The sequence below is a fragment of the Paraburkholderia sp. RL17-380-BIE-A genome (genome assembly GCF_046028085.1).
In the GTDB taxonomy this organism is placed as follows: Bacteria; Pseudomonadota; Gammaproteobacteria; order Burkholderiales; family Burkholderiaceae; genus Paraburkholderia.
This window is the reverse complement of the sequence record NZ_JARESQ010000022.1, coordinates 56327-157006: the sequence shown is the minus strand read 5'-3', so window position 1 is coordinate 157006 and position 100680 is coordinate 56327. Positions and strand designations below refer to the sequence as shown.

The window sequence follows — 100680 nt, the reverse complement described above, 5'->3', positions numbered from 1 at the left end:
GGCAAACGGCAAACGGCAAACGGCAAACGGCAAACGGCAAGGCGCCGGTGGTTCGCATGAGTATGCATTCATTCGCGCCTCAGTCGAACCGTGCCCGGGCCCGGCGGGATACTGGCCTCGCTTGCCGCAGCGCCCGCCATCTGGCGGGACAGCTTCTGCGCAACGCCCTCTGCGCACAACGGCCCGAGAGCCCACCCGAACCGGCGATGGAATTGAATCTTCCGAATCCTCCGCGTCCTGCTTTCGCTTCTTCGTCCGGCCCCGATCCGCGGCTATCCATGCTGGCCGTCGATAACGAGCGCGCCTATGTCTACCTGGCCATGATCCGCCGCTACATTGGCGGCGCGGCCGACCTCGATGATCCCGCGCATCGCGCGGCGGCTCGAGCGGCGCCGATCACCGCCGACGATTGCGCCGAGCGGCTCGCCGAGGCGGACCGTGTGTTCGCTGAATGGCTCGCGCCGCGCCGCTGCTCGGCTGCCGATATCGCCGGCATCGAGCCCACACGCATGGCGCACGCGCTCAACCACATGCACCAGGAGTCACGCCGTCTGACGATGTGCGATGACGTGCTGCTCGATAACGTCGTCGAGTTGGCGCGCGTGGTGATCGACGAACGCGTGCCCGGCGACTTCATCGAAACCGGCGTATGGCGCGGCGGCGTGACGATTCTGATGCGTGCCGCGCTGACCGCGTTCGGCGGCGTCGGCCGCGGCGTGTGGGTGGCCGATTCGTTCGCGGGCCTGCCCGCGCCGGACCCGGTCACCGACCTGCGCGATGCGATCTGGCATCACCTGATGCGCGCGGTCGGCCTCCTGCGCAGCGATCTGGCGACCGTGCGCGAGGCTTTCGCGCGCGTGGGTCTGCTCGATCGCCGGGTGCGCTTTCTGCCCGGCTGGTTCGCCGACACATTGCCGGATGCGCCGATCGAGCGCCTTGCGTTGATGCGGCTCGATGGCGACTGGTACGAGTCGACCCGTGTCGCGCTCGAGTCCTTGTATCCGCGTCTTTCACCGGGCGGCTTCGTGATCGTCGACGACTATGGTCTGCCGACCGGCTGCGCGCGCGCCGTCGACGAATACCGTAGCGCGCATCGCATCGATGCGCCGCTGATGCGTGTCAATGCTCAGGCGGTGTACTGGCGCAAGCCATGGTGAACATGATCGCGCATGACGAACTCAGCGCGCTTCTGGAAGCGCGGCTCGGCGAACATTACGTGGCGCCGCCGCAAGTGACCACCGTGGATCTGATCGTCAGCGATCGTGCAGAGGCCAGCCGCCGTTTCACTTTCGGTTGGCGAATCGAGTCGGCGCCAATCCCGCGTGGCGACACGCACGGCGCCGCAGCTCGCATCACGCTGAAGCGGGCCTTGCTGAGCGCAATGCTCGACGACCCCACCGGCTTCGATCCCCGCAGTGCCGCGGCCACGGCGCTCGGCGGTGTGCGGATCGATGGCGCCGAGCGGCTCGCCGCTTACTGGCTGCAACTGCTCAAGCGGCCCTCGGCGATGGCGCGCATGGCGCTTGAGCGAGCCCAACGGCGCGCACCCGCTGCGCTGCAGACGGTGCCGTCGCTGCGGGCAAGCGGCTGCAGCGACACGAGTCTGCATGCGGCACTGGCGGACACGCTCGAGGCATCCATCCCGCTGGTGTTGCGCGGCATGGTGAGCTGGCCCGAAGTCGCGTGGACGCTGGACGATTGGCGCACCCAGGAGGGTGCGACGGTGCTGCGCGCGGACCCGTCGAGCGGCCTTGCGCAAACTGTCGCCGACTTTATCGACGGGTTCGTCGCGCCGCATGCTCCCGGCGCCGGCGCTGCGACCTACACGGAAGGCTGCCTGCTACCGCCCGCATGGGAAGCGCGCTTTTGCCTGCCGCTGCTGCCGGCGCGCCTGTTCGGCGCCGGACAACTCTGGTTCGGGCGGGCCAGCGCCGCCGCACTGGTCACGCGGTTGCATTGCGATCTGGCGAATTCGTTTCTCGCGCAGCTCCACGGCCGCAAGCGCGTGCGGCTCTATGCGCCGGCTCAGGAACGCGCCGTCTACGCGGTCGATGCGTTCAACACGTATCGTCCTTGCCGCGTCGACGTGGCAGCCCCGGACCTGACGCGCTTTCCGCGCTTTGCCGATGCGCTCGGCGTGGATGTCATGCTCGAACCGGGTGACCTGCTGGTGATTCCGACCGGCTGGTTTCACTGCGTCTGGGCGCTGGATCATGTGCTGTCGATCAGCCGGTTTGCCGACGACGTAACCGCGGCAACGCTGCTTGACAGGACCCCTTCAACATCGATTGCATCGAATACGACGAGGACCGGATGATCGGCACAACCCCAGGCGACTCGCCCCGCGCGCGCTTTTTTCCCTTCGTACGCAGCATGGCCGTGACCGCGCTGCTCGCGTCGGCGGCGGCGCTTGGCCCGGTGTCCGCGCAGGCGCAGGCTTCTGCGGCCATGACGCAGGTCTGCACGACGCGCGCGAACAACGCGAAGCTGATCGCGCAGGACCGCGATGCGGGCGTCAGCAAGGAAGACGAGTTGCGCAAGGCGCAGCGCGTGGCGGCGGCGATGCCGATCGAACGGCAGTTGTACGCACAGGCGGAATTGACCACCTTTATCGATCGTCTTTACGGGCAGTACGCCAAAACGCCGCCGCAACAGGCTTACGACAAGTACCTCGCCTACTGCGAAGGGCAGGCCGCGCGAGGCGCCGCGCAGGTTCAGTGATGCGTGGCACGGGTTGCCGCGGCACCCGGGCGTGTTTGCCGGTGTGTCGTTTCTGCTGCCGCGAACGCCTCTTCGCCAGGACATGGCTTCGCATTTTCGGCCCGCTGTTCGCGTGGGCCGGAACCGGAGCCGACCGCCCAATTAGCATTAGACGACCCCGGACCGCCGCTATGCTCCGCTTCATTTCCGCCTGACCGGCGGCGGTCTGTTTCTCCTTGCCGAGGATCCCATGACCGCTATCGCCAACGACACCGTCTCCAGTCTTGCCACGCCGAGCTTCGACGCTTCGTTCTCTACAGAAGATCAGTCCATCCAGCAGTTGGAGCAGCAAGTCGATGCGATGATCAATCAGGCGTTGCAGCAGAGTTCGTCGTCGGTGGGACAGAACGCGATGGCACAAAGTGCGTCGGGCACGCTCGCGAGCTACATGAACCAGAACGGCATCAAGTCGCTCGATCCAAACCAGCTTTATCAGCTGGCCAACAATCCGCCTGCGGGCACACCGCCCGAAGTGTCGTCTGCGGCGGCGTACATGTTACAGAACCCGGATGTCTACAAGCAGATCGAAACGCACGACGTGGCAGGTGCGGACGGCATTTCCGGCGTAGGCAACTTCGAGTGGGCGGCGCAGGGCGGGCTCGACAGCGAGCCCGCGCCGGGCGCAACCGATACGATGAATTCGATCTCCACCCAAGGCGCCATGATGGGCGCACAAAGCGCGGCCGGTGCGCTCGCGAGCTACATGAGCCAGAACGGCATCTCGTCGCTCGATCCGAACCAGCTTTATAAGCTGGCCAATAATCCGCCCGCCGGCACGCCGTCCGATGTGTCGGCCGCGGCTTCCTACATGCTGCAGAACCCGGATGTCTACAAGCAGATCGAGACGCACGACGTGTCCGGCGCCGACGGTGTTTCCGGCGTGGGCAACTTCCAGTGGGCCGCGCAAGGCGGTCTCGACCAGACGGTTTCCGGCAGCGGTTCGTTCAACCTGCCCAACCTGAGCACGGACCTGGCGCTGAACTCGCCCAATCTGAATTTTCAGCAGACGCTGTCCGTCTGATCGCGCGAGGGTGCGGCGGCTCTCCGCTTGCAACTCGCCGAATCAATCCGGACAAGAGGGGCAACGCCAGCGCGCACTGCTCGGGATATGCCTGTCCAGCTTGCCCGAACATCGCTGTTCAGCCTGGTGCGAACAGGCATGCCGCTCACTCGTGTGCGTGCTAGCGCGCCGCGCCACGTCGGCGTGGCCGGCCGCTAGCCGTCCGGCCACGGCCGGCATCGTCCGGCTCCGCAAACATCGTCATGCGCTGCAGGATCCAGTTGAGCAACTCATGGGCAGCCGCCACGAGTGGGCGGCCGGATTTGACGAGTAGTCGCGCCTTGATGCCGCGAAACAATGGATGGTCGATGGGTACGACGGCCAGGTCGCCCGCCGCGATCTCGCGATACGCAGCGAATTCTCCCACGAGCGTGATGAAGTTATCAGAAGCGACGATGCGCTTGAGCGCGGTCAGCGAATTCGTGGTGAGGGCAGGGCGAATCTCGATGTTCTCGGCAAACTCCAGCATCTTGGCCGCGTGGCCAATTCCGAAGTTGCCCGGCATCAACGCGAGGGGATAAGCGAGCAGGTCTTCGACGCTTGCCGGCGTGCCTCTCAGTGCCAGCGGATGCTCCGATCGAACCAGCAAGACGATGGGCTGCGAGGAACTGGCGCGATATTCAATCCGCGCATGGGGCGGCGGATTGTAAGCCAGCCCGATATGGGCGCGGCTCTCGGCCACTTCGGCCAACACGTCGTCGACCGGCAGCATATCCACACCAATGTCCAGCTTGGGATAGTGCGCACAGAACGGGGCGATCACCTCGTCGATCAGCGCGTCGACATACCCTTCGCTGATAGCCAGTTGAACATGGCCTTGCTGAAGACCTTTCATGGCATGAAGCTGGTCCTCCAGTTTCTCCTGCTGCGACCGATACCCTCTCCAGAATTCGAGCAGATGCGCCGCCGCCTCGGTGGGCGTCACGCCGCGCGCCTGGCGCTCGAATAGCGTGGCGCCGAGTTCGTCCTCCAGCAGCTTGATCTGCCGCGTAATGACGGAGGGCGACGTGTTCAGGCTATCCGCCGCCCCGCGAATCGTGCCGTGAGTCAACACCTCATAAAAATAGCGCAGGCGCTGCTGATTGATTTCCCTCATGCCGGTCTCCCGTCGACGCTGTCGTTGCTCTGTAGGCAACGATACGTGAACTTAGTTGCTGTTGCTAGTCCGGCTCGGAGTCGCCACCATGCGCATACAGGATGAACTGAACAAGACGTTCGACATGGAGGCTGGCATGGCAACAATTCAACCCGCGGCGACCCGCTGGAACGACGTTCCCGCGCTCTATGCCAGGCTCAACTTCAGGCTGCTGCCGTTTCTTCTGCTTTGTTATCTGTTCGCTTATCTGGATCGGGTGAACGTGGGCTTCGCCAAGTTGCAGATGCAAAGCGACCTGGGCTTTTCCGATGCCGCTTACGGCGTTGGCGCCGGCATCTTCTTTCTGGGCTACGTGCTGTTCGAACTGCCGAGCAACCTGATGCTGCCGAAAATCGGCGCACGGAAAACCTTCTTCCGCATCCTCGTGCTGTGGGGCATTACCTCGGCATGCATGCTGTTTGTGCGCAACGTGCAGATGTTCTACGGAATGCGCTTTCTGCTCGGCATCTTCGAGGCGGGGTTTGCGCCGGGCATGATCTTTTATCTTTCGCGCTGGTACGGTCCCTCACGTATGGCCCGCGCAATCGCGATCGTGTTTCTCGCCGGCCCGATCGGCGGCATTGTGGGCGGCCCGCTCTCCGCGTGGCTGATGACGAGCCTCGCCGGCAAAGCGGGTCTCGCCGGCTGGCAGTGGATGTTCCTCGTGGAAGGTCTGCCGTGCATCGTGCTGGGCGTGCTCACGCTGTTCGTGCTGTCGGATCGGCCCGCCGAGGCCAACTGGCTGAACGATGACGAGAAGCGCCTGCTCGAATCCGAACTCGTAGCCGTGCCCGCTGGAGACCATTCGTTCAAGGCTGTTCTGCGCAGCCCGAGGATTTATCTGCTGGCTTGCGCGTACTTTTGCATCATCGCGTCGATCTACGCCATGAGTTTCTGGTTGCCGACCATCGTGAAGTCGCAAGGTGTCGACGATACGATCCGGCTCGGCTGGTATGCGGCGATTCCCTACGTCGGGGCCGCGTTCGGCATGTACCTGATCGGCCGCCGTTCGGATGCGCGTCGCGAACGGCGTTATCACAGCTCCGTGCCGGCGTTTCTCGCCGCCACCTTGCTTTCGTTGTCGGTTTTGACCGACGGCCATCTCGTCGCCACGCTCGTTCTGCTGACATTCGCCATAACCATGCTGTGGATGGCGTACACGGTGTTCTGGGCGATCCCATCCGAATTCATCAAGGGCGACGCGGCCGCGGGTGGCATTGCCCTGATCAATACAATCGGCCTGTCCGGTGGATTCTGGGGACCCGCGATCATCGGCTGGGCCAAGACGGCGACCGGCAACCTCCATCTTGGACTCCTGATCGTCGCCGGTCTGGCGCTATGCGGCGCCGTGCTGCTCTTCGCGAACAGGCTGCCTTCAGAATAACGGGCGGGGCAGGTCCAGCTCCGGATAAGGATGCTCGTTGACGGTTATCCGCAGGTGTCGTCGATGAGCCGCAGTCAACCCTATTGCGCCGCGTTTCCTGCGGGTAGCGGCGAAAGCGAGAACTTCAAATGCTTTTGTACCAGTCAACATGGGTCGAAGTCGGGCAGTACCTCGAACGAAGCCGTTCGATCGTCGTGCCGATCGGCTCGAACGAGCAGCACGGTCCCACGGGTCTTTTGGGCACGGACTGGCTGTGCCCGGAAATCATCGCGCACGAAGCCGAGAAGAGCGCTGACATCCTGATTGCGCCGACCTTCAACATCGGTATGGCGCAGCATCACCTGGGCTTTCCGGGGACCATCTCGCTGCGGCCCTCGACTTTCATGGCCTCGATCGGCGACTGGACGCGCTCGCTCGCGGGTCACGGCTTCGAGAAGATCCTGTTTCTGAACGGCCATGGCGGCAACGTCGCGTCGATCGAAGCCGCTTTCTCCGAGATCTATGCTGAGGCCAGTTTCGCTAAACGCCGCGCGGGGTTCGCGCTGAAGCTGTGCAACTGGTGGGATCTGGAAGGCGTCGGCGAACTGGCGCGAGAGCAGTTTCCCGAAGGGCATGGCATCCATGCCACGCCCTCCGAAATCGCCATTACGCAATGGGCGCTTCCCGAGTCGATCAAGACGGCCAGCTACTCGCCAAAGATCGCACCATCGGGACCGATTCGCGAGGCGCTCGATTTTCGCGCGCGCTATTCCGATGGACGGATGGGCTCCGATCCGGGGCTCGCCTCTCCGGAAAAGGGCGGCGCGCTGGTCAAGCTCGCCGCACAAAGCCTGATCCGCGAGATGGATGCGTTCAGCCGCGAAAGCGTACCGGACTGACAGCTTGCGCTAATGAAGATCCTGATTGCCGGTTTTCAGCACGAAACCAATACGTTCGCGCCCACCCGCGCCGGCTGGGAAAATTTTCTGCAAGGCGAGGGCTTTCCTGCGCTCGCGCGCGGTGCCGGCGTGTTGGATCTGCGTGGCGTCAACGTTCCGGTCGCCGGTTTCATCCGGCACGCCGAGGCCGCCGGACACGAGTTGGTCCCGGTGATCTGGGCAGGCGCGAGTGCGTCGGCCCATGTGACGCGAGACGCTTATGAACGGATCGCGGGCAGCATTTTGCTGGCCATCGAGACCGAGACGTTCGACGCCATTTATCTCGACCTGCATGGCGCAATGGTCGCCGAGCACACCGACGACGGCGAAGGCGAACTGCTGGAGCGCATCCGGTTAGCCGTCGGTGCTCGCGTTCCGGTCGTCGTCACGCTGGATCTGCACGCGAACGTGACCCAGCGAATGCTGAACTACGCCGACGCCCTTGTCGCCTATCGGACCTATCCGCATGTCGACATGGCACAAACAGGGGAGCGCGCGGCGCGCATTCTCGACGATCTGTTGACCAATGGGCGACCGCTCAAGCGGGCGGCGCGGCGCATTCCGTTTCTGATTCCCATCAACGCGATGTGCACGCTCGTCGAACCCTCACGCGGCGTGTATGAACTCATGACCTCGCTCGAACGCGACACGATCGCTTCGCTATCCTTCGCACCGGGGTTCCCGGCGGCCGACTTTCCGGAGTGCGGGCCGATGATCTGGGGCTACGGATATGACGAAGCAGCGTTGACGGCGGCTATCGAGACCTTGTTCGAACGGATCGCCGCGCATGAGGCGCTGTGGGCGGTTCGCTTCCTCACGCCGGACCAGGCGGTGATCGACGCCATGCAGCGCAGCCGCAGCGCACGGCGGCCCGTGATCATTGCCGATACACAGGACAACCCGGGAGCAGGGGGCGATTCGAACACGATGTTCATGGCGCGCGCGCTGTTGCGCCACGGCGCGGCCGATGCCGCGCTCGGCATGATCTGGGACGCACCGGCGGCAGCCGCGGCCCATCGGGCAGGCGTGGGTGCGACGCTCGAACTCGCGTTGGGAGGCCGGTCGGGCGTGCCCGGAGACGAACCGCTGGCAGCAAGTTTTTACGTCGAACATGTTTCGGACGGACATTTCCGCTTTGACGGACCGATGATGAACGGAATGCCGGGCGATCTTGGGCCTGTGGCATGCCTTCGCATCGACGGAGTGAGGATAGCGGTGAGTTCGATCAAGACGCAGATGTTCGAGCAGAACCTGTATCGCGCGGCGGGGATCGAGCCGTCACGAATGAAGATTCTCGTCAACAAGAGTTCAGTGCACTTCCGCGCGGACTTTCAGGCGATTGCCGACACGATCCTCGTCGCCAAAGCACCTGGTCCCATGGCCGCCGATCCTTCCGATCTGCCGTGGCGGCGACTCGATCCGCGAATTCGTGTGAGTCCGAACGGGAAGTCGCTGGGCGAGCTCGGCGCGATGGTGTTCGATTCGACCGCGTTGTAGTCATCGCATCAGCGTGGTTTCATTGCCCGAAGCCAGAGCATTTCATATTGATCACCCCACTATTTAAGGAGCATGTCATGGTCCAACAGGACGTTTACGCCAGACTCAAGGAACTCGGCATCGAGTTGCCGGTTGCCGGCGCACCCGCGGCCGCCTACGTGATGAGTACGCAAAGCGGCAATATGATCTTTCTGTCCGGCCATATCGCGAAGAAGGACGGCAAAGTGTGGGTAGGTAAGTTCGGCAGCAACCTGACAACGGAAGAAGGGCGCGTCGCCGCGCGGTCGATCGCCATCGATCTGCTTGCGACGCTGCACGCGCACGTGGGCGACCTTAATCGCGTGACGCGGATCGTCAAGCTGATGAGTCTTGTCAATTCAACGCCGGATTTTGTCGAGCAACATCTGGTGACGAACGGTGCGTCGGAATTGCTGGCGGAGGTATTTGGCGAGCGCGGCAAGCATGCGCGTTCGGCCTTCGGCGTGGCGCAGATTCCGTTGGGCGCGTGTGTGGAACTCGAGATGAACGTCGAGATAGGTTAACGACGTCGCTGGTCACAGTCGCGCCTGCGTAGTCCCGGCAGACCTCGGTAGTCGTCATAATCTCCGTGGCCCATGAAGACGCGATCGCGATGCGGTCAGAAGAAGGCGGCGCTGCATTCACCGTCAGTCTGCGCGCACCGCCGATCGCGATTCCCCACAAGTCGCGACTATTCCCGCCCCAGTGCGACAAACCGTTCGAGATGGTGATCTTCATCGCCGAGTTGATGATCGATCATCACGAGACGCTTCGCATAATGAGCGAGCGGCAGTTCCCACGTCATGCCGATTCCACCGTGCAACTGAATGCATTCCTCCGCCACGCGCGCGCCGATTCGCCCAATGCTGTACTTGGCCGCCGACACCGCGCGCTCCCGCTGCCGGCGTTCGGCGCCGAGCGCCGCGGCCGCGTTGATCACCGCCGAGCGCGCCTGTTCGATCTCGAGCAGGAGATCGGCCATGCGATGCTGCAGTGCCTGAAAGCTGCCGATCGGCACGCCGAACTGCTTGCGCGTGCGCAGATACTCTAGCGTGTAGTCTTTAGCGACATCCATCGCGCCGACCGCTTCGGAACACAAGGCCAGCACACCGCAGCCAACCGCGTACTCGAGCGTTGCAAAGCCCGCGCCCGCGGTGCCGAGCAATGCGTCGTCGTCGAGCGTGACGTTGTCGAAGGTCACTTCGGCCGCGCGCCCACCGTCGATCCTGGGATAGCCACGCACGCTAACGCCGGCCGCATCGCGCGGTACGAGAAAGAGCGTCACGCCGGCTTCGTCGTTATCATCACCGCTCGTGCGCGCCGAGACCAGAAAGAGCGAAGCATGCTCGCCGTGCTGCACGACCGCTTTCGCGCCGTTCAGTTGCCACGCGTCGCCGCTGCGCTGCGCGCGGGTGGTCACGCGGGCCAGTTCGTAGTGGCTGTCTGGCTCGCCGTGCGCGAGCGCAACGATTCGCGAGCCGTCGATCAAGTCACCGAGCGCAGCCTTCTGCGCCACGTCGCCGCTGCGCGCAATCGCGCGGCCGACAATCAGCGTATCCAGAAACGGTTCGACCACGAGGCCGCGGCCGAGGCTCTCGAACACCACGGCGATATCGAAACCGCCGCCGCCAAAACCGCCGTCCGCTTCATCGAACAATGCGCCGATCACCCCGAGTTCGGCAAAGCGGCTCCATAACTCGCTGCTATAGCCTTGCGCCGAACGCGCGATCCGGTCGCGCGTCTCAAAGCCGTATTGCTCGCTGACAAAACGATTGAGCGTGTCCGCCAGCATGCGGCGGTCTTCGGTATGCTGGAAATTCATGACGTGCGCCCCTTACAGTCCCAGGATCATTTTGGAAATGATGTTCTTCTGGATTTCGTTCGAGCCGCCGAAGATCGACAGCTTGCGATTGTTGAAATACAGCGAGGCGGCGCTCGCGGCTTCGTCGGGGCCGACCGGCGTGCCTTCGAAACCGTCCTGCAAGGCTTCCTCGACGAACGGCTGCGCATAAGGACCCATGGCGCGGCGCGTGAGCGACGAGATTTCCTGGCGAATCTCGGTGCCGCGAATCTTCAGCATCGAGCTTTCGGCACCGGGCACGCCGCCGTCGGCCACCGCCGCGATCACGCGCAGGTTGGTGGTCTTCATGTTCTCCAGATCGATTTCGACTCGCGCCATGCGCGCGGCGAACGCGGGGTCTTCCGCGAGCGGCCTGCCGTTGCGCCGCTGTTTCGCGGCGATCTTGCGCAGCCGGTTGAAGGCGGCCACCGAGAAGCCGACGCCCGCGATATTGGTGCGTTCATATGTGAGCAGGTACTTGGCGTAAGTCCAGCCTTTGTTCTCTTCGCCGACCAGGTTTTCGACCGGCACGCGCACGTCGGTGAAAAACACTTCGTTGACTTCGTGATCACCGTCGAGCGTGATGATCGGGCGCACTTCGACACCCGGCGTGTTCATGTCGATCAGCAGAAAACTGATGCCTTCCTGTTTGCGCACGTCGGTGGCGCTGCGCACGAGGCAGAAGATCATGTTCGCGTAGTGGCCGAGCGTGGTCCACGTTTTCTGGCCGTTGACGATGTAGTGCTCGCCTTGCGCATCCGTGCCGCGCACCGCGCTGGTTTTGACCGAGGCGAGATCGGAGCCGGCGCCCGGTTCCGAGTAGCCCTGGCACCACCAGTCCGAGCCGTCGAGAATGCGCGGCAGCCAATGGCGTTTTTGCGCTTCACTACCGTATTTGATCAGCACCGGGCCGAGCATGTTGACGCCGAACGGCACCACGCGCGGCGCGCCGGCCAGCGCGCATTCGTTTTCGAAGATGAATTTTTGCACCGGGTTCCAACCCGGGCCGCCGTACTCTTTCGGCCAGTGATTCGCGAGCCAGCCTTGCGCGTTGAGAATGGCGTGCCACGCGGCCATGTCATCGCGCGTGAGACGGCGGCCGCCGTGCACCTTGGCGGCGAGACGCGGCGGGAGCTTGTCGCGCAAGAAGGCCTGCACGTCGGCGCGGAAGGCTTCTTCCTCGGGAGTGAAGTTCAGATCCATGGCGGGTTGTTCCGAAGAGGGTTGGCCGACCGGCGTGGACAATGCAACGCCGGTCGATTCGTATCGATGATGCGCCGGCTCAGGCGGTCTGATTCAGGCTCGCGAAATCGGCGCCGCGTTCCACCAGTTCGACCAGCAGCGGCGAGGCTTTCCAGAACAGCGGGTCCTCCTTGGCGAACTCGCGGATGTCGGCGAGGATCTTCGGCAGGCCGACCGTATCCGCGTATTTCATCGGGCCGCCGCGATAGCGCGGAAAGCCGTAGCCATACAGGAAGGTCACATCGACATCCAGAGGCCGCAGCGCGATCCGCTCATGCACGACGTTGGCGCCTTCGTTGATCATTGCGGCCATATAGCGGCGGATGATTTCGTCGTCGGTAAAACTGCGCGGCGTGATGCCGGCGCGTGCGCGTTCGGCGTCGATAATCGCTTCGACTTCGGGATCAGGCGTGCCGTTGCGTGAACCTTCGGAATACAGATAAAAACCGCGTCCGGTTTTCTGGCCGAACCAGCCGCGCTCGCACAGGCGATCGGCGATCTGCACATAACGTGCTGCGGGATTGCGCGTAGCCGCGCGCCGCTTGCGTGCCGCCCAGCCGATGTCGCCGCCCGCGAGATCCACCACCTGGAACGGTCCCATCGGAAAGCCGAACGCGCGCACGGCAGCATCGATCTGATAGGGCGAGGCGCCGTCTTCCATCATGGCGTCCGCGGCGCTGCGATACACGGCCAGCACCCGGTTGCCGATAAAGCCATCGCATACGCCGGCGCGCACCGGTGTCTTGCGCAACTTCCTGGCGAGTTCGAACGCGGTGGCGACCACGTCCGCGCTGACCTGTTTCGGCACCACCACTTCCAGCAGCTTCATGATGTTGGCGGGCGAGAAGAAGTGCAGGCCGATCACGTCGGCGGGGCGCGAAATGCTCGCTGCCAGTGCGTCGATGTCGAGATACGACGTGTTGGTCGCGAGCACGGCGCCTGCTTTGCACACGCGATCGAGTTCGGCGAACACGGCCTGTTTGACGGCGAGGTCTTCGAAGACGGCTTCGATCACGAGATCCGCGTCGGCGAGCGCATCGTACGACGTGCTGCCGCTCCAGCGCGTCATGACCGCAGCCTTCTTTTCCGCGCTCATGCGGCCTTTGCCGATCAGGCCGTCGTAGACTTTTTCGATGTGCGCGCGGCCACGCGCAAGCGACGCGTCATCGCGTTCGATCATCGTTACCGGCAGTCCGGCGTCGAGCACCGCGACGGCGATGCCCGCGCCCATCGTGCCGCCGCCCACCACGCCGATCGTGTTCAGCGCGCGCGGTTTGGCCTCGCGCGTTTCAGGCGCCTTGAGCACTTCGCGCTCGGCAAAGAACGCGTGAATCAGGCCGGCACGTTGCGGGCTGTCGATGCATTCGAGGAACAGTTTGCGTTCGAGTCGCAGTCCTTCGTCGAAAGGCTGTTCGACGGCGGCTTCGACGGCCTCGACGATTTTCAGCGGCGAGAACAGGCCGCGCGATTTCTTCGCGGTTTCCGCGCGCGCCGCGGCAACCGCGGCGAGGCTCGCGGCACGGTCGCCGAGCGCCGCGGCGTCGCGCGTGCGGCGCACCGGCGCGTGGGCGGCGAGCAGCTCGTGCACATAGGCGAGCCCTTCGGCGAAGATGTCGTCGCTGCTGCCGAGGCGGTCGATCAGACCGAGCGCCAGCGCTTCCTTCGCGCTGGCGTGGCGACCGCTCAGGATCAGATCGAGCGCGGCCTGGGCGCCGATCAGGCGCGGCGTGCGCTGCGTGCCGCCCGCGCCCGGCAGCAGGCCGAGTTGCACCTCAGGCAGGCCGAGCTTCGCGCCCTCGACGGCAATCCGGTAATGCGCCGCGAGCGCCACTTCCAGACCGCCGCCGAGCGCCGCGCCATGAATCGCCGCGACCACCGGCTTCGTGCATGCCTCGATGCGGTTGCACACGTCCGGGAGCGTGGGCGGCACCGGCGGCTTGCCGAACTCGCGAATGTCCGCGCCGGCGATGAAATTGCGCCCCGCGCCGACGATCAACACGGCTTCCACGGCCTGATCGGCATCGGCGGCTTCGACGGCGGCGAGCAGGCCGCGCCGCACGTCGGCTGACAGCGCGTTGACCGGCGCGTGGTCGATCGTCACGAGCAGCACCTTGCCGCGCAATTCGCGCGTCACAACGTCGGCCGAAGGGTTGAGGGTCATGATGTCGTCTCCTGACTGGTTATCGGTTGCACGCGGGAAAGCATGCCGGGTCTGGCGAATTCTCCGATTGTGGGGTGGTCAAGGTTTATTGACAATCACATGGGCGGTTGACAGACTGTCAAGGTTATTTTGACAAAGGCGCCGTTATGGACGTCAATTCCCTGACCTTGCTGGTAGACATTCTGGACGCCGGCAATCTCAGCGAAGCCGCGCGCCGGCTGAAAATGAGCCGCGCGAACGTGAGCTATCACCTGAACCAGCTGGAGCGTTCGGTCGGCCTGCAACTGGTGAGACGCACCACGCGCCGGGTCGAGCCGACCGAGATCGGCTTGCAGCTCTACGAACATGGCCGCACGATCCAGAATGCGCTGCTCGCCGCGCGCGAATCCGTCGCCACGCTCGGACAAAGTTTGCAGGGCCGCGTGCGGCTGAGCGTGCCGAGTGGTTACGGGCAACTCGTCATGTCGGAGTGGCTGATTGCGTTCAAGCGGCTTTATCCCGGCATCGTGCTCGACGTGATGTTCGAGAACCGCGTTGAAGACCTGATGCGCGACGAAGTCGATATCGCCGTGCGCGTGATGTCCGAGCCGCCGCAAAACCTGGTCGCGCGCGACATGGGGCCGGTCAGATACGTTGCGTGTGCGTCGCCGGCCTTTGCTGAAACGCATGGTATGCCGAAGCAACTCGACGATCTGCGCACGGCGCCGCTGATTACCGCGGCCGTGGTCGGCAGGCAGTTGCGCGTGGCCGCTTACTTGCGCGACGAGCGGCACGAAGTGCTGTTGGAGCCGACCCTCATCTCCGAGAACTTTCTGTTCTTGCGCGAGGCGGTGCTCGCGGGATTGGGCGTGGGCCTCGTGCCGGATTACGTGGTGCAGGACGACCTGCGCCGTGGCGAGATACTGACCGCGCTCGACGAATGGCGCTTGAGTATCTTCGGCACGCACATGTACATGCTGTATATGCCGAACCGGCATCACACGCGCGCGGCGGCGACGTTCATCGATTTCATCTTGCGGCAGGCGCATGGGGCGGGCAGAGGGTTGCCCGTGTCTTCGGCTACAGGGAGCGATGTGGCTGAATAATGCGCGAGGTCATAGAGAAACTGCGGATTTATCTTCAGCGGCGCACAGGTATGCTTAACGGAAGAGCGGCAATAGCGGTGCTCACCTGATAAAAACCGTGGCAACGGAGACCTGACATGAAATGGATCATCGGACTTGTAGCCGTGCTTGCACTCGCCGTGGCCTCGCTGATGATCTCACGCTTGCCCAGTGAAGATGCGATTCGCCTCGCCGGTTACGCGGCGACCGCCGCTTTTGCCGCGCTCGTCGGGTTTGTGCTGCGCTGGCGTGCCAACCGGGCGCAACAGCGGAGCAAGCGAACCGGGTAACGCGCAATTCGTCGATTCACCCGATTCGGCCGATGACTCGCTACATGCGCCGAACGCTCTCGCGCAATTCGTCGCCGAGAAAGTCGATAAACGTTCTCAGCTTGGCCGACAGGCGGTGCCGTTCCAGATAGATGGCGTGAATGTCCGCGTTCGGCAGCTTCCACTCGGTTATCAACGGTACCAGTTCGCCGCGCTGCAGATGACCGGCGACTTCCCACGCCGAGCGCACGGCGATGCCGCGGCCGTCGAGCGCCCACTTCAGGACCGCGCTGCCGTCGTTGCTGCTCAACGGCCCGTCCACCTTCACCGTCTCCGATTTCTTGCCGCGCGAGAAATGCCACGTGCCATACGCCGATTCGTTCTCGCGCAAGACGAGGCACGCATGGCGTGTGAGGTCGTGCGGCATCGCCGGCACGCCATGGCGCTTCAGATATACCGGCGACGCGCACACGAGACGCTGGTTTTCCAGCAGCAAACGCGCATTGATGCGCGCATCCGGCACTTCGCCGAAGCGGATGCCGAGGTCGAAGCCTTCTTCCTGCAGGCTGACCGGTCTGTCGGACAGATGCAATTGAATCTTCATCGACGGGAAACGCTCGCTGAAACGCGAGATCGCCGGGGCGACGTGCGCGCGACCGAACCCGAACGACGCGTTCACTCGCAACAGCCCGGCCGGTTCGGCGCGGCTCTGGGTGACCAGTTGTTCGAGTTCGGCGAGGTCGTCGAGAATGCGCGAGCCGTTCGCCAGATAGATCTCGCCCTCCGCCGTCAGACTGACGCGCCGCGTGGTGCGGTTCACGAGCCGCACGCCGAGGCGCTGCTCGAGTTGCGCAAGGCGCTTGCTGATCGACGGCGGCGTGACGCCGAGCTCGCGGGCGGCCGCAGCCAGATTGCGGTGACGTGCGACCAGCGCGAACAGATTCAGGTCGGAAAAGCCGTCCATCGATTCGTTCCTAAAAGTTAATTCCGGATTGCCTTAAGAGAACCCTATCGTTGTGGGCATCAATTAGACTTCATTCAAACATGGGAGGCAACGATGTTTGAAGATTTCACAGATGCTTCGGCGCAGATCGACGGAATCCGCATCAACGCGGTCCGCGGCGGCACGGGGCCGGCTTTGCTGCTGTTGCACGGGCATCCTCAGACTCACGCGATCTGGCACAAGGTCGCGTCGACGCTGGCGCGGCACTTCACGGTGATCGCCGCCGATTTGCGCGGTTATGGCGACAGCGGCAAACCGCAAGGCAGCCATGACCACGCGAATTATTCGAAGCGCAGGATGGCCGCCGATCAGGTCGCGCTGATGCGCGAGCAGGGTTTCAGCCGCTTCGCCGTGATCGGCCACGACCGTGGCGGGCGCGTCGCGGCTCGCATGGCGCTCGATCACCCGCGCACGGTGACGCGACTCGTGACACTCGATGTCGCGCCGACCCTTGCGATGTACGAACAAACCTCGTTCGACTTCGCGCGCGCTTACTGGCACTGGTTCTTTCTCGTGCGGCCCGCGCCGTTTCCCGAGACGCTGATTCGCGCGGACCCCGATCTCTACCTGAAGCAGACCATCGGCGCGCGCAGCGCCGGACTTGCGCCGTTTACGGATGCGGCCTACGCCGAGTATCTGCGCTGCCTGAGCGACCCCGCCACCGCGCACGGTATCTGCGAGGACTACCGCGCGAGCATCACAATCGACCTCGAACATGACCGCGCATCGCTTGCTGAAGGGCAAAAGATCGAATGCGATCTGCTGGCGTTGTGGGGCGCCCATGGCGTGATCGAACAATGCTTCGAGCCGCTCGCCGAATGGCGGCAATGGTCCGCTCACGTAAGCGGCGCAGCACTGCCTTGCGGTCACTACATTCCCGAGGAAGCGCCCGAGTTGCTGCTCGAACGCGTTCTTCCGTTCCTGCAAGCCTAGCCGTTCGAGCATTCATCATGTCAAACCGAACCCTTTACCAGAAGCTGGTCGACTCGCATGTCGTGACGCGTGTCGACGAACAGAACGTGCTGCTCTACGTCGATCTGCATCTGATGAACGAGTACACGAGCCCGCAGGCCTTCAGCGCGCTGGCCGAGAAAGCGCGGCGCGTACGCCGGCCGAAGCAGCAGCTTGCGGTGGTCAGCCACATCATTCCGACGCATGCTGAATCGCCCCGCGTGATCCGCGATGCCGCGTCGTCGCTGCTGGCGAACAACCTGGCGCGCAACTGCGCGGAGGCCGGCATCGCGTTGCACGCGGCGAACGATCCGCTGCAAGGTATCGAACATATCGTCGCGCCCGAGCGCGGGCTGGTCAGGCCGGGCATGGTCGTGCTGTGCGGCGACAGCCACACCACCACGTATGGCGCGCTCGGCGCGTTGGGTTTCGGCATCGGCACGTCGGAGGTCGAGCATGTGCTCGCCACCCAGACGCTGGTCTATCGCATCGCGCAGACCATGCGTATCACGATCGACGGCGTGTTGCCGTACGGCACTTCGTCGAAAGACCTGATTCTGTGGATCATCAGCCGCATCGGCGCACAGGGCGCGCGCGGCTATGCGGTGGAGTTCGCCGGCTCGACGACCGCGTCACTGTCGGCGGAAGCGCGCATGACGTTGTGCAACATGACAGTCGAAGCAGGCGCGCGTGCCGCGCTGATCGCACCCGACGCCACCACGTTCGACTATGTGCGGACCCATGCGACCTCGCTCGACGAGGCCGCATGGCGTGCCGCATTGGACGACTGGCGCGAACTGAAAACGGATCCCGGCGCGCACTTCGATATCGAACATCGATTCGACGCGCACGAGGTGGCGCCGTTCGTCACATGGGGCACGAGTCCCGACCAGTCCATTGCCGTCGACGAACGGATTCCCACCGCGTCCGCGCAGGCAACACCGGAAGCCGCCGCCGCGTTGCGCCGCGCGCTCGACTATCTCGGTCTCGATGCGGATCAGCCGATCGCGGGCACGCCGATCGATCGCGTGTTCATCGGTTCATGCACCAATGGACGCATCGAAGACCTGCGCGTCGTCGCATCGATCGCAGCAGGGCGGCACGTCGCGCAGGGCGTGCGAGCGATGGTCGTGCCCGGTTCGGGCAGCGTGCGCCGCCAGGCGGAAGCCGAAGGCATCGCGGCCACCTTGCGCCAGGCCGGTTTCGAGTGGCGCGAGCCGGGCTGCTCGATGTGTCTTGCGATGAACGACGATTTTCTGGCGCCCGGCGAACGCTGTGCGTCCACCACCAACCGCAACTTCGAAGGTCGCCAGGGCCGTGGCGGCCGCACTCACCTGATGAGTCCGGCAATGGCCGCGGCGGCCGCCCTGACCGGGCGCATCACCGACGTTCGCACACTGGAGACGCAGCCATGATGACCCGACTCGCTGAAATCCATGGGAGCGCCGTGCCGTTGCCGATCGAAAACCTCGATACCGACCAGATCATGCCGAAGCAGTTTCTGCGTATCATCGACAAGGCCGGGCTCAAGGACGGCCTGCTCTACGATCTACGTTTCGACGCGCAAGGCGAGCCGCGTGCCGATTGCGTGCTGAACCGGCCTCAGTATCGCCACGCGCGGATTCTGATCGGTGGCTCGAACTTCGGCTGCGGATCGAGCCGCGAGCACGCAGTGTGGGGGCTTCAGCAAGCCGGTTTCGAAGCGGTCATCGCGCCCAGCTTCGCGGAGATTTTCTATTCGAACGCGATGAACAACCGCTTGCTGCTCGTTCAACTGGAACGCGACGCGATCGACCTCCTGCTTCATGACGCGGCCACGCAACCCGCAGCGGCATTACATATCGATATCGCACGACAAACGGTGACGTCCGCCGCGGGGCGCGTGTTCGCGTTCCCGCTCGGCGCCCGTCATAAACGGATGGTGATGGAAGGCATGGACACCATCGATCTCACGCTCGCTTCATTGCATGACATCGAGGCATTCGAGCGGGATCACTTCGCACGGCATAGCTGGGCCGCCGTGTTGTAACGCCATGGCGGCATCTTCGCCGCCGATCAATCGAACCGCGCGTGACGGATTCCCCGCCAGAAGGGAAGGGACGCGCTTTGCCCGCAATAACGGAGGAGACATGAAACGCAAGCCGTTCTACAAGGTGCTGTATGTGCAGGTGATCGTGGCGATCGTCATCGGCGTGGCGTTCGGGCACTTTCTGCCCACGGACGCCGTGGCGATGAAGCCGCTCGGCGACGCCTTCATCAAACTCGTGCGGATGATCATCGGCCCGGTGATTTTCTGCACGGTCGTGACCGGGATTGCCAGCATGCACGACATGCGCAAGGTCGGGCGCGTCGGCGGCAAAGCCCTGCTGTATTTCGAAGTGGTGTCGACATTCGCGCTGGCGATCGGATTGCTCGCCGCGCATGTGCTGAAACCGGGCGTCGGCTTCAATGTCGATCCCGCCACGCTCGATGCCGGCGCGATCGCGGGTTACGCCGCACAAGCCGCGCATGGTGATGGGCTCGCGGGCTTTTTCATGCACATCATTCCCGAGACGTTTGCCGGCGCTTTCACGCAGGGCGACATCCTGCCCGTGCTGCTGATCGCGATGCTGTTCGGCACCGCGCTCGCGGTGATGGGCGAACCCGCCAAACCGCTGATCGGCCTGATCGAATTGCTGTCGAAAACGTTCTTTCGTATCGTGCGCATGATTACCAGCCTCCCTCCAATCGGGGCGTTCGGCGCGATCGCGTTCACGATCGGCAAGTACGGCATCGTCTCTTTGCTGCCGATGCTGAAACTGATCGGCACGTTCTATCTGACCGCGTTTCTGTTCGTCTCGTGTGGTCTCGGCCTGATTGCCCGCGCATGCGGGTTCAGCTTGTGGCGCTTTGTCGTGTACATCAAGGACGAGTTGCTGATCGTGCTCGGCACGTCCACGTCCGAAGCGGCGTTGCCGCAACTGATGAACAAGCTCGAACGGCTCGGCTGCTCGCGCGGGATTGTCGGACTCGTGGTGCCGACCGGCTACTCGTTCAATCTCGACGGCACCAATATCTATATGACACTTGCGGTGCTGTTTCTCGCGCAGGCCACCAACACCCATTTGACGATCACTCAGGAAATCACGCTGCTGGCAGTGACGATGCTGACCTCCAAAGGGTCGACGGGCGTCACGGGGGCGGGTTTCATCACGCTGGCCGCGAGTCTTTCGGTGGTGCCGACCGTGCCGGTGACGGCCATGGTGTTGATACTCGGCATCGACCGCTTCATGTCCGAGTGCCGGGCGCTGACGAATACGATGGGTAACGGCGTGGCGTCGATCGTGATCGCGGCGTGGGAAAAGGAACTGGATCGCGACAGGCTCAGGGCGGCGTTGGCACGGCCGGCGGGCGCGGGCTCGGTGAGTGAGGCGAGTGCGACGGAAGGAGGTGCGATGGCCGCTGCCGTGCGGGAAGGGGACGCGCGCCGCTCAATATGATCATGCAGCTGCCGCCCGTGACAAACCATGAGTTCGATTCACGGCAGCCACGGCAACGCCTCACTTGAGCCGCGGCACCGTCACTTTAACGCCGCCGCCTCGAACCGCTTCACCGCACCGACAACATCGCTGCGCAGTTGCCGCAACGCGGCCTGCTGCGCATCGGGCGGCACGAGTCCTTGCCATAGCAGATCGCTCAGCGAAGCGGCGGTGGCTTCGATATCGACGGCTTTCTGTTTGCGCACCGCGTCCCACAGCACGTGTTCCATCGGGCCATATACGGCCGAGCGCAGCAGGCCGAGCGGCATATCCCCGCGAATATCGCCGCTCGCCACGCCTTCGGCGAGCACGTTCATCATCGGCGCCGTATAGCGGCGCTGCAGTTCGACGATCACGTCACCGAACTTGTCGTCCTTCTCGCGGCCTTCGGAAAGAATGAGCGCGCACAAACCGGTGCCGTCGACGGTGAGCCGGTAGAGGTGCGTGTGCACGAGGTACGCGAACTTGTGGCGCGTGCCTGCGATCAGCGGCAATTCGCTTTCGACCTGGCTGATGATCTCGTCGTACCAATTGCCGAGCACGCGCACGCAGAGATCGCGCTTGCTGGCGAAGTACGTGAAGATCGTCGCCTCGGACACGCCGACACGCCCGGCGATCTCCGTCATGGTGGCCGACGCATAGCCGACTTCGGAAAAGACGAGCCGGGCCGCGTCCAGAATCGCCTTGAGTCGCTGTTCGGAGCGCGCCTGCACGGGCACGCGGCGGGAAAGGGCCGAGGTGGTCATCGAGAGAGATAGGCGGTGCTGTGATTTGGTGAGTTGAGTCTAGCTCAAGGAATGCGGCCGTGCAAAGACTAACATGATGCAAATAAAATTAACCATCTAACACAGCACAGGATAAAGACCTGAGCTAAACTCAACAAACATCGAAAGCGCCGCACATGAGGAGACAGCCGAATGCCCGCAGCTTCGTCGAGTACATTGCCGCCAGCGAGCGGCTACCGTTCAGTTTTCCGCGAAGGCCTTTTCGCCGGCAAAGTGATTATCGTCACCGGTGCGGGCAGTGGCTTAGGCCGATGCACGGCGCACGAACTCGCGTCGTTAGGGGCGACCCTGGCGCTGGTCGGCCGCAGCGAAGGCAAGCTGAAAACGGTGCAAACCGAACTGGCCGAAGATCACCGTCACACCACCGGCCACAAGATTTATTCCTGCGACATTCGCAACGAGCAACAGGTACGTGAAACGATCGCTTCGATCGTGGCAGACCTGCACCGCATAGACGGCCTCTTCAACTGCGCGGGCGGCCAATTCCCAGCAAAGCTTGAAAAGATTTCGTTGAACGGCTGGGACGCGGTCGTGCGCAACAATCTGCACGGCACGTTTCTGATGTCCCGCGAGTGCTATACGCAATGGATGGAACATCACGGCGGCACGATCGTGAACATGCTGGCGGACATCTGGGGCGGCATGCCCGGCATGGGGCACTCGGGCGCGGCCCGCGCGGGTGTATGGAATTTCACCGAAACCGCCGCATGCGAATGGGGTCACGCGGGGGTAAGAGTCAACGCCGTCGCACCGGGCTGGATAGCGTCGGCGGGCATGGACAGCTACAACGAAGACTACCAGGCGCTGCTGCGCACGCTCAAGCACAAGGTCCCGCTGCAGCGCTTCGGCACCGAATCCGAACTCGCCAGCGCGGCGGTGTTTCTGTTGTCGGAGGCCTCGGCGTTCATCAACGGCACGGTGATCCGCGTCGACGGCGGCGTACCGAACGCTCGCCATTCATGGCCGCTTCCGCAAGCGGAGCGTACGATCGAATATAACGGCTTCCCGCGCTATCAACCGCCGGCCGGCTTGCAGGAGCTAACACCATGAACCTCGACGGCCAGACCTACGAATCGTTGACGGCAAACTTCGCCTGGCAGATCCCGGCGCGCTACAACATCGGCGTCGACGTGTGCGATAAATGGGCCGACGGCTCCGGGCGTCTCGCGCTGATCTACGAAGATCCCGAGGGCAACGCCACCCGCTATACGTTCGACCAGTTGAAGGTGCTGTCCGACCGCTTCGCCAATGCGTTGCTCGCAGCGGGCGCGCAGCGCGGCGACCGCATCGGCATCTTCCTGTCGCAGTCTGTCGAAACGGCGATCGCGCATCTCGCCGCCTACAAGGCCGGCATGGTAGCCGTGCCGCTGTTCGCGCTATTCGGCGTCGACGCAATCGAACACCGGCTCGGCGATAGCGGCGCGGTAGCGTTGATTACCGATCACGGAGGCATGTGCAAGGTCGGCGAAATCCGCGCGGCGTTGCCGGCGCTACGCGCTGTTTTCAGCGTGGATATCGCTGAGGACAATGGCGATCCGCAATCGCCCGTGCGTTCGTTCTGGCACGCGCTGAACCACGCGAGCGCGGACTTCACGCCCGCCGTCACCGGCGCCGACGATCCCGCCGTCATCATCTATACCTCCGGCACGACCGGCAAACCGAAAGGCGCGTTGCACGGGCATCGCGTGTTGCTCGGTCATCTGCCTGGCGTGGAGATGTCGCAGCAGGGTTTTCCCGCGCACGCCACGCTGATGTGGACGCCCGCCGACTGGGCGTGGATCGGCGGCCTGTTCGACGTGCTGCTGCCGTCGTGGCATCACGGCGTGCCGGTATTGGCGCGCCGCTTTGCGAAATTCGACGGTCAGGCCGCTTTCGATCTGATGGCGCGTCATGCGGTCTCGCATACGTTTTTTCCGCCCACCGCGCTGAAGATGATGCGCGGCGTCGAACGTCCCGAGCGCTGGAATCTCGCGTTGCGTTCGGTGGCGAGCGGCGGCGAATCGCTCGGCGAGGAATTGATCGGCTGGGGCCGCAAGGCGCTGGGCGTCACCATCAACGAGTTCTATGGGCAGACGGAATGCAACGTCGTGGTGTCGTCGTGCGCGGCGCTGTTCGAGCCGTGCTTCGGCGCGATCGGCCGCGCGGTGCCGGGGCATCATGTTGCGATCGTCGATCTGGATGGCAACGAACTGCCGCCCGGTGCGATCGGCGATATCGCCGTAGCCGCGCCCGATCCGGTCATGTTTCTCGGCTACTGGGGCAACGAGGCGGCGACGCGCGAGAAATTCCGCGGCAAGTTTCTGGTGACCGGAGACCTGGGTACGCGCGACGCGGACGGCTTTATCCGTTTTGTCGGCCGTGGCGACGACGTGATCACGAGCGCGGGTTACCGGATCGGGCCGGCTTCGATCGAAGATTCGCTGCTGCGTCATCCGGCTGTTTCGATGGCGGCCGTGATCGGTGCGCCGGATCGCGAGCGCACGGAGATCGTCATGGCGTTCGTGGTGCTGAACCCCGGCTTTGTCGGCGACGCGGCGCTCGTGCGTGAGATCCAGCAGCACGTCAAAACGCGTCTCGCCGCGCACGAATATCCGCGCGAGATTCGCTTTGTCGACAGCCTGCCGCTGACGGCGACCGGCAAGGTGATCCGCAAGGCGCTGCGCGAAGGACTCGGACAAGACGCGGAGAATCCCGCGTCAAAACCCGAGCCGCGATGAGCACGCGCCCGCGTCAACCGGCGACGCGCGGCGGCAGGGCGCCGAGAGATTCGGGCGCGCAACCCGGCGCGGCGCCACTGGACGAGACCGACCGGAGGCTCCTCGCGCTGCTCGCCGAAGACGCGACGCGTACTTATGCGGAACTCGGCAAATTGCTGTCTCTGTCGGCGCCCGCCGTCCACGAGCGCGCGAGGCGCTTGAAGAAAGAAGGCGTGATCAAGGCCACTGTCGCCGCACTCGATGCCGCCAAACTGAATCGTCCGTTACTCGCGTTCGTGCATGTCGATACGACGAGTTGGGCGGTGACGCGGCAACTACTGGCGTTGGAAGAACTGCCGGAAGTCGAGGAGATTCACACTGTGACGGGCGAGAGCGCCATGCTGCTCAAAGTCCGCACACGTAACACGCAATCGCTCGAACAGCTGCTTGCGCGCATTCACGCGATCGAAGGTTTTACCGGCACGCGCAGCTATATCGCGCTGACTACGTATCTGGAGCGCGGCCCGAGTCCGGCACTCTGAAGCACGATAAGCGATCGCTGCGTCTCAGGCGTGCAGCGAGAGACCTTTCACCGCTTTGTCGACCGCCTTCTTCGGTCCGCGCACCGCAAGCCCGACGAGATCAGGCGCATCAGCGGGTTCGGCGCGGAACACTTCCCGGTTCGCCTGATCGTGACCGGTCGAGAACATCGCGCGTACATACACGGCACGCGTCAATTCACGTTCGATACCCTGACGAAGCGCGCGCTGCAAACCTGCGTTGTCCGCCTGGTACACCATCATCGGCTGGCCGAGCAGCCGCGCATGCCGACGGCCGGCCGCGTCCTCGTAAGGCTCGCCCATTGCCTCAGGCGCGGCGCCCGCGATTCCTGTTGCGAGAAACGCGGTCACATTGAGTTTTTGCCACACAGCGAGATCGTCCAGCACGATGATCGCGACTTTCGTATCGAATTCCATAACGCACGACGCTCCACAGCCGGGCGATGCAGGGTTGCTACAGCGCCCGTCGGTCAAGAAGGTATTCACACTCGAATCTTATGGAAACTCGAGCGCGTGTGCACGAGCGCAGAGCAAAAACGAATGGACTTCACCAGCCGCGCTTTTTCACGCGGTCCATGTCGGGTTTTGCCCTAATGCCATTCGGCAAACAGCGTTCGAAGTGCGCCGCGTGCTGCATTGCAACCTGAAGGGACGTCATGCTCATCGCCGTTTGCGCCGCCATTTGCGCCGCTATTACGTGCCGCAGGCGCATGCCGTCGACGCGCCCGCAACATAGGGCAAGTCCCTGGCGCGATTTAGCCGTGCATTACCACTCGCGTTGGCGGCCTCCTAAACTTGATTCAAACAGGAGGGGACACCGATGGCCAAACTCATTCACACGATGATCCGTGTGCACGATCTGCCGCGCTCGCTGCAGTTCTATCAAAGAGCTTTCAATCTGGACATATCGCACCGGCTCGACTTTCCGGACTTCACGCTCGTCTACTTGCGTAACGAGGAGGCCGACGCCGAAATAGAACTCACCTGGAATAAAGGCCGGGAGGAACCGTATTCGCACGGTGACGGCTACGGCCACGTTGCGTTCTGCGTGGACGACGCAAAGAGCGAACGGCAGCGTCTGCTCGACCTCGGCATGGCGCCCAACGATCTGCGCGAGTTTCACAACGACAACGGCGAGTTGCTGGCGCGCTACTTTTTCATTCAGGACCCTGACGGCTACAAGATCGAAGTGCTGGAACGCTTCGGCCACTATCAATAGTCAAAGCAATCCAGGCGGTCACCGCGTGGAGTTGCAGTACCCCACAGCAACCAGATTAGATGGGACCGAGTAAGTGCTTTGCACTTGCTCCGGTCGACAAAGGAGACAGACATGAAGACAACGATCATCCCGATCGTCGCGTCCGGTCACGCACATCATGCGCATCATCACGGGCACGAGCATACTCACGAGCACCCCGGTGAGCATGGCGCGGCGAAGGCCGCCACCGCCGCCACCGCCGCATTGCGGATTCCGCTTACACGGCGCGAGCTATTGAAAGGCACCGGCGTGCTGATGGGCACGCTGGCGGCTTCTTCGGTGTTGTCGGCCTTCGCGCCGAGCCGCGCCTGGGCCCTCGAAATGCAAGGACTGGACACGCACCAGGGCGAAGTGATTCTGGCCTTCACGCGGCAGCTCTATCCGCACCCCACGCTCGACAACGCGGTCTACGCGCTGGTCGTCAAGGACCTCGACGCCAAAGCGAAAGCCGATCCGGCAGTGCGCCAGCAACTCGCCGATGGTGTCAAACAGCTCGACGCGCAAGCGGGTTCGGACTGGCTCAAACGCACGCCGGCGGACCAGGCGCAAGACGTCGCGGCGCTCGCGGGCACACCGTTCTTCAACACGATACGCGGCACCGCGGTGGTCTCGCTGTACGCCAACACCATGGCGTATGCGCACTTCGGCTACGGCGCTTCGGAAGGTGATGGCGGCTACCTGTACAAGGGCTTCAACAGTCTCTCGTGGCTGCCCAATCCGCCGGCCGCCGCCAGCGGCCCGATTCCGACGGATAGCTAACCGCTGCGACAGTCACCATCGTGCATGGGACCGGAGTCACGCGCCAAGGGGCTCGAGTAAGCGCTAAAGCGCCGACTCTGGCCGGCAGCCCAACTCGGGTCAATAGAGGAGACAGGACATGGATCAGGACAACAACAAGGTGCGTTTTTCGCACAACGACGACAAGGTCGTCGTGATTATCGGCTCGGGTGCCGGCGGCGGCACGCTTGCGAACGAACTGGCGCAGAAGGGTATCAACGTCGTCGTGCTGGAGGCGGGCAAGCTGCACACGCAAGGCGATTTCACAATCGACGAGTGGGGCTCGTTCCAGATGCTGTCCTGGCTCGATAAACGCACCACGTCGGGCACCTGGCGCATCGCCAAAGACTTTCCGAATCTCCCCGCCTGGATCTGCAAGACGGTGGGCGGCACGACCACGCACTGGGCCGGCGCGAGTCTGCGGATCAGGCCGCACGAGTTCAAGGCGAAGACGACGTACGGCGCTATCAAGGATGCCAATCTGCTCGACTGGCCGCTCACGCGCGAGGAACTCGATCCGTACTACGACCGCGCGCAGCAGAAGATGGGCATTACGCGCACCAACGGTCTGCCGGGCCTGCCAGGCAACAACAACTTCAAGGTGATGTCGGCCGGCGCGATGAAGGTCGGTTACAAGGACTGCAATACCGGGCACATGGCGATCAATAGCGTGGTGCGTGACGACCGCGCGCATTGCTTCCAGCGCGGCTTCTGTTTTCAGGGGTGTCGCACTGGTGCGAAGTGGTCGACGCTCTACACCGAATTGCCGCGCGCCCAGGCCACCGGCCATATGGAATTGCGCACACAGGCCCACGTGGTGCGCATTGAAACCGACGCGCGCGGTAAGGCGAAGGAGGTGCTCTACTACGACGGCAACGGCAAGCTGCAGCGGCAAAAGGCGCGCATCGTCGCGGTGGCCGGCAACTCGATCGAAACGCCGCGCCTGCTGCTGAACTCGCATTCGAGCAGGTTCCCGCAGGGCCTCGCGAACGGTTCGGGGCAGGTGGGCCGCAACTACATGCGTCACACCACGGGCTCGGTGTACGCGGTGTTCAACGACAAGGTGGAAATGTTCAAGGGCACCACGATGGCCGGCATCATCGAGGACGAGGCGGCGTTCAATCCGCAGCGTGGCTTCGCAGGTGGCTATCACATGGAGACCGTGTCGCTCGGCCTGCCGTTTTATGCGGCCTTTCTCAATCCTGGCGCGTGGGGTCCGACCTTCACCCAGGCAATGGATCAATACGCGTACACGGCGGGTATGTGGATCGTCGGCGAGGATATGCCGCGCGAGAGCAATCGCGTGACCTTGAATACCGACGTGAAGGACCAGTACGGCCAGCCGGTCGCCAACGTGCATTTCGACGATCATCCGAACGACGAAGCGATGCGCGAGCACGCGTACAGGCAGGGCACCGCGGTGTACGAAGCGGCGGGTGCGAAGACGGTGTATCGCGTGCCGCCGTATCCGTCCACGCATAACCTCGGCACGGCCCGCATGAGCGCGCGCGCCGAAGACGGCGTGTGCAACCGGTTTGGGCAGACGCATGAAGTATCGAACCTGTTCATTTCGGACGGTAGCCAGTTCACCACCGGCGCGGCGGAAAATCCGACCATGACGATCGTGACGCTGGCGATCCGCCAGGCCGATCACATTGCGGCGCAGATGAACAAACGCGCGGTATAAAGCGGTCCGACGGGGCAGGGCGGCGTTCGGGTTCGAGGCAATTGTCGAGCGGTGAATGCCGGCGTATGTTGACGAACGCGGGCGGCGTGCCGTGGCTGCATGAAGGGCGCCACGGCACGCCTGCCCGAAATCAGGGAGTAACGCCATGTGTAGGGTGTACATCAACGCCGATCCGATCCTGTACGAGTCGCGCACGCGCTCGCTGCGCATTCACGGCGTGATCACCACGGTCCGGCTGGAAAATCTGTTCTGGGACGTGCTGCACGAAATCGCCGCGCGCGAGAACATGACGACCAGTCAGTTCGCCGTGCAGCTGTACGACGAACTGATCGCGCTGCGGGGCGAGCTGCCGACTAACTTCGCGTCGTTCCTGCGCGTGTGCTGTTTGCGCTATCTGTCCATGCGCACGGAGAAGGACGTCGATGAACCCGGCGCGGTTCCCGGGCCGGCGGCTTCGGCTTCGGCTGTGGCGAGCGAAGCGAAGCCGCGAATTCTGAAGACAGTTTGACGAGTAAGGCGGCGCGAAGCCGCAGCGGATAGACAGGAAGCGCGCACCGGACCGCGTGCTAGGATGTTTCGCACATTCCGCACAACGTTGGAGACATGGATGCGTCCGGAGAATGCCGCCCGTTTCGATGAACAGTTCGCGCCTCGCATCGCCGAGGCCATTGCCGCCTGTTTCGCCACCACCGTGCATACCGAAGTGCTGCCATACGGCGGCCACGGGCATCCCACTCGCGTGCGGATTCATGCCACACCGATCGAGGACATGGGACTGTACCCCCATCCGTTGAATCTGTATCTGACCTGGGACAGCGACGAAATCGAGAGGCTGATGGGGGCCGAAGGGCCGTCGCGTTTTGCTGGTTATCTGGCCGCGCTGCCGCGCAAGCTCGCGGCCTGGAATCATGCGCGCGAGCTGGACTTTCTCTCGCATACGCAGGCCGAGCCGGTCGCCCTGATCGGCGGACTCGACTTCGAGTCGTAAGCGGCGCGTGGCGCGCCGCTTCATCCACTCTACTCACCCTGCAACTGGAGCAACAGGCGCCGCGCGACGAGCACGGCGCCGCTCCGTCAGGCCGCGGCGCCCAGCCTGAAGAAACTCACGCTTTGCACGAGTCCGGATGCTTTGCTTTGCACCGCGTCGGCCGCGGCCGACGCCTGCTCGACCAAAGCCGCGTTGCTTTGCGTCACCTGGTCCATCTGGGTGACGGCGTCGTTGACTTCCGCGATGCCGGTTGCCTGATCGACACTCGCGGTCGCGATCGACTCGACGATACGCGTCACGCTGCCGGCGCTTTCCACCACGCCGTCCATCGTGGTGCTCGCGTGGTTGATCAGTTGCGTGCCGGCTTCGATCGTGGCGACCGACTCGCGAATCAGCGTCCTGATCTCGCGTGCGGCGTCGGCGGAACGTTGCGCGAGGCTGCGCACTTCGCTCGCGACCACCGCGAAGCCGCGCCCTTGCGTGCCGGCGCGCGCCGCTTCGACCGCTGCATTGAGCGCGAGGATATTGGTTTGCGCCGCAATGGCTTCCACCACTGCGATGATATCGACGATACGCTTGGACGCCGCATCGATCTGGCCCATCGTGCGCACCGCGTCGCTCATGACAATGCCACCTTCACGCGCGGCATGCGCGGCGTTTTGCGCAAGCGTGGTGGCTTCGCGTGCGTTGGCGGCGTTGCGCTGAACCGAGTTGGTGAAATGCTGCATCGACGCGGCGGTTTCTTCAAGCGAGGCCGCCTGCTGCTCGGTACGCGCGGACAGGTCGAGGTTGCCTGTGGCGATTTCCTGCGTGGCCGTGGAAATCGTATGCGCGCCTTCACGGATCTCGCTGACGATATGCCGCAAGCGCTGGTTCATGTCGTTGAGGGCAGTGAGCAATTGGCCTGTTTCGTCGCGGCTCACTACGGGCACGTCGGCGCGCAGATCGCCTGCCGCCACCGCCTGCGCGACGCCCACCGCCTGTCTGACCGGCACCGTGATGCTGCGGCTCAGGAACCAGATCGCGAAAGCGCCGACGCCGAGCGAACCGATAACGACCGACAGCAACAGCACTGTCGCGATCGTGTAGGCCTGCTCCGCCGCTTCGCTCGTGCGCACGCTGGAGTCATGCGCCTGTTGCATCACGGTGGCGACGATATCGTCGATAGCGGCGGTCGGCGCGCGGTCGATGCCTTTCACGAGAGCGTCGACCACGTGCGCCGTGTTCGGATCGGCGGCGTCGTAGTGTTTCAGCGCGTCGAGATAACTGTCCTGCAGCGATGCATGCGTGGCGAGCGCCTTGTCGACACCGTCCATGTTCGCGCCCAATGCGCTCAACTGATCCTTCAGGCGCAGCAGGGCAGCGTGCGTCGTTCCGCTTTCCCTGTTGAAGGCATCACGGTATTTGGCGAAGGCGGCCGGATCCGTGCCGCGCAACAACAGGTCCTTCCACTCCTGCACCTGCTTCTTGAATTCGACCTGCGCGACGCGCGCCGTATCGGCGGCTTGCGCATACTGGCTGAGCGATTGCGCGGACTGAATTTGCAGCGCATGCGTTCTGGACAACGCATGCCAGCCTTCCAGACCCACGACCATCGTCGCGGCCAACAATACCGCGCCGAGCAACGCCAATTTAACGGCGATCTTCAGATTTCTATAGAACGTCACTGCAAGATTCCAACTTTAGCTTTTAGTCGAGTTTGAATTGCGTCACTGCACTGGCGAGGCTCACGGCCTGGCTCTGCAGTGCGGCCGCCGCCGCCGTGGATTCTTCGACCAGTGCGGCATTCTGTTGCACCATTTCGTCGAGCTGGCTGACCGCGCGGTTCACTTCCTGAATACCGCGCGTCTGCTCGTTGGCCGCCTGCGTGATTTCGGAAATGATGGTCGTCACGTTGGCGACGTTGCTGACGATCTCGGTCATCGTCTCGCCGGCCTGGCGCACCTGGCCCGAACCCGACGAGACGCTCGCCACGGTTGCTTCGATCAGCGCCTTGATTTCCTTCGCGGCCTGCGCGCTGCGTTGCGCGAGGCTGCGCACTTCACCGGCCACCACCGCGAAGCCGCGGCCCTGTTCGCCTGCACGCGCGGCCTCCACCGCGGCATTCAGCGCGAGGATGTTGGTCTGGAACGCAATGCCGTCGATCACGCCGATGATGTCGGAGATTTTCACCGACGCATGCTGGATCTCGCCCATCGTCGCAATCACTTCGGAGATCACCACGCCGCCGCGCGAGGCGACCTGCGAGGCGGAAACGGCAGTACTGTCGGCCTGTTTCGCGGAGCTGGCCGATTGCGTGACCGTCGAGGTGATTTCTTCCATCGATGCTGCGGTTTGCTGCAAGCTCGCGGCAGCGGATTCCGTGCGGCCCGACAGATCGACGTTGCCCGCGGCGATTTCATTGGCGGCCACGCGCACCGATTCGCTGGCGTCGCGAATCTGGCGCATCACGTGGCTGAGTTTGTCGATGAAGGTGTTGAACGAGCGCGCGATCTGCGCGACTTCGTCGTTGCCGACGGCCGGCAGGCGCTGCGTCAGATCGCCTTCGCCGGAGCCGATGGCGTCCATGGCATCGCGCACTTTCGACAGACGCTGGAACGACACCGCGGTCACCGCCGCCACGATGGCGGCGGCGATGCCGGCGATCACGATCAGCGCGATGATCGAAGCGGTCAGCAGCGAACGCATGCCGGCGGTCGCTTCGGCTTTGTCGAGTGCGACGACCACGTACCAGTCAGTGCCGGGAATCGCTTGCGCGCGCATCAGCTTCGTGCTGCCATTCACGTCCATGTCGAGCGGACGGTCGGCGCTGAAGAGGGCGGCGAGCTTATCGCCGGTCAAACCGGGCGCGACATCGGAGACCGGCTTCAAGGTCAGCTTTGGATCGGGATGCGCGACGATATGGCCGCTCGCGTCGATCAGCATGCCGAAGCTCGCCGGCGTGGGATGAATCGCCTTGACGTTGGCGATCACGCTGTCCATCGCGACGTCGCCGGACACCACGCCTTTTACCGCGCCGTCGCGCACGACCGGCGCCGCGAATGCCACCACCAGTTTGCCCGTGCCCACGTCCACGTAGGGCGGCGTCACGACCGGCTTGCCAGCGGCTGCGGCCTGCTTGTACCAGGGGCGGCCGGTCGGATCGTAGTCCGCCGGAATGCCGGTCGGGTCGGAGAACTTCGAGGTCTTGTCCGCATAGCCGACATACACGTTCGAGAATTTACCGGCCGCGGCGATCTGTTTTAACGCTGCTGACGGATCGGGTTGCAGTACCACGTCCTGCAGCGAGTTGATCATCTGGGTGTTGGCGGCAACCCAGTCGCTGATGCCGGCCGCGTGACCGCTTTCCACCGAGGTCAGGCTGCTGTCGATGGCATCGGCGTTATACGAGTTGGCGACGACGTAGTTGAGAACCGCGTTGGCAGCGAGCGCAACCACAACGATAGCAACGCATAGGGCGACGATGCGCGCGCGAATGGAGGTGAACATGTCGGGAGTCTTTGGGGGTGAGCGGTAAACCGGAGTCGGCGAGGCGGGGGCCTCACCTGCGGTATACGGCCTGAGCAGGCCCGACTTGAGCAGCGAATTCTTTCAATTACCCCAAACGCAGCGAGATCTGCATGCGGCGGAGTGTCGCACGCAGAAATAAATGGCTTCGCGCGCGTCGTTGTATTCGTATGACAATAACGCGCGATCGGATGGATCGTTTTACATCACCGGCGAATGCAGATGATGCGGATGGTCGAGAGTCTCCGCCACGATGTGCAGCGCTTGTGCGCATTCGTCACGCGTTTTCGATCCGCCGAGGCACACGCGCATGGCATTGGGCGGATTGCCGTCGGTGGAGAACGCGGCGCCCGCCACGGCGGCAATGCCCTGATTGCGCAACTGCAAGGCAAGTTCGGATGCGCTCCAGCCGCTTTCCACCGGCACCGGCAGCCACAAATGAAAACCATCCTGATGCGCTTCGTAAGGCCATGCTTCGAGCATGCGCGCGGCAATGGCCTGGCGTGCGCGCGATTCGTTGCGGATCGCACTGAGCATCTCCGCCGCGGTTCCGTCCGCGATCCATTGCGTCGCGAGCATGACCGTGTACGGGCTCGCCATCACCGTGGTCGCGCGTAACGCGCCGGCTAGCCGCTGCGTTTGGCGCGGCGTCGGCGCATGCAGATGCGCGACGCGCAAGCCGGCGCCGAAGCTCTTGGACAGGCCCGTCACGTAATACGTCAGTTCGGGCGCGAAACTCGCGAGCGCGTCGGGCGCGCTCTGCGGCAGCATGGCATACGCATCGTCTTCGATGATCGGCACGCTGTAGCGCAACGCTACGTCGGCGAGCGCCTCGCGCCGTTTGTGCGTGAGCGTGAGCGTGCTCGGATTCTGCAGTGTCGGATTGCAATAGAACGCGCTCGGCTTGTCGGTTTTGCAGAGCGCTTCGAACGCGTGAGCGAGCGGTCCTTCGTCGTCGCGCGGCAGCGCTTGCAGACGCACACCGAGTTGCGCGGCGATCGCCTTGATGCCGGGGTAGGCGAGCGCATCGAGGCAGATGGTGCCGCCGGGCCGCGCGAGCTGCGAGACGAGCGCCACCAGCGCGCTATGAATGCCGGGGCACACCAGCACGTTTTGCGCGTCGCAATGCGGCACCCGGCGCCTCAGCCATTCGGCGCCCGCATCCTTGTCCGCCGCCGAGCCGCCGAAGTCCTGGTAACGCAGCAACTGATAAGGATCGCTGTCGGCCATCTGGCGTGCGGCGGAGTCGCGCAGACGCATGGCGTAATCGGGCGGCTCGGGTGGCGTGTTCATCGACATTTCGATGCTGCTGCCGCCCGCGAGCGGCAAGGTGGCGGTGCGGCCGCGCACGAACGTGCCGCTGCCGGCGCGCGAATCGAGCAGGCCGCGCTTGCGCGCTTCGGCATAGGCGCGCGCCACCGTCGTGTAGTTCAGCGCGAGCTCTTCGGCGAGATCGCGCAGTCCCGGCAAGCGGTCGCGCGGACGCAGCCTTCCAGTGGCGAGATCTTCTTCGATCAGATCGGGAATCGCGAGGTAGGCCGGCTTGCGAATGTCGGCAAGACGTTTGATCCAGTGATGTGTCGGGCTGCTCATTGCCTTCGAGTCTCTATTCACGTTGGAAAAGATGATCGCATTCGCATGCAATCAATGATTGGATTGATCGACTGTGGTGAATGACTGCACCATGCCGACACGTTGGACTGCGCGAATCGCACTTGGCTGGTGCGGTAAAGCCGCACCAACAGCGTTTGCACGGGATGCCGGAACTGTATGCAACCTTCGCGCCCAAAAAATTTTCGAGTCGCACTTCGAATCGAGGCGGAATTGATCGCGGATTGATCGCATTCACGGGGTCGATCAATGGCACGGCCGTTGCATTGGAGGAGGCGCGCACAACCTGAACGCGCGCCATCTTTTACTTAGCAAACCTGATCGGAGAGTGCCATGCCAGCCGTCAACAAACCGCTGCATCAGAAAGGCGATTACCTTGTCGACTATGAGGAGAAAGTCTTCGAAGACGTGAAAGCCGAACCCGGCGAAAAGGCGCTCGTCACGTTCCATACGGTCGCGTTCGAAGGCTCGATCGGCTTCGTCAATCTATTGCAGGCCACGCGCCTGCAACGCAAGGGCTTCGAGACATCGGTGCTGCTGTACGGACCGGGCGTGACGCTCGGTCTGCAACGCGGCTTTCCGACACTGGGCGACGAAGCGTTCCCCGGCCATCTGAACTTCAACAAGCAACTGATGAAGTTCATGGAAGAAGGCGGCAAGGTCTACGCGTGCCGCTTCGCGCTGCAGGCGCTATATGGACACGGCGAGGCCTCGCTGATCGAAGGCATTCGTCCAATCAGCCCGCTCGATGTGCTCGACATCCAGTTGCTTCATCGCAAGGACAACGCACTGATCATCCATACGTGGACGGTCTGACGAGAGGCGAGTGACCACTATGTCCGATAAAACGACCGGCAAACGCATCGTGCGCGCCGCGGCGGTCCAGATCGCACCGGACTTCGAGCGCAGCGGCGGAACGCTCGACAAGGTCTGCGAGGCAGTCGAACAGGCGGCGCGCGAAGGCGTGCAACTGATCGTATTTCCCGAAACCTTCGTGCCGTATTACCCGTACTTCTCTTTCGTACGGCCGCCCGTCGCTTCCGGCGCCGATCACATGAAACTCTACGAAGAGGCCGTGGTGGTGCCGGGCCCGGTGACACAGGCGGTGGCCGAGCAGGCGCGTTTGCATCGGATGGTAGTGGTGCTCGGCGTCAACGAACGCGATCACGGTAGCCTCTACAACACGCAGTTGATTTTCGACGTGGATGGTCAGATCGTGCTCAAGCGCCGCAAGATCACGCCCACATTTCATGAGCGGATGATCTGGGGGCAAGGCGACGCGGCCGGTCTGACGGTGGCGCGCACCGGGGTGGCGCGCGTGGGCGCGCTCGCCTGCTGGGAGCATTACAACCCGCTCGCGCGTTATGCGTTGATGACGCAGCATGAAGAGATTCATTGCAGCCAGTTTCCCGGCTCGCTGGTGGGACCGATCTTCGCCGATCAGATCGAGGTGACGATCCGGCATCACGCGCTGGAATCGGGTTGCTTCGTCGTCAATGCGACGGGATGGCTCAGCGAAGCGCAGATTGCGTCCGTCACCCCGGATACGAATCTGCAGAAGGCGCTGCGCGGCGGCTGCAACACCGCGATCATCTCGCCGGAAGGGCAGCATCTCGCCGAGCCGTTACGCGAGGGCGAAGGCATGGTGATCGCCGATCTCGACATGGCCTTGATCACCAAGCGCAAACGCATGATGGATTCGGTCGGCCATTACGCGCGCCCCGAATTGCTGAGTCTTGCGATCAACCGGCGGCCCGCGGAAACCGTGGCGCCGATGCCGGCGTGGCCGTCCGTCCCGAGCGCCGATTTCAATTCAACCGAAGGAGGGTGCGATGAGCGCCAGCGAATCACTGTCGGCGCAGAGCCGGCAATTGATGACTGAATTGCAGTCGGCCGGCTTGCGGCTCGTGTCGCCGGATGCGGGCGCGGCCAGCCGCCGCGGCGGCGCGGGTCCGTCCGACCACAAGGCGGTAACGGTGGATGGCGTGACGATCATGGTGCCCGTGCATACGAGCACCGCGTGGCACTCGCCGTTCGTCGCGCAGACGCCGGATGCGAGTGGGTCGAGCGCGCTGCTGCGCGGCACGATTCCGATCGCCAATATCAGCTTCCCGAAGTCGCCGCGTTTCTACGGCATGCAGACACTCGACGGCGTGCCTTATTCGCATATCGCCACGTTGCATAGCGCCGACGTGCTCGCGACCACCGTGTTGCAAACCTGTATTCGCTACGAGAGCCGGCGCAAGAGCTGCAAGTTCTGCGCAATCGGGCAATCGCTCGCAGCGGGTCGCACCATTACGCGCAAGACGCCTGAGCAACTGGCGGAAGTGGCGCGCGCGGCCGTGTTGCTCGACGGCGTGAAGCATATGGTGCTGACCACCGGCACACCGCCCACGCCGGATCGCGGCGCGCAGATTCTGTGTGAGAGCGCGTTCGCGATCAAGGCCGCGGTCGATCTGCCGATCCAGGCCCAATGCGAGCCGCCCGACGACGACCGCTGGTTCGCGCGCATGAAAGCGAGCGGCATCGACACACTCGGCATGCACCTCGAAGTCGTAACGCCCGCGCTGCGCGAACGCATCATGCCCGGCAAGGCGAGCGTGCCGCTGTCTCGCTACATGGAGGCGTTCGAGGCCGCTGTGGCCGTATTCGGACGCGGACAGGTCAGCACATATATTCTCGCGGGCCTGGGCGATAGCGCCGAATCAATTCTCGCGATGTCGCGCGAACTGATCGAGATCGGCGTCTATCCGTTCGTCGTGCCGTTCGTGCCGATTAGCGGCACGCCGCTCGAAGATCATCCGGCCCCTACGCCAGAATTCATGAAGTCGGTTTTGCAGCCGCTTGGCGGCATGCTCAATGCCGCGGCCATGCGTTCGAGCGATATCAAGGCGGGTTGCGGCAAATGCGGCGCGTGTTCGTCGCTGTCATCGTACGAGGAGTGATCATGTTCGGCGAAGCGATTGCAGGCGAGGCGCTGGATGGCGAGATTGTTTTTGCGCCGTATGCGCCGAGCGAATTTCGTATCAAGTGGACCACGTTGAATTGGGAAGCCGAAGAGGCGTTCAGATTGCGGCGCGCGGTCTTCTGCATCGAGCAGGGCATTTTTGTCGGCGATGATCGCGACGATATCGACCAGCACGCGCAGCAACTGGTGGCGCTCAGTTGTCTCGCCGGCATGCCGGAACAGGTGGTCGGCACCGTGCGTATTCATCGCGACCACGACAATGTGTGGTTTGGCTCGCGGCTCGCCGTGCATGCGGCCTTTCGCCGGCACGGAAAGATCGGCGCGACGCTGATTCGTCTCGCGGTGAGCAGCGCGCACGCGCTCGGCTGCGAAACGTTTCTCGCGCATGTGCAGAGTCAGAATGTGCCGCTGTTTCGCGCGATGTACTGGGACGTGCTGGCGGAGGAGACGTTGCTGGGCAGACCGCATCATCTGATGCAGGCGCAACTGGACCGGTATCCGCCGTGCGCGGAGCCTTATGGGGGCTTTGTCACGCAGACGCGGGCGCATTCGTTGCCGCCCTCACGCGGCCGTGAGCCTGAGCGGAGCGCCGCATGACTGTCGCCGACCTTGTCGCGAGTCTGCGCGAGAGCCGCGGATTCCGGCACAAGACCGATATCGTGGGTGTCGTCGACTCGCTGGCGAAGCGCTTGCCGCGCGGCACCCGCGATCTCGCGCAGGCTGTGGCGCTCGGCGACGACTGCGCCGCGCTCGCCGACGGTGACGGCTATCTGCTCTTCGCTATCGAAGGCATGGTCAGCGATTTCGTGAGCGCCATGCCGTGGTTCGCCGGCTATAGCAGCGTGATGGTCAACGTAAGCGATATCTATGCGATGGGCGGGCGGCCATTGGCGGTGGTGGATGCGCTGTGGAGTCAAGGCATCGGCGCGGCGGAGCAGGTGTTGGCGGGCATGGCGGCGGCTTCGCTCGCATATGGCGTGCCGATTGTCGGCGGCCACACGAATACGCGCAGCGATGCAGCGCAACTGGCGGTGTCGATTGTCGGCCGCGCAAAGGCGTTGCTGTCGAGTTTCAACGCGAAACCCGGTGACAGCCTGATGATGGCTGTCGATCTGCGCGGCCGCTTCGAAGAGCCGTATCCGTTCTGGAATGCTTCGGTGGATGCGCCGCCCGAGCGTCTAAGGGGCGATCTCGAACTGCTGCCGCAACTGGCGGAGAGCGGCCTGTGCGACGCCGCGAAGGATATCAGCATGGCGGGCACGCTAGGCACGGCGCTGATGTTGCTCGAGTGTTCGGAGGTCGGCGCGCGGGTCGATCTCGCGCGCATCCCCACACCCGAGGGTGTGCCGCTGGAACGCTGGGTGACCGCGTTTCCGAGTTTTGGATATCTGCTGTCCGTGCGGCCCAAACATGTGGAGACCGTACAAGCAAAGTTCAGCGCCCGATCGCTTGCGTGCTCAGTGATCGGTTCCGTCGATGCAACGAGCCAGGTGGTCCTGCATCGGCAGGATGATGCCGCTACGCTATGGGACTTCCGGCGTGAGCCGTTCATCGTCGGAAAGGGGGTGGCGAAATGAGCGCGCTGCGTATCGCGTTGCTCACGCATTCGGTCAATCCGCGCGGTGGCGTGGTGCACACGCTCGAACTGGCGAGCGCATTGACGGCGCTTGGGCACGAGGTAACGGTGTTCGTGCCGGCCGCGCCCGGCGAGAGCCTGTTTCGTTTGCCGCCTTGCCGAGTGGTGTATGCGCCTATCGTTCTGGCTCAGGTCAATACGGTTGCGATGGTCGAGGCCCGAATCGATGCATTCCGGCGCGCGTTGATCGAGCACGACGCAGCTGCGTTCGACGTACTGCACGCGCAGGACAGCATCAGCGGCAACGCGCTGGCCGATTTGAAAACGCAGGGTCTTATTCACGGCTTCATGCGCACGGTGCATCACCTGGATCATTTCGAAGATCCGCGACTGACGGCCTGGCAGCGCCGTGCGTTTCAGGATGCCGACCACGTGTTGTGTGTGAGCGATACATGGGCGCGAGAGATGCAGTCGGTATACGGCATCAGCGCAAGCACTGTGCCGAACGGTGTAGACGTGGCGCGTTTTTTTCCGCGACGCGATCAACACGACGCGCAGCTGCGGCAGCGTTTCGGACTGCAAGGCGGCCCGATCGTGCTTGCGGTGGGCGGTATCGAAGCGCGCAAGAACACACTGGCGCTGCTCGAAGCGTTTGCCTCCGTGCGCAGCGGTTTGCCGCAAGCACAACTCGTCATTGCAGGCGGCGCGAGCCTTCTCGACCACGACGCCTACAGCCGACGCTTGCTGCAACGGGCGAGTGAGTTGGGCCTGTCGATCGGACCTTATGAAAGCGTCGTGCTGACCGGCCCACTCGAAGACGCCGTCATGCCCGCTCTGTTTCGAAGCGCCGATGTTCTGTCGATGGTGTCGCTGCGCGAAGGTTTCGGTCTTGTCGTGCTGGAAGCGCTGGCGAGCGGCACACCGGTGGTGGTGTCCTCGATTGCGCCATTCACCGAGTATCTCGACGACGCCACCTGCTGCTGGGCCGATCCTGACGACGTGGAATCGATCGCCGCGGCCCTTGTGCGTGCGTTGGGTGAAAACGGTATCGATTTCGGCCATGCCGTGCCCGCGTTGCTCGCGCGCTTTAGCTGGGCGGCGAGCGCACGGCGCCATGTGGATGCCTACCGCCGTTTCCTCGCGAAGCGCGCTTTGCTTACCCATTGATTCGAGGATAAACGATGCCTGTCATGCACTTTCGCATTCAATGGCCCGATGGCGACGAAGCGAACTGTTATTCGCCTTCGCTCGTGATCGGCGATTTTTTTACGCCGGGCGAGGCCTATGCGCTCGAGGATTTCGTCGAACGTTCCCGGCAGGCGTTGGGCATCGCGTCCGAGCGCGTGCGCGAGAAATACGGCTTTGCCTGCTCGGCGGCAATGGACCAGCTTGCACAGATCGAGCGCGACGCGGCGCGCTTTCGCGATCGGCCGGACGCGACCGTCAAGGTCATCGAATTCAGCTAGGCGCTTATTCTTTCAGAGGACGCATCATGTCGAATCCAACCCATCACGCGCGCGCCGAAGGCCACTACGGCGTGCTTGTCATCGGCGGCGGGCAGGCGGGGCTGTCGGTCAGCTACTACCTGAAGCAGGCCGGCATCGACCATCTGGTCGTGGAAAAGAATGCGCTCACGCATACGTGGCGTGAACAGCGTTGGGACGCGTTTTGCCTCGTCACGCCGAACTGGCAATGCGCATTGCCCGGCTATCCGTATCGTGGCGATGACCCGCACGGCTTCATGAAGAAAGACGAAATCATTGCCTACCTCGATGGCTTCATCGCGCATGTCGACGCGCCGGTGCTGGAGCGCACTGAAGTCAAACGCGTCAAGCAGCGCGACGACGGCGTCTACGCCATCACGACGACGCACGGCGACTTCACCGCGGACCAGGTGGTGGTGGCCTCTGGCGGCTATCACACGCCGATCGTGCCGCGCCTCGCGGAGCGCTTGCCTGCGGGGATCATGCAACTGCAGTCGTCGGCGTATCGCAACCCGCAGGCTTTGCCTGAGGGCGCGGTGATGGTGGTCGGCACGGGGCAATCCGGCGCGCAGATCGCGGAGGATCTGCATCTGGCCGGCCGCAAGGTGGTGCTCGCGGTCGGCGAGGCGCCGCGTTGCGCGCGCTTTTATCGGGGGCGTGACGTGGTCGATTGGCTCGCCGACATGCAGTACTACGATATGCCGGTCGAAAAACATCCGTTACGTGAAGGGGTGCGCGACAACACCAATCACTATGTGACGGGCCGCGATGGTGGCCGCGATATCGACCTGCGCAAGTTCGCCGCTGAAGGCATGGAATTGTATGGGCGGCTCGACGATCTGCGCGATGGGCAGCTCCACTTTTCGCCTACGCTGGCCGCCAATCTCGATGCCGCCGACGATACGTATAACCGGATCAACGCGAGCATTGACGGCTTCATCGCGAAGCACGGCATTGATGCGCCGGCGGGTGGCGCGTACGAACCGGTCTGGCGTCCCGCGCAGGAGCGCGCTACGCTCGATCTGGAGGGCAGCGGTATTGCGGCGATCATCTGGTGCATCGGTTTTACGCCGGACTTCAGTTGGCTGGATGCCCCCGTGTTCAACGGTCGCGGGTATCCGGCGCACACGCGTGGCGTAACGCCGATCGACGGTCTGTATTTCGTCGGCCTGCCGTGGCTGCATACATGGGGTTCCGGGCGTTTCTCCGGCGTCGCGCGCGATGCGGAGTTCATCGTGCATGCGATTCGCGAGAAGGCACGCGAGCGCGCGTCGTTGTCGGCCGCCGTTGCCGCATGACGTGATGTTGCCCATGCGCTCGGGAGGCAGCATGGAAAACGGCCACTGCGGTTTCTATCGCAGCGGCCGTTGTATTTCACCGAGACGTTCGGCTCCGGCTCAGGCTTAAGCTTAAGCGCCCAGCGCCGGATCGCTCATGCTGCTCTTGCCGGTTTCCACGTGTCCGGCAAAGCGCCGCGCGAACAGCGGGTCCGTATCGACCGTTATAGCCAGGTCGTACCAGCCATGCGCATTGCGAAGGTCGAGGTAGAGCTGCTCGGTATCGCCGCCACGTACTGAATGCTTGATGACATTTCCCGGATCATACGCGTTGACGATCGTGAACTGGCAACGTGCGCTGCCCACGTTCTCCAGCCGCAGTTGCAGGTTGCCGTTCGAGACGTCGTAGCCTTCCGCCACTTCGGGCCGCGCGATATCGGAACCATGCCACCAGCTGCGCGCAACCGGCCTGCCCGCGAAGCGGCGCAGAAAGCCGTTCGGGCCGTGCACGGTGAAGTCGTAGCTGCCGTCGGCATTGCACGGCAACTGATCCTGCAAGCGCTTGCCGGCTTCCACCGTATAGGTGCGCGGCGCATCGAGACTGTGGGCGGCGTAGACCAGAAACACCGCGCCGGTGCGGCCCGTGTTGACGAAGCGCATGGTGAGTTGATTGGCCGCGCCTTCGCCATGCACGCGCACGAACAGCTCGTAAGGCAGCGCGCGAGCCGGGCGCACGCCGGCTTCCTGCTTCGGCAGTGCCTGCAGGGCAGGCGGCAGCGGTACGTAATCCGGATGGCGGTTCTGGTCCGGCGGTACGTAGCCGCTCGTGCTCGGCAGCGTCGGGAAGGCGTCGTTCGGATTGCTGAAGTTGAATGCGGACATCAGATCGCCGCATACCGCGCGGCGCCACGGCGTGATGTTCGATTCGCCGAGATTGTGATCGTGGCCGAAGCGCTTTTCAATAAAGCGGATCACCGACGTATGGTCGAACAGTTCCGAGCACACGTAGCCGCCTTTCGACCACGGTGAAACCACCAGCATCGGCACGCGCGGTCCGAGGCCGTACGGTGCGGCGGGAGTCTTCGCGTCGCCCGGATAGATTTCGTTGCTCGTGTCCACAGTCGACAAGCCGTTCGCGCTCGACGAAGGTGCGAAGGGCGGCACCATGTGATCGAAGAAACCGTCGTTCTCGTCGTAGTTGATGAGCAGCACCGTCTTGCTCCACACCTCGGGATTGGACGTGAGAATCTGCAGCACCTGGTCGATGTACCACGCGCCATAGTTCGACGGCCAGTTCGGGTGTTCGGAATAGGCTTCGGGCGCCACGATCCACGACACCTGCGGCAACGCATTGTTCTGCACGTCGCGCTTGAGAATATCGAAGTAGCCGTCGCCCTTTGCCGCATTCGTGCCGGTGCGCGCGTTATCGTAGAGCGGGTTGCCGGGCTGCGCGTTGCGGTACTGGTTGAAGTAGAGCAGCGAGTTGTCGCCGTAGTTGCCGATATACGGGTTCTGCGTCCAGCCCCACGAGCCGTTGGCGTCGAGACCGGTGCCGATGTCCTGATAGATCTTCCACGAAATGCCCGCATTCTGCAGGACTTCGGGGTAGGTGGACCAGCCGTAGCCGAGTTCGGAATTGTCGATCACCGGACCGCCACCGCTGCCGTCATTGCCCACCCAGCCGCTCCACATGTAATAGCGGTTCGGGTCCGTCGGTCCCATCAGCGAGCAGTGGTACGCGTCGCAGATCGTGAAGGCGTCGGCGAGCTGATAGTGAAACGGAATGTCCTCGCGCGTGAGGTAGGCCATCGTCGTGGTGCCTTTCGCGGGCACCCATTGATCGTAGCGGCCGCCGTTCCACGCCGCGTGCGTGCTGGTCCAGTCGTGCGCGAGATCCTGGAGGAATTGCAGGCCCAGATTGGGCGCGGTGGGGCGGAACGGCAGCACGTAGCCGAGATCCGCCGCGAGCGGCTGATACCACACGGGCTTGCCGTTCGGCAAATTGGTCGCGCGCGTGTCGCCAAAACCGCGCACGCCTTTGAGCGTGCCGAAGTAGTGATCGAACGAGCGGTTTTCCTGCATCAGCACGACAATGTGCTCGACGTCGCGAATCGTGCCGGTCTTGTTATTGGCAGGAATGGCGAGCGCGTTGCGAATGCCCAGAGGCAGCATGCTCAATGCGGTGGCGGAACCGGCAGCATGCGCGGCGGAGCGCAGAAAATCACGGCGATTTTTTGAGGTCATGGTATTGGCTTTCGATCTTCGGTGGAGGAACGATCCACGAGGCGCGCGAGCCCCACCCGCGCGTCGCGTGAGGCGCGAAACTCAGTCCACGGTGTGGATGACGGGCGTGGCGAGCGGCGCCGGCGCGGCAGCAGACAGTGCCGGGTCGGCGCTTGATGCGGGTAGTGCTGGGGTTTGAATCGTCAGCGCGGCGGGCGCCGGTGAAGCGGAGGACGGATTCGCCGGGAGAAGCGCGGCGGCAGTGCTCTCGCTGGCGGGAATTTCGGTAGGACTAACCGCGCTCGTGCCGGCTGTTTTGTCGTCGTCGTTGCCACAAGCACCGACCAGCGCACAAAGCGACAGGGCAGCCAGCGCGGCCGCCAAACGTTTGCAATGCAAGGCTTTAGACGGCTTCGACACAACGGACATGGCAATGTCTCCGGCACGGGGAAGATGCGCGAGGGCATCGACGTGCCCAGGTCAGCGATACGCAAGAATAGTCGCTGACCTGTGTAACTTTTGTGAAGATGTGGAAATTTGAGTATTTGGTGAGAGTTGGGCGCCGACCAATCGCACACTGCGTTAGCATGCCGAAAGGTTTGGCCTCGCTCGATGATCAGGAAGACGCGCTTCCAGCAACGAATGCCGCAATGGCTTCGTTCAAAGCCTCGGGCGCGTCGCGATGCGGCGAATGCCCGCAAGCCTCGAGCTTGACCAGTTGCGCATGTGGAACGTGTGCGGCGATCGTATCGATCTGGGCCATCGTGCCGTAGTTGTCATCATGGCCTTGCACCGCGAGCAGCGGCTTGCGAATGGACGCCAGTTCCCCGGCAATTGTCCACATCCGGAACGCCGGATTCAGCCATATGTCGTTCCAGCCATAAAACGCCGAATCGACGTCCGCGTGATAGCGGCTGAGTTTGCTGCGCAGGTGGCTGGTTTCGTAGAGCTGTTTGGTTTGCGCGATGCTTTCCACCGAAATATCTTCGACGAACACATGCGGCGCAATCGCCACCGCGCCGGCCAATTCCTTAGCATGGAGCGCCGCGTACAGCAGGGTGATCGAGCCGCCGTCGCTATGACCGATCAGCCACATGCGGCGGCGTTCGCGTGAATCGATACCGAGTGCGTCGAGCAATGCGGGCAGAATGTCGCGCGCCTGCGCCGTCATGAAATCGGTGGGCCACTTCACCTCATGCGCACGCGGTGTGGAAAGCCCGTAGCCGGGCCGCGAATAGACGAGCCCTCGCATGCCGAGCCGTTCGCACAGCGTTTGCGGCCAGTCGCGCCACATCGCGATCGAACCGAGGCCTTCATGCAGGAAGACGGCGATCGGCGCGTCGGCTGCGCGCGCATTCAGCCAGCGATACTCGATGTGCAGCGGTCCATGCGACGCGGTAGCGGGCAGTTCAGCGAACTCGTTAACGGTCGTTGCGGCGGTAACGTTGGCGCTGGCGGGGTTCTGCATAAATCACCTTATGACTGCTCGCGCAGTTTGAAACGTTGAATTTTTCCGGTGGCGGTTTTCGGCAGATCGTCGGCGAACACGATATCGCGCGGATATTTGTGCGGCGCGAGCCGGTCTTTTACGAAAGCTTTCAACTCGTCCGCGAGTATCTCAGATGGCGTGAATTCCCGCTTCAGTACGACGAACGCGCGCGTCTTGACGAGGCCGCCGTGATCGACGCCGACCACCGCGGCTTCGAGCACCGCGTCGTGCTGCACCAGCACCATTTCCACTTCGACAGGCGAGACATACTGGCCGCTGACTTTCAGCATGTCGTCGCTGCGGCCCGCATAGACATAGCAGCCATTCGGCAGCCGGCAGTACTTGTGGCCGCTGCGAATCCATTCGCCGAGAAAGGTGGCGCGCGATTTCTCTCGGTTGTTCCAGTACATCACCGCCGCGCTTGGCCCTTTGATGAACAGATCGCCGACTTCGCCGTCGGGCACGGCGTGGCCCGCATCGTCGCGCAATTCGACTTCGTATCCGGGCACCGGGCGGCCCGTGGTGCCGTATTCGACCGCGCCCGCGCGGTTGGACAGGAAGATGTGCAGCATTTCGGTCGAGCCGATGCCGTCGAGAATTTCGCAGCCGAAGTGCGCGGTAAAGCGCTCGCCGATTTCGCGCGGCAACGCTTCGCCCGCCGACGTGCAAATGCGTATCGCGACATCGGCGCGCGCGGGCAGGTTCGGCGACACCAGCATGTTCGCGTAGAGCGTGGGCACGCCGTAAAACACCGTCGGGCGATGTTTGACGAGGCGCGCGAAGATCGCGTCGGCGGTGGGGCGCTCGGCCATCAGGATCGCGGTCGCGCCGACCGAGAGCGGGAATGTCAGTCCATTGCCGAGACCGTATGCAAAGAACAGTTTGGCCGCGGAAAACACCACGTCGCTTTCGGCAATGCCGAGAATTGGCTTGGCATACAGCTCGGCGGTCCAGTACAGGTTCGCATGCGTGTGGACGGTGCCCTTCGGTTTCCCGGTCGAGCCCGACGAATACAGCCAGAAGGCGATGTCGTCGCAACCGGTCGCGGCGGCTTTGGCGGCAGGCGTGGCGGCGTCGATCAGGTCGTCGAACAGAGGCGCGAGGAGCGGCTCGCCTTCACGCGGTTGCGAGACGATCAACTGACAGCCGTCATGTTCGGCGGACTCCAGCGCCTGCGTCACGTTCTGCACGAGCGCACCCGAGGCGATCACGGCGCGCGCGTGGCTATGCGTCAGCATGTACACGTAGTCGGCGGGCGTGAGCAGCGTGTTCGCCACGACCGGCACGACGCCCGCGTAGAGCGCGCCGAGAAAGGCAACCGGTAGCGCGATGGTGTCGAGCATCACCAGCAGTATTCGCTCTTCAGGATGTACGCCGAGCGTACGCAGCGCGCTGGCGAAGCGCCGCGCGCGGTCTTCGAGTTCACCGTAGGTCGTGCTGCCGGTGTCGTCGATATAGGCGGTCTTGCCGGCGCGCGTTTCGTTCAGTCGAAACAGGTAGGCCGCGAAATTGAACAGCGCGGGCGGCGCTTCGACCGTCGCGGCGGGCTGGTTAGCCGCCTTTTCCAGCAGGGCTTCCATGTGTCTCCTCCATCGGGTGGGCGCGGTCCGGCTGTTCTGTGCTCATGATCCGCTCGATGCTTGCGGGCTGATTCGCGTGCCCGGTCCTGATTGCTACGTTTTTGCTGCGGTCGTGCGCTGTCAGGCCGAGGGCAAATGCGTCGTCTGCGTGAGCGCCTCGATTGCCGCGCTCGCGGCCTGGATGGCCGAGCGCCGGTGATAGAAAGCGAGTGCGCGCAAGCCGCCGAGTTCTTCGCCGCCGCCCGCGCGGCCCGGTCCGCCGTGCAGCGACATCGGCATCACGTTGCCGTGACCGGTTTGACTCTGCTGCACGGAGGGCGAAATGGCATGCACACGACCGTGCGAATCCGCGAGTTCCAGCGCGAGGCGGCCGAGATGCGCTTCGTCGTTCGAATAGATCGATGCGACGAGCGATCCCAGGCCGCGTCGCGCGAGGGCGACTGCGTGCGCTTCCGGCAGCGCATTTCCAGCGGCGGCGACGCGATAAGGCGCCACGCTCGCTACCGGTCCGAATACTTCGAGGTCGTGCAGGAGCGTCGCGTTATCAGGATCGTTGACGACGAACAGATGCGGCGCGACGCAAGCCGCGATGGTTGCGTCCGCATCGATGAGCGGCACTGCGGAGCCGTCGAAAGCGAGCACCGCTTCTTCCCGAAGCGCCGCGATACCGGCCAGTACGTTGTCGTATTGCTCGCGGCTCACGAGCGAACCCATACGCACGGCGTCGTTGCGCGGATTGCCGACGGTGATCTTCGCGAGCTTCGCCTTTAGTGCCTCGAGCACGGCTTCAAGTACAGCCTCCGGCACGAAAGCGCGGCGGATGGCCGTGCATTTTTGCCCGGATTTCACCGTCATTTCCCGCACGACTTCCTTGATGAACAGATCGAAGGCGGGCGTCTCGGGTGTGGCGTCGGCGCACAGAATCGCGCTGTTCAGACTGTCGGCTTCGACGTTCAGGCGTGCGCCGCCCTGTACGAAGGCCGGATGTGCGCGCAACGCGGCGGCCGTGTCCGCGGAGCCTGTGAACGACACCACGTCGAAAGGCTGGATCTGATCGAGCAGGCCCGCCGAGCCGCCGCAGATCACGGAGAGCGCGCCGGGCGGCAGAATGCCCGAGTCGACCACGTCGGCGACCATGCGTTGGGTGAGCCAGGCGGTGGCCGTGGCGGGCTTGACGATGACGGGTACGCCCGAGAGGAGGGCCGGCGCGGCTTTTTCCCACAAGCCCCACGACGGAAAATTGAAGGCGTTGATAAAGAGCGCGACGCCGCGTGTCGGCGTCAGCACATGCTGCACGCTGAACGATCGATCCTTGCTCAGCGAGTCGGCGTTGCCGTCGCGTAGTGCATGCACCTCGCCAAGCGTTGCGCCGAGTTTCGCGTAATACGACAGCGTGAAAATGCCACCGTCGATATCGACCGCGGAGTCGTTGCGTGTGGTGCCCGAATTCGCGGTGGCGATCGCGTAGTAGTCGTCGCGTTTCGCTTGCAGCAGCTTGACGATATCGGCGAGGCGGGCCGCGCGCTGCGCATAGGTCAGCGCTCGCAACGCCGCGCCGCCTTCATCGCGGGCAAAGCGGAAGGCGTGGGCGAGATCGAGGCCCTCGCTCGAGACGCGCACGAGCGCTTCGCCCGTCACGGGATCGGTGAGCGTCACGCCCGTGCCGCTGCCCGCGATCCACTTGCCGCCCACGTGGTTCTTCAATAGTTCGGTCATGGCGGCGCTCAAGCGGGAGTGAATTCGATTGCGCCTTGCGGCAACAGATACAGCACCAGCGCCTCACCGTTCGCCACCGTCGGTCGATGCGCGGAGCCGGGGCCGTACACGCACCAGCCGGCCGGGTGGCCGTCGAACGTGGCGCCTGCGGTCAGCGGCATGATCAGATCGATCTCGCCATTGGGGTGAACATGGTGCGGGCCGGCGATATCCTTCATATCGACCACGTCGACGGAAAAGCCGTGAGTTTCGGGCAGCGCCTTGAAGATGCGGCCGTAGCGAATGCCGCCGCCTTCGCGGTTGCACAGCCAGCCTTCGGCGACGCCGCTGCGGCAGGCTTCGGCAAGCTCGCGGAACGTGCCGCCTTCAGCGGGATAGGTGTCGTTCAGCCACGCCGCCAGACTGCCGTCGAGCGGCCGGCCGGCGAGTTGTTCCGTGACGCCCGCAATCAGGCGCTGGAATTCATGTGGGGACATGCGAGCCTCCAGGTCGGCGCGTTCGACCGCCACACGCACGTTAATGCATGCGAATCGTCGCGCACTCTCCGTGACGCCGCCGGAAATTCTCGGCAGCGTTTGTTATTGAATCAATATTTGGCGAAAATTAACCGTTCACCACCTGCATGTCAAGCACTATAGTACATGTGTCGAAGTTAAGGGGCAGCAAAACATGAATCAAAATTACTCTCCTGCGCCGTTGGACGACTCCCCAGACGAGGATGCGGGCCGCGCGGGCGCGCCGGCGGAGCGCGGCGTCGAGCGCGAAGAGCGCGATCCCTTTCTCACGGCAATGGGCGAGCGCGTGCGCCTCCTGCGCGCGCGCCGCGGCATGACCCGCAAGACGCTGGCGACGGAAACGGGCCTGTCGGAACGGCACCTGGCGAATCTGGAATCAGGTGTGGGCAATGCGTCCGTGCTGGTGCTGCGGCAGATCGCGACCACCTTGAACTGCTCGCTGGCCGAGGTGATCGGCGACGAAACCACCGCCTCCGCCGAGTGGCTGCTGATCCGCGAATTGCTGCACGGGCGCGATCAGGCGGCGTTGCAGCGCGCCCGCATGACGCTTGCCGAGATGTTCGCGCAGGCGCCGCGCGACCCGCATCGCAAGGACCGGATTGCCCTGATCGGCCTGCGTGGCGCGGGCAAATCGACGCTCGGACGGATGCTGGCGCAGGAGCGCAAGGTGCCGTTCATCGAGCTCACTCGGGTGATCGAGCAACTGGCGGGCTGCCCGCCTTCGGAGATTCATTCGCTGTACGGAGCGGCCGCTTACCGGCGCTATGAGCACCGTGCGCTCGAGGCCGTGATTCAGGAGCACGAGCATGCGGTGATTGCGTCGCCGGGCGGGCTGGTGTCGGAATCGGGCACCTTCAATACCTTGCTGTCGCACTGCTACACGGTGTGGCTGCAGGCCGCGCCGGAGGAACATATGCGCCGGGTCGTCGCGCAAGGCGACCTGCGGCCGATGTCGGGTAACAAGGAGGCGATGGACGACCTGAAGCGCATCCTGGCGGGGCGCAGCGAACTGTATGGCCGCGCCGATATGACCTTCGACACCAGCGAAAAAACCCTGGCCGACGCCTATCTGCAACTGCGCGACCGCCTCGCCGCAAGGCTTGCCGCCGAATCGCCGGATGACGTGCGGGTGGGTTGATCTGCGCTCCGGCGTCAGGGTTTACTAGCAAACATGCACTAAAGTGCTTTACATGGGTTTGTCGATGCACTATTGTTCAAAAAACAAATTTGCATCGTCCAGTCAGGAGACGCCCCATGTCCACAGCAGAAACCGCCGTTGCGCCGGTCGACTACCGCACCGATCCCTCGCAGTACAAGCATTGGAAGCTGAGCTTCAATGGTCCGGTGGCGACGCTCGGCATCGATATCGCCGAGGACGGCGGTATCCGTGACGGCTACAAGCTCAAGCTGAATTCATACGACCTCGGCGTCGACATCGAACTGCACGACGCAATACAGCGCATCCGCTTCGAGCATCCGGAAGTGAAAACCGTGGTGCTGACGAGTCTGAAGGATCGCGTGTTCTGCTCGGGCGCCAACATCTTCATGCTGGGTCTTTCCACTCATGCGTGGAAGGTGAACTTCTGCAAGTTCACCAACGAAACGCGCAATGGTCTGGAAGATTCCTCGCGCTATTCCGGTCTCAAGTTTCTCGCGGCGGTGAACGGCGCCTGCGCAGGTGGCGGCTACGAACTCGCGCTTGCCTGCGACGAGATCTATCTGGTGGATGACCGCTCGTCTTCAGTGTCGTTGCCGGAAGTGCCGCTGCTCGGCGTCCTGCCGGGCACCGGCGGCCTCACGCGGGTGACGGACAAGCGTAAGGTGCGCCACGATCGCGCCGACATTTTCTGCACGGTGGTCGAAGGCGTGCGCGGCGAACGCGCGAAAGCGTGGCGACTCGTGGATGAAGTCGTGAAGCCGAACCAGTTCGATCAGGCGATCCAGGCGCGTGCGCTCGAACTTGCCGCGCAGAGCGATCGTCCCGCGGACGCACAAGGCGTGATGCTCACACGTATAGAGCGCACGGATCGCGATGACGGCCTCACGTATAAAACGCTCGACGTGACGATCGATCGCGCGAAACGTATTGCAACGTTCACGGCCAGGGCTCCGCAAACCGAACCGCCGTCGGATATCGACGCCATTGTCGCGGCCGGCGCGAACTGGTGGCCGCTGCAATTCGCCCGTGAACTCGACGACGCGATCCTGTCCATGCGCACCAACGAGCTTGCGGTCGGCACGTGGGTATTCAGGACCGAAGGCGACGCGCGCAATCTGCTCGCCGCGGACGCTTCGCTCATGCAGCACAAGGACCACTGGTTCGTTCGCGAGACGATCGGCCTGTTGCGCCGCACGTTGGCTCGCATCGACGTCTCGTCGCGTTCGCTGTTCACGCTGATCGAGCCGGGTTCGTGCTTTGCCGGCACTTTCGCGGAACTCGCCTTCGCCGCCGACCGCACTTATATGGCGGCGTTGCCGGCCAATGAGGACGAAGAGCCGGCCATCACACTTTCGGAAGTCAACTTTGGCCTCTATCCGATGGTTACGCATCAATCGCGTCTCGCCCGGCGTTTCTATGAAGAAGCCGCGCCGCTCGACGCCGTGCGCTCCTTGATCGGTCAACCGATCAAGCCGGTCGAAGCCGAGCGGCTCGGTCTCGTGACGGCGTCGCCCGACGACATCGATTGGGCCGACGAAATCCGCATCGCGCTCGAAGAACGCGCGGCCATGTCACCGGATGCATTGACCGGGCTCGAAGCGAATCTGCGCTTTAACGGTCCGGAAACGATGGAGACGCGCATCTTCGGCCGTCTCACCGCGTGGCAGAACTGGATTTTCAACCGGCCGAACGCGGTGGGCGAGAAGGGCGCGCTCAAGGTGTACGGCAAGGGCAGCAAAGCGCAATTCGACGTCTCGCGTGTTTGATGCACGCTTGATTCAGCTTGGTGCTCGCTTGGTGCTCGCTTGGTGCTTGTTGGATGCCCGTTGATGGGCACTTGTCAGGTGCTTGATGCGCGATCGAACGCCATCAACGCGGCGAGCGCAATCGAAGCCGGCAACTTTCCCATACGCGCCTCTCATCGTCACTGAAGTTTCCGAACCAGGAACCGACCATGTCAACGATCAACTACAGCGAAAAGATTCCGAACAACGTCAACCTCGCCGACGACCGGGCGCTGCAGCGCGCGCTCGAACAATGGCAGCCGAATTTTCTGGCGTGGTGGGGCGACATGGGTCCGGAAGGCTCGCACGGCTACGACGTCTATCTGCGCACTGCAGTGAGCGTGGATGCGGGTGGCTGGGCGCATTTCGATCATGTGAAGATGCCCGACTACCGCTGGGGCATTTTCCTGACGCCCGGCGAGCAGGACCGCAAGATTCACTTCGGCGAACACAAGGGCGAAGCCGCGTGGCAGGACGTGCCGGGCGAACATCGCGCGAATCTGCGGCGCATTATCGTGACGCAAGGCGATACGGAACCCGCGTCGGTCGAGCAGCAGCGCCACCTCGGCTTGACCGCGCCTTCCATGTACGACTTGCGCAACCTCTTCCAGGTCAACGTGGAAGAAGGGCGCCACCTGTGGGCGATGGTGTACCTGCTGCACCGTTACTTCGGCCGCGATGGACGTGAGGAAGCCGAAGCATTGCTCGGCCGCCGCTCGGGCGACGAGGACAACCCGCGCATTCTCGGCGCGTTCAATGAGAAAACGCCGGACTGGCTCGCGTTTTTCATGTTCACGTACTTCACCGATCGCGACGGCAAATTCCAGTTGTCGGCTCTCGCCGAGTCGGGCTTCGATCCGCTCGCGCGCACCACGAAGTTCATGCTGACCGAAGAAGCGCATCACATGTTTGTGGGCGAATCGGGTGTCTCGCGGGTGATCCAGCGCACCGCCAAGGTCATGAACGAACTGGGCACGGACGACGTCGCGAAGATTCGCGCGGCCGGTGTGATCGATCTGCCGACCATTCAGCGCTATCTGAACTTCCACTACTCGGTCACGATCGATCTGTTCGGCGCCGATCACTCGTCCAACGCGGCCACGTTCTATAGCTCGGGCCTGAAAGGCCGCTACGAAGAAAACAAGCGCGACGACGATCATCAATTGAACGGCCAGAGCTACAAGCTGCTCGACGTGCAGGACGGCAAACTGGTCGAGCGTGAAGTGCCGATGCTCAACGCCATGAACGAAGTGCTGCGCGACGACTACATCAAGGATTCGGTGGCGGGCGTGGCGCGCTGGAACAAGGTGCTCGAAAAGGCCGGCATCGATTTCCGCATGACAGTGCCGCATAAAGCGTTCAATCGTCAGATCGGCACGTTCGCGGGCACGCGTGTGTCGCCCGATGGCCGCGTGGTCAGCGAAGCCGAATGGGCCGCCAACGAGGCGAAATGGCTCGCCACGCCGGAAGATCGCGCCTACGTCGCGTCGTTGATGGGGCGCGTCACGGAGGCCGGCAAGTTCGCCAACTGGATCGCACCGCCTGCAATGGGTGTGAACCGTCAGCCGGTCGATTTCGAATACGTGCGCTTTAACTGAACGCGCGAGCGGCGCGTAGCACGCTTGCGCCGCACATCCTGGTGGAGGAAGTCATGAACGGCCCAGTATCGATCGAAGTTCTCAGGCAGCATCTGATCGATCCGGAAATCTGCATTCGCTGCAATACGTGCGAAGAGACTTGCCCGGTCGATGCGATCACGCACGACGACAACAACTACGTGGTCAAGGCGGAGATTTGCAACGGCTGCATGGCATGTGTGCCGCCGTGTCCGACCGGCGCGATCGACAACTGGCGCACGGTGCTCAAGGCCGATGCCTATCCGATCGACGAGCAGTTCACGTGGGACGTGCTGCCGGAACAGAACACAATGGCCGTGCCCGCCGCCGACGAATCGTCGGGCGCGGGCGCTTCCGGCGATACACCCGCGGACGCGAGCGGTATCGAAGTGGACACCGTGCGCGGTTCGGTCGTGCCGCCGTGGTCGGCCGCGAAGCCGTATGTGAATCTCTACACGCACAAAGCGCCGACTACCGCGACGGTGGTCGGCAATTACCGGCTCACCGATGGTTCGACCGACAGCGACATTCATCACATCGTGCTCGATTTCGGCTCGATGCCGTTTCCGGTGCTGGAAGGCCAGTCGATCGGCATTCTGCCGCCCGGCGCGAGCGCCGATGGCCGCACGCATCACGCGCGCCAGTATTCGATTGCGAGCCCGCGTGATGGCGAGCGGCCCGGTTATAACAACATTTCGCTGACGGTCAAACGCGTTTCGCAGCAGCACGGCGATTCGACCGACGGCGTGTGTTCGAACTACCTGTGCGATCTGAAGAAGGGTGACGTGGTCAGCGTGATCGGCCCGTTCGGCGGCACCTTCCTGATGCCGAACCATCCGAACTCGCATCTGCTGATGATCTGCACGGGTACGGGTTCAGCGCCGATGCGCGCGATGACCGAGTATCGCCGCCGGCGCCGCTTGAAGGGCGCGACCGGCAAGCTGATGCTGTTCTTCGGCGCGCGGACTAAAGAAGAGTTGCCGTACTTCGGCCCGCTCACGAATCTGCCGAAGGATTTCATCGATACCAATCTGGCGTTTTCGCGCACGCCGGGCCAGCCGAAGCGGTACGTTCAGGACGCCATGCGCGAGCGCGCGGTGGACGTGGCGCAGATGCTCAAGGACGACAACACGCATATCTACGTGTGCGGATTGAAGGGCATGGAAGATGGTGTGTTGCAGGCGCTCAAGGAGATCGGCGAGCAGCATCAGCTGGATTGGGAGGCGCTGTGGGGGAAGCTCAAGCGTGAGGGGCGGTTGCATCTGGAGACTTACTGACCGGACTTTGTCCGGTCGCTAAGCGGCACTGACTTTCTGGTCTTGCGATGGGTCACCAGATAGTCTTGACATGAGGGTAGGCGCGGATTTTCTCGTCTTTCGTGATAAGGGGGACCGCAAACTTGCGCGCCGTGGCGACAATCATCCGGTCGGCGGGATCCTTGTGAAACTCGCCGGGGAGATCGACCGACTTCGTTGCAATTTCAACATCGACCGGCACAAAGCGTACCGCTTCGATCGCGGAAACCGTGGCGAGCCAACTGCTTACATCCATGGAGAGCACGAGCCTCTCCGTCTCTACCAGCATGGCAATCTCCCATGCAGAAATCGCCGAGACTGCAATTTCTCCGTCAGCCAGTTCGTGCGTGATAGCCGTTCTTGCCTTCTTGCTTAAAGTCGAATCGCCGGTGGCCCACCAGATCAGAGTATGGGTGTCCAGAACGATCACCGCGCGGCCTCCCAATCGTCCTCTCCAATAGGTGCCGTGGGGTTGTCGTAATGCAAAACCGTGCCGCGCAGTACCTCGAGGGGGCTGCGTTCGACCCCTCGGTAGGGACGAACTTCGACTGCGGGTTTGCCATGGTCCGTCACTATCATGCTTTCTCCCGTTGTTTCCACCTGCCTGAAAAATTCGAGTGCTTTAGCCTTGAACTCGGATTTCGACACCAGATTGCCCGCCATAATCGTACCTATAGTCATATGTCTATAGTCATAATTATAAAATGGAAAGGGGAATAGCTATAGCGACGGAAACAGAAGTTTCTTTATGCGCGCCCCTCGGACTAGTCCGACGTCTCCGGCGACACCGCGCCACATGCCCGAATCACCAACTGCACGACTTCCTCCGTCGTCGCCTCGAACGCTTTCTGCGTCAACGCACGTTTGCCTTTGAGCGCCCGAATCTGGGCATCGAAGTCGGCGTAGTGCTGGGTCGTCGCCCAGATCATGTACATCAACGTCTGCGCATTGACCGGCGCCAGCAACCCGCGCGCGATCCAGTTGTCGATCACCTTCACACGGCTGTCGAGCCACGGCTTCACACGCTCCGTGAGAATGTCCTCCATGTGTTCCGCGCCGTGAATGATCTCGCTCGCCCACACCTTGGAACCGAGCGGGCGGCGGCGCGACAATTCCATTTTCGCGCGAACATAGCCGCCAATCGCCTCGACCGGGTCGTCGCTGCATTCGAACGTGTCGGCCGCGCGATACCAGTCTTCGAACAGATCTTCCAGCACGCGCCGGTAAAGCGCGAGCTTGGTTGGGAAGTAGTAGTGCAAGTTGGCTTTCGGTAAGCCTGCACGCTCAGCGATCATCGCAGTGCTCGTGCCGTCGAGTCCGCGCTCCGCAAAAACCGCCTCCGCGCATGCGAGAAGATGCGCTTCATTCGATTCGCGAATGTGTGCCTTGCGCCGCCGCAAAGGCGCGCGTGTTTCTTCATTTTCCGTGATGTCGGCCGCCACGTCGTCGTCTCTCATGTTCGCCTTCGGCGGCATCTGTGCCGCGTCGCGCTTCATTCTAGTCGTTTGGCGCGGCGCTCACACGTGCATTCGCTACCCGCCCCAAACCCATGCTGCAATGCAATGGCACGCTTCTCGCTATGTTTCTCACCGCACGAAAGGTGTTGATTTGGCGAGTTTAATCGTCTACAACCTGTCCAACTGGACAGGATTGGAAGAGCGGGCGATACCCCAGGGTTTGCCCTCTCTATAAGAGGCGATCGAACCCATCGCGTATGCACCGCCCGCGTGCGGCAGCGCCCCAAAATCCGCCGCCGATGCACCAGTTTTACGTCGGTTCACCGAAAGGAGCGAGACGAATGAACGCGGTATCCGAAGCGCTGAAGGGCGCAGAGCCCACCACCTCGATCAAGGTCGATGGCAAGCGGTTGTGGGACAGTCTGATGACGATGGCGAAGATCGGCGCGACACCCAAAGGCGGCGTCTGTCGCCTCGCGCTCACCGACCTCGACAAGGAAGGGCGTGACCTGATAGTGAGTTGGGCGAAGCAAGCCGGCTGCACAGTCAGTGTCGATCAGATGGGCAATGTGTTCATGCGTCGAGCCGGGCGCAATCCCGCCGCGCTGCCGGTCATGACCGGCTCGCACGCCGACTCGCAGCCGACCGGCGGGCGCTTCGACGGCATCTACGGCGTGCTGGGCGGTCTCGAAGTGATTCGGAGTCTGAACGATCACGGTATCGAGACGGAGCATCCGGTCGAAGTGGTGATCTGGACCAACGAGGAAGGCTCGCGCTTCGCGCCGGCCATGGTGGCATCGGGCGTGTTCGCCGGCGTGTTCACGCTCGACTACGGTCTGTCGCGCAAGGACGTGGATGGCAAAACCATTGGCGAGGAACTCGAACGCATCGGCTATGCGGGCGATGTACCGTGCGGTGGGCGGCCACTGCACGCCGCCTTTGAGCTGCATATCGAACAAGGGCCGATTCTCGAAGCGGAACAGAAAACCATCGGCGTGGTGACCGATGCGCAAGGTCAGCGCTGGTACGAAATCACGCTGACGGGGCAGGAGGCGCACGCGGGTCCGACGCCCATGCCGCGCCGTCGCGACGCCTTGCTCGGCGCCGCTCGCGTGGTCGATCTGGTCAATCGCATCGGTCTGGACAACGCGCCGTTCGGTTGCGCGACGGTCGGCATGATGCAGGTCTATCCGAACTCGCGCAATGTGATTCCGGGCCGCGTGTTCTTCACCGTCGATTTCCGTCATCCGGACGATGCAGTGCTCGCGAAAATGGACGCCGCGTTGCGCAAGGGTGTAGCGGACATCGCGAACGTCATCGGTCTCGAAACCGAACTCGAGCAGATCTTTTACTACGCGCCCGTCGCTTTCGACGAAGCCTGCGTGAAGTCCGTGCGCGCCGCGGCGGAACGCTTCGGTTATCCGCATCGCAATATGGTGTCCGGTGCGGGACACGATGCCTGTTATCTGTCGCAAGTCGCGCCGACCTCGATGGTGTTCGTGCCGTGCGTGGACGGGATCAGTCACAACGAGATCGAGGACGCCACCTTCGAATGGATCGAAGCCGGCGCCAACGTGTTGCTGCACGCCATGCTGGAGCGCGCATGCGAGCCGGTTTCATGACGATGTCATAACGCTTTGGCGGTTGCGGTCCTTACCACCCGTTCGACCCGCTTCACCGTAGTGCCCATTAAAACATGCCGTCCCGGTTGCGCCTGACGCGCGGCCGGCGGGACCGGCTACGTCCTCACATCGAAGAAGGAACGCGTATGGCCATCAAGCAAACCGGCGACATTGCCGCTCAGCGCCTGTCGCCCGAGCAGCTCTCGTGCGAGTTCTCCGACATCGCGCCGTTGCTCGACGCCAGCGCCGCGGCCGCGGCGGCGAGCCGCTGCCACTACTGTTACGACGCGCCGTGCGTGAACGCCTGCCCGACGCAGATCGACATTCCCAGTTTCATCCGCAAGATCAGCAACGGCAATCTGAAGGGCGCGGCCGTGGACATTCTGTCCGCCAACCCGCTGGGCGGCATGTGCTCACGTGTCTGCCCGACAGAGATTCTTTGCGAAGGCGCCTGCGTGCGTAACCATCAGGATGCGAAGCCGGTGGCGATCGGCGCACTGCAACGTCATGCCACCGATTGGGCAATGGCGCGCGGTGAAGCGCTCTTCAAGCGCGCAGCCGAAACCGGCCGACACGTTGCGGTGGTCGGTGCGGGTCCGGCGGGCCTCGCCTGTGCGCACCGTCTTGCACTGGCCGGCCATAACGTGACGATCTTCGACGCTCACGAAAAGGCCGGTGGTCTGAACGAGTACGGCATTGCCGCCTACAAGACCGTCGACGATTTTGCGCAGCGTGAGGTGGAGTGGCTGTGCTCGGTTGGCGGCATCGAGATCAGACACGGCGTCGCGCTTGGGCGCGATGTCGACCTCGACACACTGCGCAAGCAGCATGATGCTGTGTTCCTCGCGATCGGTCTCACCGGCGTGCGGGCACTTGCGATGGAAGGCGAGGACCTTGGTGGCGTGATGAATGCGGTGGACTTCATCGAACAGGTGCGCAGCGCGAGCGACCTTGGCACGGTGCCGGTGGGCCGGCGGGTCGTCGTGATCGGCGGCGGCAATACGGCGGTGGATGCGGCCGTGCAAAGCCGCAAGCTCGGCGCGACCTCGGTGACGATGGTGTACCGGCGCGGCGTCGAATCGATGAGCGCGACGTGGGCCGAGCGCGATTTCGCGCGGACCAGCGGCGTCACGCTCGTCACGCACGCCACGCCGATGCGGTTGATCGGCGAAGGCGGCGTGGTTACGGGTGTCGAATTCGCACGCACGTTGAATGACGGTGGCGAGGAGCGCTTTGTCGTCGAAGCGGACATGGTGCTCAAGGCGATCGGTCAAACGCTCGTGCCGGTCGGCATCGAACGGGAATTGCTGACGTTGGACGGCAGCCGCATCGCGGTCGACGCGAATGGCCAGACCTCGCTCGTGGGCGTGTGGGCCGGCGGCGACTGCGCGGCTACCGGCGGCATCGACCTCACGGTGCAGGCGGTGCAGGACGGCAAAATGGCCGCTGCCGCGATCGACGCACAGTTCGCTCGTACAGCGGTTAAGGCCGCCTGAACGAACCATGCCAAATTGAACGAAGCGTCATACCAGACAAAAAACAGCAGTCCCCAAGGAGCCGAACATGGCCGATCTGCGCTGTACGATTGCCGGCATCACCTCGCCGAATCCCTTCTGGCTCGCCTCCGCGCCGCCGACCGACAAAGCCTACAACGTGAACCGCGCCTTCGAGGCGGGCTGGGGCGGCGTGGTGTGGAAAACGCTCGGCCTCGACCCGCACGTGGTGAACGTGAGCTCGCGTTACGGCGCGGTGCAATGGAACGGCCAGCGTATTGCGGGTTTGAACAATATCGAACTGATTACCGACCGTCCGCTCGAGGTCAATCTGAAGGAAATCGCGCAAGTCAAACGCGACTGGCCCGATCGCGCGATGATCGTCTCGCTGATGGTGCCGTGCAACGAGCGCGACTGGAAGTGGATCCTGCCGCTCGTCGAGGACACCGGCGCCGATGCGGTCGAATTGAATTTCGGCTGCCCGCATGGCATGAGCGAGCGCGGTATGGGCGCGGCGGTCGGCCAGGTGCCCGAGTATGTCGAGATGGTCACGCGCTGGGTCAAGGAGGGCACGAAGCTGCCGTGCCTCGTCAAGCTGACGCCGAATATCAGCGACATTCGGCTGGGTTCGCGCGCGGCTTATAAAGGCGGCGCGGACGGCGTGTCGCTGATCAACACGATCAACTCGATTGTCGCCGTCGATCTCGACGCGATGTCGCCGCTGCCGATGGTCGACGGCAAGGGCACCCACGGCGGCTACTGCGGCCCGGCAGTGAAACCGATCGCGCTGAACATGGTCGCGGAAATCGCACGCGACGTGGAAACGCCGAACCTGCCGATTTCCGGCATTGGCGGAATCTCCTCATGGCGCGACGCCGCCGAATTCATGGTGCTCGGCGCGGGCAGCGTGCAGGTCTGCACGGCGGCGATGCACTACGGATTCCGTATCGTTTCCGATCTCGCCGACGGCCTCTCCAACTGGATGGACGAAAAAGGCTACGCGACGCTCGACGACATTCGCGGCCGCGCCGTGCCGAACGTGACCGACTGGAAATACCTGAACCTCAAATACGACATCAAGGCGCGCATCGATCAGGACAAGTGCATTCAGTGCGGCCTGTGCCATATCGCCTGCGAAGACACGGCTCACCAGGCGATCATGAAAGAAAAAGATGGCGTCCGGCATTTTGAAGTGATGGACTCCGAATGTGTCGGCTGCAATCTGTGCATGCATGTGTGTCCGGTCGAACAGTGCATCACGATGGAGCGCGTGGACAACGGCGAGTACGCGAACTGGACCACGCATCCGAATAACCCGGCGCGCGTGGGCGCACAAGAGGGGGCAACAGCGGACGCGGCCGAAACCGCCGGGCACGCCCATGCCCACGCAGCGGCAAAAGCCGCCTGAAACAGCATGGGGTTGAAAAAAACGCAGCGCTAGTACTGAACCTGTCATTCCCATGGCCCGACGCGCCGCAAGACGCCGCGCGGGCCTCAACGATCGAGTGGAGATCTTTAGATGAAGCAGACAGCGCAACCCGCCGACCCGCAGTTCGCGGCCGGCGTGCAGGGCAGCAGTCTATACAACGACGATCTGGCGCCGACCGGCGTCGCACAGCGCACATGGAAGTGGTATCACTTCGCCGCGCTGTGGGTGGGGATGGTGATGAACATCGCGTCCTACATGCTCGCCGCCGGCTTGACGGAAGAGGGCATGTCGCCGTGGCAAGCCGTGGTGACCGTGTTGCTCGGCAACCTGATCGTGCTGGTGCCGATGCTGCTGATCGGCCACGCGGGCGCGAAGCACGGCATTCCGTATGCGGTGCTGGTGCGCTCCTCGTTCGGCACCCAAGGCGCCAAGCTGCCGGCAATGCTGCGCGCGATCGTCGCGTGCGGCTGGTACGGCATTCAGACCTGGCTCGGCGGCAGCGCGATCTACACGCTGCTCAATATTCTCACCGGCAACGCGCTGTACGGCGCGGCTTTGCCGTTTCTCGACATCTCGCTCGCGCAACTCGCGTGTTTCCTCGTGTTCTGGGCGCTGCAGATCTACTTCATCGTGCATGGCACCGATTCGATCCGCTGGCTCGAAAGCTGGTCCGCACCGATCAAGATCGTCATGTGCATTGCGCTCGTGTGGTGGGCGACCTCGAAAGCCGGTGGTCTCGGCTCGATGCTGTCGGCGCCGTCGCAATTCGTGCCGGGCGGCAAGAAGGAGGGCATGTTCTGGGCCACCTTCTGGCCAGGCCTTACGGCAATGGTGGGGTTCTGGGCCACGCTCGCACTGAATATTCCCGACTTCACGCGCTTTGCCAGAACGCAGCGTGATCAGATCATCGGTCAGTCAGTCGGCTTGCCGGTGCCGATGGCGTTGCTCTCCGTGATCTCGGTAGTGGTCACGTCGGCCACCGTGGTGATCTACGGCAAGGCGATCTGGGATCCGATCGACCTGACGAGCCGCATGACCGGCATCGGCGTGGGTGTCGCGCTGATCATCCTGACGCTCGACACCATGTGCTGCAATCTCGCGGCGAATCTCGTCGGCCCGGCTTATGATTTTTCGAGCCTTTGGCCCAAGGGCATTTCGTATCGCGTGGGCGGCATGATTACCGCGACCATCGCGATCGTGATGATGCCGTGGAAGATTCTCGCCACCACGCAGGGTTATATCTTTACGTGGCTAGTCGGTTACTCGGCGCTGCTCGGTCCGGTGGCGGGTATTCTGATGGTCGACTATTTCCTGATTCGGGGCACCCGGCTCGACACGCGTGAACTGTTCGACGAACACGGCGAGTACAGCTATACCGGCGGCTGGAATATCGGCGCGGTGGTCGCACTCGTGATCGGCGTGCTGCCGAATCTGCCGGGCTTTTTGCACACCGCGTTTCCGGCGTCGTTCCCGAACGTGCCGGCGATTTTCAACACGCTCTATACGTATGCGTGGTTTGTCGGACTGGCGTTGGCGTCGATCGTATATAGCGCGTGGATGAAGCTGAGCAAAGGACCGAGTGCGCGTGTGGCGAGTGCCTGAGACGCGCGCACCAGTATCGATGAAACGAAGTACGTAGTACCGAAACCAGCAGTTCATAAGGAGGCGGCAACATGACGACCCTGATTCGCGGCGGCACGATTATCGACGCGGAGAACACGTATCGTGCGGACGTGTTGTGTGCGGACCCGCAGGACGGCGGCACGATCCTGCAGATCGGCGCGGACCTGGAGGCGCCGGCGGGCGCCACGATCGTCGACGCGGGCGGGCAGTATGTGATGCCCGGTGGCATCGATCCGCACACGCATATGGAATTGCCGTTCATGGGCACCACGGCGAGCGACGATTTCTACACGGGCACGGCGGCGGGTTTGTCGGGCGGCACGACGAGCATCATCGACTTCGTGATTCCGAGCCCGAAGCAGCCGTTAATGGACGCCTTCAGGGAGTGGCGCGGCTGGGCGGAGAAGGCGTCGGCGGATTATGGCTTTCACGTCGCGGTGACGTGGTGGGACGATTCGGTCTATCGCGACATGGGCACGTTGGTGGAGGAGCACGGCGTGTCGAGCTTCAAGCACTTCATGGCCTACAAGAACGCGATCATGGCCGACGACGAAGTGCTGGTGAACAGCTTCTCACGTTCGCTCGAACTCGGCGCGCTGCCCACCGTGCATGCGGAAAACGGTGAGCTGGTGTTCCAGTTGCAGCGTCAGTTGCTCGCTAAAGGCTTTACCGGTCCGGAGGCGCATCCGCTATCGCGGCCGCCGGAAGTGGAGGGCGAAGCGGCCAATCGCGCGATCCGGATCGCGCAGGTGCTGGGCGTGCCGGTGTATATCGTGCACGTGTCCGCGAAAGACGCCGTCGATGCAATCGCGCGCGCGCGCAGCGAAGGTCTGCGCGTATTCGGCGAAGTGTTGCCAGGCCACCTGGTGATCGACGAGGCCGTGTACCGCGATCCCGACTGGACCCGCGCGGCGGCCCATGTGATGAGCCCGCCGTTCCGCTCGGCCGAACATCGCGAGGCGCTGTGGCGCGGTTTGCAAGCCGGCCAGTTGCACACCACGGCAACCGATCACTGCGTGTTCTGCGCGTCGCAGAAGGCCATGGGGCGCGAGGACTTCACCAGGATCCCGAACGGCTGCGGCGGCGTGGAAGACCGGATGGCGGTGCTTTGGCATCACGGCGTGAACTCCGGGCGTCTCACGCCGAACGAGTTCGTGCGCATTACGTCGACGAACGCCGCGCAGATTTTCAACCTCTATCCGCGCAAAGGCGCGGTGCGGGTCGGCGCGGATGCCGATCTGGTGGTGTGGGACCCGAACGCGAGCAAAACGATTTCGGTGAAGACGCATCATCAGAAAGTCGACTTCAACGTGTTCGAAGGCATGACGGTGCAAGGCGTGGCGATGCACACGCTCACGCGAGGCGCGCTCGCCTGGACCGACGGCGAATTGCGCGCGGTGCGCGGTGCGGGCCGTTATCTGAAGCGCCCGCCTAACGGGGCTTACTTCGACGCGATCCGGGTCGCCAACAAGCGCAAGGAGCCGCATCCGGTCGAGCGGTAAGCGGTTCGCAGTCCCACGGGCGGCGCCGGCATCGAATGCGGCGCCGCCCGTTTTTTCATGCCGCGCGTTCGCCGCGGCAGCGCACTTCTCGCGTTTTCCCCGATGGCGCGCGACATGGGTTCCATGTTGCGATGCATGCCGCGTCTGTTCTATCTGCTGTAGAGTGGGAATCCACGTCTTAGTGGAGGTCATGGCTGCTCGCTTAGCACGCAAGCGCATATGGATCGAAAACCTGATCCTTTGTAAAAATCCAGGCCATTTGCTACAGTCCGCCCACTCAGCCGGGCGCAAGCGCCGGTGAGGATTGTCCAACACAAGACCAAGCCACCGACGTGGCACATTTGACGGAGCCGCCTGATGAAATCGATTCGTTCCATTCTGCTGATCGCGTTGTTCCAGGCTGTGGCCGTGAGCTCCGCATTCGCCGCCGATGAACTTGCGCAGATTAAATCGGCCGGCGTGTTCCGGATCGGCACCGAAGGCACCTATGCGCCGTTCACCTATCACGACGAGTCGGGCAAGCTGACCGGCTTCGACGTTGAAATCGGCACCGCGATCGCGCAGCGTCTCGGCGTCAAGCCGCAATTCGTGGAAGGCAAATGGGACGGTCTGATCGCGGGTCTCGACGTGAACCGCTACGATGCGGTGATCAATGAAGTGGCCGTCACCGACGCGCGCAAGGTCAAATACGATTTCTCCGACCCGTACATCACATCGCACGCAGCCTTGATCGTGCAGTCGAACAACACCACGATCAAGAATTTCGACGACCTGAAAGGCAAGAAGTCGGCGAACACGCTGACCAGCAACTTCGGCAAGATCGCGGCCGCGCACGGCGCGGAAGTGATTCCCGTGCAAGGCTTCAATGAGTCGATCGATCTGCTGACCTCGGGCCGCGTGGATGCCACTGTCAACGACTCGCTGTCGTTCCTCGACTTCAAGAAGCACAAGCCGGACGCGAAGGTGAAAATCGCCGCGCTCGATACGTCGAGCGACAGCAGCGACAAGTCCGCTGTATTGATCCGCAAGGGCAGCCCCGAATTGCAGGCCGCGATCAACAAGGCGCTCGCCGACATCAAGAAAGACGGCACCTACGCGAAAATCTCGCAGAAGTATTTCGGCAAAGACGTCTCCCAGTAAACGCCTTCCGCGAGTCTGAATCATGCCGGCATGGTTGCATCTGATGGCGCAGTCGCTGTGGCCCCTGCTGTATGCGGGGCTCGTGTTTACCGTGCCGCTCACGCTGGTCTCGTTCGCCATCGGGCTGGCGCTCGCGTTCATCGTCGCGCTGGTCCGCCTGTTCGGACCGAAGTGGGCCGTGGCGATCGTGCGTTTCTACGTGTGGCTGTTTCGCGGCTCACCGTTGCTCGTGCAACTTTTCGTGATCTTCTATGGATTGCCGAACGTTGGCATCGTGCTCGATCCCTTGACGGCGGCGATCATCGGGTTTTCGCTGAATGTCGGCGCGTATAACTCCGAAGTGATACGCGGCGTGATCGAGTCGATTCCGAAAGGGCAGTGGGAAGCGGCGTATTCGATGGGTATGACGCGCGAGCAGGCCTTGCGTCGCGCGATCCTGCCGCAGGCGGCGCGCGTCGCGCTGCCGCCGCTGTCCAATTCGTTCATCGCGTTGGTGAAGGACACGTCGCTCGCCGCGGTGCTGACCGTGCCCGAGGTGTTTCAGGCGGCACAGCGGATCGCGTCGGTCACTTACGAGCCGCTGATTCTTTATACCGAGGCGGCATTGGTTTATCTGGTCTTCAGTTCGGTGTTGTCGTCGGCGCAAGTCAGGCTCGAGCGCAAATTCGGCCGCCACGCACTTTTCCATGCAGGCAACTGATGATCCGACTGGAAAAAATCGACAAGTACTTCGGCGGGCAACGAGTGCTGAACTCGGTCGATCTGCAACTCGCTTCGGGTAATGTCACCGCATTGATCGGTCCTTCAGGCAGCGGCAAAAGCACGCTGCTGCGTTGCGTGAATCTGCTCGAGATTCCCGAGTCCGGTTCGCTCGAACTCGGCGACCAGCGGCTGGAATTCAGTCGCGACCACAAACCCTCGCGTGAAGCGGTGCTGACGATTCGCCGCCGCACCGGCATGGTCTTTCAGAACTTCCAGTTGTTTCCGCATCTGACGGTGCGTCAGAACGTGATGGAAGGTTTGCTCACCGTGCAGAAGTGGGATAAAGAAAGGGCCCGGATTCGCGCCGACGAATTGCTGGAGAAGGTCGGCATCGCGCACAAGGCGGATGCGTGGCCTTCGACGCTTTCGGGCGGTCAGCAGCAGCGTGTGGCGATTGCGCGGGCATTGGCGCCTTCGCCGGAAGTATTGCTGTGCGACGAGCCGACCTCGGCGCTCGACCCCGGTCTTGCCGCGGAAGTCGTGGAGGTGCTCAAGCAACTCGCCACCGAAGGCATGACGATGCTGATGGCCACGCACGACTTGCGGCTCGCCGCAACGATCGCGCGCGACGTGGTGTTTCTGAACAACGGCGTGGTGGTGGAGGCCGGTCCGTCGCGTGAAATCTTCATGCAACCGCGTGCGCCGGAGACCGAGGGTTTCGTGTCGACGCTGACCCATAGTCTGCCGGACGAGTGGACTGCATCGAGCGGGTCCACCTGAAGGTAGTGGAAGGCGTCAGTAGCAGGTGAACGGTATTGTTCAGCGCCGCAGCGCCATGCCTCACGCGCCAACGCACCAACGCACCAACGCGTCATTCCAACAACCCAAAAGAAAAGGGGGCGTCGAAACGCCCCCTTTTAACATCACGGCTACAACCGCTTAGCCACGCACATCAAACCTTAAACGCCCACGCTCTCCGTGGCATCGCTCATCGCGGCGTCGAAGAAACGTTCCTTCGCCTGCGCATTGACACGGGCATAAGCGCGATTCACGCCGCTGATCACCGCGCGAATGGACGCCGTCACCAGATTCGCATCGATGCCGACGCCGAACGCGCTGCCGGTCACATCGGCGCCGGCCATTTCGGCCACCGCCACCGCGCGTGCATCGGCGCCTTGAGTCAACGCGCGCTCTTCGTAATGTTGAATGCGCACCGGCACGCCGATCGCGTGCATCAACGCGTCGAGCGGGCCGTTGCCTGCCCCGGTCAGCACCCGTCGCGTACCGTTGATGTCGACCGTGAGTTTGATGTGCTCACGTCCCTCGCGCTCGGACAGGCTATGGCCGACGTAATGAATCGGCGCGGTGTTCTGCACGTACTCCTGCTGGAACAATTCCCAGATCTGCGCGGACGTGACTTCCTGGCCGCTGTCGTCGGTGAAGCGCTGCACGGCCGAGCTGAAGTCCACTTGCAGACGGCGCGGCAACACCACGCCATAGCCCTGTTCGAGCAGATAGGCAATGCCGCCTTTGCCCGACTGGCTGTTCACGCGAATCACCGAATCGTACGTACGGCCGAGGTCGGCCGGATCGATCGGCATATAGGGCACTTCCCAGACCGCGTCCGGTTTTTGCACCGCGAAGCCCTTCTTGATCGCATCCTGATGCGAACCCGAGAAGGCCGTAAACACCAGATCGCCGACATACGGGTGACGCGGATGGATCGGCAATTGCGTGCATTCTTCCGCGGTACGCGCGACCTCGTTGATGTTCGAGAAGTCGAGGCCCGGATCGACGCCTTGCGTGTACAGATTCAACGCGAGCGTGACGAGATCGACGTTGCCGGTGCGCTCGCCATTGCCGAACAAACAGCCTTCAATACGATCCGCGCCGGCCATCACAGCGAGTTCGGCTGCGGCCACGGCAGTGCCGCGATCGTTATGCGGATGCACGGAGATGAAGAGCGAATCGCGGCGCTTGAGATTGCGGTGCATCCACTCGATCTGGTCCGCGTAGATGTTCGGCGTGGACATTTCAACAGTGGCCGGCAAGTTGACGATCGCCTTGTGTTCCGGCGTCGGTTCCCAGATGTCGAACACGGCGTCGCAGACTTCCTTGGCGAATTCGATCTCGGTGCCGCTGAACACTTCCGGGCTGTACTGGAACGTGAACTGTGTTTCCGGCATGGTGGCGGCAATGCGCTTCATCGTGCGGGCCGCGTTTTGCGCCAGTTCTTTCACGCCGCTCTTTTCCAGATTGAAGACGATCTTGCGGAATTCCGGCGCGGTCGCGTTGTACAGGTGGACGATGGCGCGCGGCACGCCACGCAAGGACTCGAAAGTGCGTTCGATCAGGTCGTCGCGGGCTTGGGTCAACACTTCGATCGTGACGTCGTCGGGGATATGGCCGCCTTCGATCAACTCGCGCACGAAATTGAAGTCGGTCTGCGACGCGGACGGAAACGCGACTTCGATTTCCTTGAAGCCGATCTGCACCAGCGTCTTGAACATGCGCATCTTGCGCTGTGCATCCATCGGCTCGAACAGCGACTGGTTGCCGTCGCGCAGGTCGGTGCTCATCCAGATCGGCGGATGCGTGATCGTGCGCGACGGCCACTGGCGATCCGTCAAGTTGATGGGCTTGAACGCGCGGTATTTGGTAGCAGGGTTCTTCAACATTTTCTTCGTCCGTGGGTGAGACCAGATAGCTGGGAGTCGACCGGACGACGAAAAGACATAACTGGGCGCCGGTCGGAAACCGGGGCTGGGTCAGTTACTGGGGAATTGAGCGGTGCTTCGGGTATATCAGATGGAAGCGCGCAGCAGCAGACCTAGCCCGGTAGAGGGGGCTAGTAGTAGCGATAGGATGGTCTGGGCGCGGTACATAGGGCGCAATAGGAACATATTATTGGGACGGCGTCAAGCGCCGTCCCGGGCGGCGCGAGGTTAGTGGGCCGGTTTCACGAAGCGCAAGGTCATGCGATCCGATTCGCCGATGGCCGCGTATTTCGCCCGGTCGACGTCGCCGCCTTCGAAGGTCGGCGGCAGCGACCAGACGCCGTTGGGGTAATTCCTGGTGTCGCGCGGGTTGCTGTTCACCTCGCTCTTGCCGGCCAGCTCGAAGCCGGCCGCGCGCGCGTGTTCGATCACGTAGTCTTCGGTCACGTAGCCGGTTTCGATGGTCTGTTGCAGCGTGGTGCCCGGCGCCGCGCGGTGTTCCTCGACGCCGAGCACGCCGCCCGGCTTGAGCGCGGCATAAAAGGCGCGCAGGTTCGCGTCGATCTGGCCGTCCTTGATCCAGTTGTGGATATTGCGGAAGGTCAGCACCTCGTCGACGCTGGCATCGGCCGGAAAACCGTTGAACTGGCCGGCGTGCAACGTGCCGACCACGACCTTCCCGTAGACGTTGGGCGTGGCCGCCAGCTTGCGCGCGAACGCAGCCCGGCTCGCCTGTGCCTCCGCCGACGGCGTGTTCAGCGGGCCGTCGTACTGCGCCTCGTAGAGCTTGCCGTGGTCGTGCAGGTAGGGCGCGAGGATATCCGTGTACCAGCCGCCGCCCGGCTCGATCTCCAGCACGCTTTGCGACGGCGCGAGTTCGAAGAATTGCAGCGTCTCTTTCGGATGGCGGTAAATATCGCGCGCACGGGCCTTGTCGCCGCGCTGTGGTCCGGCAATGGCCGCGTCGAGCAGCGCGGGACTGGCCGACGCGGAGGGGGAAGTCGAGACTGACGGATTGGCGCAGGCGGCAACGAGCAGCGTCGCGCTGAACGCCGCGAGCGTGGTGCGCAACGCGCGGGCTGGGAGATCGGGGCGAGGGTTCATGGCATCCATTATCGGGTTCGATCGGCCTTCGAGGGAAATCGGCAATCGTCATAAGGATAGGCGCTTGCTGGATTTGCGTGGCCGGCGCTGCGGCGGGAGAAAAAAGACAGTCGCCGCGACGGCGGGGAAAAAGAGACGGTGGCCGCCGCCGCGGAGCGGAATAAAAGACCGTGGCCGCCGGTTTCCCTGTTTGCCGTCGCTCGCGCCACGATTGCCGAATCCGAAGCGCCGGGTGGCGCGTATAAATAGCGTGATGAGGGTGTAATCAGCGTTTGCCGTCGCGCGCAGGCCTGGTGTATGTCGAGCGCGACTTGATTCACTTCATTTCATTGGCCGGAGGCAGGTATGAAACGAGCATCGACGATGTTGCGGGTAGGTCGGGCTTTACTGTGCGCAGCCGCATGCGCGATCGCCGCGCAGGCGGGGGCGCAGGGACTGAGCCCGCAGGACGACATGAACGCACCGCAAAACAGCACGCGTTTGATGCCGAACGCGGCGCGAGGCAGCGAATATCCAACGCACGGCAACCAGCAGGCTGGGGAAATGAACCTGAATCCGACCGACCCGCGCGCGCAACTGGTCAACGGCTTACCGAATCACACGAATTCCGGCGGCTATGGTTCACCGCTGGCCGGCGTGCGCACGTATGTGCAACCGCAAGCGCCGTCGAATTGAGCGGTCGCGAGAACGAAGGTCGTGCCGTATCGTGCGCTGGATAGAACGCGCACATCCCTGCACGGACGATGCCGTTTTATTCGGCGATTTGCTTGCCTGCTTGCCTGCGGGCAGATTGCCATCAGTCAATGAAGCTTTGCCCAGACTCCGAACATGATCCGCAGCGTATCGTTTTGCGCGATCACCGAGCCGCCGATGATCACCAGGATCAGCGGTAAGAGCGCGGTGCCGTAGCGACGGATTGGCGCACCGAGCAATGGATGTTTCACGAGCCACACCGCGCCGGCGCACCAGAGTCCGATCATCACGATAAAGACCAGCGAGATGAACGCGCCCTCGTTGTGTGAGTGACTGGCATACAACGGCACATAGACGGCGAGGTTGTCGGAACCGTTGGCGATGGCTACGCAGGCCACCACCCACCAGGATGAGCCGCGCGAAGCGGTCGACTGGCCGTCGGCACGTACCGTCTCATCCTCCTGCGTGTTACCGCGGCCAAAGCGCTCCCACGCTTTGGCGAGCCCCACGCCAATCGGCAGGATGCCGAGCAAACCGACATATCCAGCCGGCAAATGCTTTAGCAATCCGGCGAGCAGTATCGACCCCACGATCAAGACCAGCGAACCGGCATACTGCCCGGCGATCACGCGCCGCCGCTCGCTGCCGGCTTCCGCCAGGAACGCGAGCAGCACGAACAGGTTGTCGATGTTGGTGGCGGTGTAACCCGCGACGGCGAGCAGGGCAAGGCTGAACATGCAGGAAAGCGGGTCGGTACTCAGTGATAAAGGCTGTAATAAAGGCTGTAAGGCGAAGCGAGGTTCGTCGCGAGGCCCGGTCGGGAAGTTGGCGGCGCGTCGATGAGTTGCGGCCGGTTGACACGATGCCGGTGCGAACTGTTGCGGTCAAGTGGTCTTGCGGTCATGCGGTCGAGCGGTTACTGCGGCATACCCGTGCCGGGTAGGCGGTGAAAGGGTCCATCGTCAGAAGCGGCCGGCACGCAACGAGCGTTCAGCGAGATCGCATACGGCGCGCAGAGCGGGTGCAGGTCAAGTGAGTCGTAAGCTACAATTGCCGACGGCTTGAAAAACGGAACATCAATGAAGATTCGGATTCTCTCTATCGCCTGCGTCACGACCGCTGCTGCGCTGCTGGCGGCCTGTACGACCGTCTACAAGAACACGGACGCATGCGAGCAGTTGATGCGAAGCAAGCTGGCGGACACCTCGACGGATACGCTGAAAATCGGCCATGCGGGCGCAGGCATTTACGGCTCGCGGGTGGTGGTCGAGGGATCGATCGAGCATGTGGTGGCTTCGGCTTCGGCTTCGGCTTCGGCTTCGGCTTCGGCGGCAACAGCAACGGCGCCGTTGAGCGCGTCGGGCGCGCACGCGGCGTCGGCGGTGTCTGTTGGTGCATCAGGTGCATCAACTGCTTCGGCGACCGAAGCAGTCTCGCTCAAACCTGCCAAACCGCAGAAGATCGTCACGCCGGCCGCCGCCGAATGCACGTTCCACGGGCCAACGCTAAACGCATTCAACTGGCTCGCACCGGCCAATCTCGTGACCCCGCCCGCAAACGCGACCGAATAGCGCGTCAAGCTGCAACGCTCCGCGAGTTTCGACAAACATCTAGCTACGGCGAGCCTCAAGCTCCGGCGAGCTTCAAGCCAAAGGCAGGTCTCAAGCCAAAGGCAGGTCTCAAACCAAAGGCAGGTCTCAAGCCAAAGGCAAGCCTCAAGCGAAAGGCAAGCCTCAAACTACAACGCGCCGCAAGTCACGACAAACCTCACGCCATCGCCTCCTCGCGGTGGCGCTGCTTATCCCTCACCAGCCGCAGCACGCTTTCACCGAACGCCTGCGGCCGCCCGTCAAAGCATCGATCTACCGCCCGTGTGTCGATCAGCCGCTGCCGCAAGGCGGCGCGCTCGCCATGCGCGTCGATTAGCCGTACGGCGGCGGCAATGTAATCCTCCACGCTCTCCGCCGTAGTCCACGATGGCATACCCACGCGTTCGAACAGCACGCCGTCGATCCGCTCGAACACTTCCGGCCCGCGTTTGCAGACGCCGGGCAAACCCAGCGTGAGCGCGTCGACAATACCGTTGGTATTGCCGAACGGAAACGGGCTGAGAAAAAGGTCGGAGCGATTGACGCGGGCCAGGTAGTCCGCGTAATCGTGAAAGCCGTGGACGACCGCGCGCGGCAGCGCCTCGCGGATCACTTCGCGCATACGCTCGAGCGGCAAACCGGCGGGCACGCCGCTCATGAAGTGAAACTCGACTGGCGTCGCGGCGCGCGCGCCGATCTCGCGGCACGCTTCGAGAAAGCCGGGATTGAGCTTCATGGCGCTGGCCGTAATGACGACCTCCAGCGTTTCGCGCGAGGGCGGCATCTCGGCGACGATGTCCGGCAGCGCTACCGACGGCCGGTACGGCTGCCCGTCTTTCGGCAGTTTCAGCAGACGCTCACTGAAGCAGGCGGGATCGCCGACATAATCTTCCTCGACGCTGACATAGTCGATCTTGTCGGAATGAGTCGTGGCCGGGTGGCCGAGCCCGGCGATCTGCAGCGGCGCGATGCGCAGGTTCGACATGAACACGGTCAGCGCGAACATGCCGACACTCGGCATATAGAGCACGTCGGGCTGTTGCGCCTCGGCAAAGTCGCGAATCGTTTTCAGACATTCGCCAAGATATTCGGGCTCTTCCAGTTCGATGAAACGGTCGAACACCGCGCGCCCAATGTCGTCGATGGCATAGCCGAAGCTGAAGGCCACCACCTCGAACTGCTCGCGCGCGGCTTCGAGCGTGCGCGAGTGCGTGCGATAGATCGAATGGGCGCCGCCGAACCACTCGAGTACGACGACCATGAGCGGCTTTTTGCCGCGTTGTTTGCGGTTTTTCGCTCGGGCCAGCTGCGACGCGGGAAGGTCGGTCAGTCCCAATTGAGCCAGCTTGCGGCGCACCAGTGCGTTGATGTCGCGTTTGATCTCATGGCGCCGCGGCGTGTCCGCGTAGCTGCAGAACATATACGCGTTATGCAGCAGGGCGGTGGGCAGGTCGTCGAGGTCGTCGATCTGCTGCAGTTTGCCGGGCAGCCATTCCATCAGCGCCTCGCGTTTGATATGCGCGCTCGCCGAGCCCTTGAAGACCGGCGCAAGCAACACGAGGGCGAGACAGGCGGCGAGGGATTTGTTGTACGCCCACAGCGCGGCGAAGTCGAGTTCGAATTCGGATTCCGTTGAATAGAGCACGCAAAGTTTCTCGGCGAAGCTGTCGCCGGGCAGAAACTGGGCGTTATCCGGACCACGCGGATTCAGGTTACGGGCCACGTGGTCCGCGTTGCCGAATGGGGTGGAGGAGAAGACCAGTCCGACCCATTCGTGCAATGTCAGCAGCAGCCTGAAGCACTCGTGCGGAAGCTTGAGCGCCGGGTCGGCGAACAGGGTTGAAGCCGCGCTCGCGAGGCGTGTGCAGAAGCGCTGGCGTTGCTCGTCAGGCGGCAGATCGGCGATGCCCGAGGCAAGAAAGCTGCCGTCCAGCTTGCCGCGCTTCTGCTGAAGGAGCGCTAGCGCGGCAATGAACTGGATCGCAGCCTTGACGTGCTGTTGCGTATAAACGAGCTGCTCGAAGTGATCGAGCGAAAAAGTGGGTTCTTCCATCTGCCGACAATTCAAGAATTTGCATGACTAACTAATTGGAAGCGAGTTAGCCGGATGCGAGAATTATCGCAGCCAATGGATATCAAATCTGTCCGGTCGACGAATTTGGGAATTTTCTGCGCCGAAAGAAGCCGCCTGTTCGGAAGCTCAGAACGCATAATAAGGACCCGGGCCCGCTGACGTCTCGCGCGAGGCGATCGCCGTAAAGACGCGTCGCCCGAAGAAGAACGGCAGGCCCCAGCCGAAGCCGCTGCTGGCCACGCCGGCGAGGTTATTGAACGCGTTATTCGCCGACGCGAACAGCGCGCTCGAATTGCCGATCGCAAACGACACCGTGCTCGACGCGCCATCCGTACCCGTGATCGCGGCGCTCGCGGCCTGTACCGAAGACGGGCAGTACCAGAAACCGCACTGCGGCAACTGCGTATTGCGGAAGAAGAGCCCATTCGAGCCCCTATCGAGATAGCTTTGCGAAAAAGTCTGACCGCCGCTCGTGGTGACGACGTAGCCCGTCACGCTGTTCGCCTTGAGGACGCTGGCGCCGCCGAGCACGTTATTCGCCTGCGTGCCGATGCCGAAGATCATCGAACCCGATACGCTGGCCGCGCCGGCGTCGGCGATAGCCGGCAGGTCGATCACCACGCCGTTGTTGTCGAGCGCGAAGCGGCTGACCGGATTGGTCACCTGCTGCGCGAGCGCCTGAGTACTCGGCTGGCACGCATTGCCCGCATTGCCCGCATTGCCCGTACCGCCAGTATTGCAGCTGTAGTACCAGCGCGGCAGCGCTGCATTCACACAGCCGCTGCCGCAGTCGGCCGCGAACAGGCCGACGCCGAGAATGCCGTTCGAGCGCAGGCCCGCCACCGTCTGCATGGCCCGGCCGGAGCCGGCGCAGTCGGCGGGGACGGTGGGCACTGCCGGGTCGGCGATCGTCTGGATCGGGATCGACGCGGCCAGCTGGCCGGCCATCCGCACGTCCGCGCTGCGCACCGCCCCCCACGTGTAACCGCCGCCGAACACCGCGCACTCGCCCGCGATCCCGGCGCCCGATGCGATTGCCGCGAGCGGCAGGCTCGCCGGCAGCGCGGACGCGAGAATCCGCAAGCCGTGCGAGCCGGTGTCGACCTGAACATTGTCGATCGTCGCGCAGTTGCTGGTGCCGGGCTGGCAGACGGTGACGCTCGTCGTCAACAAATTGCGCGTCAGACCTGGCGCGCTCGTGACCATGATCGGCTGGACGTTCGGCGTATTCGACTGCGGCACGGAGCCGCTCGTGCCGGAACTCGACGTGGCGGGCGGCGCGGCGGCCGACGGCGCACTGGCGGCACTCGGGCCGCTGGCCGGAGCGGCGGCGCCGGTCGGGGAAGTCGTGGCCGGCGTGCTGCCGCCACCGCCGCCGCACCCCGAGAAGGCGGCGCAGACGAGGAGCAGGGCGTATAGGCGAAGGGCGGGTTTCATGGCGTCGGGAGCATGGGTGGAAGCGGAGTCCTGATGCGGTTGCGTCACTGGAAATCGTCGGCGGTGACGCCGGGCGGCAGCGCGGCGGGCAGCCATGCGCGTCCCACGTAGCCGCGCATCGGTCCGCCGGATTCCACGACCACGTCCGGCCGTGCCACGCGCGAGACGTGCAGATTGGCGTCCGCGGGCGCCGCTTGCGCGCCCGCGCGATACGAGTCGGCGTACTTTCCGAGCAGTGCGCGCAGGTCGGGCATGGTTGGGCCCTGCCACGCGTAGGCGATGATCTGGCCGGTGTTCGTGGCGTATTCGTTGATGGTCGTGTTGCCCGCGTCGGTCAGCGTGCGCATGCGTAGTGCGCCATTCAACAAGGGGCGCGGCGCGCTCGCGTTCGAATCCGCTTGAGCCGGCATGGCGCCGCCCAATTGGGCGCGTGCGTCGGCGCTGAGGTACGACATGACAGCCGCCAGTGCGCAAACGGCGAGGCTGGGTGTGAAAGTGGGCAATGGCATGACGATCGGTCTCCTGGTCGGCGCTCTCGAAGGCTTTTTGAGATGTCCATTTCAAGATATCACCGGGGTTTTGTGACCGTTACCAGAAGCGCTACTCGACGATTTTTGAGGTCTCAAAATTGATCGTGCGACGGTCTCGGAAAAGGCCGTCGAATCAATGTTCTGACGAGTAAGTAGGGTGTATCTGACAGGCGCTTGGGAAATGTGGGCGATTGTTAAATCCGCCGCGCTGCGAGCCGCTTTCCTGTGCGAAAACCACGCTCTCGCAAGCAGTGAAAACTCACCGGGCGAGCAGGTGGCGTATTCTCTACGCGCGTCGATCCAGGGCGGTTTCACGCGCGGCGCGCGCTGCTCAATTCACAGGCAAACCCGGCTTTTTGCACACAGTCCGCCGGGATCGGTAAAATGTCGGGTTGATCCACGGAAACTTGCCGTGGCGTAGCGGAAGGATTCCCCGAACATGACTGATCTTCGTCTTACCAAGCGGTTTGCAGTAATGCTGATGGCAGGCGGTCTGGTCGCCGGCTGCAGTACTTCGTCGCCGACCAAAATCGACTACAAGAGCGACTCGAAATCGAAGCAGGTGTCACTTGCCGTACCGCCGAACATGATTGATGAGACGGCCGATCAGCGTTCGTTGCCCCCGCAGGGCGGCGAAACCTCGTTGTCCACGCTCAAGCAGGTCCAGGCCCAGGCGCCGTCGGCCAATTCCGTCGTGGTGGTGCCGCCCGTCGCCGGCATGCATATCCAGCGCGACGGCACGGAAAGCTGGCTCGTCATCGACAACAAGGCGCCCGAGCAGGCATGGGCGCAAATCCGCCGCTTCTGGCAGGAGCAGGGTTTCCTGCTGGTGGTCGACCAGCGCGACAAGGGCGTGATGGAAACCGACTGGAACGAAACCCACGCGCAGATCAACGACGGCCTGATTCGCAACACGCTGTCCAAGGCCATGGGCAACAGCTATGTGACTTCGGAGCGCAACAAGTACCGCACGCGTCTCGAAGCGGCGCCCAACGGCGGCACTTACGTGTTCATCAGCCAGAAAGGCATGCGTGAGGCGCTCACCGGCACGAATAACGATTCGAGCACCTGGGTGCCGAAGCCGAACGATCCGGGCCTCGAACAGGAGTATCTGAAGCGCCTTCAGGCAGCGCTCGCGCTGGCCGATTCGCGCACGAAGTCGGGCGGCACGCAAAGCGCCGACCTGTCGCCGGCCGGTGCGCAAACCGCGCCTAACGCGGCCACGGCGGGTGCGAAGTCGGCGGCTGCGGCCACGGCGGCGCAAAACGTTGCGCTGTCCGCGCAGCAGCCTTTGCCGGATGCGGATTCGGCGAACAATACCTCGGCGCAGTTGTCCTCCACGGAACTCACGCTCGGCGAGCCGTATGACCGCGCCTGGTTGCGCGTGGGCCTCGCGCTCGACCGCAGCAACTTCACGGTCGACGACCGCGATCTGACTCGTGGCCTGTATTTCGTGCGCTACGTCGATCCGAAGGATATGACGTCGGCCGAACAGGGCTTCTGGAGCCAGGTGTTCCACGGCAAGAAGGAAAAAGTCGCCAAGCAGTATCTCGTGAACGTGCGCGCGGTGACGCCTAACCAGACGCGCGTGGCCGTCGTCGACGACAAGGGCTCGATCGATGAAAGCCCGCAAGCCAAGCAGATCATGAGTTTGATGGCCGACCAGTTGCACTAAGACTCGGCAAGTTGGAACGCTGTATGAAACCCGCCCGGGGTCGACCCGGGCGGGTTTTTTTACGGCCGGATATTACGCAACCCGCGCGCAACCCGCGGCTCGACAGCGATCGCCCAACGCGCGCATGTGTTTTGCTTTGCTTCCAGGATACCGGTACGAACCGGAATTCAATGGGAGTTGGCCATGTTCGACGTGATGCCTTACTGGATGTGGGCGGCGAGCTTGCTCGTCCTGGCGCTCGTGTGCGGCGCAGCCTTGGGCCCGAGGGAGTCGCAGCGGCCAACCGGCCCGCGAGTCCGCCAGACGGCAGCGCGGCGTTCGAAGTGGCGGATCCTTTGAACCGCCCTGAATCGCGTCCCGCCGCCTGCGGCGGGGATGATGCGGTGGCACCTCGTGCGGCCGCATGTAACGTGACGTTACGCCGGTGACGTAACTTTCCAAACCTTCTTTCCGCCGCGCCCTGTCGACTCTCCGTCGCGAATAAATTCAATAAGAATCAACCGTTTGCGGTGACTGGCTGCAGTCGCTTGGCAAGCTGGCACACAAGCTGCTTTTAACAGGGCGTGAAACCGGATTGGCTTGCCCCACATGGGTTTGCGGCGAGTCGTCCAGCGAACGAATAAATCAAGGAATTCTGACCATTCCAGCATCGGCCGACGAACCGATGCCTAGCCCGATGATGGCCTGCGCGATGACGCGCGGCCTCGGTGGCCCCGTCGCCTATCCTCGTAGGGCGACGGTTTCGCCCGCACTCCTGTGGAGTGCGGGCTATTTTTTTGCGCTTGGGAGTCGCCGCGGCGGCGGGATGGCGGGACTGCGAGAAGAATGCGTGGGTCGGCGACGCCGGGGAGCGTCGCGCGCAACGAAGCGGATGTCAGGTGTCGGCGCGGCGCGTTCCGATCCACGGCAGACGCTTGATAACGCCCGTGGCCAGCGCGGTGCCGACCAGGATCACGCCGCAACCTTCGAGCATGCCGGGCGACACGCTTTCGCCGAGAAACAGCGCGCCCCACAGAATGCCGAAGATCGGAATCACGAAGGTCACCGTAATCGCGCGCGCCGGTCCGACCACCGCGATCAGATGGAAGAACAACATATACGCCACGCCCGTACACGCGACGCCGAGCGCGATCACCGCACCCCACGCGTGGAGCGAGACCGGCGCCGCCGGCCAGTAGATCACGGCGAGCGGCAGCAGCACGATCGTGGCGCCGGTCATGGTGCCGGTCGCGACGGTGAGCGCGTCGACGCCGGTCAGGTGGCGCTTCGTGTAGTTGGCTGCGACGCCGTACAGCAGCGTGGCGCCGAGTGCCGCGGCGGCCGCGAGCGCGGTGCTGAGCGGGGTCGCGGCCGTACCGTTCGGCGCGGCGATCTGGTCCCACACCAGCATCAATACGCCGAGAAAGCCGATCACCAACCCGAGCGTGCGCAGCGCGCTCAGCCGGTCACGCAGCCAGAGAAAGCCGACCAGCGCGCCCCAGAGCGGCGTGCTCGCATTGATCACGGAGGTGACTCCCGCCGACAGCGTCAACTCGGCGTAGGCGAACAGGCAGAAGGGCGCCGCCGAATTCAGGATGCCGACCACCAGCAGCGGGAAGGCGCGCGTGCGCAGGATGGTCGCGGATTGGCGTAGCGGGCGTCGCGCGATCAGCACGACGGCGAGAAACGCCGCGCCGATGCCGACGCGCAGCGCCATCAACGGTGCGACGCCGAAGTCGGTGACGCCGACACGGATAAACAGGAACGACGCGCCCCACAGGGCGGCGAGGATCAGCAGTTGCAGCAGGTTCTTGGCATTCATCTGGATGGCGCCTCGCGCGGTTGAGTCGAGACGCCCGCGCATCGTAGCAGCGCAATCGTGCGAAACGTTTCAGGCTGGAATGAAACGGCAAGATCCGGGAGATAAAAGGCGTCTGATAGTCGTGATCGTAAGTGTAGCGGCGGCGTGCGCAAAACGAGCAATTCTCACGCTGATGTGAGAAAAATTGCGATCAGGACGGTGTGATGGAAGGGAGGGGCTGAGGCAGGATATGGTGTCTGCTTGAGCGTCGTGAATTATTTTGCGGTCGATGGCTCGCTGGCCGGGGTGGTGTGCATGCGGCGCAAGCGCGGGTCGGGCGCGCCGGGTCAGCTGCTTGAGCCGACCAGACGCGACCCGGCGCGACTTGGCGAAACCTGTCTCAGTGCGTAGTCTTCCGAGCGCGTCGTGCCCACCGTAAGCAACGCCCTCAGTACAGAATTCCCTCGGTACGAGCGCCACGCCTTCGGTACGGAATCCCGCCGGTACGAGAGCCACGCTCTCGGTACGGAATTTCGCCGGTACGAGAGCGCCACGCCCTCGGTACGGAATCCCGCCGGTACGAGAGCGCCACGCCCTCGGTACGGAATCCCGCCGGTACACACGCCACACTCTCGGCACGGAATTTCGCCGGTACAAGCGCCACGCCCTCGGTACGCAATCCCGCCGGAACGAGCGCCACCCCCTCAGTGCGGAATCATCCACTGCAGGAAATTCTGCTGCAGCCAGACCAGCACGCCGAGCAGCACCGTCAACAGAATCGAATGCTTGAACGTCTTGGCGAACACCACGCCTTCCTTGCCTTTAAGCTCGGTGGTGGCCACGCCGGTCGAGATGTTTTGCGGCGAGATCATCTTGCCCATCACGCCGCCCGACGAATTCGTCGCTGCCATCAGGATCGGGTTGAGATTCAACTGGTTGGCCGCCACCACCTGCAGATTACCGAACAGGGCGTTGCCCGACGTATCGCTGCCGGACAGGAACACGGCGACCCAGCCAAGGAACGCCGACACCAGCGGAAAGAACGGTCCGACCGAGGCGACGCCCAGCCCGAGCGTGTAGGTCAGCCCCGAGTAGTTCATCAGATACGCGAGACCGACGATGGTCGCTACTGTCAGGATGGCGATGCGCGTCTGCACCCACGTGTCGGCGATGGCCGCGCCAAACTCGCGCGCGCTCAGGCCGACCACGAAAGTGGTGATGAGCGCGGCAACGAGAATCGCGGTGCCGGTCGCGAGCGGCTGGAAGTCCCATACCGCGCCGTACGGCGTGTTGTACAGCGTGATGAAAACGGCCTTGTCGAGCCCCGGCCACGGCACCTTGACGTCGCCGATCAGGAAGATCTTCGCCACCGTCCAGACGATCACCACGACCGACACGATGATCCACGGATACCAGCCCTGGCCGCCGCCGATCTTGCCGCGCACCTCGCCGACACGGTCGATGTTGACCGCGAATTTCGGATCAACCGCGGGCCGCCAGACGCGCAGGAAGGCGATCGTCAGAATGAGCGAGACCATCGACGACAACACGTCGGTCAGGCTGTAGTTCACGTAGTTCGAGGCGACGAACTGCGTCAGCGCGAAGCTCGCGCCCGATACCAGCAGCACCGGCCACACTTTCAGCATGTTGCGAAAGCCCGCATAGACGCTGATCACATAGAAGGGCAGCAGAAAGGCGAAGAACGGCAACTGGCGGCCGACCATCTTGGCGAGCGAATCGGCCGGCAGGTGCGTGACCGCGCCGAGCACGGTGATCGGCACGCCTAGCGCGCCGAAGGCGACCGGTGCGGTATTGAAGATCAGCGTGAAGGTGAGCGCTTCCAGCGTGGGAAAGCCGAGCAGAATCAGCAACGAACTGGTGATGGCGACCGGCGTGCCGAAACCGGAAATCCCTTCGAGCAGCGCGCCGAACGAAAACCCGATCACCACCAGCACCACGCGCCGGTCGTTCGGCAGATTGTCGATCATCCACATGCGAAAGGCCGCGAAGCGCCCTGAGCGCTGCGAGATGTTGTACAGCAGGATCGCCGCGAACACGATCCACATGACCGGCCAGCATGCGAACACGGCACCGGCCACGACCGAATCGACCGCCAGTCCCACCGGAAACTGCCAGACAAAGATCGCCACGATCAAGCCGACGATCAGGCCCGCGAGCGACGCCTGCCATGCCGGCCGCCGCGCCCAGCCGAGCAGGAGCAGCACGACGATGATCGGTAAGGCCGCGACCAGAAACGATGGCAATAGCGAATTGCCGACAGGGGTGAGTAGTTGATGGAACATCGCGTCTCCTTCGTTGTTGTTCGAACTCGACGCGGCACTTATTTTTATCGGACGCGTCGCTCTGGCAGGACGGATGGGCGTCGGCGGCACGTGCGGGCCGGGCCGGATCGCTTATTTAAACAGGTACTGTGTGGGGCTTTCCCAAGCATAGAACCCAGTCGGGCGGCGTCAAGAAGAAACTGCGGGCGAAGCGGACGAGGGCCGGGAACCCGCGTTGCGCTCGCCTGAGGCAGCATGCGCGAAGCGCGGCGGGGCCGCGTGCTGCAGGGGCCGTCGTGCAGTTCATGGCAAAGACCATCAATGAGTCGAAACGCGCCGGCACGTGTCAGTGCCCGTGGCCATGGCCGTGCCCGCCGCCTCCACCGTGGCCACCCCAGTAGCCACCAAAACCGAAGCCGATCGAAACCGAGGGACCATACCAGCCTGGATAGCCGTAATAAGCCGGATAGACCGGCGGCGGATAGTAGACCGGATAGGCAGGCGCGGGCGCCACATACACGGGCGGGGCAGCAACCGCGTAGGTGGGAGGCAGGCTCTGCTGACCACCCTGAGCTTGCGCCTGTTGCTGCTGCGCTGCGTATGAAGCGTCCTGGCCCATCGGCACAGTCTGCTGCGTACCCGCTGCGGGCACGGCGCCGTAATACGGGTAATAGCCGGCCGGATAATAGCCGTATGGGTAATAGCAACCGGACAGCGTAAGGGCGCAGGCCATGCCGCCAAGCGCCATGCCGGTGTATGAGAGTCGAGGAAAGGAGGAACGGGAAAAGCGCAGCGGCAACCGCTGGCCGATCGCACACACCGAATTGATGAAGCGGGACTTCATGACGCGCTCCTGGTTGAATCGAACGCCGCCATTGGGGGCGTCACGGTCCCAGCTTACGCTGCTGCGACGCCGACCGGATTGCAAAACGGTAACGGCTTATTTCACCTCATTGCAGCGCCATTCGCGACCTGCATGAACCCGAGCATAAAACGCATGTCGCGCGCGTTGCGCTCATGAGCGACGTGTCCAGCTCGCCGAGGGTCGAGCTTCGCTCGCCCCTCGTGCGTGTCATGTGATGGATCGCGCTACGACCTGCCGTCCGCTTACTTCCCGACCTGATTGCCGATAATGCCACCCGCCGCTGCGCCACCGATCGTAGACAGCGCATTGCCGCCGATCGCCGCGCCCGCGGCGCCGCCCAAGCCCGCGCCGATAGCCGTATCGCGGCCTTGCCGGCTCATGCCTTCACACGCGGAAAGACTCACCACGACTGCCACGATGGCCGCGAGCGTGCCGATTTGACGAATCGATTTCATGATGCTGACTCCGGTAGTTGTAGTTGGAACGTCACCTTCCTTGCATTTGATGTTATCGCCGCAGCCCGTATCCAGATGTTTGCGCTTGTCAACGAACTGTCGGTTTCGTAATCAAATGTTTCCCTGCCTTTAGCATGCGACGTGCCCGGAAGCCGTAAACGGAAAAGCCCGCCAGTGGCGGGCTTCGGTGCTGCAATGCAAAGATTGGCGGATCGAGTGGCGGCTTGGACTGCACCGCGAAAACACGCGACCCGCGTGCAAACCTTACTGCCGCTGATAAATCTCAGCGCCTTTTTTCATGAACTCGATCGACTTCACTTCCATGCCTTTCTTCAACGCTTCGTCGTCGGTGACGCCCTGTTGCGCGGCGAACTCGCGGACGTCCTGCGTGATTTTCATCGAGCAGAAGTGCGGGCCGCACATCGAGCAGAAATGCGCGACCTTGGCCGAATCCTTCGGCAGCGTTTCGTCGTGGAATTCGCGCGCCTTGTCCGGATCGAGGCCGAGGTTGAACTGGTCCTCCCAACGGAATTCGAAGCGCGCCTTGGAGAGCGCGTTGTCACGCACCTGCGCGCCCGGGTGGCCCTTCGCCAGATCGGCGGCATGCGCGGCGAGCTTGTAGGTGATGATGCCGGTCTTGACGTCGTCCTTGTTCGGCAAGCCCAGGTGTTCCTTCGGCGTCACGTAGCAGAGCATGGCCGTGCCGAACCAGCCGATCATCGCAGCGCCAATGCCCGAGGTGATGTGGTCGTAACCCGGCGCGATGTCGGTGGTCAGCGGTCCGAGCGTGTAGAACGGCGCTTCGTCGCACCATTCCAGTTGCAGGTCCATGTTCTCCTTGATGAGTTGCATCGGCACATGGCCGGGGCCTTCGATCATGGTCTGCACGTCGTGCTTCCACGCGATCTGCGTGAGTTCGCCGAGCGTCTTCAATTCGCCGAGCTGCGCTTCGTCGTTGGCGTCGTAGATCGAGCCGGGACGCAGGCCGTCGCCGAGCGAGAAGGCCACGTCATACGCCTTCATGATTTCGCAGATGTCTTCGAAATGCTCGTACAGGAAGCTTTCCTTGTGGTGAGCGAGACACCACTTGGCCATGATCGAGCCGCCGCGCGAGACGATGCCGGTCATGCGCTTGGCCGTGAGCGGCACGTATTGCAGACGCACGCCCGCGTGAATCGTGAAGTAGTCGACGCCCTGCTCAGCCTGCTCGATGAGCGTGTCGCGGAAGATTTCCCACGTCAGGTCTTCGGCCTTGCCGTTGACCTTTTCCAGCGCCTGGTAGATCGGCACCGTGCCGATCGGCACCGGCGAATTGCGGATGATCCACTCGCGCGTTTCGTGAATGTGCTTGCCGGTGGACAGATCCATCACCGTGTCGCCGCCCCAGCGGATCGCCCACGTCATCTTGTCGACTTCCTCGCCGATCGAGGACGTCACCGCCGAGTTGCCGATGTTGGCATTCACCTTCACGAGGAAGTTGCGGCCGATGATCATCGGCTCGCTTTCCGGGTGATTGATGTTGTTCGGGATGATCGCGCGGCCGCGCGCCACTTCTTCGCGCACGAATTCCGGCGTGATTTCGGTGAGGCCATTCGGACCGAACGCGCTCGCGCCGAACGCCTGCCCAGGATGCTGGCGGCCCATCATCGCGGCGAGCTTTTCGCCGTTTGGGCCGCTCGTCTTAAGGCTTTCCAGATACTCGGCGCGGCGCTGGTTCTCACGAATCGCGATGTACTCCATTTCCGGCGTGATGATGCCTTTTTTCGCGTAGTGCATTTGCGAGACGTTCTTGCCGGCGATCGCGCGGCGCGGCGTGCGGTGCAGGCCCTGGAAGCGCAATTCGGCGGTCGCCGTGTCGGCGGCGCGCTCGCGGCTGAAGTCGCTCGACAGGCCCGTCAGCGCTTCGGTGTCGCCGCGCTCTTCGATCCATGCCTGACGCAGTGCCGGCAGACCGACGCGGATATCGATTTTGGCTTCCGGGTCCGAGTACGGGCCCGACGTGTCGTAGACATAGACCGGCGGATTCTTTTCGCCGCCGAAACTGTCGGGCGTGTCGGCCTGCGAGATTTCGCGCATCGGCACGCGGATATCGGCACGCGAGCCGGTCACGTAGACCTTGCGGGAATTCGGCAGCGGCGCGACGGCGGCTTCATCGACGTGAGCGTCGGCGGAAAGGAACTTCGGGTTGGCGTTCATGCAGTATCTCCTGAGCAAAGCTATGTGGGGCGGCTAAGCAGGAGACGAGACGGAAGTTGTCGGAAATCGCGAGAGATGAGGCCTTGGAGCTGGAGTGCGAATTCCGCACGCTTCCCTGCGCTGGCATTATCCAGATCAGGTTCAAAGGGTATTTCTCACCCGCGCAGCACGGACCTCCAACCTCCGTGCAACGCAGGACCCCCGCGTTAGCAGCGCACACGATACACCGGCCGCCCGCTGCTTGGCAACCCGTCTTCGAACATCGGATGGCGGATATCGCAGCGGCAAGCCACGCGGCATTGCCGTATTCAGGGGGCTGTCATGAAGCGGCGCAACACGCGTTGCTACGCCATTGCGCTGGCTTACAGCGTGAAATTGTCGGCGGCTTCGGGCTGAAAGAGGATCTTTTCGAGCTTCAGCACTTTCTCCGTGCCGCTCGGCGGCGTGAAGCGGATGCGCTCGCCGCGTTTGGCGCCGAGCAAGGCGAGGCCGGCGGGGGAGAACACGTTCAGGCGGCCATGCGCGAAGTCCGCGTTCGGCGGATAGACCACGGTCCAGGTCATGTGCTCGCCGCTGGTTTCGTCGACCAGCGTGGCTTGCGAATTCATCGTAACGATATTGGCCGGAATCTCGTGCGAGTCGACGATCACGGCGCGCTCCAGGACGTCGTCGAGCATGTCTTGCAAACGCGCGTCGGCGCCGGGCGCGGCTGCGTGCTTCTCGAGACGGGTGACGTCGAGTTCGGTGAGGTAACAGGTTTTCGTCTTTTTCACGATGGGTACTCCAATTCGATCTGCATGTAGGGGAACAGCGTGCGGATGAGATCGGCCCGGAGCCCGACAACGCGGCTCAGGCAATGGAGCGAGCAGCGTTAAATCGGGCGCCGGGCGGCGTGGAGCGGGAGCGTTCGGGACGGCTCGCCGGCGCGACGCGGCATGAATTCCGCGCGCGCGCAGCCGGTTGCGCGGCGAGGGCGCAAGCGGAAGTGGGCACGGGAAGTCGGAAAGCGCATCGAGGTGGCCGGTGGGTAGCGAAAGAGGGGGAAGCGGGCGCCACGATACGTTTGCACGGCGCGCGATCGAAAGCTGAATGTTAGCACGGGGCTACTATTCACCGACTGTAGCACAAGGGCGTGACGTGTCTCTCGGCTCGCCGCCAACGACCGTCGTTCGCCGTGCGCCGCGGGCCGACAGCCGCTGGCAAAGCGCGCGGGCCGTATTCAAGCCCGTCCGCCGCCTGCCCGAAAGTTACGGAGGCCGAATCATCGCCGACCTCGCTTGAGCATGCACTCAACCAGGCGGCGGGAGGATCGACCACTCAAGCATCCTCAGCAACGCACGGCGGCTCATACCGAAACACAGATCGCTCTGCCTTGTGCATTTAGCGCCTTTTGCGGCGTCGAGGTGGCAAATACGGAGGGAAACGCCCACGGCGTTTTTGTTGCAAGTACGCCAAAAAGTTACGATTCTTTCAGGCGATGCGGTGGGCGCTTACTGCATAATGCCGTGCGCGCCCACCATTTGGCGCGTGTTCGCCGTGGCCCGATTTCTTCGGCCGCCGCGGCGTTGTGGCTCATTGGCCATCTATCGTCCTTCCGCTCCACCAACATGTCCGCCAGCCTCGCCCGTCAGACCGTATCGCCGATGCGGTGTCCGCCATCCCGCCTCAGGGGCTCCAGCGGGGGCGCCGCACCTCGAGCGGCATGGGCGGGTTGAACGCATGTCGCTGCAACTCCCAAGCCGTTTTCCGCGTGGTTTTTCGCTCCGTTTGCCGCAGTCCCGCAATGGCCAGCTCGCGCTCGCGCTCGCCGTCGTCTATGTCGTGTGGGGCTCGACCTATCTTGCCGTGCACGTCGCGCTGGGTTCGTTTCCTCCATTGCTTCTCTCGGGGCTGCGCAATCTGTTCGCCGGTGTAGGCCTCTTTATTTTTGCGGCGCGCCGCAATCCGGTCTGGCCGGGCGCCGCCGAAATCCGTAATGCCGGGCTGGTGGGCACCATGCTGGTCGGTTTGTCGAGCGGCATGCTCGCCTACGGGATGCGCACCGTCGGCACCGGCACCGCGGCGGTGATGGTCGCCACCGTGCCGCTGTTCGCGACGGTGATCGCGGCCGTGGCGGGGCGCAAGATTGGCCGGGGCGAGTGGTTCGCTGTCGGCCTCGGTCTGGTCGGCATCGCGATTCTCAGCCATGGCGATAGTGCGCCGGGCTCTGCGGGCGGCAGCCTGGCGATTCTGTGCGGTGCGCTTTTCTGGGCGGGCGGCGCGCATCTGGCCGGGCGTCTGAAACTGCCCTCGGACCTGTTTCTCTCGACGTCGCTGCAAATCGGTCTGGGCGGCGCGATGTCCACGCTGGTCGCGTGGGTCTCCGGCGAGCGGATGCTCGAGGTGCATGTTATGCCGGTGCTGGCGTTCATCTACCTGATGCTGATCGGCACGATGGCCGCCTACGTCGCATATGGTTTTCTGATCCGGCATACCAGCCCGATCATCGCCAGCAGTTGCATGTACGTGAACCCGGTGGTGGCCGTGGCGCTGGGTGCGCTGCTGCTCGGCGAGCCGGTCACCCGCTCCACGGTGATCGCGACGGTCGTGATTCTGGCGAGCGTGGGACTGTCGTTCTGGTTCGACTACCGGAAGAAGGGGCTCGCCTGAGCCTGGAGCGGGCTTGCGTTGGGGTTGCCCCTTGTGAGTCTCATTGTGCCGGGGCGGCGGCCCGCTATTAGAGCGCCGCGGCCACTTCCGCGCCTTCGCGAATCGCGCGTTTCGCGTCCAGTTCAGTGGCGACTTTCGCCCCGCCGATCACGTGATAACGCGGGCCGCCGGCCTGATTCGCTTCACCCGCTGCCTGCGGGTGCAGATCGCGCAGCGATTCCTGCCCCGCGCACACCACGATCGTATCCACGTCGAGCCATTCCTCGACGCCTTCATGCGCGATCTTCAGCCCGCGCGCCGCGATTTCCAGATATGACACGCCACCGAGCATTGTCACGCCGTTCCTCGCCAGCGTCGCGCGATGCACCCAGCCGGAAGTCTTGCCAAGCCCCATGCCGAGCTTGCCGGCCTTGCGCTGCAACAGCCAGATTTGCCGCGGCGGCCGCGCCGGCGCGGGCGGTTTCAGCCCGCCGCGTTCCCGCACGGCCAGATCGACGCCCCATTCGTCGAGCCATGCGTCGCGCGGCATTGGCAGAGGCTCGCCCGCGCGATGCAGCAAAAACTCGCTGACGTCGAAGCCGATGCCGCCCGCACCGATCACCGCGACGCGCTGGCCGACCGGCGCACCACGCAGCACGTCCACATACGACAGCACGTTGGCCGCGTCGATACCGGCAATCGCCGGCCGGCGCGGCACGATGCCAGTGGCGACGATCACGTCGTCGTAAGCGCCCGAGGCCAGCAGGGCGGGGTCGACGCGTGTGTCGAGCCGCACGTCGACGCGGTGGCGTTGCAACTGGCTCTGAAAATAGCGGATCGTTTCGCTGAACTCCTCCTTGCCGGGCACGCGCATCGCCAGATTGAACTGGCCGCCGATCGTTGCGCTCGCATCGAACAGCGTCACACGATGCCCGCGCGCCGCGGCGACGGTCGCCGCCGACAACCCCGCCGGACCCGCGCCGACCACGGCCACCGAGCGCGCGGCCTGCGCCCCGGCGACGGGCCGGTAGATCAATTCGGTCTCGCGTCCCGCGCGCGGATTGACGAGGCACGTGGCGCGCTGGTTCTTGAACGTGTGATCGAGGCAGGCCTGATTGCAGGCGATACAGGTGTTGATTTCGTGCGCGCGTCCCTCGGCGGTCTTCACCACGAACTCGGGATCGGCCAATAGCGGCCGGGCCATGGAAACCAGATCGCCCGCTCCCTGCGCGAGCAGTTCTTCGGCGACCTCGGGCGTATTGATGCGGTTGGACACGATCACCGGCACCTTGACGGCGGCCTTCAATCGCGCGCTCAGCGCGGCGAACGCGGCGCGTGGCACCGAGGTCACGATGGTCGGCACACGCGCCTCGTGCCAGCCGATGCCGGTGTTGAACATGGTGACGCCGGCGGCTTCGAGCGCCTGCGCGGCCTGCACGGTTTCGTCCCACGTGTTGCCGCCTTCCACCAGATCGATCAGCGAGATCCGGTACACGACGATAAAGCGTTCGCCGCATACCGCGCGCACCGCCTCGACGATCTCGCGCGCGAGCCGCATGCGGTTTTCGATGCTGCCGCCGTACGCGTCCGTGCGCTGATTGGTGCGCGGGCATAGGAACTGATTGAGCAGATAGCCTTCGCTGCCCATGATCTCGACGCCGTCGTAGCCCGCGCGTTGAGCGAGGCGTGCGCAGCGCGCGTAGTCGCGCACGGTCTTCGCAATGCCGGCGATGCTAAGCGCACGCGGCTTGAACTTCGAGATCGGCGACTTGATCGCCGATGCGGAGACGACGAACGGTTGATAGCCATAGCGGCCCGCGTGCAGGATCTGCAGCGCGATCTTGCCGTCTTCGGCATGCACGGCCTCGGTCAATTTCCGGTGATTGCGCAGATCGAATACGGAATTCAACGTGCCGCCGAACGGCAACAGCCAACCTTCGCGATTCGGCGAGATCCCGCCCGTGACGATCAAACCGACGCCGCCTTTCGCGCGCTCGCGGAAATACGCGGCCAGCTTCGGGTAATTCCAGAAGCGGTCTTCCATGCCCGTGTGCATCGAACCCATCACCACGCGGTTGCGCAAACGAGTGAAGCCCAGATCGAGTTCGGCGAGTAAGTGTTGGTAAGACATGCGGAGGACCGTGTAAGTATTGGATGCGCACGAACAATACACCGCGTCGCGTGCCAACCCGCCGAGGAAAAATTCTAAACCTCGCAAGTCGTTGCTCCGTAAGACATTCTTCAGCCGCCACCGGCCATGCCAAACCCCGCGGCACACGCATTGCTCAAAGCGAGCGTCCATCGACACGGACCGCGCCGTTCGGCAAAAAGGCGCGATGTGCGGCAGGGATAGGAGGGGGTGCTCCGTTTCGGAGAGCCGGCCTGAAACCGTTCAAACGACCAGCGAACAAGGTTTCAGACGGCGTGTTGTCCGAAGCGGGACGTCCACAAATCAATGGGCCGAGAGCCCGATAACATCGATAGGTGAACATAATGAAACTGATCCGAACCATGGTGGCGATGGCTGCGGTTGCATCCATTCTGAGCGCGTGTGGCGGCGGTTCCGACGACGTAGGCAAGGAACTCGGGCTGACCAATCCGGAGATCCATTTCATCCATGCCATTCCGAGTGGCCCGGCGGTCGATTTTCTCGTGAATGGCGCAGCGCCTTCTGGTCAGACGAACATTAGCTATAAGGGTGTGACGAACCTCACCAATATCAACACAGGTGCGACGACTGTCGCTTACTCGGCGACCGGTTCGACGACGGCGCTTGCAAGCGGCAGCTTTCCGGATGTCGCCAAGGGCCACGAATACACCGTGCTCGCTCTGCCGGGTCTCGCCGCACCGGACATCGGCCTGATCGACGATCCGTTCGACAAGGGGCTGCTCTCGAATAGCGCGCGTGTGCGCGGCTTCAACGCTTCGGCGAACGCGACCAATCTCGACCTGTATCTGGTCCAATCCACCGCCACCAACATCGCCAACGTCTCGCCGACCATGGCCGGCGTGGCATTCAAGAACGCGGTGCCGGCGAGCGGTCAGGACTCGATCTACGTGTCCGGCGGCACGTACGTGCTGATCGCGACAGCGGCGGGCAGCAAGACGCCGATCTTCCAGTCGCCGGCATTCACGTTGTCGAACAATGCCGACTGGCTGGTGACGTCGGTGCCGATCGCGGGGGCGCTGAGCCAGCTCGTGCCGGGCCAGATCCATTTGCTGGTCGCGCAGAACGGCAATACGCAGACGCCGAGCGTCGAACTGACAAATACGCTGACGGGCCAATAAGTGCGCGAAGTGCGCGAAGAAGTGCGCTGACAGGAATGCCTGCAAGCGGCGCTTGAATCAGACGCATGCAATAAGCGACACGTCCTGGGGAGGACGGAGCGGCGATCCACGCGAGTGGATCGCCGTTTTGTTTGTGGCGTCGCTGAGCGTCGGTAACGAAGCCGTGACTGTTGCGAGCATCACGCCGATGCGTGCGCGAAGGCTGCGCAAACAACGAAGCCCGACCATCAGGCGAAAAAAAGCCCGCCGAGGTTTCCCGCGGCGGGCTTTCACGAACCCCCGTTGCCAGGCGCCTCAAAGCGCCGGGCGTCTGCTTCATATGACCTGCTTACTTGGCCTTTTCAGCCGAATTCGTGATGGCGTCGCCACCCTTCGAAATGTCCTGCCCAGCCCCCGCCATGGTGTTGCAACCGGCGAGCGCAGCCGTCCCTGCAATGAGAAGCAAAGCGATCAGTCGATTCATGAGAGTTCTCCTTGTCGAGAATGCATCGGTTGACGTGCCCGTGTTCTACGGCACGCGCCAGCTAAGCTAGCTGTCGTCCGACCGGGGCTTACGCCAGTCGATCCGGTCTGATTGCATGGTAAAAAAAGGGCGCGGAAGGCGCTGTCGGCCGGGCTGCGATTTTCTTGTAGGCGTGCTCCGCTGTTTGCGTCGGCGCACTCCTACAAGCCTGACTGTGACGTCGCGCGAGCCTTTGCTAGACGGACGTTCGCGACGGCGTGGCCGGCGGCAGGTCGATCGAAGGCGTCGCGGTGCTCACGCTCGGCATCTCCACATGGATGTCGGTGCCGTTGGGCACGCCGCGCCGGATATCGAAGCGCCCGCCGTGCGCGGCGACGCGCTGGCGCATGCCCAGGAGCCCATGCGTGTGGGTGCGCTTCAGATCGGCCGGCATGATGCCGACGCCGTTATCGGCGATATGCAGCGCCACCTGGCCATCGCCGACCTGCAATGCGATCGACACCTTCGAAGCCCGCGCGTACTTGGCGGCGTTGGTGAGCGACTCCTGCGCGACGCGAAACAGCGCGATCTCCGTCTGCTCGTCGAGCTTGATGTCGTCGGCGGGCAGGTGCAGTTCGAGCGTCCAGTTGTTGCGCTGCGCGGCTTCGTCGGCGAGCGTGCGCAACGCGGTAACGAGCCCGAAGTTCGCCAGCACCGTGGGCCGCATGTCTTCGATGATGCGGCGCTTGAGCGCAATGCCCTGGTCGAGATTCGCGAGCGCCCGCTTGAGTTTCTCGGAGATATCCGGCGCGCTGTCCTTCAGTTTGCGGTTGGCCCACGCCACGTCCATTTTGCTCGCGGTCAGAATCGCGCCGAGCTCGTCGTGCAGCTCGCGCGCGAGCTGGGTCTTTTCGTTTTCGCTGACTGCCTGCAAGTGCCAGCCGAGCGCTTCGAGCTGACGGGTGCGTTCATTCACGAGCTGGTCGAGCCCCTCCTGTTGTGTGATCAATTGACGCTGCACGCGCGCCTGACGATCGATCTGAATGCCGAGGTTACGAAACAGCAGGATGAACAGCACGATATTCAGCGCCGACAAGCCCGCTGCGCACAGCGTGGAGATGCGTTGATCGCCGCGGCTCGCGGCAAGCGCGTGTTGCGCGCGGCGCTCCTCGTTGTCGCGAAGCAGCGAGAGCGTGCTGTCCACGAGCGACGCATCGGCCGGACTGGCTTCGCTCGCGCTGCCGCAGGCGGCGAGATCCAGCGGATGCGCCGCCGCGCGCTGCAGCGCGGACGCGCCCGCGCCAATACGCGCCTCGATCAGCGCCAGGATCTGCGTGAAGCTGGCGAGTTCCGCGCTGTCGGCTTTGCCGCTGCGGTAGAAGCGGTTCAACTGCTGTTCGCTCTGACGGATGCGCACAGCGGTCGCGCAGAAATCGCGCGCTAAAGCGTCCTGCTTCGTCAGAAGAAAATCGCTTTGCTGCGCACTCAGGCGCGAGAGCTGGCTCGCAAGAATGCTCAGTTGCACGGTGACGTCGCGCGCTTCGAGTGCGGTCTCGTATTCGGCGGCAATGCGTTGGCGCGCGGTCTCGAGAATCACGAGACCGCCCACGGTAATGACGATCGCCACGGTCATGGCAATCGCCCAACTGCGATTGCGCATCCAGTCGCTCAGGCGGGTGGCGGGCCCAAGGGCGGCCGCGTTCGGCGCGTTCTGCTCATTTGGCAATTTCGGCTCCTCTATTGGGGCTTCAGTGTAACGTCCGCCGCGTCAGGCGACGGTGCGAGTATCGCGCCGACGCGGCCGCCGTCGCGGCGCAACACATCGGCCTCGCGTGGCTTACGCGCTCGCCGTAACGCTGCCGTAATCCAATGTCAGCGGATTCTCACACGAAAACCGGCGTGCGTCGGAATGCGCCCGCCGTCGCTGATGGCTAGGATTGACCTGATCGTTCAATCAATGTTTCGGGAGAAAGCCATCATGCTGAAATGGGCGTTGTTCTTCGCCGTCGTGGCGGTGATCGCCGGCCTTCTTGGCTTTACCGGCGTAGCGGCAGGCGCGGCGGCAATCGCGAAGTTCCTGTTTATCGTGTTCGTGATTCTGTGTGTCGTGTTCCTCGTGCTCGGCTTCGTGGTGACGAAAAAGATCGTCGATTAGCGCGGTTCGACGAGGAGTTCGCAAGCCGTGTCTTCGAAACTGGCAGACGGTTCGCCATGCAATGCGCCGAGCCAGGTCACGCAGATACCAACAAGAAGGAGAGTCGCCATGCTTCACTATGCCATTGTTTTTTTCGTGATCGCGATCATCGCCGCCGTGTTCGGTTTTACCGGAATCGCAGCAGGGGCGGCTGAAATTGCGAAGATCCTGTTCTACATTTTCCTCGTCGTGTTCGTGGTCACGCTGCTGCTCGGCGTATTCCGAACGTAGACGGGCGCTTATTGGTAGCCCGCATTCCTTGTGCCGGCGCATCAGGCGCGATTCGTGCGTGATGCGCAGTTACCCCCAATACCGGATAAAGGAGAAATTCAATGTCGAAGTCACCTGGCGCCCAGGGCGCGGCCACTCAATCCAAGGATCCGTTCGTGATGGATCTCAAGAAGATCCGCGAAGACGCACGCAAGCACATGTCGGACGGACCGGTCACGCAAAGCTATGGCGCGGATCGCGAAACGGTGCTGAAGCTATGCAATGACGCACTGGCCACTGAAATCGTCTGCGTGCTGCGTTACAAGCGGCATCACTTCATGGCAAAGGGCATCAACTCCGAGGCGGTGGCCGCGGAATTCGCCGAACATGCCGCGGAGGAACAGGAACACGCCGACCGCATCGCCGAGCGGATCGTGCAATTGGGCGGCGAGCCTGATTTCGCACCGGACGGGTTGAAGACGCGCTCGCACTCGGAATACAAGGAGGGCGACAGCCTCACGGAGATGATCAAGGAGAATCTGATCGCCGAGCGGATTGCGATCGATACCTACCGCGAGATCATTCGCTATCTCGGCGATAAGGACGTGACGACGCGTCGTATGTTCGAAGAGATTCTCGCTGTGGAAGAAGAGCACGCGGACGATATGGCGGATCTGCTCGAAGGCCGCGAGTAAGCGGGAGGGCGCTGCGGGCACGGGCGGGTCTGGCAGGGTTCCCGCGTCGGCATGCGCCGCCATGTTCTTCTCCGATTCCGGCAGACGCCGTGCCGGAGATCATTACAATGTCTGCTTTGGAGCGATTCCAATACACGGACACCCAAACCGATGATTCGAGTGTTGATAGCCGACGACCATGCGATCGTCCGAGGTGGCTTCAGGCAGTTCGTCGCTGACGAGCCGGATATGTGCGTCGCGGCCGAAGCGGCCACCGGCGACGAAACCATCAGCCTCGTGCGCGAGCAGGCGTTCGACGTGGTGCTGCTCGACATCGCGATGCCGGACAAGAACGGTATCGACACCTTGCGTGTGATCAAGCAGGTGCGTCCCGAGCAGGGCGTACTGATTCTGTCGGGTTACCCGGAAAGCCAATACGCGATCAACCTGCTGCGCGCGGGCGCGAACGGTTATCTGAACAAGGATTGCGAGCCCGACGAGATCGTGCGGGCGATTCGCTCGGTGGCGCGCGGGCATCGCTACCTCTCCGAGGCGGTGGCCGACGCGCTCGCCGACAATCTCGACAAGCCGTCCGCCGGGCGGCCGCACGAAGCGCTGTCCGAGCGTGAGTTCCAGATTTTCTGCAAGCTCGCGGCCGGGCAGATTCCCACTGAGATTGCGGAGGAATTGCATTTGTCCGTGAAAACGGTGAGTACCTACCGGGCCCGCGTACTGGAGAAAATGCAACTGGCGAACAACGCCGATCTGACTTATTACGCGATCAAGAATGGTTTGATCGAATAATGGACGATCGAGATATTCCGATGAACAGCGAATCGAACCCTGTTGCCGATCAAGCCAGCCGCGCTCCCTTGCGCGTGCTGCTGATCGAGGATTCGCCGCTGATTCGCCGAAGCCTCGTGGAAGCGATCGACGCCTCCGGCCTGCTCAAGGTAGCCGCGTATGCGGATTCCGCGGATCAGGCGATTGCGCTGTTGAGCGACGAGCCCTTCGATGCGGTGATCGTCGATCTGCAGTTGAAGCAGGGCTCGGGCGTGCCGGTACTAGCCTACCTGCAGCGTGGGGGATTGATCGACCGGGTATTCGCCGCGGTGCTGACCAATCACGCGTTGCCCGCGTATCGGGAGCGCTGCGAGCAATACGGCGTGCGCCACTTTTACGACAAGTCGTTCGAGTTCGACCGGGTGATCGACGCGCTGCACGACTATGCGTCCGCGCGAAGCGGCCAATGAGCGCTCCGCGCGAACAAGGCGCCGATTAACCCTTCACATCCTTCGCGCCTGCGGGCGGCGCCAGATGATTCCACGCCGCCAGCCCGGCGAACACGAGGCCGGCCGCGCTCACACCAAGCCATCCAAACGTCGGCCACACTGCCGCGCCGACGCCGGAGCCGATTGCTCCGCCAATGAAATACGCCACCATGTACACCGTATTCACGCGGCTGCGCGCGTCCGGCTTGAGTGCGTAGATGCGCGACTGATTAGAGATTTGCGCGGCCTGCACGCCGATATCGAGAACGATCACGCCGATCACGAGGCCCGCAATGCTTCTCGCCGATGCGCCGAACACCACGAACGAAATCGCCACCAGCACGATCGACACGGTGATGATCGCGCGCGGTCCGCGCCGGTCGGAGAACTTGCCGGCGAGCGGCGCGGCCATTGCGCCTGCCGCGCCGACAATACCGAATAGCCCCGCCGCTTGCGGCCCGAGATGAAACGGCGCGCCGGCCAGCAGCAACGCCAGCACCGACCAGAAAATGCTGAACGCAGCGAACAGGGCCGCGCCGGTCAGCGACGCTTCACGCAGCGCGCGGTGCTCGACCACCAGATGCCACATCGACACCAATAGCTTGCCGTAGGGCAGCGTGGACGTCGGCTGACTCCTGGGCAGACGCAGAATGATGACCACCGCGAGCACCAGCAACGCGACCACGGACGCGCCGAATACCGCGCGCCAGCCGAAATATTCGGCGATCACGCCCGACGCCGTTCGCGCCAGCAGGATCCCCAGCAGCAAACCGCTCATCACCGTGCCGACCGCGTGGCCGCGTTCGGCCGGCGGCGCGAGTTCCGCCGCGAACGGCACCGCTTGTTGCGCGATGGTGGCGAGCACGCCGATCGCCAGACTTGCGAAGATCAGCACGGACAGCGTTGGCGCGGCGGCGGCCACTACCAGCGCGACACAGATGCCGGCGATCTGCAGCAGGATCAGAAGGCGGCGATCGAAGCGGTCGCCAAGCGGTGCCAGCAACAGCATGCCGGCCGCGTAGCCGAGTTGGGTGACGGCCGGCACCGCGCCGACCCACGACGCGCTGTGCGGAAACGACAACCGGAAGTCGTCGAGCAGCGGCTGGTTGTAATAGATGTTCGCGACCGCGACGCCCGCGATGGTGGCGAGCAGAAGCAGCAGGCCGCGCAGCGACCGGTCGGCGGAAGCGGGAGTGGACGCGTTGGAAGTGGACATGAGAGAGGGCGATTGACGGACCGGCCCATGCACGGTCCTCAAGCGTGCCGATCATACCGGAGCATGGCGGATCGTGCTGACGGCCGCGAGCGCGCAAACACGCCAGTTCCAAGCCACCTGAAAGGGACGCGTCGACAAAATGAGATGGTCGTTCGTGGTTAGTTCGTAGAATCGGCGCGCCTCATCCGACCGATTACGACAGAACGAAGCAAACGAAGAACGACTCCATGGCCTCGACCACGAAACATGAACCTCGACACATCGGCGGCTGGCTGCTCGTCGCGTTGATCTGCGTTGCCGCGTGGGTGCTCCATACGGCGATCGCCATGCGCGATCCGCTCAAACTGATGCTCGAATGGGAACTGCTGGCTGTGTTTGTCCGGCGCGAAACGCATGGCTGGTATCGCGCCGTGCTCGCGATGGTCGGCTGTGATGTCGTCACGGGCGTATTCATCGTGGCCGGCGCGGGCTGGCTGGCGCTGCTCGTGCTGCGTAGATCGGCGCGCTTCGCGCCGCAGGTGCAGGCTTGGCTCGTCGCCATTGTCGCGATGCGAGCCGGCGCGTATCTGCTCGGCGATTACATGACATACGCCATCGGCATCGACATTGCCGTTCCCTACGGCGATCTTATTCAGGCCGTCGTCGCGGCCGCGCTCGGGATTCCGTATTTCAGGTCGTCCCGGCGCGTGCATGAGACCTTCATCCGCGCGTGAGCGCGCGTGTCAATCGAACAGATCAATCGATCAGATCGCCCTCGGGTTCGTAAAAGGGATACGGCCCATCCGCCGCATCCACATACGCGTGATGCGTGACGATGCCGGTTGCCGGGTCATAGTGATGCAGCGCATACGCCGGCGGCTCCATCATGAACGCGGACGGCGCATCGTCGCGCAGATCGAGCGCGACCTGATGCGCGGGCGCCGGCACCGCGGAGGCGATCGTGCCGCCAAAGCGCACGAACATGGGCCGGTGCACATGCCCGCAGATCACGCGTTCCACGTTCGGATAGCGCGCGATCAACGCCGCGAGTTTGTCGGATGCGGCGGGATCGAGCCGCAACTCATCCATATGCCCGATGCCGCACACAAACGGCGGATGATGCAACGCGACCACCGTCGGTTTGCCTTGGGCCGCGTCGAGTTGCGTGGCGAGCCACGCGAGCCGCGCGTCGCACAGATCGCCCGCGCTTTGGCCCGGCACCATCGAATCGAGCGCGATGAGTCGCAGCGCGCCGAGATCGACCGCGTATTGCACGAATTCGCCGCCGCTTTGCAATTCCGCGCGATCGGGAAATGCGGCACGCAACGCGGCGCGTTCGTCGTGATTGCCGACCAGCAGGAAGTAGGGAATCTCGAGCGGCGCGAGCAGGGCCTTGAGATGCGCGTACTGTTCCGGGTCGCCCTGGTCGACGAGGTCGCCCGTCATGATCACCGCGTCGGGACGCGGTTCGAGCGCATTGAGCGCGGCCACGCAGCGTGCGAGATAGGCGCCGGTGTCGACGCGGCGGTAAGCGAGCGCGCCGGGCCGTTTGATATGCAGGTCGCTAATTTGAGCCAGCAGCATGGGGTGTCCTTTTTTATAGCGCGCCAAACAACGGCGTCACTTCATTACGATAGCGCAATCAGCGCGTCCTGCGCGATTGAAATGCCGACCGGTGTGCCACGCGCCAATTCCACGCGGCCCGCCACGTCGATCAGCAACGCGTCGGGAGCGGCGCCGCCCACCGTCAGCCGTGTTCGCTCGCCGAGAAACGCGGTGCTTTCGATATGGCCACGCAATTGCGCATGAGCCGGATCGGCAAGATAAGCGTCTTCGGGGCGGAAGAAAATTTCGTGCGCCGAATTCACGTGCACGTCGCCCGCGGGCAGCGGCACGGCGCCGCCGGTGGTCGTCAGCAGGCCGTCGCGCCGCTCGCCCGCGAGCCGGTTGATCGTGCCGACAAACTGCGCGACCGTCCGGTTGGCGGGGCGGTAATAGATCTCGCGCGGCGAGCCGATCTGCTCGATGCGCCCCGCGCTCATCACGACGATGCGGTCGCCCAGTTCCATTGCTTCGGCCTGATCGTGCGTGACGTACACGGTCGTAATGCCCAACTCGCGCAGCAACGTGTTCATCTCGCTGCGCAAGGTGTCGCGCAAGCGGGCGTCGAGGGCGGTGAGCGGTTCGTCGAGCAGCAGCACGCGCGGCTGCACGGCGAGCGCGCGTGCGAGCGCTACACGCTGGCGCTGCCCGCCGGAAAGCTGATCGATCGGCTTGTCGGCGTGAGCGGTGAGACGCATCATGCCGAGCAATTCGTCGACGCGTTGGCGGACAGTCTCGGCCGGCACGCGTTTGATCTTCAGGCCATAGCCGATGTTGCCGCGCACTGTCAGGTTCGGAAACAGCGCATAGCTCTGGAACACCATGCCGACCTGGCGCTTTTCGATCGGCAAGGCGGTGACGTCGTCGTCGCCGAACGCGATGCGGCCGCCGGCGTCCGGCGTTTCGAGCCCCGCGATCATGCGCAGCGTCGTGGTCTTGCCGCAGCCGGACGGCCCGAGCAATACCAGCGTTTCACCGGCGTCGATATGCAGATCGAGCGGCTCGAGCACGCGCGTGCCGCGAAACGTTTTCGCGCATTGCGTCAACGCGATGGGTACGGAGGCAAGTTTCATGGTTTGAGCGACTTAGAAGGAGAGACGGAGGCGCATTTTTTCGCCGCGCTGCGCTGGCCGGTCGCATCGACACCGAGCCATTGCATCGCGACGAGCAGTGGCATCGTCATGATGAAAAACAGAATCGTGTAGGCGCTGCCGATCTCGATGCGCAACGACGCATACGTGTCCGCGAGACCTACCGGCAGCGTTTTGGTATCGGGCGTGTGCAGCATCCACGTCAGATTGAATTCGCCGATGGAGAGCGTGAGCACCGCCAGCGCGCCGGCCACGATGCCGGGGCGCGCGTTGGGCAGCACGATCGTCACGAAGCGCTGCAGAAAGCTCGC

General features: G+C 63.3%; 91 protein-coding genes, 1 pseudogene and 1 riboswitch (1 of these 93 running past the window's edge). Of the genes and pseudogenes, 54 read left to right on the top strand and 38 right to left on the bottom strand.

What is annotated here, in order from left to right; genetic code table 11:
* Positions 1-206 precede the first annotated feature (206 nt).
* From P0D68_RS30365 to P0D68_RS30350, 4 genes and pseudogenes are all read left to right on the top strand, one after another.
* The gene (locus P0D68_RS30365; protein WP_408300494.1) at positions 207-1157 is read left to right on the top strand and encodes a TylF/MycF/NovP-related O-methyltransferase; all 951 of its coding nucleotides are present in this window, start codon (positions 207-209) and stop codon (positions 1155-1157) included.
* On the top strand, positions 1151-2317 hold the full coding sequence (locus P0D68_RS30360; protein ID WP_408300496.1) for a cupin-like domain-containing protein: 1167 nt from the start codon (positions 1151-1153) through the stop codon (positions 2315-2317). The genes P0D68_RS30365 and P0D68_RS30360 overlap by 7 nt, the downstream gene beginning before the upstream one ends.
* The gene (locus P0D68_RS30355; protein WP_408300498.1) at positions 2314-2721 is read left to right on the top strand and encodes a hypothetical protein; all 408 of its coding nucleotides are present in this window, start codon (positions 2314-2316) and stop codon (positions 2719-2721) included. The genes P0D68_RS30360 and P0D68_RS30355 overlap by 4 nt, the downstream gene beginning before the upstream one ends.
* A 340-nt stretch (positions 2722-3061) precedes the next feature.
* Positions 3062-3685 (top strand): annotated as a pseudogene (locus tag P0D68_RS30350) (hypothetical protein); the annotation flags it as partial.
* 256 nt (positions 3686-3941) lie between these two features.
* Here the strand turns inward: P0D68_RS30350 and P0D68_RS30345 are convergent.
* The gene (locus tag P0D68_RS30345) at positions 3942-4916 is read right to left on the bottom strand and encodes a LysR family transcriptional regulator (RefSeq protein WP_091792720.1); all 975 of its coding nucleotides are present in this window, start codon (positions 4914-4916) and stop codon (positions 3942-3944) included.
* 136 nt (positions 4917-5052) lie between these two features.
* Between P0D68_RS30345 and P0D68_RS30340 the strand changes: the two genes are divergently transcribed.
* The 4 genes from P0D68_RS30340 (at position 5053) to P0D68_RS30325 (ending at position 9295) form a co-directional block, all read left to right on the top strand.
* On the top strand, positions 5053-6339 hold the full coding sequence (locus P0D68_RS30340) for an MFS transporter (protein ID WP_408300684.1): 1287 nt from the start codon (positions 5053-5055) through the stop codon (positions 6337-6339).
* Between the two features lie 128 nt (positions 6340-6467).
* On the top strand, positions 6468-7217 hold the full coding sequence (locus P0D68_RS30335) for a creatininase family protein (RefSeq protein ID WP_408300500.1): 750 nt from the start codon (positions 6468-6470) through the stop codon (positions 7215-7217).
* Positions 7218-7229: 12 nt separating this feature from the next.
* The gene (locus P0D68_RS30330) at positions 7230-8753 is read left to right on the top strand and encodes a M81 family metallopeptidase (protein WP_408300502.1); all 1524 of its coding nucleotides are present in this window, start codon (positions 7230-7232) and stop codon (positions 8751-8753) included.
* 77 nt (positions 8754-8830) lie between these two features.
* Positions 8831-9295 (top strand): RidA family protein, encoded by a 465-nt coding sequence (locus tag P0D68_RS30325; protein ID WP_408300504.1) that lies wholly within the window; start codon positions 8831-8833, stop codon positions 9293-9295.
* Positions 9296-9462: 167 nt separating this feature from the next.
* Here P0D68_RS30325 and P0D68_RS30320 read toward each other — a convergent pair whose 3' ends face one another.
* The 3 genes from P0D68_RS30320 to P0D68_RS30310 form a co-directional block, all read right to left on the bottom strand.
* Positions 9463-10593: an acyl-CoA dehydrogenase family protein gene (locus P0D68_RS30320; protein ID WP_408300506.1), complete on the bottom strand. Its 1131-nt coding sequence runs from the start codon at positions 10591-10593 to the stop codon at positions 9463-9465.
* Positions 10594-10605: 12 nt separating this feature from the next.
* On the bottom strand, positions 10606-11814 hold the full coding sequence (locus P0D68_RS30315) for an acyl-CoA dehydrogenase family protein (protein ID WP_408300508.1): 1209 nt from the start codon (positions 11812-11814) through the stop codon (positions 10606-10608).
* Positions 11815-11893: 79 nt separating this feature from the next.
* The gene (locus tag P0D68_RS30310; protein ID WP_408300510.1) at positions 11894-14014 is read right to left on the bottom strand and encodes a 3-hydroxyacyl-CoA dehydrogenase NAD-binding domain-containing protein; all 2121 of its coding nucleotides are present in this window, start codon (positions 14012-14014) and stop codon (positions 11894-11896) included.
* 146 nt (positions 14015-14160) lie between these two features.
* Here P0D68_RS30310 and P0D68_RS30305 point away from each other — a divergent pair, with 146 nt between their 5' ends.
* On the top strand, positions 14161-15099 hold the full coding sequence (locus tag P0D68_RS30305) for a LysR family transcriptional regulator (RefSeq protein ID WP_408300512.1): 939 nt from the start codon (positions 14161-14163) through the stop codon (positions 15097-15099).
* A gap of 116 nt (positions 15100-15215) precedes the next feature.
* Positions 15216-15407: a hypothetical protein gene (locus tag P0D68_RS30300; protein WP_408300514.1), complete on the top strand. Its 192-nt coding sequence runs from the start codon at positions 15216-15218 to the stop codon at positions 15405-15407.
* A 40-nt stretch (positions 15408-15447) separates the two neighbouring features.
* Here P0D68_RS30300 and P0D68_RS30295 read toward each other — a convergent pair whose 3' ends face one another.
* Positions 15448-16350, bottom strand: a complete 903-nt coding sequence (locus P0D68_RS30295) for a LysR family transcriptional regulator (RefSeq protein WP_408300516.1) — start codon at positions 16348-16350, stop codon at positions 15448-15450.
* 93 nt (positions 16351-16443) lie between these two features.
* Here P0D68_RS30295 and P0D68_RS30290 point away from each other — a divergent pair, with 93 nt between their 5' ends.
* From P0D68_RS30290 to P0D68_RS30275, 4 genes are all read left to right on the top strand, one after another.
* Positions 16444-17322 carry an alpha/beta fold hydrolase gene (locus P0D68_RS30290; protein ID WP_091792730.1) on the top strand — a complete coding sequence of 293 codons (879 nt, stop codon included), beginning with the start codon at positions 16444-16446 and terminating at the stop codon, positions 17320-17322.
* Positions 17323-17339: 17 nt separating this feature from the next.
* The gene (gene leuC, locus P0D68_RS30285) at positions 17340-18755 is read left to right on the top strand and encodes a 3-isopropylmalate dehydratase large subunit (RefSeq protein ID WP_408300518.1); all 1416 of its coding nucleotides are present in this window, start codon (positions 17340-17342) and stop codon (positions 18753-18755) included.
* A complete protein-coding gene (gene leuD / locus P0D68_RS30280) occupies positions 18755-19369 on the top strand; it encodes a 3-isopropylmalate dehydratase small subunit (RefSeq protein ID WP_091800238.1) in 615 nt (204 codons plus the stop codon). Before leuC ends, leuD begins: the two co-directional genes overlap by 1 nt.
* A 100-nt stretch (positions 19370-19469) precedes the next feature.
* Positions 19470-20819, top strand: a complete 1350-nt coding sequence (locus P0D68_RS30275) for a dicarboxylate/amino acid:cation symporter (RefSeq protein WP_408300520.1) — start codon at positions 19470-19472, stop codon at positions 20817-20819.
* 80 nt (positions 20820-20899) lie between these two features.
* Here the strand turns inward: P0D68_RS30275 and P0D68_RS30270 are convergent, their stop codons facing one another.
* Positions 20900-21604, bottom strand: a complete 705-nt coding sequence (locus P0D68_RS30270; RefSeq protein WP_408300522.1) for a TetR/AcrR family transcriptional regulator — start codon at positions 21602-21604, stop codon at positions 20900-20902.
* 171 nt (positions 21605-21775) lie between these two features.
* On the opposite strand from P0D68_RS30270, the gene P0D68_RS30265 reads away from it, so the two are divergent.
* The 3 genes from P0D68_RS30265 to P0D68_RS30255 are packed head-to-tail and all read left to right on the top strand — an operon-like array spanning position 21776 to position 24881.
* Positions 21776-22693: an SDR family oxidoreductase gene (locus P0D68_RS30265; protein ID WP_091792734.1), complete on the top strand. Its 918-nt coding sequence runs from the start codon at positions 21776-21778 to the stop codon at positions 22691-22693.
* Positions 22690-24360 carry an acyl-CoA synthetase gene (locus tag P0D68_RS30260; RefSeq protein WP_408300525.1) on the top strand — a complete coding sequence of 557 codons (1671 nt, stop codon included), beginning with the start codon at positions 22690-22692 and terminating at the stop codon, positions 24358-24360. Before P0D68_RS30265 ends, P0D68_RS30260 begins: the two co-directional genes overlap by 4 nt.
* Positions 24357-24881: an Lrp/AsnC family transcriptional regulator gene (locus P0D68_RS30255; RefSeq protein ID WP_408468789.1), complete on the top strand. Its 525-nt coding sequence runs from the start codon at positions 24357-24359 to the stop codon at positions 24879-24881. Before P0D68_RS30260 ends, P0D68_RS30255 begins: the two co-directional genes overlap by 4 nt.
* A gap of 24 nt (positions 24882-24905) precedes the next feature.
* On the opposite strand, the gene P0D68_RS30250 is transcribed toward P0D68_RS30255, so the two are convergent.
* On the bottom strand, positions 24906-25316 hold the full coding sequence (locus P0D68_RS30250) for a DUF2000 domain-containing protein (protein WP_091792737.1): 411 nt from the start codon (positions 25314-25316) through the stop codon (positions 24906-24908).
* Between the two features lie 403 nt (positions 25317-25719).
* Here P0D68_RS30250 and P0D68_RS30245 point away from each other — a divergent pair, with 403 nt between their 5' ends.
* The 5 genes from P0D68_RS30245 to P0D68_RS30225 all read left to right on the top strand — a co-directional run bounded on the left by P0D68_RS30245 (position 25720) and on the right by P0D68_RS30225 (position 29609).
* Positions 25720-26118, top strand: coding sequence for a VOC family protein (locus tag P0D68_RS30245; protein ID WP_408300529.1), 399 nt, complete (start codon positions 25720-25722; stop codon positions 26116-26118).
* A 111-nt stretch (positions 26119-26229) separates the two neighbouring features.
* Entirely contained in the window at positions 26230-26916 is a 687-nt protein-coding gene (locus P0D68_RS30240; RefSeq protein WP_408300531.1) for a twin-arginine translocation signal domain-containing protein, read from the top strand.
* A gap of 118 nt (positions 26917-27034) precedes the next feature.
* The gene (locus P0D68_RS30235) at positions 27035-28621 is read left to right on the top strand and encodes a GMC family oxidoreductase (RefSeq protein WP_408300532.1); all 1587 of its coding nucleotides are present in this window, start codon (positions 27035-27037) and stop codon (positions 28619-28621) included.
* A 145-nt stretch (positions 28622-28766) separates the two neighbouring features.
* Positions 28767-29129 (top strand): ribbon-helix-helix domain-containing protein, encoded by a 363-nt coding sequence (locus P0D68_RS30230; RefSeq protein ID WP_408300534.1) that lies wholly within the window; start codon positions 28767-28769, stop codon positions 29127-29129.
* Positions 29130-29228: 99 nt separating this feature from the next.
* Entirely contained in the window at positions 29229-29609 is a 381-nt protein-coding gene (locus tag P0D68_RS30225; protein ID WP_091792742.1) for a DUF5594 family protein, read from the top strand.
* Between the two features lie 86 nt (positions 29610-29695).
* Here P0D68_RS30225 and P0D68_RS30220 read toward each other — a convergent pair whose 3' ends face one another.
* The 3 genes from P0D68_RS30220 to P0D68_RS30210 form a co-directional block, all read right to left on the bottom strand.
* Positions 29696-31276 (bottom strand): methyl-accepting chemotaxis protein, encoded by a 1581-nt coding sequence (locus P0D68_RS30220; protein ID WP_408300536.1) that lies wholly within the window; start codon positions 31274-31276, stop codon positions 29696-29698.
* 22 nt (positions 31277-31298) lie between these two features.
* Positions 31299-33098 carry a methyl-accepting chemotaxis protein gene (locus P0D68_RS30215; protein ID WP_408300538.1) on the bottom strand — a complete coding sequence of 600 codons (1800 nt, stop codon included), beginning with the start codon at positions 33096-33098 and terminating at the stop codon, positions 31299-31301.
* 219 nt (positions 33099-33317) lie between these two features.
* Positions 33318-34709, bottom strand: coding sequence for an aminotransferase-like domain-containing protein (locus P0D68_RS30210; RefSeq protein ID WP_408300540.1), 1392 nt, complete (start codon positions 34707-34709; stop codon positions 33318-33320).
* Between the two features lie 351 nt (positions 34710-35060).
* Between P0D68_RS30210 and P0D68_RS30205 the strand changes: the two genes are divergently transcribed.
* From P0D68_RS30205 to P0D68_RS30170, 8 genes are read left to right on the top strand one after another with little or no spacing between them, the layout of a single operon-like run.
* A complete protein-coding gene (locus P0D68_RS30205) occupies positions 35061-35543 on the top strand; it encodes an MSMEG_0572/Sll0783 family nitrogen starvation response protein (RefSeq protein ID WP_054040483.1) in 483 nt (160 codons plus the stop codon).
* Between the two features lie 19 nt (positions 35544-35562).
* Complete coding sequence (locus tag P0D68_RS30200; protein WP_408300542.1) at positions 35563-36609, top strand: Nit6803 family nitrilase; 1047 nt, start codon at positions 35563-35565, stop codon at positions 36607-36609.
* Entirely contained in the window at positions 36602-37672 is a 1071-nt protein-coding gene (locus P0D68_RS30195; protein WP_408300686.1) for an MSMEG_0568 family radical SAM protein, read from the top strand. The genes P0D68_RS30200 and P0D68_RS30195 overlap by 8 nt, the downstream gene beginning before the upstream one ends.
* Before the next feature lie 2 nt (positions 37673-37674).
* On the top strand, positions 37675-38292 hold the full coding sequence (locus P0D68_RS30190) for an MSMEG_0567/Sll0786 family nitrogen starvation N-acetyltransferase (protein WP_091792747.1): 618 nt from the start codon (positions 37675-37677) through the stop codon (positions 38290-38292).
* A complete protein-coding gene (locus P0D68_RS30185) occupies positions 38289-39272 on the top strand; it encodes a sll0787 family AIR synthase-like protein (protein WP_408300545.1) in 984 nt (327 codons plus the stop codon). The genes P0D68_RS30190 and P0D68_RS30185 overlap by 4 nt, the downstream gene beginning before the upstream one ends.
* On the top strand, positions 39269-40438 hold the full coding sequence (locus P0D68_RS30180; protein ID WP_408300547.1) for an MSMEG_0565 family glycosyltransferase: 1170 nt from the start codon (positions 39269-39271) through the stop codon (positions 40436-40438). The genes P0D68_RS30185 and P0D68_RS30180 overlap by 4 nt, the downstream gene beginning before the upstream one ends.
* A gap of 14 nt (positions 40439-40452) precedes the next feature.
* Positions 40453-40737 (top strand): MSMEG_0570 family nitrogen starvation response protein, encoded by a 285-nt coding sequence (locus P0D68_RS30175; RefSeq protein ID WP_091792750.1) that lies wholly within the window; start codon positions 40453-40455, stop codon positions 40735-40737.
* Between the two features lie 26 nt (positions 40738-40763).
* The gene (locus P0D68_RS30170) at positions 40764-42053 is read left to right on the top strand and encodes an MSMEG_0569 family flavin-dependent oxidoreductase (RefSeq protein ID WP_408300549.1); all 1290 of its coding nucleotides are present in this window, start codon (positions 40764-40766) and stop codon (positions 42051-42053) included.
* Positions 42054-42164: 111 nt separating this feature from the next.
* On the opposite strand, the gene P0D68_RS30165 is transcribed toward P0D68_RS30170, so the two are convergent.
* The 6 genes from P0D68_RS30165 to P0D68_RS30140 all read right to left on the bottom strand — a co-directional run bounded on the left by P0D68_RS30165 (position 42165) and on the right by P0D68_RS30140 (position 49516).
* Positions 42165-44276 carry a phosphocholine-specific phospholipase C gene (locus tag P0D68_RS30165; protein WP_408300551.1) on the bottom strand — a complete coding sequence of 704 codons (2112 nt, stop codon included), beginning with the start codon at positions 44274-44276 and terminating at the stop codon, positions 42165-42167.
* Between the two features lie 81 nt (positions 44277-44357).
* Positions 44358-44684, bottom strand: a complete 327-nt coding sequence (locus P0D68_RS30160) for a hypothetical protein (protein WP_408184624.1) — start codon at positions 44682-44684, stop codon at positions 44358-44360.
* A 187-nt stretch (positions 44685-44871) separates the two neighbouring features.
* Positions 44872-45723: an alpha/beta fold hydrolase gene (locus P0D68_RS30155; RefSeq protein WP_408300553.1), complete on the bottom strand. Its 852-nt coding sequence runs from the start codon at positions 45721-45723 to the stop codon at positions 44872-44874.
* An 8-nt stretch (positions 45724-45731) separates the two neighbouring features.
* On the bottom strand, positions 45732-47324 hold the full coding sequence (locus P0D68_RS30150; protein WP_408468788.1) for a benzoate-CoA ligase family protein: 1593 nt from the start codon (positions 47322-47324) through the stop codon (positions 45732-45734).
* Positions 47325-47444: 120 nt separating this feature from the next.
* Positions 47445-49040, bottom strand: a complete 1596-nt coding sequence (locus tag P0D68_RS30145) for a 3,4-dehydroadipyl-CoA semialdehyde dehydrogenase (protein WP_408300557.1) — start codon at positions 49038-49040, stop codon at positions 47445-47447.
* 8 nt (positions 49041-49048) lie between these two features.
* Positions 49049-49516: a DUF4863 family protein gene (locus P0D68_RS30140; RefSeq protein WP_091800245.1), complete on the bottom strand. Its 468-nt coding sequence runs from the start codon at positions 49514-49516 to the stop codon at positions 49049-49051.
* A 193-nt stretch (positions 49517-49709) separates the two neighbouring features.
* Here P0D68_RS30140 and P0D68_RS30135 point away from each other — a divergent pair, with 193 nt between their 5' ends.
* The 4 genes from P0D68_RS30135 to boxA all read left to right on the top strand — a co-directional run bounded on the left by P0D68_RS30135 (position 49710) and on the right by boxA (position 55391).
* Entirely contained in the window at positions 49710-50693 is a 984-nt protein-coding gene (locus tag P0D68_RS30135) for a helix-turn-helix transcriptional regulator (protein WP_408300559.1), read from the top strand.
* Between the two features lie 116 nt (positions 50694-50809).
* Positions 50810-52480: a 2,3-epoxybenzoyl-CoA dihydrolase gene (boxC, locus tag P0D68_RS30130; RefSeq protein ID WP_408300561.1), complete on the top strand. Its 1671-nt coding sequence runs from the start codon at positions 50810-50812 to the stop codon at positions 52478-52480.
* A 188-nt stretch (positions 52481-52668) separates the two neighbouring features.
* A complete protein-coding gene (boxB, locus tag P0D68_RS30125) occupies positions 52669-54096 on the top strand; it encodes a benzoyl-CoA 2,3-epoxidase subunit BoxB (RefSeq protein ID WP_091792759.1) in 1428 nt (475 codons plus the stop codon).
* 53 nt (positions 54097-54149) lie between these two features.
* Complete coding sequence (gene boxA / locus P0D68_RS30120; RefSeq protein ID WP_408300564.1) at positions 54150-55391, top strand: benzoyl-CoA 2,3-epoxidase subunit BoxA; 1242 nt, start codon at positions 54150-54152, stop codon at positions 55389-55391.
* 52 nt (positions 55392-55443) lie between these two features.
* On the opposite strand, the gene P0D68_RS30115 is transcribed toward boxA, so the two are convergent.
* From P0D68_RS30115 to P0D68_RS30105, 3 genes are all read right to left on the bottom strand, one after another.
* Complete coding sequence (locus P0D68_RS30115) at positions 55444-55839, bottom strand: type II toxin-antitoxin system VapC family toxin (RefSeq protein WP_408300566.1); 396 nt, start codon at positions 55837-55839, stop codon at positions 55444-55446.
* Entirely contained in the window at positions 55836-56072 is a 237-nt protein-coding gene (locus P0D68_RS30110) for a type II toxin-antitoxin system Phd/YefM family antitoxin (RefSeq protein ID WP_408184616.1), read from the bottom strand. Before P0D68_RS30110 ends, P0D68_RS30115 begins: the two co-directional genes overlap by 4 nt.
* Positions 56073-56173: 101 nt before the next feature.
* Entirely contained in the window at positions 56174-56905 is a 732-nt protein-coding gene (locus P0D68_RS30105; protein ID WP_408184615.1) for a TetR/AcrR family transcriptional regulator, read from the bottom strand.
* 302 nt (positions 56906-57207) lie between these two features.
* Between P0D68_RS30105 and P0D68_RS30100 the strand changes: the two genes are divergently transcribed.
* The 8 genes from P0D68_RS30100 to P0D68_RS30065 all read left to right on the top strand — a co-directional run bounded on the left by P0D68_RS30100 (position 57208) and on the right by P0D68_RS30065 (position 67157).
* Positions 57208-58488: a Zn-dependent hydrolase gene (locus P0D68_RS30100; RefSeq protein WP_408300568.1), complete on the top strand. Its 1281-nt coding sequence runs from the start codon at positions 57208-57210 to the stop codon at positions 58486-58488.
* Positions 58489-58634: 146 nt separating this feature from the next.
* On the top strand, positions 58635-59984 hold the full coding sequence (locus tag P0D68_RS30095) for an NAD(P)-dependent oxidoreductase (RefSeq protein WP_408300570.1): 1350 nt from the start codon (positions 58635-58637) through the stop codon (positions 59982-59984).
* 67 nt (positions 59985-60051) lie between these two features.
* A complete protein-coding gene (gene preA, locus P0D68_RS30090) occupies positions 60052-61389 on the top strand; it encodes an NAD-dependent dihydropyrimidine dehydrogenase subunit PreA (protein WP_408300572.1) in 1338 nt (445 codons plus the stop codon).
* Between the two features lie 111 nt (positions 61390-61500).
* Complete coding sequence (locus P0D68_RS30085) at positions 61501-63012, top strand: NCS1 family nucleobase:cation symporter-1 (protein ID WP_408300574.1); 1512 nt, start codon at positions 61501-61503, stop codon at positions 63010-63012.
* Positions 63013-63083: 71 nt separating this feature from the next.
* Positions 63084-64535, top strand: a complete 1452-nt coding sequence (gene hydA / locus P0D68_RS30080; protein WP_091792767.1) for a dihydropyrimidinase — start codon at positions 63084-63086, stop codon at positions 64533-64535.
* A gap of 357 nt (positions 64536-64892) precedes the next feature.
* Positions 64893-65675 (top strand): amino acid ABC transporter substrate-binding protein, encoded by a 783-nt coding sequence (locus tag P0D68_RS30075; protein ID WP_091792768.1) that lies wholly within the window; start codon positions 64893-64895, stop codon positions 65673-65675.
* A gap of 22 nt (positions 65676-65697) precedes the next feature.
* Entirely contained in the window at positions 65698-66375 is a 678-nt protein-coding gene (locus P0D68_RS30070) for an amino acid ABC transporter permease (RefSeq protein WP_091792769.1), read from the top strand.
* Complete coding sequence (locus P0D68_RS30065; protein ID WP_408300577.1) at positions 66375-67157, top strand: amino acid ABC transporter ATP-binding protein; 783 nt, start codon at positions 66375-66377, stop codon at positions 67155-67157. The genes P0D68_RS30070 and P0D68_RS30065 overlap by 1 nt, the downstream gene beginning before the upstream one ends.
* A 179-nt stretch (positions 67158-67336) precedes the next feature.
* Here P0D68_RS30065 and leuA read toward each other — a convergent pair whose 3' ends face one another.
* Positions 67337-69055, bottom strand: a complete 1719-nt coding sequence (leuA, locus tag P0D68_RS30060) for a 2-isopropylmalate synthase (protein ID WP_091792771.1) — start codon at positions 69053-69055, stop codon at positions 67337-67339.
* Between the two features lie 267 nt (positions 69056-69322).
* Positions 69323-70207, bottom strand: a complete 885-nt coding sequence (locus P0D68_RS30055; protein ID WP_408300579.1) for a class I SAM-dependent methyltransferase — start codon at positions 70205-70207, stop codon at positions 69323-69325.
* 336 nt (positions 70208-70543) lie between these two features.
* On the opposite strand from P0D68_RS30055, the gene P0D68_RS30050 reads away from it, so the two are divergent.
* On the top strand, positions 70544-70873 hold the full coding sequence (locus tag P0D68_RS30050) for a hypothetical protein (protein WP_408300581.1): 330 nt from the start codon (positions 70544-70546) through the stop codon (positions 70871-70873).
* 125 nt (positions 70874-70998) lie between these two features.
* On the opposite strand, the gene P0D68_RS30045 is transcribed toward P0D68_RS30050, so the two are convergent.
* Entirely contained in the window at positions 70999-71628 is a 630-nt protein-coding gene (locus P0D68_RS30045) for a cadmium resistance transporter (RefSeq protein ID WP_408300583.1), read from the bottom strand.
* 342 nt (positions 71629-71970) lie between these two features.
* Between P0D68_RS30045 and P0D68_RS30040 the strand changes: the two genes are divergently transcribed.
* Positions 71971-72462, top strand: coding sequence for a hypothetical protein (locus P0D68_RS30040; protein WP_408468787.1), 492 nt, complete (start codon positions 71971-71973; stop codon positions 72460-72462).
* A gap of 196 nt (positions 72463-72658) precedes the next feature.
* Here P0D68_RS30040 and P0D68_RS30035 read toward each other — a convergent pair whose 3' ends face one another.
* Together P0D68_RS30035 and P0D68_RS30030 are read right to left on the bottom strand one after the other, a co-directional pair.
* The gene (locus tag P0D68_RS30035) at positions 72659-74533 is read right to left on the bottom strand and encodes a glycosyl transferase family 1 (protein WP_408300587.1); all 1875 of its coding nucleotides are present in this window, start codon (positions 74531-74533) and stop codon (positions 72659-72661) included.
* Between the two features lie 147 nt (positions 74534-74680).
* Entirely contained in the window at positions 74681-75760 is a 1080-nt protein-coding gene (locus P0D68_RS30030; protein WP_408300589.1) for a DUF3443 domain-containing protein, read from the bottom strand.
* Here P0D68_RS30030 and P0D68_RS30025 point away from each other — a divergent pair.
* Complete coding sequence (locus P0D68_RS30025) at positions 75753-76025, top strand: hypothetical protein (RefSeq protein ID WP_408300591.1); 273 nt, start codon at positions 75753-75755, stop codon at positions 76023-76025. The two genes, P0D68_RS30030 and P0D68_RS30025, sit on opposite strands and share 8 nt — an antisense overlap.
* A gap of 10 nt (positions 76026-76035) precedes the next feature.
* Here the strand turns inward: P0D68_RS30025 and P0D68_RS30020 are convergent, their stop codons facing one another.
* On the bottom strand, positions 76036-76446 hold the full coding sequence (locus P0D68_RS30020) for a DUF2844 domain-containing protein (protein WP_286162032.1): 411 nt from the start codon (positions 76444-76446) through the stop codon (positions 76036-76038).
* 514 nt (positions 76447-76960) lie between these two features.
* On the opposite strand from P0D68_RS30020, the gene bamC reads away from it, so the two are divergent.
* A complete protein-coding gene (bamC, locus tag P0D68_RS30015) occupies positions 76961-78196 on the top strand; it encodes an NlpB/DapX family lipoprotein (RefSeq protein ID WP_408300593.1) in 1236 nt (411 codons plus the stop codon).
* Positions 78197-79070: 874 nt separating this feature from the next.
* On the opposite strand, the gene P0D68_RS30010 is transcribed toward bamC, so the two are convergent.
* The 6 genes from P0D68_RS30010 to P0D68_RS29985 all read right to left on the bottom strand — a co-directional run bounded on the left by P0D68_RS30010 (position 79071) and on the right by P0D68_RS29985 (position 86547).
* Positions 79071-79997: a DMT family transporter gene (locus P0D68_RS30010; RefSeq protein WP_091800251.1), complete on the bottom strand. Its 927-nt coding sequence runs from the start codon at positions 79995-79997 to the stop codon at positions 79071-79073.
* A gap of 683 nt (positions 79998-80680) precedes the next feature.
* On the bottom strand, positions 80681-82279 hold the full coding sequence (locus tag P0D68_RS30005) for an L-lactate permease (RefSeq protein ID WP_408184601.1): 1599 nt from the start codon (positions 82277-82279) through the stop codon (positions 80681-80683).
* Between the two features lie 325 nt (positions 82280-82604).
* Positions 82605-83102, bottom strand: coding sequence for a hypothetical protein (locus P0D68_RS30000; protein ID WP_408468786.1), 498 nt, complete (start codon positions 83100-83102; stop codon positions 82605-82607).
* Between the two features lie 263 nt (positions 83103-83365).
* The gene (locus tag P0D68_RS29995) at positions 83366-83578 is read right to left on the bottom strand and encodes a YMGG-like glycine zipper-containing protein (protein ID WP_091792782.1); all 213 of its coding nucleotides are present in this window, start codon (positions 83576-83578) and stop codon (positions 83366-83368) included.
* Between the two features lie 264 nt (positions 83579-83842).
* Positions 83843-85774, bottom strand: coding sequence for a phosphomethylpyrimidine synthase ThiC (gene thiC, locus P0D68_RS29990; RefSeq protein WP_408300597.1), 1932 nt, complete (start codon positions 85772-85774; stop codon positions 83843-83845).
* 94 nt (positions 85775-85868) lie between these two features.
* Positions 85869-85987, bottom strand: a riboswitch (TPP riboswitch).
* Between the two features lie 149 nt (positions 85988-86136).
* Positions 86137-86547 (bottom strand): GreA/GreB family elongation factor, encoded by a 411-nt coding sequence (locus tag P0D68_RS29985; protein ID WP_177204949.1) that lies wholly within the window; start codon positions 86545-86547, stop codon positions 86137-86139.
* Between the two features lie 946 nt (positions 86548-87493).
* Here P0D68_RS29985 and P0D68_RS29980 point away from each other — a divergent pair.
* Entirely contained in the window at positions 87494-88423 is a 930-nt protein-coding gene (locus P0D68_RS29980) for an EamA family transporter (protein WP_408184599.1), read from the top strand.
* A 67-nt stretch (positions 88424-88490) separates the two neighbouring features.
* Here the strand turns inward: P0D68_RS29980 and P0D68_RS29975 are convergent, their stop codons facing one another.
* Entirely contained in the window at positions 88491-90533 is a 2043-nt protein-coding gene (locus P0D68_RS29975; protein ID WP_408300599.1) for an oxidoreductase, read from the bottom strand.
* 362 nt (positions 90534-90895) lie between these two features.
* On the opposite strand from P0D68_RS29975, the gene P0D68_RS29970 reads away from it, so the two are divergent.
* On the top strand, positions 90896-91690 hold the full coding sequence (locus P0D68_RS29970) for a DUF4397 domain-containing protein (RefSeq protein WP_408300601.1): 795 nt from the start codon (positions 90896-90898) through the stop codon (positions 91688-91690).
* Positions 91691-92018: 328 nt separating this feature from the next.
* Here P0D68_RS29970 and P0D68_RS29965 read toward each other — a convergent pair whose 3' ends face one another.
* Complete coding sequence (locus P0D68_RS29965) at positions 92019-92153, bottom strand: entericidin A/B family lipoprotein (RefSeq protein ID WP_091792786.1); 135 nt, start codon at positions 92151-92153, stop codon at positions 92019-92021.
* A 235-nt stretch (positions 92154-92388) separates the two neighbouring features.
* A complete protein-coding gene (locus P0D68_RS29960) occupies positions 92389-93858 on the bottom strand; it encodes a sensor histidine kinase (protein WP_408300603.1) in 1470 nt (489 codons plus the stop codon).
* 252 nt (positions 93859-94110) lie between these two features.
* Between P0D68_RS29960 and P0D68_RS29955 the strand changes: the two genes are divergently transcribed.
* The 5 genes from P0D68_RS29955 (at position 94111) to P0D68_RS29935 (ending at position 96463) form a co-directional block, all read left to right on the top strand.
* Complete coding sequence (locus P0D68_RS29955; RefSeq protein ID WP_091800263.1) at positions 94111-94287, top strand: DUF1328 domain-containing protein; 177 nt, start codon at positions 94111-94113, stop codon at positions 94285-94287.
* A gap of 108 nt (positions 94288-94395) precedes the next feature.
* Positions 94396-94557, top strand: a complete 162-nt coding sequence (locus P0D68_RS29950) for a DUF1328 domain-containing protein (protein WP_006052455.1) — start codon at positions 94396-94398, stop codon at positions 94555-94557.
* Between the two features lie 101 nt (positions 94558-94658).
* Entirely contained in the window at positions 94659-95231 is a 573-nt protein-coding gene (locus P0D68_RS29945) for a ferritin-like domain-containing protein (protein WP_091792788.1), read from the top strand.
* A 150-nt stretch (positions 95232-95381) separates the two neighbouring features.
* Complete coding sequence (locus P0D68_RS29940; protein WP_408184596.1) at positions 95382-96014, top strand: response regulator; 633 nt, start codon at positions 95382-95384, stop codon at positions 96012-96014.
* A 20-nt stretch (positions 96015-96034) separates the two neighbouring features.
* Positions 96035-96463, top strand: coding sequence for a response regulator (locus P0D68_RS29935; protein WP_408300606.1), 429 nt, complete (start codon positions 96035-96037; stop codon positions 96461-96463).
* Between the two features lie 25 nt (positions 96464-96488).
* Here P0D68_RS29935 and P0D68_RS29930 read toward each other — a convergent pair whose 3' ends face one another.
* Entirely contained in the window at positions 96489-97697 is a 1209-nt protein-coding gene (locus P0D68_RS29930; RefSeq protein WP_408300608.1) for an MFS transporter, read from the bottom strand.
* 227 nt (positions 97698-97924) lie between these two features.
* Between P0D68_RS29930 and P0D68_RS29925 the strand changes: the two genes are divergently transcribed.
* The gene (locus P0D68_RS29925; protein WP_408300610.1) at positions 97925-98410 is read left to right on the top strand and encodes a DUF2569 domain-containing protein; all 486 of its coding nucleotides are present in this window, start codon (positions 97925-97927) and stop codon (positions 98408-98410) included.
* Between the two features lie 22 nt (positions 98411-98432).
* Here the strand turns inward: P0D68_RS29925 and P0D68_RS29920 are convergent, their stop codons facing one another.
* The 3 genes in view from P0D68_RS29920 to P0D68_RS29910 are tightly spaced (at most 44 nt apart) and all read right to left on the bottom strand, a layout consistent with a single transcriptional unit that may run on beyond the window.
* Positions 98433-99260, bottom strand: coding sequence for a phosphodiesterase (locus tag P0D68_RS29920; RefSeq protein ID WP_408300612.1), 828 nt, complete (start codon positions 99258-99260; stop codon positions 98433-98435).
* 44 nt (positions 99261-99304) lie between these two features.
* A complete protein-coding gene (locus P0D68_RS29915) occupies positions 99305-100351 on the bottom strand; it encodes an ABC transporter ATP-binding protein (protein WP_408300614.1) in 1047 nt (348 codons plus the stop codon).
* Positions 100348-100680, bottom strand: partial view of an ABC transporter permease gene (locus P0D68_RS29910; RefSeq protein ID WP_408300617.1) — the 3' end only. 570 nt of this gene lie beyond the right edge of the window; only the last 333 of its 903 coding nucleotides appear in the window; its start codon lies off the right edge, out of view — the gene reads right to left on this strand; it ends in the stop codon at positions 100348-100350. Before P0D68_RS29910 ends, P0D68_RS29915 begins: the two co-directional genes overlap by 4 nt.

Excerpts from the sequence above, each read along its gene's own strand:
- P0D68_RS30365 (WP_408300494.1), top strand. The coding sequence starts at position 207 with ATGGAATTGAATCTTCCGAATCCTCCGCGTCCTGCTTTCGCTTCTTCG.
- P0D68_RS30360 (WP_408300496.1), top strand. The coding sequence starts at position 1,151 with ATGGTGAACATGATCGCGCATGACGAACTCAGCGCGCTTCTGGAAGCG.
- P0D68_RS30355 (WP_408300498.1), top strand. The coding sequence starts at position 2,314 with ATGATCGGCACAACCCCAGGCGACTCGCCCCGCGCGCGCTTTTTTCCC.
- P0D68_RS30345 (WP_091792720.1), bottom strand. The coding sequence starts at position 4,916 with ATGAGGGAAATCAATCAGCAGCGCCTGCGCTATTTTTATGAGGTGTTG.
- P0D68_RS30340 (WP_408300684.1), top strand. The coding sequence starts at position 5,053 with ATGGCAACAATTCAACCCGCGGCGACCCGCTGGAACGACGTTCCCGCG.
- P0D68_RS30335 (WP_408300500.1), top strand. The coding sequence starts at position 6,468 with ATGCTTTTGTACCAGTCAACATGGGTCGAAGTCGGGCAGTACCTCGAA.
- P0D68_RS30330 (WP_408300502.1), top strand. The coding sequence starts at position 7,230 with ATGAAGATCCTGATTGCCGGTTTTCAGCACGAAACCAATACGTTCGCG.
- P0D68_RS30325 (WP_408300504.1), top strand. The coding sequence starts at position 8,831 with ATGGTCCAACAGGACGTTTACGCCAGACTCAAGGAACTCGGCATCGAG.
- P0D68_RS30320 (WP_408300506.1), bottom strand. The coding sequence starts at position 10,593 with ATGAATTTCCAGCATACCGAAGACCGCCGCATGCTGGCGGACACGCTC.
- P0D68_RS30315 (WP_408300508.1), bottom strand. The coding sequence starts at position 11,814 with ATGGATCTGAACTTCACTCCCGAGGAAGAAGCCTTCCGCGCCGACGTG.
- P0D68_RS30310 (WP_408300510.1), bottom strand. The coding sequence starts at position 14,014 with ATGACCCTCAACCCTTCGGCCGACGTTGTGACGCGCGAATTGCGCGGC.
- P0D68_RS30305 (WP_408300512.1), top strand. The coding sequence starts at position 14,161 with ATGGACGTCAATTCCCTGACCTTGCTGGTAGACATTCTGGACGCCGGC.
- P0D68_RS30300 (WP_408300514.1), top strand. The coding sequence starts at position 15,216 with ATGAAATGGATCATCGGACTTGTAGCCGTGCTTGCACTCGCCGTGGCC.
- P0D68_RS30295 (WP_408300516.1), bottom strand. The coding sequence starts at position 16,350 with ATGGACGGCTTTTCCGACCTGAATCTGTTCGCGCTGGTCGCACGTCAC.
- P0D68_RS30290 (WP_091792730.1), top strand. The coding sequence starts at position 16,444 with ATGTTTGAAGATTTCACAGATGCTTCGGCGCAGATCGACGGAATCCGC.
- leuC (WP_408300518.1), top strand. The coding sequence starts at position 17,340 with ATGTCAAACCGAACCCTTTACCAGAAGCTGGTCGACTCGCATGTCGTG.
- leuD (WP_091800238.1), top strand. The coding sequence starts at position 18,755 with ATGACCCGACTCGCTGAAATCCATGGGAGCGCCGTGCCGTTGCCGATC.
- P0D68_RS30275 (WP_408300520.1), top strand. The coding sequence starts at position 19,470 with ATGAAACGCAAGCCGTTCTACAAGGTGCTGTATGTGCAGGTGATCGTG.
- P0D68_RS30270 (WP_408300522.1), bottom strand. The coding sequence starts at position 21,604 with ATGACCACCTCGGCCCTTTCCCGCCGCGTGCCCGTGCAGGCGCGCTCC.
- P0D68_RS30265 (WP_091792734.1), top strand. The coding sequence starts at position 21,776 with ATGCCCGCAGCTTCGTCGAGTACATTGCCGCCAGCGAGCGGCTACCGT.
- P0D68_RS30260 (WP_408300525.1), top strand. The coding sequence starts at position 22,690 with ATGAACCTCGACGGCCAGACCTACGAATCGTTGACGGCAAACTTCGCC.
- P0D68_RS30255 (WP_408468789.1), top strand. The coding sequence starts at position 24,357 with ATGAGCACGCGCCCGCGTCAACCGGCGACGCGCGGCGGCAGGGCGCCG.
- P0D68_RS30250 (WP_091792737.1), bottom strand. The coding sequence starts at position 25,316 with ATGGAATTCGATACGAAAGTCGCGATCATCGTGCTGGACGATCTCGCT.
- P0D68_RS30245 (WP_408300529.1), top strand. The coding sequence starts at position 25,720 with ATGGCCAAACTCATTCACACGATGATCCGTGTGCACGATCTGCCGCGC.
- P0D68_RS30240 (WP_408300531.1), top strand. The coding sequence starts at position 26,230 with ATGAAGACAACGATCATCCCGATCGTCGCGTCCGGTCACGCACATCAT.
- P0D68_RS30235 (WP_408300532.1), top strand. The coding sequence starts at position 27,035 with ATGGATCAGGACAACAACAAGGTGCGTTTTTCGCACAACGACGACAAG.
- P0D68_RS30230 (WP_408300534.1), top strand. The coding sequence starts at position 28,767 with ATGTGTAGGGTGTACATCAACGCCGATCCGATCCTGTACGAGTCGCGC.
- P0D68_RS30225 (WP_091792742.1), top strand. The coding sequence starts at position 29,229 with ATGCGTCCGGAGAATGCCGCCCGTTTCGATGAACAGTTCGCGCCTCGC.
- P0D68_RS30215 (WP_408300538.1), bottom strand. The coding sequence starts at position 33,098 with ATGTTCACCTCCATTCGCGCGCGCATCGTCGCCCTATGCGTTGCTATC.
- P0D68_RS30210 (WP_408300540.1), bottom strand. The coding sequence starts at position 34,709 with ATGAGCAGCCCGACACATCACTGGATCAAACGTCTTGCCGACATTCGC.
- P0D68_RS30205 (WP_054040483.1), top strand. The coding sequence starts at position 35,061 with ATGCCAGCCGTCAACAAACCGCTGCATCAGAAAGGCGATTACCTTGTC.
- P0D68_RS30200 (WP_408300542.1), top strand. The coding sequence starts at position 35,563 with ATGTCCGATAAAACGACCGGCAAACGCATCGTGCGCGCCGCGGCGGTC.
- P0D68_RS30195 (WP_408300686.1), top strand. The coding sequence starts at position 36,602 with ATGACTGAATTGCAGTCGGCCGGCTTGCGGCTCGTGTCGCCGGATGCG.
- P0D68_RS30190 (WP_091792747.1), top strand. The coding sequence starts at position 37,675 with ATGTTCGGCGAAGCGATTGCAGGCGAGGCGCTGGATGGCGAGATTGTT.
- P0D68_RS30185 (WP_408300545.1), top strand. The coding sequence starts at position 38,289 with ATGACTGTCGCCGACCTTGTCGCGAGTCTGCGCGAGAGCCGCGGATTC.
- P0D68_RS30180 (WP_408300547.1), top strand. The coding sequence starts at position 39,269 with ATGAGCGCGCTGCGTATCGCGTTGCTCACGCATTCGGTCAATCCGCGC.
- P0D68_RS30175 (WP_091792750.1), top strand. The coding sequence starts at position 40,453 with ATGCCTGTCATGCACTTTCGCATTCAATGGCCCGATGGCGACGAAGCG.
- P0D68_RS30170 (WP_408300549.1), top strand. The coding sequence starts at position 40,764 with ATGTCGAATCCAACCCATCACGCGCGCGCCGAAGGCCACTACGGCGTG.
- P0D68_RS30165 (WP_408300551.1), bottom strand. The coding sequence starts at position 44,276 with ATGACCTCAAAAAATCGCCGTGATTTTCTGCGCTCCGCCGCGCATGCT.
- P0D68_RS30160 (WP_408184624.1), bottom strand. The coding sequence starts at position 44,684 with ATGTCCGTTGTGTCGAAGCCGTCTAAAGCCTTGCATTGCAAACGTTTG.
- P0D68_RS30155 (WP_408300553.1), bottom strand. The coding sequence starts at position 45,723 with ATGCAGAACCCCGCCAGCGCCAACGTTACCGCCGCAACGACCGTTAAC.
- P0D68_RS30150 (WP_408468788.1), bottom strand. The coding sequence starts at position 47,324 with ATGGAAGCCCTGCTGGAAAAGGCGGCTAACCAGCCCGCCGCGACGGTC.
- P0D68_RS30145 (WP_408300557.1), bottom strand. The coding sequence starts at position 49,040 with ATGACCGAACTATTGAAGAACCACGTGGGCGGCAAGTGGATCGCGGGC.
- P0D68_RS30140 (WP_091800245.1), bottom strand. The coding sequence starts at position 49,516 with ATGTCCCCACATGAATTCCAGCGCCTGATTGCGGGCGTCACGGAACAA.
- P0D68_RS30135 (WP_408300559.1), top strand. The coding sequence starts at position 49,710 with ATGAATCAAAATTACTCTCCTGCGCCGTTGGACGACTCCCCAGACGAG.
- boxC (WP_408300561.1), top strand. The coding sequence starts at position 50,810 with ATGTCCACAGCAGAAACCGCCGTTGCGCCGGTCGACTACCGCACCGAT.
- boxB (WP_091792759.1), top strand. The coding sequence starts at position 52,669 with ATGTCAACGATCAACTACAGCGAAAAGATTCCGAACAACGTCAACCTC.
- boxA (WP_408300564.1), top strand. The coding sequence starts at position 54,150 with ATGAACGGCCCAGTATCGATCGAAGTTCTCAGGCAGCATCTGATCGAT.
- P0D68_RS30110 (WP_408184616.1), bottom strand. The coding sequence starts at position 56,072 with ATGGCGGGCAATCTGGTGTCGAAATCCGAGTTCAAGGCTAAAGCACTC.
- P0D68_RS30105 (WP_408184615.1), bottom strand. The coding sequence starts at position 56,905 with ATGAAGCGCGACGCGGCACAGATGCCGCCGAAGGCGAACATGAGAGAC.
- P0D68_RS30100 (WP_408300568.1), top strand. The coding sequence starts at position 57,208 with ATGAACGCGGTATCCGAAGCGCTGAAGGGCGCAGAGCCCACCACCTCG.
- P0D68_RS30095 (WP_408300570.1), top strand. The coding sequence starts at position 58,635 with ATGGCCATCAAGCAAACCGGCGACATTGCCGCTCAGCGCCTGTCGCCC.
- preA (WP_408300572.1), top strand. The coding sequence starts at position 60,052 with ATGGCCGATCTGCGCTGTACGATTGCCGGCATCACCTCGCCGAATCCC.
- P0D68_RS30085 (WP_408300574.1), top strand. The coding sequence starts at position 61,501 with ATGAAGCAGACAGCGCAACCCGCCGACCCGCAGTTCGCGGCCGGCGTG.
- hydA (WP_091792767.1), top strand. The coding sequence starts at position 63,084 with ATGACGACCCTGATTCGCGGCGGCACGATTATCGACGCGGAGAACACG.
- P0D68_RS30075 (WP_091792768.1), top strand. The coding sequence starts at position 64,893 with ATGAAATCGATTCGTTCCATTCTGCTGATCGCGTTGTTCCAGGCTGTG.
- P0D68_RS30070 (WP_091792769.1), top strand. The coding sequence starts at position 65,698 with ATGCCGGCATGGTTGCATCTGATGGCGCAGTCGCTGTGGCCCCTGCTG.
- P0D68_RS30065 (WP_408300577.1), top strand. The coding sequence starts at position 66,375 with ATGATCCGACTGGAAAAAATCGACAAGTACTTCGGCGGGCAACGAGTG.
- leuA (WP_091792771.1), bottom strand. The coding sequence starts at position 69,055 with ATGTTGAAGAACCCTGCTACCAAATACCGCGCGTTCAAGCCCATCAAC.
- P0D68_RS30055 (WP_408300579.1), bottom strand. The coding sequence starts at position 70,207 with ATGGATGCCATGAACCCTCGCCCCGATCTCCCAGCCCGCGCGTTGCGC.
- P0D68_RS30050 (WP_408300581.1), top strand. The coding sequence starts at position 70,544 with ATGAAACGAGCATCGACGATGTTGCGGGTAGGTCGGGCTTTACTGTGC.
- P0D68_RS30045 (WP_408300583.1), bottom strand. The coding sequence starts at position 71,628 with ATGTTCAGCCTTGCCCTGCTCGCCGTCGCGGGTTACACCGCCACCAAC.
- P0D68_RS30040 (WP_408468787.1), top strand. The coding sequence starts at position 71,971 with ATGAAGATTCGGATTCTCTCTATCGCCTGCGTCACGACCGCTGCTGCG.
- P0D68_RS30035 (WP_408300587.1), bottom strand. The coding sequence starts at position 74,533 with ATGGAAGAACCCACTTTTTCGCTCGATCACTTCGAGCAGCTCGTTTAT.
- P0D68_RS30030 (WP_408300589.1), bottom strand. The coding sequence starts at position 75,760 with ATGGTCACGAGCGCGCCAGGTCTGACGCGCAATTTGTTGACGACGAGC.
- P0D68_RS30020 (WP_286162032.1), bottom strand. The coding sequence starts at position 76,446 with ATGTCGTACCTCAGCGCCGACGCACGCGCCCAATTGGGCGGCGCCATG.
- bamC (WP_408300593.1), top strand. The coding sequence starts at position 76,961 with ATGACTGATCTTCGTCTTACCAAGCGGTTTGCAGTAATGCTGATGGCA.
- P0D68_RS30010 (WP_091800251.1), bottom strand. The coding sequence starts at position 79,997 with ATGAATGCCAAGAACCTGCTGCAACTGCTGATCCTCGCCGCCCTGTGG.
- P0D68_RS30005 (WP_408184601.1), bottom strand. The coding sequence starts at position 82,279 with ATGTTCCATCAACTACTCACCCCTGTCGGCAATTCGCTATTGCCATCG.
- P0D68_RS30000 (WP_408468786.1), bottom strand. The coding sequence starts at position 83,102 with ATGAAGTCCCGCTTCATCAATTCGGTGTGTGCGATCGGCCAGCGGTTG.
- P0D68_RS29995 (WP_091792782.1), bottom strand. The coding sequence starts at position 83,578 with ATGAAATCGATTCGTCAAATCGGCACGCTCGCGGCCATCGTGGCAGTC.
- thiC (WP_408300597.1), bottom strand. The coding sequence starts at position 85,774 with ATGAACGCCAACCCGAAGTTCCTTTCCGCCGACGCTCACGTCGATGAA.
- P0D68_RS29980 (WP_408184599.1), top strand. The coding sequence starts at position 87,494 with ATGTCGCTGCAACTCCCAAGCCGTTTTCCGCGTGGTTTTTCGCTCCGT.
- P0D68_RS29975 (WP_408300599.1), bottom strand. The coding sequence starts at position 90,533 with ATGTCTTACCAACACTTACTCGCCGAACTCGATCTGGGCTTCACTCGT.
- P0D68_RS29970 (WP_408300601.1), top strand. The coding sequence starts at position 90,896 with ATGAAACTGATCCGAACCATGGTGGCGATGGCTGCGGTTGCATCCATT.
- P0D68_RS29965 (WP_091792786.1), bottom strand. The coding sequence starts at position 92,153 with ATGAATCGACTGATCGCTTTGCTTCTCATTGCAGGGACGGCTGCGCTC.
- P0D68_RS29955 (WP_091800263.1), top strand. The coding sequence starts at position 94,111 with ATGCTGAAATGGGCGTTGTTCTTCGCCGTCGTGGCGGTGATCGCCGGC.
- P0D68_RS29950 (WP_006052455.1), top strand. The coding sequence starts at position 94,396 with ATGCTTCACTATGCCATTGTTTTTTTCGTGATCGCGATCATCGCCGCC.
- P0D68_RS29945 (WP_091792788.1), top strand. The coding sequence starts at position 94,659 with ATGTCGAAGTCACCTGGCGCCCAGGGCGCGGCCACTCAATCCAAGGAT.
- P0D68_RS29940 (WP_408184596.1), top strand. The coding sequence starts at position 95,382 with ATGATTCGAGTGTTGATAGCCGACGACCATGCGATCGTCCGAGGTGGC.
- P0D68_RS29935 (WP_408300606.1), top strand. The coding sequence starts at position 96,035 with ATGAACAGCGAATCGAACCCTGTTGCCGATCAAGCCAGCCGCGCTCCC.
- P0D68_RS29930 (WP_408300608.1), bottom strand. The coding sequence starts at position 97,697 with ATGTCCACTTCCAACGCGTCCACTCCCGCTTCCGCCGACCGGTCGCTG.
- P0D68_RS29925 (WP_408300610.1), top strand. The coding sequence starts at position 97,925 with ATGGCCTCGACCACGAAACATGAACCTCGACACATCGGCGGCTGGCTG.
- P0D68_RS29920 (WP_408300612.1), bottom strand. The coding sequence starts at position 99,260 with ATGCTGCTGGCTCAAATTAGCGACCTGCATATCAAACGGCCCGGCGCG.
- P0D68_RS29915 (WP_408300614.1), bottom strand. The coding sequence starts at position 100,351 with ATGAAACTTGCCTCCGTACCCATCGCGTTGACGCAATGCGCGAAAACG.